Below are 115,343 nucleotides of genomic sequence, written 5' to 3' on the forward strand. Positions count from 1 at the left end.
GTTTTTCTAAGAAAAATAGGATGTAGAAAAAGTGCGTCCAAAATGCTATGCCGCGCTTTGCGCTCTTCGCTTCGCATTTTGTCGAACCTCTCGGTTCGAACACTTCCGGGCGTAGCCTGTTTGCTTGCAAACAGGACCAGGCGACTGAAGTATTCTGCTATTTCAGCCTGTTTGCTGGTGGTGTAGTGAATTTAGATTGTTTTAAATTGAGGGAGAAGGATAGATTCGTCGGTCACTGCGTTTCCTCCTCACCGCTTCGCGGCGCACTGAACTGCGTCCAAAATGCTACGCCGCGCTTTGCGCTCTTCGCTTCGCATTTTGTCGAACCTCTCGGTTCGAACACTTCCGGGCCAACTGCATCCATGCATTGGCCTTTATTTCGGAGTGATTGATCTTTCAGTGTGTTTATCTAAAATGGCGCGCCCGGAAGGATTCGAACCTCCGACCCCCTGGTTCGTAGCCAGATACTCTATCCAACTGAGCTACGGGCGCGTGTACTGGCGGAGAGAGAGGGATTCGAACCCTCGATGGGATTTCTCCCATACTCCCTTAGCAGGGGAGCGCCTTCGACCTCTCGGCCATCTCTCCAGTCAATGGAGGCGAAGTATATCAGGTATTTATGTGACGTCAACACCATTATCAGTTAATAAAAATGATTTTATTTAGATAAATTCCAAAAACTTAGGATTACTGTTATCTTTGATATGAAAAATTTGGCGCTTGTCAGCTACAGTGACATGTATCAGGAGGAGTAATGAAACAAAAGTCGAATTTAAACGGTAGGCGAGTATATGTAGTGGATGGTAGTCGAACACCGTTTTTAAAAGCAAAAGGAGTTGGTCCTTTTACCGGGTCAGACTTGGCAGTAGCTGCGGGTATGCCATTGTTAAATCGTCAATCTATTAGCCCCACTGATTTGGATGAGGTCATTATTGGTTCTGCAATGCCAGGTCCTGATGAGGCGAATATTGCGCGAGTTGTTGCTCTGCGCTTGGGCTGTGGTGAAAAAGTTCCAGCCTTCACTGTGATGAGAAATTGTGCTTCTGGTATGCAAGCTCTTGATAATGCAGCGTTGCAAATTGCCAATGGTCGTAGTGACCTGGTCTTAGCGGGGGGTACTGATGCTATGAGTCATGCGCCCTTACTATTTAATCAAAAGATGGCATCCTGGCTGGCTAATTGGTTTGCCGCTAAAAGTGTTGGTCAGCGCCTCGGTTTAGTGACTCAATTTAGACCTTCTTACTTGGCGCCAGTAATTGCTTTATTGCGTGGTTTGACTGATCCCATAGTGGGCATGAACATGGGACAAACCGCTGAGAAAGTGGCTTATCGCTTTAATATTAGTCGTGAGCAAATGGATGCTTTTGCCAGTGAGAGTCACCAGCGTTTAGCGCATGCCTTTATAGAAGGACGTATGGATGAAGTTGTTCCTATTATTGACACAAAAGGTCGTGTCTACTCGCAAGATGATGGTATTCGTCCAGATTCTACTGTGGAAAAATTAGGTAAATTAAAACCTTTTTTTGATAAAAAATATGGCATGGTTACAGCAGGTAACAGCTCCCAAATTACCGATGGGGCCTGTTTGTTATTATTGGCTAGTGAAGATGCTGTTAAAAAGCATAAACTTCCTGTCCTTGGTTGTATTGTCGATTCACAATGGGCTGCTCTCGATCCTTCACAAATGGGATTAGGACCAGTACACGCGGCTACACCGATTATGCAGCGTCATAATTTGAAACCCGCTGATTTTGATTGCTGGGAAATTAATGAGGCTTTTGCTGCCCAGGTATTAGGTTGTTTAGCAGCCTGGGATGACGAAGACTATTGTCGTACCCAACTAGGATTGAAACAGGCAATGGGGGCTCCTTCTCTTGCGCAACTGAATAAAGATGGCGGAGCTATTGCTGCTGGCCATCCAATTGGCGCGAGTGGTGCTCGTATCGTGCTGCATGTATTGCAATCATTGAAACACAGTAATGGAACTCGCGGAATGGCTGCCATTTGCATTGGTGGGGGGCAAGGCGGGGCAATGTATCTGGAACGCGTGACAGAGGTGAAAGGACATGAGTAACTATAAACATTGGGAAATACAAACAGATGCAGACCATATCGTTTGGTTAGGTATTAATCGCAAAGATACGGCGGTAAATGCTATCAATAGTGATGTTTTAGATGAATTAAATGGTCTTTTGCAAGAGATCGCTCAGAAATCAGATGCAATAGGCTTGGTTATTTACTCTGCCAAACCCAAAGGTTTTATCGCTGGTGCTGATGTAAATGCTTTTTCGAAGTTTGATACACCAGCAGAAGCAGTTGATTTTTTAAGACAGGGACAAGCTGTTTTTTCACGCCTGGAAGCTTTGTCGATACCTACAGTAGCTATGATTGATGGTTTCTGTATGGGCGGTGGTTTAGAGCTAGCCCTTGCTTGTAATTATAGGATTGCCACTGACGATAAAGATACCCGTTTAGGTTTGCCTGAAATTATGCTCGGTATCCATCCTGGTTGGGGTGGAACAGTCCGTTTGCCACGTTTGATAGGTGGGTTTGATGCGTTATCTAAAGTTATTTTGACTGGTGTGCCGATCGTTGCTGCCAAAGCCAAGCAACTAGGATTTGTTGATGATGTAGTACCTGTACGTCAATTAAAGCGTGCTGCTGTTTATTACATTAAAAATAAACCTGCCAGGCATAAGCCAAGTTTTATGCAATCGTTAAGCAACTATTCGTTAGTACGTGCTGTCCTTGCCCCGATACTTCGTTATAACGTCAGCAAGCGCGTACTTAAAAAACATTATCCTGCACCTTATGCAATTATCGATTTGTGGGAAAAGGAAGGTGGAGTAGGCGAACGAGCTTATTTAAAAGAGGCCGATTCTGTTGAGCAGTTAGTTAGTCAAGGCGATACGGCAACAAACCTAATACGTGCTTTCCATTTGCGGGAACGCATGAAAAGCTTCGCTAAAGACAGTGACTTCAAAGCCCAACATGTTCATGTCATCGGTGCAGGTGTTATGGGGGGGGACATTGCTGCCTGGTGTGCTTTGCGCGGTTTACGCGTGACCCTGCAAGATAAGTCTCACCAGCAAATTGCGCCTGCGCTTGTACGAGCTTATGCACTTTTCAAAAAGAAATTGCGACAACCGCGATTAATTCAAGCTGCCATGGATCGTTTGCTCGCTGATCCGGATGGTTACGGTATTGCTAAAGCAGACGTGATTATTGAGGCCGTGTTTGAGAATCTTGCAGTTAAACAAACAATCATGAAAGAGGTCGAACAAAAGGCCAGTAAAGAAGCTATTATTGCTACGAATACATCAAGTATTCCGCTCGATGAAATCAGTCAAGTCATGGAAAATCCTACTCGGTTAATTGGTATCCATTTCTTTAATCCAGTTGCAAAGATGGATTTGGTTGAGGTAGTCAGTAGTAATAAGACGGCAAAAGACGTATCTAAACGCTCTTGTTCCTTTGTTAATCAGATTGGTCGCTTACCATTACCGGTAAAATCGAGCCCAGGATTTTTGATAAACCGCGTTTTAATGCCTTACCTCATGGAATGCGTGCAGTTGTTGGAAGAGGGGTATAGTGGTGAAGAAATTGATGAGGCAGCCAAAAATTTTGGTATGGTCATGGGACCTGTTGAGTTAGCAGATACGGTTGGGATGGATGTATGCCTGGCTGTTGCTGAAAATTTGACAGCGCATTTTGGGGGTTCAGTACCGCAAAAATTGCGTGATATGGTTAAAGAAGGGAAGCTTGGACGTAAATCAGGTCAAGGTTTTTACCGCTATAAGAATGGCAAAGCAATCAAACAAAGAATGAAGCCTACAAAATCAGCTAAAGGAAAAGATATTGCCAATCGCTTGATTCTACGCATGGTCAATGAGGCTGCTTCTTGCCTGCGGGAAGGGGTTGTTGCGGACAGTGACTTACTGGACGGGGGAATGATTTTCGCCACTGGTTTTGCTCCATTCCGTGGTGGGCCCATGAATTATGCGAAGCAATTTGGCCATGACAAATTAAATGAGCTTTTCGCTAAATTGGAAGCTCAGTATGGTGAGCGTTTCAAAGCCGACACTAGCTTGTAAAGTATTTGTGCTCCTTTTTATGGCAAGGTATCATTTCCTTGCCATATTTCATTTAGAGTAATTATTCATGTTTGTATTAAATTCTTTGCGCCTGCTGTTTATATTTCTATTAATGATTACTCTGACAGATATCTCGTTTGCTATTACTTTTGTTCTTCCTGCTGACGGTGATGTTATTGGCGAGATGCAATATGCTCGTCCCCAAGTTGGTGAAACACTGAGTGAAGTTGGTATTCGCTACGATATAGGCTATTACGAAATGATCAGAGCCAATCCACAGGTTGATTCTACAAGACCCTTGCCGCCACATACACGTTTGCTAATTCCATCACAATTTATTTTGCCGCCAGTACCGCGGGAAGGCCTGGTTATTAATTTGGCTGAGTATCGTCTTTACTATTATCCTCCAAACGATAATGTGGTGATAACCATGCCTGTAGGAATTGGTAGGGAAGGGTGGACAACTCCAATCGGTATAACCAAAGTCACTACCAAAGAACGCGATCCAATTTGGCGTCCTACAGCAAATGTACGTGCCGAGGCTGCAAAAAACGGCATACCTATACCGAATGTTTTTCCACCTGGTGATGGCAATCCTTTGGGGCGGCATGTATTGAGATTAGGATGGCCAACCTATCTTATTCATGGTACTAACCGTCGGGATGGTGTCGGAGCAAGGGTCAGTGCAGGTTGTATACGTATGATGCCGGAAGATATTGAATACCTCTTTGATTTTGTTAGTGTAGGTACTCCAGTTCGTGTGCTCAATGAGCCAGTAAAATTTGGTTTCTACAAAGGTACTCTCTACATTCAAGCTCATCCGTTACTTGCTGAACAAAAAAATAGTTCTTTGCAAGTATTGGCATATGAGCAATTAAAAAAAATGTCTGTTTTAAATAAAGTAAATAAGGAAGTGGTCCATTCAGAATTAAGTAATCCGACTGGTATTCTTAAAAAAATCAGCACTTAATTTATTACTGGCTACAGAATTTTTGAGTTTTTTTCTTGTAATAAAAATACAGGCCATGAGCAGGAAGAAGAATCAGAAAGCTTCCAAGCAGGTCAATTGGATAATGCCAGCCAAGCAAAATACAGGAAGCCAGTAAGAGGACATTAATTGGCAGCAATAAAATAAATACAATAGGCCAACAGCGAACCAGGTATAAGCAAAGCCAAGCCCAGATTGCATGGAAAGAGGGCATGGCGATCATACCGCCCTCAATAGTAGAGGGCTGGATGTAACGATGAATTTCCGTAAATTTAATACCAGTCGCATGCTGTTCAGCCATAAAGTAAGGGCTTGGAATAAAACTTGCCGGTCCCATGGTGGGCAGATAATAGTACAAGGTAAAACCAATTAAAACAGTAACAAGCAGAAGGCAATAATGTTCACGAATGTAAGAAAATTTTCCTGCAATAATTACAGCTAATGGCAAAATACTCATTTGCAGATGAAGGCTATCGTAAATATAAGCCAGTAATAATTGCAAGCGAGGGTGGTTCGCTGTCCATGCAACGATTGCTTGCATGTTGATCCCCAGGCTTGCTTCGATGGCTATTAGTTGCTTATCTATTGGTTGGAATGGTGTATATTGAACCGCATTTGTGGCAAAGGCAATCACTACCAACACCAGGAAAAAATAAAAAATTTCACGGACTGTACGTACAAAACGGCCATGTTTGCCAAATTGCAGAGAGCCACCTATCATGGCCAGGAGCAAAACTATGGCTATTAAGGAAGTACTCGGAGGGAAATAATTATTGCCTGGGAAACGGTAAAATAAAAAATTAACGGCATAGGCTACGATAGCCAAACTACAAATAATAAAGGCCGTAATTATGGGACAATATTTAGCAAAGTCCTGTACAGGCGTAGCAAGGCGATTATTCTGCATCACCACTTTGTTGTTTCTGCTTGATTGCGTGATAAATTTCTTCACGATGGACTTGGATTGATCGAGGAGCTTCCACACCGAATTTAATATTACCATGTTCTGAGGTCTTAAAAGCGACTATTTGTACAACAGAACCATTCACATGAACAGTCAATGGTTCTTCAAATGGGATGGTCACAATATTCATGCAAAACCTCTTTTGTTTTTAGTACGTTATATCGTATGGAAAGTCTAAAAGCAACGATTTTACTGGGGTCTGTTACCATTTCGACTATCTCTGCCAAAAAGCGTTAATTTATTGTGCTTTGCTGCTCATTTACTCTCATGTAAACTGGGTTTATATGCTCGTAAATGAACGCTTTTTGACTTGTAACGGACGCTAATAACTGCTGAGGCAATTCTGAAAGCAATCGGCCCTAGAAAATAGATTTTTACTAATTAATTTGTTGCAATCGAACAATCAGCCTACATTTGTCTATAATTTAGTCTTTATAGGTATGCGTTACTCACTCTTAAGCGGTTTAATTCACCGGGAAGATTTGCTCCGTAGACGAAAATCAGTTAAGATTGTGCGTTTTTTTAACCTTGCCTTACCTCAACTCATATGAGGAAGGCTATAACCCATAAGGAGAAACTATGAGACATTATGAAATAGTGTTTCTTGTACACCCTGACCAAAGCGAGCAAGTACCAGGAATGGTCGAGCGCTATGAAGGGATCATCACTAAACAAGGCGGTAAAATCCACCGCAAAGAAGACTGGGGACGTAGACAGTTAGCTTACCCAATCAAAGAAGTACACAAGGCACACTACATATTGATGAATATTGAATGTAATCAAGTTGCTTTGGACGAGTTAAAAAATGCGTTCAAATTTAATGACGCTATCTTGAGAAATTTAATCATCAATCAGAAAGAGGCGATTACCACTCAGTCTGTGTTAATGAAAAAAGAAAAAGATGACCGAGCAGCCTAAGGAGTAGTTAAATTATGTCAGCTTATTTTCGTAGAAAAAAAATGCGTCGTTTCAATGCCGAAGGCTCAAGTGAAATAGACTATAAAGATATAAATTTGTTAAAAGATTACATAACAGAAACTGGTAAAATTGTACCAAGCCGTATTACTGGTACGCAAACCCGCTTCCAGCGCCAGTTGGCTAAAGCCATTAAGCATGCGAGATTCCTGGGTTTATTACCTTACTGTGATAGCCATAGATAACAATGACTCGTTTGGGTGACTTACTACGTAAACAAGGTCATTTCCTTTTGGAAAATGACTATTATGCTTTGTTGTATATTGTAATTTGCGCATTAATACCGTTTACAGCGTGGTTATCCGCGGCGATTGTTGCATTAGTGACTTTGCGTAAAGGTTGGTTTGATGGGTTTAGAGGATTAGCCGTTGGGATTAGCTCATTACTGATCTTATCATTGATGTCCATGCCTTTATTTGGAGCCTTTGTTACCACTATCATGGCTTTTCTACCCTGTTATTTAGCTGCTGTTGTTCTTCGAGCAACAGCAAGTTGGCGAATAACAGGGGGATTTATCGTTTTACAGGCACTGTTGGGGATTATTCTGATCCACTGGTTAACTCCCGAGTTTATCACTGCTCAATACCAGTATATTCAGGTAATGCTTAAACAACTGGAAGCTGATAGTTCCGTTAATAGTCTGTTAGATAATCAAAATCAAGTAATTTTTTCTAATTACTTGGTGGGAATACAGGTTTTGAGTGTTGTGGTATCGACACTTGTTTCGCTAATGCTGGCTCGTTCTGTGCAAGCCAGGATATTTTATCCTGGTGGTTATAGACAGGAAATGCTTAACTTCCGTGCAAGCGGGTGGGGCGTTGCCTTACTAATCCTTGTCGCTATTGGGGCATATCAGTATAACCCCATTGCTCTAAGTTGTTTGCCGGTGCTTGTTTTATATTATGTATGTGCAGGGCTTAGTTTAAGCTTTAATATTTTGGCTAAAGGCAGAGGAATTAGTACCTTACTTTTGTTAGTAATACCGTTAGTACTCGTGCCTTTCGTTATGTTGCCTGTCTATGTGATTTTTGGTGTTTTAGATAGTTTGTTTAATTTTAGAATACGCTTGCAAAATGTAGGTGGAAAATAGAATAGGGGTAATAAGATGGAAGTTATTTTATTAGAAAAAGTTAGAAACTTGGGAAATTTGGGTGATAAGGTGGATGTTAAACCAGGTTATGGCCGTAATTTCCTAATTCCACAAAGCAAAGCTGTGTTTGCTACTGAGGAAAATATTGCAGCATTTGAAAAACGTCGTGCTGAACTTGAGAAAAAAGCACAGAAAACTTTGGCTGCTGCAGAGCAACGTGCCGCTCTGTTGAACGATACGACTATTGTTATTGCTGCTATGGCTAGTGACGAAGGTAAACTGTATGGTTCTGTAGGCCCGAATGAAGTCAAATACGCTTTGATTGCTAAGTCTATGGAAGTTAGCAAGCGTGAAATTGTTATGCCTGAAGGTCCTATCCATTCAATTGGTGACTATGTAATTGAAATTCATGTTCATAGTGATGTGATCGCCAACCTGCAAGTACAAATCGTTCCCGCAAAATAGTTAAAGCTAAAAAACCTGCTAGGGCATAGCAGGTTTTTTAATTATAGAATGATAACAAGCTTGGCATTTTGCTGCTTATACTCATTTACATACTGTATTGCCACTTATCACTTTCTGTATTCTCTGTGTTTTCTGTATCTTCTGCGCTTTCTGTATTTTCTGTCAGAGTAACTGCAGGGTTATGTTTTTCTAATTCTTTATTACGTGCATCTAGCATGATTGTTGTTAATTGCTCAATATTTCCTTCGGGTTCCCAAAGAGACTCTGGAAAAATACCCTTTATACATACTCTGGCAATTTGCTTATCATCCCAGCTTTGACTGATAGCCATAGGAGATGTTCTTATACTTTCGAATGAGAAATTAAAGGAGCTAATGTGGTCTTTTGTAATCTCCTGGCCAGCAAAAGTTATATTCTCTTGATTAAAAGTTGTAGAAGATTGGGCAGGTAGGGTCTTATCCCCAGAGCTTGCCACTCCTATAAATTGATTAATAGCTTGAGGATCTTTACGTATAGTCAATAACATAGCAGCTAAAGATTCAAGATTATCTTCGGGTTCCCATATCTCTTCACCGAAAACAATTTTTACTGCACGTTTGCTTATCTGTTCTTCAGGCCATCCAGTAGGGAGTTGTTGGGTTTGTGCAAAGGCGTTGTTAAAAGCTTCAATATCTCGTGGTGTAATCTCATTGCCCTTAAATAGTAGTTTCTCGGGAGGGGACTCACTTCCAGCTACTTGTTCTTTAGAGATAGTAGTTGTAGGAGATTGTTGCTCTTTAAATTCTTTAATGGCGTTTGTTTCAGGAATTTCTATATACTGCACGGCATCAACCCACTCGTTTATTTTATTAGCGCCAACAGAGCCCTCAAAAATGTCTCTATCTATTTCATTTATTTTGCCACGTATTATTTCCTGAATGGATTGCATTAATTCTTCGTCACCTTGGTATAATTTAACTTGTTCTTCTTTCGTCATATTTTCGATAGCATTTATGAACTCTTTATTTGCCAGGTCAGAGAGTATTTCTGTCCCTCTTATGATTACAACATCTGGATGAATAGCTTCCAAGGACTCTACAATTTTGTTGATAGTACCTCCACGGCACGCATGTCTTGATTCACCACCTAGATCTTTACCGTTATTATCTAAATTATATTCTCTATCTGCTAATGCCATATTTTTAGCAATCAGATTGCATCTTGCTAATGTATCTTCATTATGAGTATCGCTCGCTGGATAAGCAGCCTGATCTTTCGCTGCCAGCCACATGGTGGTTAAAGAATCGAGTATGGAACGACCCGATTTCCCATCTTTAATTCGATCTGTTTTAGCCCTTTGCAATGTATTTAATGCGTATGTTTTTTCATCAGCATTTAAATAGTCAGTTGATTTAATGAATTTTTCAATATCAAATAAAATTTTCTTTTGTAGCAGTTCCTTTTGAGATGGTGACAAAACATGGTGTCGCGTATCTAATTTATCCATAGAGCGTTTAATAGAGCGTTCAACGGAATCCAAATGGGTACTTTGAGCAATATCTTGGAAGTCTTTTCCTTCATTGAGCTGCTTCTTTAAGGTTATTGAATGATAAAGGCTGCTTACCTTATCCTTTATACTATTCTTTAGACTTTTAAAGGGCGCTAAGAATGCTTCTATTGTTTTTTCTCTTTTTTGTTGTCTGATGTCACTTCTAAATGCTTTATGTAACTCATCCAATTGTTTGGTTTGATTAAAAAAAATACCGGCTACGCCATTCATAATTTCTTTATATTGATTCGGATTTTTAGAAGTTTTCACCCGCAATGCGGTCAAAGTTGCGGAAATTTCTTCGTAATTGTCCGTTTGCGGGATCTCAAGATCCCAATGTTTGGCTAAAGCTCTTGCTGTTTCCAAATACATTGATCTGGCCTGAGTTTCAAAGAAAACTTGACCTTCCTCATTTTTAATTGAGGCTAAAGTATCTTGATCCAGGTTTTTGGTAATATATTGATCATATTTTTGGATTTTTTCGATCAAGGAAAAAATAAAAGCCTCGTCATCACTTAGTTCATTTCCTTGCGGTCTTAAATGGCTTGCCATGGTATTCACCTTACTAGTTGGCGCATTTCTCAAAGTATAGTTTATTAACTTTTTTATAGTATGGAATGAATATACAAGAATTGAATTATTATCTTTCTTAAATGCAAATTTTAGTTTTCTAAACGAATGATATCGAAAGCTGGTTCTTCGTAGGGATGACTGGTTTTTAATGCTTGAACTGCAGCGTTAAGAAATTCACCAGAGCAAAGCATCTCGACTTTGTATTCTGGAACGAAGGTCAGTTTTTGTAGCGTACCGATGCTAGGATTTGCACCTTCCAAAGGTCGAAATTGACCTTGACCAAGACATTGCCAGCAGGCTTGATCATAGTCACCTTGCCTTCCTGCACCGGTATCAAACAAGGCTTGCTTAACAATTTCCAGGTGGCTTTCAGGGACATAAAAACTTATTTTATAATGAGATGCTAATTTTTCCATTTAATGTTGCACCCCAAACTGGGTTTTTGGTCTGGGTTGATAGGTTGGTTTGCAAGCAAACAATCCAGAGCATCACGAATAGACTTGCCAGTGACTTCAATTTGGTTACCTGGTCGAGAGTCATCTAACTGCCCGCGATAGACAAGATTCAAATTGGAATCAAAAACATAAAAATCAGGGGTGCAGGCTGCATGATAAGCTTTTGCAACCTCTTGTGTTTCATCATAGAGATAAGGAAAGGGATAAGCCTCTGTCTGGGCAGTTTTTTTCATGTTATCTGGTGAGTCGTCAGGGTATTTTTCTACATCATTGGAGTTAATCGCTAAAAAGCGGACTCCTTTAGGTAAATAATCATTGGCAAGTTTGGTGAGCTCTTTATTAACATGTTTTACATAGGGACAATGGTTGCAGATAAACATAATTACTGTTGCTCTGGCTTGAGAGGAATTATCCAATCCTATCTTTTTATTACTAACTACATCGAGCAAAGAAAATTGAGGGGCAGTGGTACCGAGAGGTAGCATACTGGAAGGTGTCTTAGCCATTAAAGTCTCCCGCCTGATGAAAAGATTAATTTCAAGATAGCAATCAAGGCAAATAGTGAATTAAGAAAAGCCCATAATAAAGTGATTCGCTTACCTTTATAGGCACTGTAAAAAGCATAAATTGCGACAGCTAAGCTTCCTGCAAAAAACACCCATTGGTTTTCATAAGCGAAACCGACAGATAGGACAGCAATGCCAATAATTCCAATTAAAAGGAAAAAATTATTTATTTGGCCGCTTAACAAATAAAAACATAGAAGCTGCAGGCACAAAAGGATTGGCAACGCCATTTGTAGCGCTGTACCAATTCCCAAAAGAATTGCCCCGTGACCAGCAATAAGAATCATTTCCAGGGCTATAAAATAAATCAGCTTGAAATGCAGAGATGTGAACAATAATAGCAGTGAGCCTACTACATAATAGCTTTGCGCTGGAGTCTGTGTTAAACCAACCAATAATATTATTGAACCAATAATTCCAATCAGCAGAAATAATTCATCTTGGGTCTTTGTATTCACTTAATCACCAGCGTAGGTAAATGCCTTTTCGAGTTGCCTCATTAATAACATCTTGTTGTGATTTATTGGTGGAAACCCAATAATTACCCATATTGCTTAAAGCAAATTTAACACGGGGATATTGGCAAACATCTAGTACTGTACGGCAGTCAACTGGAGTTGCACTAGGCGTATTAACCTCATTATTATTCTCATTTTCTATTGTATTTTCTTGTTTACGAGAAAAACATTGGAAATTTAAATTGGCAATGTCAGATGCAAAAGCGGCCCAATTAGATGGGTCGAGCTTGACAGTTAGGGAAGGGCTCATGAAGACTTCTCTTGTTTCAAAACGTTGTAATTCGATTTGTACGTTACTGCGGTTTTGAATTAAGTAAAAAGTTTGTTGGCCATCATCATTGACAACCAGACGATCTTGGCTAAAGCCGAAACCTGATACCTCACAACCATGTGGAAAGTTGTCCGCGGCTACCGTGCTGCAGAAAAAAACAGTCATTACAAATGTTGACATGATTATTCTACAAAGTGACATGAAAATCCTCTTAAATAAATTGAAAACGGGGTATTCTAATGATAACTGCATTAAAAGTGAATCAACTTCTTTCTTCTTCCCGTATGATAGTTTTCACTTTAAGCATGGGTGAATAAGTACGATACATACTAAGAGTCAGATACATAATGACATAGCCCAGGGATAAGGATAGCCACAGCGAATCCATGCGTGGATAATTTAATAGCACAAAGGCTGAACTGACACCATAAATCAAGGAGAAGCTGTGCATAATTATTTTCAGAAACCTGGACTCCGTCAGGTAATCAAGACGAGATGGATACACATATTTAATTGGTACAAATATCAATACGCATAATATTGAGAGGATCCAGGCATTTGTATTCATCGAAGTATCGAATATAAACATGTAAAATACAGCAATGTTCCAATAGCAGGGGAATCCCTTAAAGAAATGATCCGGTGTTTTTGCATCTGCCTGACAGAATTGATAAGACGAGGTAAGTGTAATTGCAACAATGATAAAAATTAAAAAATCAGAGGGTAGCATACCGGGTTTTACAAAAAGGAAAAAGCAAGGTGTTATCACATAGTTTAAATAATCGACAATATTATCGAGTAAAGCACCATCCATATTAGGGAGTACTGATTTTACTTGCACTAATCTGGCTAAGGTCCCATCCACGGCATCTATGACCACGGCTACAGCCATAAACCAAAGAGCTTGCACGTAATCGTGTTGATAGATTTTGATGAGGGTAAGAATACCAAAACAAGCTGCGCTAGCAGTGAATGCATGCACAGCCCAGGCGACCAGGTAGTGAACAGGATGGTAGCCTAGAATTTTGTTTGTCATCGCGTGTCCTAAGGTTAGTGTCATACTACTGTATAAGGCTGTTATGCCAGATTACTTAATTGCTAACAATGCCGATACAACGAAATTAGCAAAATAGTAACAACAATCAAAACCCCTGTGCAAGAATACTGATGTGTTGAATGAATGATTTGCTCATTACATGCAACGAACTGCGTTAGAACAAAACTCTTTGGTAAAAGTCTATCTAGTCGAAAGCAGTAAAACCATCCCTGGAACGTATAGTTGCGAGCTTACAGGAAAATGGATGATTTAAATTAGTTTGCGTCTTCATTTGCATCGGCTACACTGGAAAAAATAAGAATAGAGGCTGATGCAAATGATTATAAAAACTATCAATCCGGCAACGGAAGTTGTTTTGCAGGAGTATTCAACGCTTAGTGAAAAACAAATAGATGCTTTGATTGATGCGGGTCATTTAACTTTCAGTATCTGGAAAAAGACAACTTTTTTGCAGCGTAAACAAGCGATGTTGAAAATGGCGGGCTTATTGCGGCAAAAGAAAAATGATTTTGCTTTGCTAATGGCAAATGAAATGGGTAAGCCTATAAACGCTGGTAAAGCGGAGATTGAAAAATGTGCCTGGGTTTGTGAACATTTTGCTGAGCATGCTGAAGATTATTTACAACCACGGACAATTCAAACAGAAATGAAAAAAACCATGGTTTGTTATCAGCCTCTAGGCATTGTATTTGCCATCATGCCCTGGAATTTTCCTTTTTGGCAGGTATTTCGTTTTGCTGCTCCAACGTTGATGGCCGGGAATGCGGCTATTTTAAAGCATGCTCCTATTTCAACGGGTACTGGCGAGGCGATTGCTGCTTTATTTCTTGAGGCCGGTTTTCCAGAACACTTGTTTCAGCATTTTATTTTAGATAATGAAATGGCCGCCAAAGTAATTGCGCATAAAAAGATCGTCGCTGTCACTTTAACGGGCAGTGAGCGAGCGGGCCAGATAATTGCTGCCAATGCAGGCAGCCACTTAAAAAAGGCAGTACTAGAGTTAGGTGGTAATGATCCTTATATTGTACTTGAGGACGCTGATCTTGATTTGGCCGCAAATTGTATTGTCACTTCTCGATTGAATAACAGTGGCCAAGTTTGTATTGCCGCCAAACGAATTATTGCAGTGAATTCTATTTGTGATCAATTGGTTAAAAAAATTAAAGAGAAAATGACTTGCTATCAAATGGGTAGTCCTCTGGATGAAAAGACCAATTTAGGTCCTATGGCACGTGATGATTTACGAAAAACACTTCATCAACAGGTATTAAAAAGTGTAAAATTAGGAGCAAAATTGGTCATCGGTGGGGAAATACCAAATACTAAAGGTTTTTACTACCCACCAACCTTAATACTTGATGTGCGAAAAGGTATGCCCGCTTTTGATGAGGAATTGTTTGGCCCGGTCATTGCCGTTATTAATGCAGACAATGAAATAGATGCTATACAATTGGCTAATCAAAGTGAATATGGTTTAGGCTCTGCAGTTTTTACGAGGGATTTGACCCGGGGGGAGCATATTGCTCGCTATGAATTAGAGGCTGGCGCCTGTTTTGTGAATGCTTTGGTGGCCTCAGACCCAAGAGTGCCATTTGGGGGAATTAAGCACTCTGGTTATGGAAGAGAATTATCTAAGGAAGGTATTTTAGAATTTGTTAATACAAAAACGGTTGCAATCCAATGATAGCAAATAATCAATTGATCTTTATTTCGGCAAGTGAACAAAGGATGCATTGTTTTGACAATAATAATGTTTATAAATCTTACCTGATATCAACAGGGAAAAACGGTTTAGGTGAATTAAGTGGCAGTGGATGTACCCCTCGCGGTTGGCATCAAATATACTCTCGTATTGGCCTGGATGCCCCGATAAATAGTGTTTTTATATCTCGTGAGTGGACAGGGGAAATTTATACTCCTGAGTTAGCAGCTCTTTATCCTGAGCGAGATTGGATATTAACTCGTATTCTTCAATTGGATGGTTTAGAGGAAGGACGTAATAAAGGCGGTAAGGTGGATAGCTTACAGCGCTTTATTTATATTCATGGCACGCCCGATACAGCCGAACTAGGCAAACCGGCTTCCCATGGTTGTATTCGTATGCAAAATTCGGATTTAGTAGAATTAGCTGATTGGGTTGCTGTGGGAACGCGTGTGTGTATTGAATAACTTAAGGAGTTGTCAGCATGTCCGCTATCTTGGCAGTTATGTCTTGATTTTCTGTGCTTCGCGTGGTCACATGCTGGAGTTTATGCATCCGCTGCGATGCTTTAAAATAAAGCCATAATTACTGAAGCTAGCAAAAGGTGAATAGCTCCTGGAGCAAAAAAATGCATTACTGGCGGTGTAACTTATCGCGTAGAAGTATATAATGCGCCGCAATTTATTTTCATGCCTAATGAGGTGATTGAATGTCTTACAAATTTGAAGAAGGCAAAGATTTAATTATTGAAGCTGTAGTTGACAAATTAAAGCAAAAAATGAGTGGTGAGCAAGCCGATTTTTGCTCTCAATTTGTTCGCCAATTTTATGGCACGGTTGCCTTGGAAGATTTACGTGAATGGGATATTGATGATCTGTATGGGGCTGCGATTAATTTTTGGTCGCTCATTCAACAGCGAGCACCGGATGAAACAAAAATTCGTATTTATAACCCTGACTTTGAACGGCATGGCTGGCAAACGACTCATACAGTTGTAGAAATTATTACTGAAGATATGCCCTTTCTGGTCGATTCATTGCGTATGGTTATTAATCGTTTAGGGCTGGTTTCACATCTCATTATGCATATGGGCGGGTTGTCTTTACAACGGGATAAAAACCATCATGTTACAGCAGTTTTTCCACGTAGTTTAGATAGTAATAATGGCAAATTAACGGAAGCTGCAATCTTTATTGAGATTGATAGACAGACGGACGCTTCTATTCTTGAAGACTTGCATCGTAATTTTGAACGTGTGTTAGAAGATAATCGCGCAGTAGTTAAGGATTGGATTCTCATGCGTGAAAAAGTTCGTGAAGCAATCGCTGAGCTTGACCATGCATCTGGAATTTTGGAACCAAATGAAGCCGCAGAAACCAAAGCGTTCCTAAATTGGATTGAAGATCACCATTTTACATTTCTGGGTGTACGCGATTATGAACTTGTTCAAAAAGGACAGGAGACTATTTTACAGCCACTACCTGAAACTGGGTTAGGGGTACTTCGCCAAAGCATAAGTAAATCCAGTGCCCGTAGTATTTCTGCTATGACACCGGAAGCGCGTGAGCATACTTTATCTTCACGCGTTCTGGTTATGTCCAAAACCAATACGGAAGCTTCTGTCCACCGCCGTGCTTACACTGATTATATAGGTATAAAGCGTTTTAATAAAAAAGGGCAGGTGATTGGCGAGCGTCGCATTATTGGTCTATACACGTCTGCCGCTTATAACACAAGTCCTAAACATATTCCTTTTTTGCGTCATAAAGTTGCCATGATTATGGAGAATTCGAAGCTGGATCCACGTGGCCATGCTGGGAAGATTCTATTAAATATCTTGGAAACTTTGCCCCGTGATGATTTGATACAAGCATCGGAAGATGAATTATTAGAAATCGGGATGGGTATTTTTTATATGCAAGAACGTCGAAGAATTCGTATGTTTGCGCGTACAGATGTCTATCGCCGTTTTATTTCCTGTCTAGTCTATGTTCCTAAAGAACGGTACAACACCGAATTAAGGCAGGAGATGGAAAAAGTCTTAAAAGACAGTTTCAACTCTGATGAAATTACTTTTTCTACCCGATTTTCAGAAGAATCAATTTTGGCGCGTATTCATTTTATTATCCGTACTAATCCTCAGGATAAAACAGTATGGGATTTCAAAGAAGTTGAGAAAAAATTAATTGATGTTGGTCGTACCTGGTCTGATGATTTACAGCATTTCCTTTTTGATACTTTCGGCGAGGAAAGCGCTAATCGTCTCTATATCCGTTATAAAAATGCTTTCCCAGTTGCTTATACGGCTAATTTCCCTCCAAGAACAGCAGTGTATGACATAAAACATATGGAAGCACTATCCAAAGCAACTCCTTTGGTAATGAATTTCTATAAATTGATGGATGAACCACCGGAAAATTTCCGTTTTAAAATTTACCAGCATGATAACACGATTCCCTTGTCTGATGTGTTGCCAATCATTGAACGACTCGGGATGCGGGCAATCAGTGAAAGGCCTTACGTTTTAAAATTTGAAGATGGTAAAGAAACCTGGATCAATGATTTCGCGCTTCAATATACTCATGGTGCTAAATTTGAAATTGATGAAATAAAAGAATTATTTCAAAACGCTTTTTCCAGTGTATGGTTTGGTGAAGCAGAAAATGATGGATTTAATCAATTAGTTCTGGCTGCTGAGTTGAATTGGCGCCAAGTCGCTGTGATGCGTACTTATGCAAAATACTTCAAACAAATTGGTTTTACTTTTAGCCAGGAATACATTGAAACTGCATTAAATAACAATGCTCATATTGCTAAAAAATTAGTGGAATTATTTGAGCTGCGCTTTAATCCAATCGTTGATGAAACCAGAGCTGAAAAATGTATGGATTTGGTCAATAAGATTTTGGCAGCTTTGGATGAGGTCAGCAATCTCGATGAAGACAAGATTATCCGGCAATATGTGCAGGTAATAATGTCTACATTAAGAACTAATTATTATCAGGTTGATGAGAAAGGAAATTATAAAAGTTATATTTCTATTAAGCTTGATAGCAAAGAAATTCCTGGCGTGCCTAAACCTTATCCAATGTTTGAGATTTTTGTTTATTCACCTAAATTTGAAGGGGTTCATCTTCGTGGTGGTAAGGTTGCACGAGGCGGCTTACGCTGGTCTGATCGTAAAGAAGATTTCCGTACAGAAATTTTAGGATTAATGAAGGCGCAGCAGGTAAAAAATGCCGTCATTGTGCCTAGTGGGGCAAAAGGTGGTTTTGTTCCCAAACACTTGCCTGTTAATGGTACACGTGAAGACATTTTAGCTGAAGGCATTAGTTGTTATCGTTTATTTATCCGAGGCTTGTTGGATATTACTGACAATTACAAAGAGGGAGCCATTGTTAAGCCTGCTAATGTTATGTGCTTTGATGAGGATGATCCTTATCTGGTTGTGGCTGCTGATAAAGGTACGGCCACTTTTTCAGACATTGCCAATGCCATTTCACTGGAATATGGTTTTTGGTTAGGTGATGCTTTCGCCTCAGGCGGTTCCGTTGGTTATGATCATAAAAAAATGGGAATTACAGCCAGGGGCGCGTGGGAATCAGTTAAGCGTCATTTCTACGAAATAGACCGTGATATAGAGAATAATGATTTTACGGTTGTTGGTATTGGTGATATGGCGGGGGATGTTTTTGGTAATGGCATGTTGTTATCACGCCGTATCAAATTGCTGGCTGCCTTTAACCATGTGCATATTTTTATTGATCCGGATCCAGATCCTGAGCTCAGTTTTAAAGAAAGGGAGCGATTGTTTAATCTACCGCGTTCCAGTTGGACCGATTATGATAAAAAGCTGATCTCTAAAGGGGGAGGTGTTTTCAATCGCAGTGCCAAATCGATTCCTGTCAGTAAAGAAATGAAGGACATTTTTAATATCAAGCAGGCAACGATCGAACCTAATGAATTAATCCGGGTTATTTTGCGTGCGAAGGTTGATTTATTGTGGAGTGCAGGTATTGGTACGTTTGTTAAAGCACAATCGGAAACTCATGCTGATGTGGGAGATAGAACGAATGATGCAACCCGAGTTAACGCTAAACAATTACGCTGCAAAGTAGTTGGTGAGGGTGGAAATCTTGGTTTAACCCAATTGGCACGGGTGGAATATTCACTCAATGATGGTCGTATTTATACTGATTTTATTGATAATTCGGCTGGAGTTAATTGCTCTGATAAAGAAGTAAATATCAAAATTCTCCTGGATAGTATCGTAACCGCGGGTGATTTAACTGAAAAACAACGCAATGAATTATTAGGCGAGATGACTAACGAAGTTGCTGCCCTTGTCTTACGTGATAATTTTGCTCAGCCACGCGCAATTGGCATTGCTGCAGCGCAGGCAGTTCGTTCCATAGAATTGCATGGTCGTTACATTAATGAATTGGAGCGAAGCGGTAAGTTAGATAGAACTATAGAGTTTTTACCTGATGAAAAAGCGTTATTAGAGCGTAAGTTAAGTGGAGCCAGTTTAACCCGTCCTGATATTGCCGTACTGATGTGTTACAGCAAGACTTTGTTGAAAGAACAAATTCTGGACTCAAATGTCCCTGAAGACGCTTTCCTCAAAACCGTTCTAGTGAGTTGTTTCCCTAAACCATTGCAAGATTGTTTTAGTAAACAGATGCAAAATCACCCGTTAAAACGTGAAATTATTGCAACTAAACTCAGCAACACTATTGTCAATGAAATGGGATTCACCTTCATATACCGTGTCCAGGATGAAACAGGTGCTCCTGTTTCATCTATCGTTCGAGCTTATATGATTGCCCGATCGGTGCTGGATCTTGAGACGATATGGCAGGAAATAGGTGCATTAAACACAAAAATAACAGCGGCGAAGCAAGTTGAGTTATCAATGCTATATTTGCGATTGCTTAGGAGGGTAACACGCTGGTTCCTTCGTTCTCCACGCATGGGGCTGGATATTAATAAAGCAGTAAAACACTTTGCGCCAGGGGTCTGCGAGCTTAAGAAAGCACTTCCTGCTGTATTCGGCGAGGCGAATCGTGCGAACTACGATGAGCATTTTAATGAATACGTAGAATTAGGTATTCCAACAGGTCTTGCACATGAATTATCAATTACGCGAGCCTTGTTCTCTGCTATTGATATTATTGAAGTTAGCCATCAAACACAGCTCGATGTTGCAAAAGTAGCGGAAGTGTATTTTGGTATTGATGAGTTCCTGGATTTGTCATGGATTCGTTCACAGATCCTTGCGCACCCAACAGATAATCATTGGGAGTCTTTATCTAGAGAGGGATTGCGTGATGATTTGGATTGGCAACAGAAACAATTGACAGCGGGCATTATCAGCATCGATGGTAAGAAAAAGGATTTCATGAAGTGTTTTACTGCCTGGTCAGAGAAAAATATTGTCTTGATTGAGCGATGGCGCCATATTCTTGCTGATTTAAAGGCGAGTACGACCTTAAACTATACGATGTTTTTTGTTGCTATCAGAGAGTTGTTAGCTTTAACTCAAACGACTATCCGGGCAGAAAAAAATGTTGATGTTGTAGTTTAAAAAGAAGCATTATTTTCTTCGCAAAATTAGTCATCAAAGAGTAGCCTGTGTTAATAAGGCTACTCTTTTTTTTTGTTGCAGGCCATTAGGAGAGTCATTGCACAGTAAGAAGTGCTTTGCCCTGTTGATTTTATTGGGTATAGTAGGACAACTATTCTTTAGGATCATTTTGTTTTTCATAAAAAAGAAACACAATTAGTGCCAAAAGGCTTAATCAAGGAGTTCAGACAGTGAAAAGACAGGTTGTCAATTATTCAAGTGGGTCTAAGTTTATCCATTGGTTTGTTGCTCTGATTGTTATATGTATGCTTGCGGGCAGTTTCTTTCTCGACGATTTACCTGAGAACTATCAACCCTCGGCCTATATGCTACATAAATCGTTTGGTCTCACCGTACTCTTTTTAATGATTATCCGCCTGTTCTGGATTGCGTATAGGGGCAAACCCGCTTTGCCTGCTTCAGTGCCCGCCTGGCAAAAATTTATTGCACATTCAGTGCAATACAGCCTTTATTTTTTTGTAATTCTGATGCCCATATCCGGTTGGATAATGTCAGTAGCTGCTAACAGGATCCCCTCCTATTTTACTCTATTTAAGGTACCTTTTCCGGGAGTTACTCCCAATGAAGCATTGGCAGAGTTGATGGAACAGGTTCACACTACGATTGCTTGGATCATCATCGTGCTGCTTGTCTTACATACCGCTGGTGCCATCAAGCATCATTTTATTGATAAGGATGGGGTTTTGCGCCGGATGCTTCCTAGTCGTCAACGGTAATCAACCGTGCTTTATGCACAGTCGATTTTTAGCAGTGCATCAGATAGATTGTGCATATAAAACGCAGACAGTAGGTTTGGCTTTGTGTTGCAGTTAAACTGTACTGAGTATTACAGGATGTTTATTGCCTTCAATGAGTATTTCATTGGGATGCTCAAATAAAATGCTTGAGGCAATTAAATAGCGATCGTCTGCTAAAGGACTAAAATCAATCAATTCACCCACTTCTGTTTCACCAGAAGAAGTAAATAATTTTTTCCCCGCTAATAAAGGTTCAGTAGTATGAATGCTAAATAAGCGTAAACCATGCTTGAGTTTAGCTTTGTAGTGAGTACGAGCAATGATTTCTTGACCCTTATAACAACCCTTATCAAAGCTTAAGTAGCCGGATAAGTGTAAATCAAGACGATGTGGTAAAAATAACCCTCTGGTTTCGGGGTAAATAAGTATGTGCTTCTGCTGGAGTTGTAATTGATGCCAAGCGAGAGAACCACGCATCTGTTGCTTTGTAATAAAAGGCTGACTTAGGCATGAGATTGCTTCTTCAGTAGCTAAAATTAAATAAAAGTTATCACTGAGCTGATAGCAACATAGTTCGTCTGTATGTGTTACAGCGAAATTCTCGTCAGGTAACTGCAGATTTTCTGGCAGTAAATCAGATTGATTATTGACATATAATCCATACATTCGATAGGACGTTGTTTCCAGTTGAACTCTCGAAAGTAGAGCTGTCTTCATGAGCGATGCTTTTGTTTCAGTCAGTAAATCAACAGGAAGAACTAACTGCAAATGATGCCAGTTAATTACATCCAATATAGCCAGGATACGGCCTTTTAAATTACACATAACCCCTTGCTGCATTCTATCGGTAGTCACTTTGCGTATGTCGCAACTTAATTGACCCTGCAGAAACTCTGCGCTACGTTCTCCATTAACTGCAATCGATGTAAGATAAGCCAAGTCAAACAGATAGTTTTTATCGGCTTGAAAATTAAATTCAGCATCCAGGGATGATAAGGTCGTATAGGGACGGCTATTGAGCAAATATTGTTTAAAACTCATTCTAATTACTTTAGATTGCGATTAAGGGGAATTTTAGTGTAACATCGCCCTGTTTGACAATCGGGTAGCTCAATGATTAATCCATTAAGAAAAGCGAAGCTCATGTGGCATTGTAGAAGAGGAATGCTGGAGCTGGATTTAATTCTTATACGCTTTGCTGAGAGTTACTTGGATACTATGACCGAGAAGCAGGTAGATACCTTTGATGAGTTGCTTGGGTGCACTGATCCGGAGTTATTCAGTTGGTTAATGGGGCACGCAAAACCTGTAGACAAGGAGTTGCTGGAGATTGTTGAATTTATCAAATTGCATGATAAACCTGGACAAGTCGGCCATTTACGTTAGATTAGCGTCTCTCATTTATTCCTCAGTAATGGTCGTCCTTTACTATTCTGCTTGGCCATGGTTCCTTAAATTACCAGGATTTTTCCTATTGTTATTCCTGTTTCTTCGTATTAAGGCTACTTCCATACCTGGTTCTTGCTCTTTATTGGTGCATACAAACAGCAATTGGCAATTACATGATGTGCATGGACAACAGAAAACATACACAAAAATGCGAGTGGTTATGAGTGCAGGTCTTTTTTTTCTTGTAGAATTCTCTCATGAAAAGCAACGCAAGCTCGTGGTTATTTTTTCTGATCAGATTAGCAAAAAAGACTTTAGGTTATTGAATGTTATAGGGAAAGTAAATTAAATTAAAGCTGTTCATTTTTTTGTCGACACCATTAGGTGAATGGTTTAAAAATGGACATCATATGCGGGATGCAGAGTCAGTGACTGAGAGGCAATTAATTGATTCAGCGCTAAAGGGAGAAGCGAGGGCAATGAACCATTTAATTGCCCGTTATCAAGCTAAAATTTTTTGCCAAATAAAATCACAAGTATCCGACAATTCAATCGCTAATGACTTAACGCAAGAAGTCAGCATAAAAATTTTTTGTAACCTGTCAGGTTTTAGGCAACAGGCCAATTTTACTACCTGGTTATACCGTATCACCCAAAATACAATTAAAAATCATTTTAGAACAATCCAGATTGAATCAAATAACTTACTCGCTCCGGTAGGGGAGGAAAATAATTCACCTGAAGCCTGTTTAATAGGTTTTCAGCTTGCTGAACAGGTAGAAAGGCTTTTTACTGACATGTCGAATGAATTACAGCACTGCTTCAATTTATATGTGGTGAAGGGATTAAGCTATGAGGATATTGCCAAACATCTTGGCTGTCCGTTGGGAACAGTACGCTCGCGTATTCATCGAGTACGAAATATACTCTCTGGGCTTGTTAATTAGTTCTACTAAAAAATAGACTTGTTGCGAAACTTGCTGCCCATATACTTCTATGAGCATTGCGCTGCAATGCTCATCAATAACAATCCTTGCTCCATTGTTAGCGAATTAATTAACAAGCTCCAAGAATATATAAGCACTTTGTAAATATAAAATTTTAAAGTGCATTAACCGCAAAGGAGATGAGCTTGCAGTAAAAGCTGTGTTAGAATGCAGGAATCATGGTAAACCCTAGACTCTTATGTTGGAAAGTGACCGTTTGATTAGTGCTGGCTCAGCTACATCGGAAGAAGCGTTAGATCGAGCTATTCGACCCTTGAGTCTTAATGAATATATAGGCCAGGATGCTGTCCGCTCACAAATGCGTATTTTTATCGATGCAGCTAGAAATCGTATGGATGCACTTGATCATGTGCTTATTTTTGGTCCTCCAGGACTTGGTAAAACAACACTCGCTAATATTATCGCGCATGAAATGGGCGTTAATTTGCGGCAAACATCAGGGCCTGTTCTTGAACGAGCCGGGGATATTGCTGCCATATTGACTAATCTACAAGAAAACGATGTGTTGTTTATTGATGAAATTCATCGTCTAAGCCCGGTAATTGAAGAAATTCTCTATCCAGCGATGGAAGACTATAAATTAGATATTATGATTGGCGAGGGACCTGCAGCCCGCTCCATTAAGTTGGAATTACCTCCTTTTACTTTAATCGGAGCAACAACCCGTGCAGGACTTCTTACCTCACCACTACGTGACCGTTTTGGCATCGTTCAGCGCTTAGAATTTTACTCTGTAGAATCTTTAACCCATATTGTCTCTCGTTCGGCAAAATTGCTTGGTGTTAATACGGAAGCTGCCGGGGCTAAAGAAATTGCAATGCGTTCGCGAGGTACACCAAGAATTGCTAATCGACTTTTACGCCGTGTAAGAGATTATGCTGAGGTGAAGGGGAGTGGTGCAATTACGCTGGAAATGGCAAGACTTGCCTTGGAAATGTTGGATGTTGACCAACATGGATTTGACATGATGGATAGGAAATTAATGCTTGCTGTGATCGAGCGCTTTGCTGGTGGCCCAGTTGGTGTTGATAGTATTGCTGCTGCAATTGGTGAAGAAAAGGGAACTATCGAAGATGTCCTTGAACCTTATTTAATTCAACAAGGGTTTTTAATGCGTACGCCAAGAGGCAGGGTTGCTTCTCAATTGGCTTATCAACATTTTGGTATAGCGGTGCATGAATAAGAGTAATCATCCAGAGCATCAATTTGATATCCGAGTGTATGCTGAAGATACTGATCTCATGGGTATTGTTTACCACGCCAATTATCTTTGCTTTTTTGAGCGTGCACGAACTGAAATGATACGTAAATCTGGCTTGTCTTTAACCACTCTGGCAAAGTATGATTGCCACTTTGCGATCAATGAGGTTCAGTTGCATTATTTAAATCCGGCGCGTTTGGATGACTTACTCACAATCATTTCAAAAATTGATAGTAAAACAGCATGCAGTGCATTATTTAAGCAGCTCATGTACAATCAGCATAAAAAATTGCTCTGCGAAGCAATGGTTAAAGTAGTCTGTGTCAATGGCCATTTGAAACCAAGACGCTTACCAGACGATTTATTCTGAGAGTTAAACAATTAACAATATTAAAAAAGCTTTAAGAAGCAAAGATGACTAATGGAGGAATAAAACGTGGTTAACCATGCCAATGTATTGGGTTATTTTATGCAAGCAGGTCTGGTCGTGAAGACTGTTATGATGATTTTGCTTGTTGCTTCTGTAATATCATGGACTCTTATTTTGCAACGAGCCTGGTATTTCAATCGTAAAAAACAACAGTGTGAAGGCTTTATCAGGCGGTTTTGGGATAGTAGTGATTTAAGCAAGTTATACGCAGACATCGATAGCAATCATGATGATAGAGAAGGATTGGCTGCTATTTTTCACGCAGGATTTAAAGAATATGTGCGGTCGCGCAAGACTGGAAATGTCATTCTTGAGCCGATTCAGAGAGTGATGCAAATAAAACATGCTAAGGAAGCGGCACAATTAGAACAGCATTTGCCTTTTTTTGCATCAGTAGGTTCTATTGCTCCTTACGTGGGTTTATTTGGTACTGTATGGGGAATTATGACCTCATTTCAGGCTCTTGGCCAAGCCTCTCAAGCGACTATCGCTATGGTGGCACCTGGAATATCGGAAGCATTAGTGGCAACTGCCCTGGGATTATTTACAGCTATTCCCGCCGTTATTGCTTATAACCGTTACAGCACGCGCGCCAATAGCTTGTTGGATCGTTACGACTTATTCCAGGATGAATTAGTCTCACTGATAGAGCAGCAGACCTCCGTGCCAGTAAGAGGATAATCTTATGTTGAGAAAAAAAACGACTACTTCTCGCCCCATTGCAGAAATTAACGTAGTGCCCTACATCGACGTGATGTTAGTTCTATTAGTCATTTTTATGATTACAGCACCTATGCTAACTCAAGGTGTGACTGTGGATTTACCTAAAGCAGCGAGTGAGGCACTGAAGCCTTCTGAGCGTGAACCAATAATTGTTTCAGTCAATCAGCAAGGAGATTATTTTCTCAATATCCATTCTACCCCTGAGAGCCCAATTGAACCTCAGACATTGATGGTTAGAGTGGCTGCAGAATTGGAATTGGCTCGCCAATCCAATCAAGCGTTGAATGTCTTGGTTAAAGGCGATCAGGGTGTTGCTTATGGCAAGGTAGTTGGTGCTATGAGTTTATTAAAGCAAGCAGGGGCTGCTCAAGTAGGTCTGTTGACTGATTCTACTGATTTAGAGCAGGGGAGTCGTGGATGATAAATGATCAGACCTATCGCAAAGCGTTTTTTATCGCCATTGCGTTGCATTTTTGTTTGGCTTTATTGTTGACCATGGAGTCGACTAATCAACGACCTGTTATGACACTTGCTGCAAAAAATGAACCAAGCAAAGTTCTACCGGTAGAGCTGGCTGAGCAACCGAAAGAACAAGCAGTGAAGGCAGTTAGTGTAGACAACCAGGAAGTGATGAAAACAGTGAATCGTCTAAAACAAGAACGAGCTAATCAATTAAGAGCAGAACAGTCAAGGCAACAGGCTTTGGTCAAACAAGCTGAAATGGCCCGTAAAGCACGTTTACAGGAACAACAACGATTAGCAAAACTGAAAGAAGAGGCAGAGAGAGTAGCTATTGCGAGAAAAAAACAAATTGAAGAAGAAAAACGTCGTTTAAAACAATTAGCTTTGCAAAAAGAGCAAGAAGCCAAGCGACTGGAGGAATTAAAACATAAACAAGAGTTGCTGCAGAAAAAGCAACAACAAGAAGCTGAAAAACTTGCGCAATTGAAAAAGAAGCAAGCAGAAGAAAAAATAAAAAGCGATAAAATAAAAGCTGAAAAAGCAAAAGAAGAACTTGCACGCGCAGAAAAAGCTAAAGCGGAATTGGCAGAAAAAGCTAAAGCGGAATTGGCAGAAAAACAACGACAGGCAGCAATGCAGCAAGCTGCGCAAGATGCGGCTAAAAAAGCGCACATTGCTGGCGAAGTTGATAAATACAAGGCAATGATTGTTAATGCAATAAGCCGGCAATGGATCCTGCCTGAGAACGTAAATAGTGGTTTATCGAGTCAATTTAGAATTCGCCTGGCACCGGATGGTGCTGTGTTGGATGTAAGTTTGACACGCGGTAGTGGTGATCCGGTGCTCGATCGCTCTGCCGAGACGGCTATTCGTAAAGCATCACCGTTACCAGTTCCAACTGATCCAGATACCTTTAATATGTTTCGTGATATCAGTTTAACGGTACGTCCAGAAAATGTGAGGGGATAAAAGTGTTAGTTAAACGTTTAGTAGCATCATTTTTTTTATTGATTTCAGGGGCAGCTTTTTCCCTGGATCTCGAATTGACGCAGGGTATTAATTCAGCATTACCGATTGCCATTAATTCTTTTGGTTATGATGAGGCCGGCCGGCAATTAACAGAGGTTGTTCGACATGATTTAAGTTTTTCCGGTCAATTTAACATTATCGCCCTTCCTCCAGGTATGCAGGATGGACAAGCAGCAATTGGTCTTTGGCGTCAAGCTGGTGCCGATAGTGTATTGTCCGGTCGTGTTAGCAAGATTGGCTATAATCGTTATGACATCAGTTTTGAGTTAGTTGATGCAGTAGCACAAGGCAGAACACTTTTATCAAAAAGCTACCAAATCAGTGGTAATGAATTACGAGCCCTGGCTCATCACATTAGTGATGAAGTTTATCAAAAATTAACTGGTGAGCGTGGGATTTTTTCTACCCGAATTGCTTATATTCTGGTGCAACGCAATGGAGAGAATGCCAAATACTTCCTTGAGGTCGCTGATGTAGATGGTCATAATCCTCAAAGTTTATTGGTGTCTTCTGAACCTGTTATGTCCCCAGCATGGTCGCCTGACGGTAGACAAATTGCCTATGTATCATTTGAAAAAAAGAAAGCGCAGATATTCACTGTTGATGTAGCAACTGGTAGAAGGCGTTTAGTGACTGATTTTACTGGGATCAATGGTGCACCAGCCTGGTCGGTAGATGGACGTCAGCTTGCCGTCGTGTTATCCAAAGGAGGTTCGCCTAAAATTTATAGTGTGGATTTAAGTAGCGGATATATGAAGCAATTGACGTTTGGTGATGCCATTGATACGGAGCCACGTTATTCACCCGATGGCCGCTCGCTGTTATTTACTTCCGGACGCGGTGGCGCGCCGCAAGTATATCGCTTATCACTGGCTGATGGCAGTGTTAGCCGGATTACCTATGATGGTAATTACAATGCTCGTGCGTCTTATACCCCCGATCAAAAGCATATAGTAATGCTGCACCGTGAAGATAGGAATTTTAATATTGGTGTGCAGGATACTAGTAGTAGCCGAATAACCCAGCTAACTTTCTCCTCGTTAGATGAGTCGCCTTCTATAGCACCTAATGGACGCTTGGTTCTCTATGCAACACGTTACAATGACAAGGGTGTCTTGGGCATGGTATCACTTGATGGCCGTATTAAATTACGCTTGCCGGCACGAGAAGGCGATGTACAGGAACCAGCCTGGTCACCTTATCTGGGATAAAAATTGATGGGTAAAAGACTAGTTTGTTGTTGTCTCGGTGTTTTGTTAGTGATAACCAAAAGTTATAGCTGGAATGCGTTGGGTCATCGTTTGGTGGCTCAAATCGCCTATCACCATTTAACCAGGCAAGCCAAGCAAATTTTTAATCATTACAATCATACTTTAGACAAGCAATATCGGCCTCAAAGTCTGGTTAATGCTGCTGCCTGGCTAGACAGTTTACATGATAAAAATCAACTTTGGCTTGCACCAAAGCACTATATCAATATCCCTTTTACCAATGATGGTACTCGCTTGATACCGCCTACCAGGATTAATGCAGTTTCTGCTGTTGAAGAAGCGATGAGGGTTATAAATTCTCAGCGGAAGAGTGAGCTTGCCAAGGGCTTTAGTTTGCGTGTTTTACTGCATGTAGTCGGTGATCTGCACCAACCAATGCACGCAGTCAACCAATTTAGTGTGCGTTACCCACAGGGAGATAAAGGCGGTAATCTCTATTCCCTGGGAGCTAATCCAATTGCTTCAAATTTGCATTCCTACTGGGATAAAGGAGGGGGTATGTTAAGTAAAAAAAGGCATTACTCGCAAGCCCAGCTTAACAGATTGGCATATAGAATAGAGCAGCGCTGGCCTTGCAGTGTAGCCAGTGTAAATCTTAAGCCAAAAGTTTGGGCAACAGAGTCTTATCAATTGGCAATCCATAAAGCCTATCAAATAAAGGCAGGGCAAAAACCAGACAAACGCTATCAAAGGATGGTTAAAGCAACGACTGAAGAGCGTCTTGCTATAGCTGGATGTCGTTTGGCTGCAGTACTGAATACACTGGCTGCCAATTATGAGGCTAAAAATAAATAATATTTAATATTTAGTTAAGTTTTACTCTATAAAATTCAGATACTTCCGCTAGTGGTGTAGCAAATGGGAAAAGATTTAAAAAAGACTTATCCAGAGTTCACGAATAGCCCTTTAGGGAAATTTCTTTCCAGACTGCAAGCTAAACTGAGTCAAATCCGAGAGTCCAGACCTGTTACCGCAGACGACCCAGTTGAAAAAATTTATTCCGATCAGCAATTGGCTGCTATAGGACAAGGTTTTGAGTTTTTGGTAAAAACTGCTTTGCCTATTTTTGATGCCGGTAATAGTCCAAGTCTGTTTAGCACAGCACTGCCTGGCATGATCTCATCCGGATTAGGCTTACGATCTCTTCTCCCAATATTTTATCTTCCTGAATATGCCGTATATGAGGCAATCGAAAAAGATTTAGAGAGCATGCTAACAACCTGGTTAGATACAAAGAGAATTAAGTTATTTACTCCAGAAAATACAGATGATTTTAGAGTCGCTTTGAAGGCAGAGATCAGAAAACAAAAGGAAATTCGTTTTGCGGCTGCCAACAAAATACCGAATACCAATTTGGATTTAATTTTAGCCAAGCTTGATGTGGTTATTGATGAATTTAATTTTACCAAGTTTAATCAAGAAAAATATATTGATAAGAAAAAATTAATCACTCGATTAAATTTTGATATAAAAAAAGAATTAATCGGGTGGAATCATCAGTTTAAGGATTTCAATCCTCCCTTCCAATTGAAAGTAACTGACTCTGGTCTTTATCAACTCATTGTTGAATTTTTATTACTTCTTGATACTCTTCCGGAATCACTTGATGCTTCTATTCCTTTTCTAAATCCCACTGCTTTGAACCTTAATTTGAAAAGTGGAATTATTGCAAAATTACTTTCTGCTGCAGGTTTGGCTCCTTTCCAGTTGGCAAGTATTTCTAATGAGGAAAGTTCAAGTGCTTATTGCTATGACTTATCTATAGGCCAAGAAACAACATCGTTTAATGCTGATGAGCATTATCGAGAAGCCCTTCCCCAAAGCCGAGTTTTTTTATATGAGCTTTTAAAGGATTATTTTGCTGTTTATGGAGAGACTTCTCACGTCAAAAGCGAACGGGCCAAAGCCAAATTAATTCAAGATTTTATAACGGAAGAAACTCATTGGCTGCAAAATAAGGTCAAGCCATATAATGAAATATATCAAGAGTTGAATAAAAATCTCCCTGCTGAAATGGGGTATGAGGATAAACTTAATTTACTCAAACGAAAAATGGCGGCTGTGAATGAGTTGTTGAGTGATATCGAGCAATTGATTGAAGCAGTTAATAGCAGAAATTATCAACAACAAACTTTTGCTGATTTGCTTGTCATGCATAACATGGTGGTTGTCCTTGAGGCAGATGCAGCCTTGGGCCTTGATGTGTCTTATGCCGCTTCTGCTTTACCATCAACTCTTATTGCTGAAGATCAGGATAGAAATTTTACTGCTATCTCTGTTCAACAAATCTTGCAAACCAAATTGTACTCAACTCTCAACGATCTTTCTCGCTTGCAGAAACAACTCACTGATCAACAATTAGATTTTGCCCAGCAGGATAAGCTGATCTTGCAAGAATGGCATGAAGCAGTACTTAAGCAACATCAGGAGGAAAATGAGCGTTACTTAGAGCGTTTAGAAGATTTTCGTATAGAGGCGAGCGAGACTTTACGTCTTGATGAAATAGAGATGCCTGATGACAGTGACGATTTTGAGCTACAAATTCAATCACTCTCTAAAGAATTTGAAGATTTAGCGCAGTATCAAGAAAAATTGAAGAAGTATGAGATCCAGCTAGAAATCTTGCAAGAAGGTCTCAATAAACCTGTCCCATATCCAGAAAGGCTTTGCCAAGATGATAATAGGCTCATTGAAGAAGTAGAAGGCTGTTATACAGCAAGTAAGAAAAAAATGTCTCTTTGTGGGCAGCAATTGCATGAAATTGCCAAATTATTTGAAAGCAGGAAAGAAGTTTTAGAGGGGCAGCTACGTAAAGTACAAGCTGCTAAAGCTTTTGCTGAGGCAATGCGCTCATCAAATCCTGAAGATATTGAAATCCTACTGAGTGACAAACAGGAGCAGCTTCAAGAATTGTTTGTTATACAGGAAAAACGTACTCAGGACTTGAGTAAAAAAAGATTGCAATTGCAACAAGATGAAGAAAGCCCTTATCGAGTAGAGGATGAAGTATTAGAAAAGGTCGAACCTCTATCAACGTTGCTAAAAAAACGAAATTCGATTACACAAACTATTTTGGCGGAAATAGCAGCCCACTCAAAGCAAATTTTGGCAGTAGATCCAGGGTTAGCTGCTTATTTTGATGTAAAAAAATTAAATTCTTTGGCAGGAGTCGATGCAACTCAGCGTTACTTAAATAAAGTCTTTGAAGATCAAAGGGGATTGGAGGGTGTTGATGATAGCCGAGATTATCCGCAAATGCTCGCTGTTTTAAACGCTGCTTATGACTGTATCAATGAATCCAAGGAAAGATTTCCTTTTAGGGCGTTAACTTCTTTGCCAGCGCTGCAAGGTATCGTCAAGGGTAAAAACACCGGTTTTGAGGCTTTATTGACTCTGCTTGATGATTCAAGCACAACAAAATTATGGCTTGCCTATAGTAAGTCTGCTCCTCAAAATGAGGTTTTGTTGCAAGCAAGAAAGCAGCTCTTGCAACTCATTGAGTCAAAAAGATGGAGTTGCCAGAGTAAAATACAGGGGCGTTTAATCTTGGAAAAAGCACAAAAAGATTTTCTGCATGCTCAAGATAGCCTTCTATTCATTAGGGATCTTATGATTCCTCTACCAGTTCTGAACAATGATATTGAAGAATTGATAAGGAAGCGTAGAGAACAGAAACGTAGTGACTTGCTTCTTGCAATTGAACAAGAAGAACATAGTCTGGCTCAAGAGGAAGAAACTGCAGTTGCATTGACTAAGGATGTCATTATATTAGAGCAAGTTGTCGGTTTATTAAGAGGCTGCCAAACACTGAATAAATTGGTTGCTGAAGTTGAAGCGTCAGACACTGAATTCGACTCTGCAGATTTACTTTATCAAAATCAAGAAATTATAAACGGAAGAATTGAAAAAGCAGCCACTCAACAGGGCAAGTTGAGGCTACTATTAGAGAAGCTAGCAAGGGACGTAAATAACTTAAATGATAATACAGCTTATTTAGCTAACATTGAGACGATTACCTCTTTACTGCATAGTTCAGAACAAAGAATTTTAAAATTTAAGGAAGGTGTTTTTTGCAGGAAAGTTAGTGATCTGCAGGCACAAATTCAAGTTAATAAAGAGGCTATGGAAGTTCTAGGCAAAAAATTTTCGGCTCAATCTACAGGGCAGGAAGTCCCATTGGCTGTTCAATTAAGTCGGTTAAATACTCTATTAATACAATATAGCAGTTTTGCTGATGCAAGAGCTTTAATCACAAAATGCCACAGCGCAATTCAAAGCGATTTACAAGCAGTAAATGCTGAAAATCTAAAGATACAATTATGTTTGGTTAATAATAATGCGCAACAGTTGAGGATTAGTAATGAACAGTTATTAGTAAGTTATTTAAACCAGGTAGATGAAATTCTAGACACTTATGAATCAGACCTGCAATCACACTCTACAACTGTCAATGTGGGGTTTAGTGAAACAACAGAGCGGTATGAAGCTAATCGAAGCATTTTTGCCGATACAGAAAATTACTTAAGCAAGTTCCCACAAACGACGCTTGTAGGTTTAGTGAGTACCTTAGAGAATTGAAAGCCTGCTAGTGAGGCTGTTCTGCATAAACTCAAAGCTGTCTGCGTAGCTTCTGGAGTCTTGCGCGATTTACTGGCTCAAAAGCAAGCCATTAATGCTGCATTGAATAATCGTATTGAGGCAAGAAAAAGTTTTGCTGCCGATTCAACTGGGGCCTTAGATCGTTATCTTGTCCAAAGAAATGGAAAATATGCTCTAAAGGATTATGTCCTTTGGACTGATGGTGTTGCACGAAAACAATTTGTCGAGCAAGTAAAATCAGAGCTGGCCAGTTATGCCGAGTCAGGTAAAAGTGAGCCTCTTTTTACTTATATCAATTCTCAAAGAGGGAAATTCGCAGGCTACAATCTTCAAACTATTCTGAGTCAGTTGTTACATGGACTCAATGAGCAGGATAGAAAAATTCCTAAAAATTATGATGACAATCAATCCGAGGCTTTGATTATTGAACATCAACGTGCTTTAGCCGCTCTTGCTGTGTTTGATGCTGCTGGTGGAAGTAATAAAGATCAATTTGTTAAACCTATTGAGCAACTTTATACTGAAATTGAAGGAATTGAGCAGTATGGCTTAGGGACAGGCGGTTTATCTGATAAGCAGAGAGAAACGATTATAGGGTTAGCTCAGTCTTTGCGAACCAAGGTAGATACTTTTATTATTAGTAATCAAGAGCGGGAAGTGACTAGAGAGGCAGTTGAGTCTTTTCAAGCTGAATTTATGTATTTGGCCCATACTCAGGATGAGTTAATGAGTAAGCATGCTTCCTGGTGGAAACCTGTGTTGGTTAATATGGTTGCTGCAGTAACTAGTTTTGGGATTGCTGTAGGCCTGCAATTGGCTGCCTCAAAATGGTCGACAGGTCGTTTTGCCTTTTTCTATGATCGCTCTATTGGATTGGAACGAGTTGATGCTGTTGAAAAAGCAGCAGCTGCCATTGCCGCGCCAGCTGCCTAAGAGATGTTTGCACACTGAATTTAAGGCCCGCTGAAGCGGGCTTTCCTTTAAGGCTTTTGGAGTGCCTGGATGACAGCCCCTAAAAATCTGGTTGCCTCTCCGCCGGTAACTGCTCGGTGGTCAAAACTTAAAGACAAAGGTAATAGACGATGGATTTCTGTTTTACCTTTCGTTGCTACAACAGCCTCATATAAACGTCCCACAGCCAGAATTGCAACCATAGGGGGTACTATAATCGGGCTAGCAAAGCGGCCGGCGAATTTGCCAAAATTTGAGAGCGTAATAGTCGCACCTCTTAATTTTTCTGGTGCTACTGCACGATCTTGTACTGCTTGTTTATAATCATTAATCATTTGACGCAATTGTTCGTCTGAACAGCTTGCTGTGTTATGGATTACGGGTACAAATAAGCCTTCACTACTGTCCATTGCCAAACCTAAATGGACTTCATTAAAACATTTACGTGCGCTATGAGCGGTATCGAACCATGCATTAAGAGCGGGCTCTTCTTTGCAGGCGTGAGTTATTGCTCTAATCAGCCGTACAGTAATGTCAGTCTGCGGCTGCCAACTATGAATATCCGCTTCATCAAAAATGGTTACAGGCACAACTTCCTGATGAGATTGCATCATGCTATTAAGCATGGCGCGGCGTACACCCCGCAAAGCTTCAAAGCCTTCAGGAAGTTGTGTTTTTTTATTGGCCGCTGCCTGTACATCTTCTCGGGTTATGACGCCATGTTCTCCACTACCATTTAATGTATTAAGCGCAACTCCCAATTTTTTAGCTAGCAAGCGTACCGCAGGTGTTGCCTTTGCTCGTTGCGACGTGGTGTTTCCTGTTCCAATGGTAAAATTGTCATCTGAAATATCTGTACTTTCTTCTAGATTGCCAACCACGGTTCCTTTATCAATACGCGGCGACTCAGTCGCTGCGAAAGCGACTAAGGGTTCACCTGTTTTAATGACATCGCCAGGGTTGCCAAACAATTTTACAATAGTTCCACCTTGTGGGCAGGGCACATCGACGACTGCTTTGGCTGTTTCCATTGATACCAGGGGTTGGTCAAGAGTTACTGTATCACCTTCTTTGACAAACCATTCATGAATTTCAGCATCGGGCAAACCTTCGCCCAAATCAGGCAAATTGAAAATATTCATTATCACTCCATTATACTCATGACACTGTCTTTGATTCGTGCAACACTTGGTAGATAGTGTTTTTCTAGTTGAAAATAGGGCATGACTACATCATAGCCAGTTACTCGTTGAACCGGCGCCAGTAAGTCGGGCAGCAAGTTTTCCATTAATTGTGCCGAGATTTCTGCACCCACACCACAGGTTTTTGCTCCTTCATGTACAATGACGCATCGCCCTGTTTTTTCAACGGATGCAAGTATGGTTTCGATATCCAGAGGCTTGATAGTAGCCACATCGATTACTTCACAGGAGATACCTTCTTCATTCAACTGTTTGGCAGCTTGCAAAGTTTCGTGCATGCTGGCTCCCCAGCTGATTAAGGTTACATCATCGCCTTCTTGTAAGGTAAAACACTTACCCAGGGGTAAAGCTTGACCATTATCTTCAACGGGTTGCTTAACCAGGCGATAAATTCGTTTGGGCTCGAGAAAAACAACAGGGTCAGGGTTTCTGATAGCTGCTAATAATAAGCCATAAGCTCGTTTAGGTGAGGAAGGGATTACGACCTGCAACCCTGGAATATGAGCAAATAATGCTTCAGTGCTCTCGGAGTGGTGCTCAGGCGCACGAATTCCACCACCAAAGGGCGCACGAAATACTAATGGACAATGCAGGCGGCCGCGGGTTCGGTTTCGCATACGAGCGGCATGGGAAATAATCTGATTCATTGCCGGATAAATGAAACCCATAAATTGAAATTCGGCAACAGGTTTTAAACCTTGTACAGACATTCCTACAGCAAGTCCTGCAATCATCGATTCGGCAAGTGGGGAATCAAAAACTCGATGTTCACCAAAACGATCTTGTAAGCCAACAGTCGCACGGAATACACCGCCGTTTTTACCTACATCTTCGCCAAATACAATGACATTTTCATCATGAGCCAATTCATAAGCTAATGCTTGGGTAACTGCCTCAACTAGGGTTATATCAGGCATGAGCTGCTTCCTCCATTGCTATTGCTCGTTGCTCAACCAGATAATCTGGTAGTTCAGCATAATGGTAATCAAAGGCACTACTAATAGGCTGTGGCGTACGTTCTAAGTATTCGTCTACGGCCTGCTGAACAAGTTCACCGCATTCTTTAAGGAGTTTTTCTTCTTGTGTTTTATCCCATAAGTTCTGTTGTTCTAAAAAATGCCTAAAGCGGCCAATTGGTTCTTTTAGTTTTGCCTTCTCAACTTCTTCTTGTGGTTGATAACGGGTAGCGTCATCAGCTGTTGTATGATCGCAGAGCCTATAAGTTAGCGCTTCAATTAGAGTGGGGCCTTGGCCAAGTCGTGCCTTTTCTATTGCTTCACCGATAACTTGACGACAAGCGAGTATGTCATTGCCATCTATTTGGGTACCAGCAAATCCAGCGGCAATGGCTTTTTGAGCAACGGTTTGACTGGCTGTTTGTTTGGAAAGGGGTACTGAAATAGCCCATTGATTATTATTGACAATAAAAACCACCGGTAATTTCCATGTTCCTGCTACATTCATTGCCTCGTAAAAATCACCCTCAGAGGTCCCCCCTTCACCAAGGCATACCACCGCAACGCGTGCTTGCTTACGGTATTTGAATGCAAAAGCAACACCTGCCGCATGTAAGCACTGTGAGGCAATAGGCACGCAGATAGGCAAATCTTCTGAATCACATGCGAATTGACTACCGCGTTCATCTCCTCCCCAGTAAGCTAGAATCTCTGACATTTTTACGCCGCGTTGAAATTGGGCAGCATAATCACGATAGTAGGGAACGAATACATCTTCTGGTCGCATGGCGTGACCTATTGCAGTTGAGATGGCCTCTTGACCATTAATGGGGGCATAAGTCCCCATCTTACCCGTACGTTGCAAGGCAATTGCTTTTTTATCAAAGGTTCGTGTGCGTACCATGATGCGATAGAGTTCTTGTAACAACGTTTTATCGCCAGCAAAAGAAGGCAGGGTAACGCAAGGTTCACCTTGTTCATTAATAATTTGAGTGAAAGGTATTTCAAATCGAGCAACTGTTGTCACGGCTTGTCTCCTTGTTAACAACGCCGCCATAGAATACTCACAATTTTTTGCAAAAACCAGATTATGTTTACAATTCTGTAATGCCCTGGTGAAAAAGCTGATTAATTTCCGGTTATGGCTGGTAAAAAATAAGTTATAATTGCGCTGCGAGTCATTTAGAGTTTTGCAAATTATAACGTAGAAATCAGGATGTCATTGTTGAGTATCTTCCCTTTAGAATATACTGATAATCTCATAGGAAATTATCAAAAAATGAGTCAATTGCCCGGCTTTGTACTCTTGGAGAGTAGCGATAGAGGACGAGGGCGTTATGATATTCTTAGTGCCTATCCTTATGAGCAATTCAGAGTCGAGCGTCATCTAACTAATCTAAACAGTACATTTAAGGAATTACAGAAACGAGTTCCTTTAATTCCCTCGAATATTGATTTACCTTTTCAAGGTGGAGCAATTGGTTATTTTTCATATGATTTTGCTGCAAGTCTGGCTGGTATTCATTCAACAACACAAGCTACATTGACCGATATGCCTCTGGTGGATATGAGACTGTATGATTGGGCTATTATTACTGATCATTGGTTAAAAAAAGTCAGTCTATTTGCAGCGAATAGTCGCACTGACACAGCTTCAATTGTCGAAGAAATAAAAATGCTATGGCAGGGCAGAATGCAACACTGTAAGTCGTTTAGTTGGAGTGGCTTTTTTGCACCGCTACTTAGTAAAGCAGAATACCAAGAAGCATTTAAAAGCATTTATCAGGATTTGCAACAAGGCCGATGTTACCAGGTGAATTATACACAGCCGTTTAATGCCTGTTACGAGGGCGATTCTTGGGAAATGTATAAACGGATTAGATTAACTAATCCCGTACCGTATTGTGCCTTTATGCGTACTAATTCAGCGGATCTTCTTAGTTTTTCACCTGAACGATTTCTAACTGGAGATCAAGGGCATTTATTGACATCCCCTATAAAAGGAACTGAAAGACGAGCTGCCAATTATTCCGATGATGCGCTATTGCGGGAAAGGTTGTTAGCAAGTAGTAAAAATCGCGCTGAGAATATTATGATTGTTGATTTGTTACGTAATGACTTAGGCAAAATTGCGCAGCCAGGATCTGTACGGGTAAATGCTTTATGTGAGGTTGAAAGTTATCAGTCAGTGCACCATCTAGTCAGCCATATCGAAGCGCGAAGTCAGGATGGCATTAGTCCTTGGCAAGCAATAGAAGCCTGCTTTCCAGGAGGGTCTATTACAGGAGCACCGAAATTAGAATCCATGTATGTTATTGCAGAGCAAGAACCTTATTCTCGTGGTGTATACTGTGGTAGTTTAGGTTATTTTTCTCGGCATGGCCGCTTTGATAGTAATATTGCCATACGTACAGTAACTGCTTGTAATGACGTTTTGCATTTAGCCGCAGGCGGTGGCATCGTGATTGATTCCAACTGGGAAGATGAGTATCGTGAATGTTTCACGAAAATTGCCGCAATTGTAAATGGATTGATGAGTGAATAAATTAGAAACTCCAAAAGAGGCTGGCGTGATAGTGATGCACGATTTAACGACTGACTCTTTAGTGTTAACTCAACGAAGCACGGAGATGTCTGAGCATCCAGGTGAAATTTGTTTTCCCGGTGGTCGTTGGCAAGAAGGTGATGATAATTTGTATGCAACTGCCTTACGCGAGTTAAGAGAGGAATTGGATATAGATTCCTCTCGCATACAGTTGCAAAGAAGTATGGCTTTTGAGCGTACTTTAACCGGTTATATTATTCATCCATGGTTGGTTACTATTGAATCAATAGAACCTTATAAAGCTAATTTAGGGGAAGTGTCAGCTGTGTTTAGCCTACCTCTTGCGGAAGTTAGTAATTTGGGAAATTATCAAGAGGTTACCGTAAAGCGTTATGGAGTAGACATTAAAAGCTATCAATATATGGCAAGTACTTATTTTGTTTGGGGTGCAACAGCGCGTATTATGATGCAGTTAAGCAAAAAAAGTAAGTGATGGCAGCAGAGGTATCATCCCTGTTTTAAAAAAAAACAGGGATGGAGCAACGGAGGGATAAGCTATTAAGCAATACTGATTTCTTCGTTTTCTTTATTTTCCTTATCCTTTAAGGCTCGGCGTAAAATTTTACCGACATTAGTTTTTGGTAATTCCTTATAAAATTCGATAATTTTAGGCACCTTGTAAGCCGTAAGATGTTCGCGACAATGAGCAATGATGGCTTCCTCAGTCAGTGCAGGGTCTCGCTTAACAATACAAGCTTTTACCCGTTCTCCTGACTCAGAGTCCATAACCCCCACTACGCCTACTTCAAGAACGCCTGGGTGCATGCCAATAACCTGCTCAACTTCATTAGGGTAGACATTAAAACCTGACACGACGATCATATCTTTTTTACGATCGACCAAATAAATAAATCCTTTTTCATCAATGCGGGCAATATCCCCCGTTTTCAAAAAACCATCCGGAGTAAAGACCAAGGCTGTTTCATCGGGACGTTGCCAATAACCGCGCATAACCTGTGGCCCCTTAACACACAATTCACCCGCTTTATCAAAATCTATTTCATGATTCATTTCATCTCTAATAGAAATGTCTGTCGACGGCAGAGGCAGGCCTATACTGCCATTATACTCTTCCAGGTACATGGGGTTGATAGTTACAGCAGGACTGGTCTCAGTTAATCCATAGGCTTCCAGCACACGAGTTTTAGTGGTTTCGCGCCATTTAATAGAGACGCTTTTTTGTAAGGCCATACCCCCTGAGAGGGCAAGTTTGAGCTTTGAAAAGTCAATGTCTTTAAAATTAGGGTGGTTTAAAAGAGCATTAAATAAAGTATTAACACCGGTAATTGCTGTAAAACCGCTGTTTTTTATCTCGGAGATAAAATGAGGAATATCCCGTGGATTGGTTATCAAGATGTTCTTGGCACCGGCTTTTAGAAAGGTCAGGCAATTGGCAGTAAGAGAAAAAATATGATACAGGGGAAGTGCGGTAATAATGATGTCTTGGCTATCAACCTTTAAAGGGGATATCCAGGCGGAAGCTTGCAGTACATTAGCTACCATATTGCCATGAGTGAGAATAGCTCCTTTGGCAACCCCGGTAGTACCTCCAGTGTACTGTAGAAAAGCAATGTCTTCATGATTCAATTTTACTTCTTGTAAATGCCCCTGTTTTCCTAGTTCTAATGCGTCGTTGAAACGAATTGCATGGGGGATGCTATAGTTTGGAACCATTTTTTTAATATATTTGACAACCGCATTGACAATGACTCTTTTAAAGAGCGGGAAAATATCGCCAATTTGGGTAATAACGACATGTTTAACAGTAGTCATATGGGGTAGGGCTTTTTCTACCGTTTTAGCAAAATTAGCCAGCACTATAATCACTTCTGCCCCTGAGTCATTCATCTGGTGGGCTACTTCATCTGACGTATAGAGGGGATTGGTATTAACAACAACGAAACCTGCTCTTAAGGCCGCGAACAAGGCAATAGGATATTGCAATAAATTAGGCATCATGAGCGCAATACGTGCGCCTTTTTTTAAACCAAGTTGTTGCAGGTATATCGCAAATTGCCGACTTTCAAGCTCTAGCTCACTGTAACTTAATTCACAACCTAAATTGACATAGGCTATTTGTTTAGAATACTGGCGGCATGAATCTTCAAATAAAGCGACAATAGATGAGTGCTTACTGCTATCGATTTCATAAGGAACGCCTGCTTGATAGTGTTCTAACCAGACTTTATCCACTTTGATGTCCTTCTGTTATTGATCCCCTCGTGATAGTATAAACAAAAAACAAGGTGATGGATATCGGAGTTATGGCAGATAATTTATTGAAATCACAGGCATTTAAACTTAAAGGCAGATTATATACTTTTACTGTTTTACAATTATTAACTAGTAATAGAATACTTTTTGAACAGCAACTACATGAAATAGTTACCAAAGCACCTCGTCTTTTTGATAGAACACCCGTTGTTTTGGACTGCAGTGTTCTTGCGGAAAATGATGTTGACTTGCAAGACTTGTGTCAGTGTATGCGCGAGTATAACTTGTTACCGGTCGCTATTCAGGGTGCCAATCCTTTGCTGACAACGATTGCTCAATGCCAGGGATTAGCTGTTCTGCATGCTTCATCCACTCACGATAAACCGTTGATGGAAGAACCTTCTGATGAGCCAACGGCAGTTAGTGAATCGTCCAAAACCAAGTTGCAAACAACACCTGTGCGCTCGGGACAGCAAGTAGTGAGTAAGGGCGGTGACTTGGTAATTACAGCCTCAGTCAGCCATGGAGCGGAGCTGCTTGCGGATGGCAATATACATGTTTATGGTAGTTTGCGTGGCAGGGCATTGGCTGGTCTTTCCGGGGATACGCAAGCAAGAATTTTCTGCCAATCTCTAGAGGCTGAGTTGGTGTCCATTGCTGGTTTTTATCGTTTAAGTGATGCGATTGAGCCTCATTCCGGGCCTTGCCAGATCTATTTGCAAGATGAGCATATTTGTATAGAGCCTCTATGATAGAACGTATGCTGCCCTTTTCTCAATTTAATCAAAATGTTTTAAATTTGGATAATAGTGGTATCATTTACTCGTCTACACAGCATATGCGCAGCATTGAAGAACTATCCATCATGACCACCACGACAAAGATGCCTGACGATCGTTTGGCTGCAGTGTTTATTTCGGATTTACATTTACATCCCGAAGAGCCTTTAATTACTGCGCGCTTTAATCGCTTTATCGAGTGGGCAGCGCAAAATACCAAGACTGTTTATATTCTAGGTGATTTTTTTCATGCCTGGGCTGGTGATGATAGTATTGATTCGTGGTCGGAATCCATTGCAAAGCGCCTCCGGTGGTTATCACAACAACAGGTAGCGATCTATTTTATGCATGGTAATCGTGATTTTTTGCTAGGAAAGGCATTTGCTGATTTGGCGGGAATAATTATTCTTCCTGAGCCCGCCATTATCCGATTAGGTGATAAGAGAATTTTATTAGTTCATGGTGATCGATATTGTACTAATGATAAAGGCCATCAATGGCTTAGACGTTTAACGCGAAATCGATGGTTTAGCCACTTTTTTTTACGTTTACCCTATAAAGTCAGGGCTCAATTGGTTAGCAAGATCAGGCAGCACAGTCAAACAAATCGAAGTAAACCTTATAGCAAAATGGATGTGGTTGCATCGGATATGATAGAACATCTGCAGAAATATAAAGTAGCTACTTTAATTCATGGGCATACACATAAGCCAGGCTTAATAAATCATTGTTATAATGAAATTATGTATAATCAATATGTACTAAGTGATTGGGATGACAACCCTAGGCTTCTGTGTTATCATGAATCAATAGGTATATTTTTTAATCAACTGGAATTAATAGAGGTATCTCGCTATGCCAACTCCTGAAGAAACGAAACAGGAACAAATCAAGGCCTTAGCAGCCAAGAAGGACGAGGGTGCTTTACAAGCCCTGCTGCAAAATGAGCAAAGAGCGAAACAGCAGCAGATGAAAGAAGAGTTAAATAGTATTGGCAGGGATAAACGGCGTGCAAGAGGGAAGGATTACTGGGAGAAAGTTAATAAAAATGCCGATGCGCTCATGACCGACGGGATGAAAGGCTACAATGACTGGGTTTCAGGTATGAACAATATTGTTAATTCATTGATGGATTTAGCCATGGCTATGTCGCTGGATCCGATCGGTGATAGTGACTATGCAGCGGTGGGAATGTTGAAGTTTGTAGCAGAAGCGGGCAATGATTTAGTTCTAAAACCCCTTGTCTCACTAGTACCTTATAACAAGGAAATAGGGCAGTTCGCTGAGGGGGTAGGAGCGCTAGTTTCCAATACAGTTGGTAACACCCGCGTTGGTAGTGCACTTGGTTTAGGAACGAGAGTCCCCGATGTTAAATTTAGTGTCAATGTCGATGATGAAGGGCATTTGGTTTCCTGCGCAACCAAAGATGGGGAGCCTTTTGGAGAAGCTGAGCAAATGCGTTTTGATGCGGGATTGGTTGCATGGGCAAAAACACACGGCTATACCAATCAGCCCGATCCTAATCATCCTGGCAAGGTCGTATTAAAACAAACAGAAAGCCTAGGGGGACAGCCACCCACTGACGCGATCATGACTACAGCACTATTCAAAGAGCTTAGTGAAGGCAGGGCGCCTAACCAACCGGCTAATACAGACTTAAAAAGCTTTATGGAAGGACGCTATAATATCAATATGAAATATGAACCACCCCAGGAACCAACTCCTGGAATGACCATATAATACTGGGGGCTGTTGACATTTCACTAGGTTGAGTCGAAGAATACTTGTTTACAGCATCGCTTCTCAGTTTACATGAGAGTAAATGAGCAGCGATGTGCAGGAAACCAGTATTTTGCGAAATACCAACAGACCCTAGACAGGTATTCCGCTGTGAAAACGAAATACCTGATCAGTGCTATTAATTAGCTCGTTTTCGACGGTAATAAAAAAATCCAGACGCTTACTAATATCTCCTCCATAGAGTTTTGCCAGATGTAAATAATCTTGAAAATGGCGCGCTTCAGATTTCACAAGCGAACTATAAAATTTACTTAGCTCTTCATCTTTCAGTTTAGGAATCAATGCGTTAAAGCGCTCACAAGAGCGTGCTTCAATAAGTGCGCCTATAATTAACTGATCGCGTAAACGCTCGCGGGTATTTTCTTTGGGTACAAAACGATGCATTTGTTGTGCATAATTAGAGGGATGAAGGGGGCCTAATTTAATGGAGCGGGCCTTCAGCAAATTGACTACCTTTTCAAAATGTAGTAATTCTTCACGCGCCAAAGGAGACATAACTGCAACTAACTCTTGCTTTTCCGGGTATTTACTAATGAAATTGATTGCAGTGGCTGCTGCTTTTCGCTCACAATGTGCATGATCTACCAGCAAGGTTGTTAAGTTGATAACAGCAGCATCCAACCACGCAGTTGGGGTGGGCGTACGAATAAAATCAATTAAAATTTGCAATTCATTGGTAAGTGAGCTTAGCATGAGAAATATATATTATACTATTTGATGAAAGAGTGCGTTATATCACAGTCTGTTGCAAAATCAAGTTGGATGAATAATGAGCGAAGAAAAAGCAGAAAGCGATTTGTCAATGTGGTATTCAACCTATGGTTTAATAACCGCAGAACGTATTTTAGAAAAATGTAAAATTAAACTCCCTCAAGAAGATCTGTTTGCTGCAGTCAAAAACCCTAATAATTTTTATCATCGTTTGCTACGTGTTCCGATGAAAAACGTATTTAACGGGATTATTTTGCAGCAAGCTCATGATTATCAAGTTTATGCACAAAAATTGTTTGTTGATTATTTGCTGTCGGGTGAAACGGCCAAGGATGAGGAGTCGCCTGGAGGTTTGACCAGGGATGATTTGGAGGCGATGCGTAAAAAACTTGTGGAAATAGGGGATGAATTTCATCAGTTGGAGTTTACGCAGGATAAGTTGATTGCCGAAAGCCAGCGTAGCCTTATCAAACATGCTTCGGAATGGAAAAAAATTCTTCAAGGCATTGCAAAAAAAATTAAACCTGCATTGCCATTAGTTAGCGTCGATAAAAGTGAGGAAAAAATCATTCAGGCAATTAATCACTTGATTATTAAAGAAAATACTGCACCGGGAGAAACCGTCAGTTTTAAGAGCAGTGTCTGGGGTGATTTGGAAAAGATTTTGGGTCAAAGCATAGGAAATGAACTTAAACAACTAATCGTAGATGAGCTTGTCAAGTTAACTGAATTCGCTGAGTCAATAGAGCAATCTTTGGTGAATTTCATAGAGCGTGTTTCGGATATTGGGCGAAGTTTGCGCCAATACCGTACTGATTTCTATAATTTGATACTACGAGTCAATGAATTGATTCAATTACTGCCAGAATATCGCATAAATCCGGAACAAACAGAAGAGAACCGTGAATCGCTCTATTTTGATGCAGATCTTGGCGAACAATGAATTTATATTGGCTACTACGCTATCAGATCGTGTATAATACCGCGCTTTAATCTTAGAAAATTGGAGTGCGTGTTATGGCTAAAGAGTTAACCCTATCTATCATCAAACCTGATGCAGTTGCTAAATCAGTTATTGGTCAAATTTATTCTCGCTTTGAGAAAGCTGGCTTAAACGTTGTCGCTGCGAAAATGATGCATCTTTCTCGAGCACAAGCAGAAGGATTTTATGCTGTTCACAAAGCGCGTCCATTTTTTAACGATTTAGTGTCTTTCATGATTTCAGGTCCTGTAATGATTCAGGTTTTAGAAGGCGAAAATGCAATCATCAGAAATCGTGATTTAATGGGAGCGACAGATCCCAAAAAGGCGGATGCAGGTACTATTCGTGCTGATTTTGCTGACAGCATTGATGCAAATGCAGTTCACGGTTCTGATAGCCCTGAAACGGCTGCTCAAGAAATTGCTTATTTCTTCGAACCGCATGAAATTTGCAAAAGATAATTGTTGGTTGAGGTAATGTGATGAGTCAAAAAATCAATTTGTTGGATTTTAATTATCAGCAGATGCGCAAATTTTTTAGTGAGATTGGTGATAAACCATATCGTGCGCAACAAGTAATGCAATGGATCCATCAGGCTGGTTTTCATGATTTTTCGCAAATGACCAATTTGGGCAAGTCGCTCCGGGAGCGGCTTAGCCTGCTAGCTGAAATTCGGTTACCAGAGATTGTAACTTGTCAGAAATCTGCTGATGGCACTCATAAGTGGTTACTGAAGCTGGATTGTGGGAATTGTATAGAAACTGTTTTTATTCCCGAAGCAACGCGGGGAACTCTCTGTGTATCGTCGCAAGTCGGTTGCGCACTAAATTGCAGTTTTTGTTCAACTGCTAAACAAGGGTTTAATCGGAATTTGAGTACAGGGGAAATTATCGGCCAGGTCTGGCTAGCTGTGCGTGAATTATCACAACAGAATGGGGCACATGACAAGCGTGTTACCAATGTAGTCATGATGGGTATGGGAGAGCCTCTGCTCAATTTTGATAACGTTGTCGCAGCAATGGATATCATGATGGATGATTTTGCCTATGGTTTATCCAAGCGACGAGTTACTTTAAGCACTTCCGGTGTTTTGCCAGAATTAGAGCGTTTGCGTGAAGCAAGTCCAGTCGCGCTGGCTGTTTCCTTGCACGCACCTAATGATGAATTACGTAATGAATTAGTGCCTATCAATAAAAAATATCCCTTGGCAGAATTAATGGCTTTATGCAAACGTTATTTTAGAAATGAACCCAAGAGAAAGGTAACGTTTGAATATGTGATGCTTAAAGGTGTTAATGACCAGCCTGAGCATGCTGCCCAATTGATTAAATTATTGCGGGATGTTCCTGCGAAAGTGAATCTCATACCTTTTAATCCTTTCCCTATGACGCAATATCAACGTTCTTCACAAGCGACTATTGATGCCTTTCGGGAAAAATTAATAGCCAAAGGGATTAACACGATTACACGTAAAACAAGAGGCGATGATATTGATGCAGCCTGCGGTCAATTGGCTGGTGAGGTAAAGGATAGAACAAGTCGTTCTCGGCGCTGGCAAAAATTACACTTTGTGCCTAAGACGTCCACTGATGAGATTGACGAAAAGAGTGCATAAAGCTTTTTAAATTTATCTGTTCACGGTTATAATGGCCAATCCTTTAATGCCATGTGACAATTGTGTTGAACTTATTACGCTTTTTACCCTGGTTAATTTTCCTGTTGTTACAAGCTTGTCAACAGAATAACGCCATAAAGGCAGAGCAACTGCAGAAACGTAATGAGGCAGCATCCTATAATACTCAGCTTGGTTTGGCTTATTTAAAACAGGGTGATAGGCCACGAGCAAAGCGGAAGTTACTTACCGCACTGGACTTGGCGCCTGACTCCGCTGATGTGAATGTAGCGATGGCTTATTATCTTGAAAAAACAGGAGAAGTAAGGAAAGCACAGGTGTTCTACCAGAAGGCTTTAGTTCTGGCGCCAGATAGTGGTGCCCAACTGAATAACTATGGAACTTTTTTATGTCGTCATGGGCATTATAAAGAAGCAGAACGTTATTTTCTGAGAGCAGCGAATGATATTCACTACATTCATACCGCTGCAGCTTACGAAAATGCTGGATTATGTGCGGCAGCATTGCCTGATTATTCTAAGGCGAAACATTATTATGTGAAGGCATTGCAACAGGATCCGCATCGAAAACAAGCGCTTTATGAGTTAGCCGCTATCGAGCTTAAAGAGAAACATGCAAGTAAAGCATTAGAATATATGCAAAAATATCCTGCACTTTCATTGAATGACCCAAACATACTTGCAATGGGTGTGGAGGCAGCGCGTCTAGCAGGAAAAAGGAATATTGAAGGAGAGTATAAACAGCGTTTGGCTAGATTGACTAATTATACGGACTATTATACCGGAGCAAAAAATGAATACGATAGTAGCAATGGATGAAATTCATAACGGTAATCGAGAAAATCCTGGCTTGCAGTTAGCTCGTGTACGAGAAAAAAAGGGCTATAGCCAGGAATATGTTGCAGGCAAATTGCATTTGCGAGTTCGACTTATTGAATTACTGGAAGCCGATGATTACCAGCAAATGCCAGAACCTGTTTTTATTAAGGGTTATATCCATGCTTATGCCAAGTTACTTGGGATACCATCGCAGCCTCTCTTGGAAACCTTTAATAGTTTGTATTCAACAGAAGGAAAGCCTGAGAAAGCATTGTGGCAAAGTAAGCGGGAATCGAATAAAGGAGAGCGTCTGGTGCGTTGGCTAACCAGTTTGGTTGCTATTGCTGTGATTGTTGCTGTGAGTATTTGGTGGCAAAAAAATAAAGACAGTCAGCAATTGTTTACTGCAAAAAATACTCATACTGAAGCCTTAGCAAATAAGGCCGAAACTGATATTCGTTTAACTGATCTATCAAAAATGCGCTCCATGCTTTCAACTAGCCCAAGCCCATCTGGCCCGGCTACACCATTGGAGACACACGGTGGGTGAGAGAATTCAAGCTGTAAGAGGTATGAATGATGTTTTACCTCATCAAACGACGTTGTGGCGCTTGCTTGAAAAAATTTTCATCCAGTGTTTGTTGCAATACGGTTATCAAGAAATTCGTTTCCCGTTGGTGGAAAGTACGCAATTATTCAAACGTACTATCGGTGAAGTAACTGATATTGTTGAAAAAGAGATGTATACATTCACTGACTTGAATGGTGATAGTCTGACTCTAAGGCCAGAAGGTACTGCGGGTTGTCTTCGTGCTTGTCTAGAACATGGCTTGTTACATAATCAGCAGCAAAAACTTTGGTATATGGGGCCAATGTTTCGCCATGAAAAACCACAAAAAGGCCGTTACAGGCAATTTAATCAGTTTGGTGTTGAAGCCTTAGGTATAGAGGGTGAAGCTATCGAATTGGAACTAATTGCAATCTGCCAGCGTTTATGGACTGCTTTGGGAATTAGCAGCATGGTCCATTTACAAATTAACACCCTGGGAGAGTTAAACGAGCGGCAACAGTATAGAGAGAAATTGGTGGATTATTTTACCGCCCATTTTGATCAGCTCGATGAGGATAGTAAACGGCGTTTGGATAGAAACCCATTACGCATTCTTGATAGTAAAAATCCCGACATGCAGGCTTTGCTGAGTAAAGCACCTAAACTGATGGATAGTCTTGGTCCGGAGAGCCAAAGGCGATTTGCAAATTTATGTGAAGGCCTGACTAAAATGGGTATAGCCTATTCTGTTAATCCTTTGTTGGTTCGTGGCTTGGATTATTATGGCCATATGGTTTTCGAATGGGTTACTGATCAACTAGGGAGTCAGGCTACAGTTTGTGCAGGAGGACGTTACGATGTCCTGGTTGAGCAGCTGGGAGGTAATGCGACACCGGCAGTTGGTTTTGCCATGGGTGCTGAGCGCTTACTGTTATTGTTACAAAACTCCCCGCTAATAGGGATCCAGGATCCCAAATCGTTATTTATTATTGCAGCAGGGGCAGATGCGATGAGTCAAGCTTTATTGCTTGCTGAAGAGTTGAGAAACACAAATCCAAACTGGCAAGTGATTACTAATACGGCAGGAGGCGGTTTTAAAAGTCAATTTAAAAAAGCTGACAAAAGTGGGGCTGAGTTTGCGTTAATCCTCGGAGAAGATGAGGTTAGGCAAGGAGTGATTGGGGTTAAAAATTTGCGTAGTCATGAAGAACAGGCAACCATTCCACAACGGGAATTGAGCAAGTACTTACAAGACTGTCTGGGAAGGTAGTGGGAGATAATTATGTCGGTTTATATGACAGAAGAAGAACAGTTAGAGGCAATTAAAAAATGGTGGAACAAGTATAGTAATGTGATTACTGTGATCTTGTCGTTAGTGTTATTAACTGTCGCAGGTTTTAAATATTGGAACTGGCATCAGTCTAAAATTAGCATGCAAGCATCCAATGCTTACGAGCATCTTATGGTTGCTTTTTCTAACCAGGATAATAAAGGGGTACGCTCCTACGCTAACCAACTCATGAATGAATACAGTGATACGGTATATGCAGATGCTGCTCGTTTGGCTTTAGCCAAGCTCTTTGTTACGCGTGAAAAATATGAAAAGGCTAGAGAAAATTTAGACTATGTAGCTAAAAATTCAAAAATGACAGCCCTGAAGCAGGTTGCGAGAATTCGTATTGCGCGTTTGTTTGCTGCAGAAAAAGCGTATGATAAGGCGCTTGCCGAACTAACTACTATTGATGATATGGCTTACATGCCTGTCGTTAATGAGTTAAAAGGTGATATTTATGCGGCTACAGGAAAATACCAACAAGCGATCGTTTCATATAAAGAAGCGATTACGGAAGTGCGAACAAATGGTATGGGTAACCTTTTCCTTGAAATGAAAACAAATGAATTGGCTGCCCTTACTCAATCCATGAAAACAAAAAACAATGCTTTACAAGCTGCTTGATATAAAGAGGTCATATGTTGCTTATTAACAAAAAATTGGTGGTTTTAGGCGTCTGCGCTTTATTACAAGCCTGCACACAGGTTGATGATTATATGCTGGGTAAGGACAACACACCCACACCAACGCCTTTAGAACCTCTTAAAACCAAGGTAAGTTTAATTGAAAAATGGTCGGTTCCTGCTGGTGGAACCCAAAAAAATAACTCTAATTTAAAGCTAAAACCAGAGATTAGAGGGAATATTATCTACACTGCTGACACAAGCGGTATAGTACAAGCTGTTGATAAAAACTCTGGTAAAGTGCTTTGGTCAAAAAAACTGGATAGCGGAATAGTAAGTGGTCCAACTGTTTCTGAGGGAGCTATTGCGGTAGGAACTGACACATCAAATATTATTTTGTTGAAACAGGTGGATGGAAGTGAGTTATGGCGAAATAAAGTGTCTGGAGAAGTTTTGTCCAAACCCGTTATTGCCAATAATAAAGTCATTGCCAAAACTATTGACGGTAATCTGTATGCTTTCGATATTGTAAAAGGCGAAAAATTATGGATCTCTGATCATGGAGCCCCCAGTTTAATTTTGAAAGCGAGTTCTTCACCGGTTATTTTTGACAATAAGCTGGCTTTGGTAGGCTATTCTGATGGTAGAATGGATGCTGTTGATCTCCAAACGGGTCGCCTAGTGTGGCAACGCAGTATCGCCTATGCAAGCGGTGCAAGTGATGTCGAACGCTTGGTAGATATTGATGCAGACCCCATTGTTCGTGGACAAGTCGTTTATCTCGCCAGTTACCAAGGTTATGTCGGTGCACTATCTCTAACTGATGGACAGTTTATATGGCGTAAACCAGCATCTGTTTATCGAAATATGACGATGGATAGTAAAACAGTGTTTTTAACTGATAGTGATGATGTTATTTGGGCTATTAACCGCCAAAATGGTCAAGTTAACTGGAAGCAGGTAGCACTAAAAGCTCATGGGCTTACTGAACCAGTGCTAATGGGGAATCGTTTAGTGGTTGGAGACAAGACCGGCTATCTACACGTTCTCGCAACCGATAGTGGCAATTTGATCTCACGTGCGCAACTAGGCAGTGCGATTAATACGGCTCCTTCTGTTATTGGTAACAATATTTACGTAATGGCCGCTAATGGTAAATTAAGCCGTTTTTCTGTGAGTTAAATTAATGATTCCTGTTATTGCTCTTGTTGGTCGTCCTAATGTAGGAAAATCGACACTGTTTAATCGATTAACCCGTACTCAGGATGCCCTCGTTGCAGATTATCCTGGTTTGACACGCGATAGGCAGTATGGTCAGGCTGAGTTTGAAAATAAGCCTTTTATTGTGATTGATACCGGTGGAGTTGGTGTTGATGATTTAGCCGTTGATGCCTTGATGTCAAAGCAATCAGAAACAGCTTTGGACGAAGCAAGTATTGTTTTGTTTTTAGTTGATGGTAGAGCTGGGTTAACCGGAATTGATGAAAATATCGCCCAACGTTTACGTAAGATTAGCAAACCTGTTTACCTGATTGTAAATAAAACTGATGGCTTAGATGAAGAAATAGCCTGTTCCGATTTTCAGTCTTTAGGGTTCAGTGAAGTACATCCCGTTTCTGCAACTCATGGTCGTGGTATGCATGCTTTATTGCAGACTTTAACCAAAGATTTTGAGCTGCCCGTTGAAGAAGAAAATTCAGATTTCAAGGCAATTAAAATTGCTTTTGCTGGTAGACCCAATGTTGGTAAGTCCACGTTGATTAATCGTATCCTGGGTGAGGAGCGGGTTGTTGTCTATGATATGCCTGGTACTACCCGTGACAGTATTGCTATTCCATTTAAGCGCGATGAAAAAGAATACGTTTTAATTGATACAGCTGGCGTACGTAGGCGTTCACGTGTTGATGAGAAAATTGAAAAATTTTCGGTAATCAAGACACTGCAGGCAATAAAAGAGTCTCATGTTTGTATGATGCTATTAGATGCCCGAGAAGGACTAACCGACCAGGATATGCACTTATTGGGTTTTATCATTGAGTCAGGTAAAGCCCTGGTTGTAGCAGTCAATAAATGGGACGGCTTGGATGAGGAACATAAAGAACAGGTTCGTGCGGAACTGGATCGTCGCCTGCATTTTGTTCATTTTGCCAAAATTCGTTTTATTTCTGCTTTGCATGGTAGTGGTGTTGGCCTATTATTCAAGGATATTGAAGAAGCTTATGCATCGGCAATACAAGCATTTTCAACACCAAAATTGACCCGTTTACTGCAAGATTTAGTTAGTCAACATACGCCGCCTATGGTGCATGGTCGAAGAATTAAATTACGATATGCTCATACCGGTGGTCATAACCCGCCACTTATCGTTATCCACGGTAATCAGTTGGATTCTTTGCCCGATAGTTACAAGCGTTATCTCACGAATGCCTTTGTGGCTCATTTAGGTTTAGTCGGTACGCCTTTAAAGCTTGAATTTAAAGGTGGCGGCAATCCGTTTAAAGATAAAAAGAACAAATTGACCGAACGCCAAATCAAGAAGAAAAAAAGGCTTATGAAACGGGTTAAAAAGAGGTAATTTCATTAAGTGTAAAGTATGAAATGCGACTACATTTATTTTTAAAGCAAAAAAAAATTAATCCTTGCAGTTTTTGATCTCTAACGATCGTTAAAAAAATAAAGAGGGTTATATACTCATGCTGAGCACTTTCCCAGGGAGAAAGATCCCAATATCTATATTTTGTTCCGTATCGTTAGAACATCGCAAGGAGCATGATGCACTACGGCATGTGCTGTACTCCCCAGAAAAGCTGGCAGTGCGTTTGGGCTATGACTGCCAATAATTATGAGTCCGCATCCTAAGGCTTTTACTTTATCCAACACATTCATTTTGATTGAGCCTATTTCAACATGTTGTTGCTCAGGGGGGATACCAAGTGCTTCGCCCAAAACATTCATAACGGCCTGTGCGTCATCTTTAACCGGACTATCAAACTCAGCAAACCCAAGTCCCTGTGCCAGCTGTAGGCTAGGTGGGGGTTCAATGACATGCAGTAAGTGAAGGGTCGCTCCAAAAAGATGAGCAATTTTTACGGCCTGCTTACACATATCAAAATGGTTTTCACTCAAATCGGTTGCATGCAGTATAGATGTATACACGATTCCCTCGCTTAATAACTGCTTGATATCGTAAGTGTAGTTTATGAACAGGAAAAACAGAAATGAATTTTATTGCTTGATTGTTGAGCAATATTTGCTCTCTTTAATAAGCATAGAAAGATTGCTGTTAGCCATTACTACAGGCTTGGGGAATAGCTCAAGCAAAGGGACAAAAACAAAATCGCGCAAATGTAATCTTGGATGTGGAACAATTATTTTCGTGGAGTTAATTTTTCTTGTGCCAAATAGCAAGATATCGATATCAAGTGTACGTGAGCCCCAACGTATTTTTCGTATACGACCTTGCTGACGCTCTATTTTTTGGCAGAACGTTAGTAATTGTTCAGGAGTCAAGCTCGTTTGCAGAGCCACTACGGTATTGTAATAATCTGGTTGTGCTTTTCTTCCCCAAGCACTACTGCGATAAAAACTTGCTACTTTGGTAACCTGTGTAGATGGCAAAGTTCTTAAAGCGTTTAGAGCTCGTCGTAATTGACGTTGGGGAGAGCGTAGATTGCTTCCCAATCCTAGATAACAGGAAATCATTCAGGTGTTGCTGCTTTTGGTTTGCGACGTTTTCGTGATTTGCGTGGAGCGGCAGGGGCAAGGGCTGCAATCATCTCAGTTTGCTCGTTTTCAGATGCGTCCTGAAAGGTAGTCCACCATTGCGCCAGCTCGAGTTCTTCGTCACCAGCAAGAGCTCGCAAAGCGAGAAAGTCATAGGCAGCACGAAATCTTGGATGCTGCAATAAATTAAAGGCACGTCCACCTAAACGTTTTGGAAAACGATATTGCAAAAGCCACATTTCTCGCATGATTTGGCTAAATCGTTTGGGAATTGTTATAACTTGATTTTGTTCAACAATAACCTGTGACATTGCTTTTTCTAAAGCAGGCAGAGGATCTAGTCCTTCTTCTTCCTGCAACAGTGCAGCTCTTGCTTGCAAAGGAAACCATAGCAATACCGCAAATAAGAAAGCGGGTGTAACAGGCTTGTTATCCCTAATGCGGGTATCCGTGTTTTCCAATGCTATTCCTATTAAGGCATTCACAGGATAGTGACTATCCATTAATTTTGCTGTTTGGGCGAAAAGATGAGGAAATAAACCATGCTGAATTAATAAACGATGCACGTTTTCAGCTTCGCCACACTGGTATAGTTTAGTCATTTCATCAAATAGGCGTGAACCAGAAACATGGGTAATTAAATAACTTAAGTGGGGCAGAGGTTCAGCTGTTTCGGGAGCGAGGCTAAAATGCAATTTAGCGCTAAAACGCACTGCACGCAGCATACGTACGGGATCTTCCTGATAACGAGTTGTTGGGTCCCCAATCATACGAATGATATGCTGATTTACATCATTGACGCCGCCAGTGAAATCAACAATCGAAGAGTCATCAATATTGTAATAGAGTGAGTTAATAGTGAAATCACGGCGCCAGGCATCTTCATCGAGAGTACCATATACGTTATCACGGACCAGCATGCCTCGCTCATTAGTCAATTGATTTGCTTCAATAACTTCATCTGCACCTTCACTGCCTCGGAAAGTGGCTACTTCAATAATGTCGCGGTGAAAAATAATATGCACAAGTTTAAAGCGTCGTCCTATAATACGGGCATTGCGAAATAATTTTTTTATCTGGTTCGGTGTTGCGTTGGTTGCAACATCAAAATCCTTAGGTACTTTGCGCAACAAAAGATCACGTACACTACCGCCAACTAAAAAGGCTTGAAAACCAGCACTATTAAGGCGGTTCAAGACTTTAAGTGCATTTGCACTGATATCGGTTTTTGATATATGGTGTTGGCTGCGTGGAATAATATAACTGGCATCAACAGGTGATTGGCTCGCCCTGGATTTACGTAGCAGCTTTTTGATTAACTTAATGATTTAGTCACCTGTATAACTTGTTTATCGCGCGTTAGTATAGCTAAGATAGGCTAGAAAGTGAATCATTTACCTTTGGATAACTTCGGGTGACAATAAGACTGCTGATATTGATATTTTAAAGTGATGATATGGAATTTTTAGATATACTTTTAAGCCTTTCTGCGCTGGTTATTTTAGAAATAGTATTAGGCATAGATAATCTTGTTTTTTTGTCTATTTTGACAGAAAAATTACCGCGCGAACAACGTAAAAGCGCCAGAAGATGGGGGCTAACTTTTGCCTGGATGACTCGAATTGCTTTGCTTGGCTCAGCTGTTTGGTTGGTAAAATTAGTACATCCGTTGATTTCCTATGGAGAATTTTCTTTTTCTATACGCGACTTATTTTTATTCGCCGGCGGCGCTTTTTTAATAGCGAAAGCAACTCAGGAAATTCATTATGAAGTAGGGGAAGACAAGACGGAATTGCAGGCTAAAGGTCCTAAACACCCTACGTTTAAAGTGGTTGTTTTTCAAGTTGCCGTTATGGATATTGTTTTTTCTTTGGATAGTGTTCTTACGGCAATTGGCCTGACTACTCGTTTTTGGGTGATGGCAGCTGCTATCACTTGTGCGATCTTAGTTATGATTTATGCGAGTGAACCTGTAAGCCAATTTATAGATAAGCATCCAACAGTTAAAATGTTGGCCTTAAGTTTTTTGATTTTAATTGGTATGGTTTTAGTCGCTGATAGTTTCTCTTTCCATGTACCACGGGGTTATGTTTATTTCGCTATGGGCTTTTCTTTAAGTGTTGAAGTGCTTAATATTGTTCGGCGTTCTCGTCAACATAAACGAAAAAACAGGTAATAGCCCATGTTAATTATCAAGGCACTTCATATAATCGCAATGGTCGCTTGGTTTGCCGGTCTTTTTTATTTACCACGTCTTTTTGTTTATCACGCTGATACAAGCGATCAAATATCTATTGAACGTTTTAAAATTATGGAAAAGCGCTTGTATTATGGAATAACTTGGCCTGCCGCCTTATTAACAACGGGATTTGGTTTAGCACTGATTAGCTACAATTGGCAGTACTACTTAAAAGCAGGTTGGATGCATGCAAAAGTGAGTTTGGTGATTTTATTGTGGCTTTACCATCTGTTTTGCGGACATTATGTTAGGCAATTTGCACAGGAAAAGAACGAAAAAAGGGCAAGGTTTTACCGGATCTTTAACGAATTACCGACTTTATTTTTGTTGAGTATTGTTTTCTTGGTAGTACTCAAGCCATTTTAGCCGTGAGCTGGCAGGCGCTTCACGGCAGGGAAAGGTCGTTAATTAAGGACTAATCGATTTCAACCATTTCAAAGTCTTCTTTACCTGCCCCGCAATCAGGACAGAACCAGTTTTCAGGTACTTCCTCCCAACGCGTGCCTGCCTCAATGCCATCTTCAGGCCAACCTTCAGCCTCATCGTAGATAAACCCACATATAACACAAATGTATTTTTTGTAATCTTGCATATCTGCTGCTCAATATTTTAAAGGGGCTAATTTAGCTATTGACTGCGCTAATGTAAAGTCTAAATTTGTTATAATTTTTGTCAGCCCCCTAAAAAGACTGTAGAATAACAGGTTAATTCTAGACGATGGAGTGGTCATGCGGAGTTCTCAACAATTATTTGCGCAAGCGCAAACCATTATTCCTGGCGGTGTCAATTCTCCTGTTAGAGCTTTTAAAGGCGTTGATGGCGATCCAATCTTTTTTAAACAGGGGAAAGGGGCTTATTTAATTGATGCAGATAATAAACATTATATCGATTATGTAGGATCTTGGGGGCCTCTCATTTTAGGGCATTGTCATCCTAGTGTTGTTGATGCAGTTAGTATTGCCTTGCGTAGCGGTATGAGTTTTGGTGCGCCAACTGAATTGGAAGTCAGGCTTGCACAAAAAATAACAACGCTAATGCCGGCTATTGAAAAGATACGTATGGTTAATTCTGGTACAGAAGCAACAATGACGGCTATTCGATTGGCACGTGGCTTTACCGGTAAAAATAAAATTATCAAGTTCAATGGCTGTTATCATGGCCACAATGACAGTTTACTTGTAAAAGCAGGTTCGGGCTTACTGACTCTTGGTATTCCTTCTACGCCAGGCATACCTGCCAGCATAACTGAACATACACTCACTGCTGACTTTAATAGTCTTGAACAAACAGCCAAACTGTTTGAGCAATATCCTGATGATATTGCTGCAATTATCATAGAGCCTGTTGCTGGCAATATGGGTTTTGTATTACCAAAACCTGATTTTCTGCAAGGACTACGTGATTTATGTGATGCTCATGAAGCTTTATTAATTTTTGACGAAGTAATGACTGGATTTAGGGTTGCTTTAGGTGGCGCACAGAAAATATTTAATATCATTCCTGATCTCACAACGCTTGGTAAAGTAATTGGTGGTGGTATGCCTGTTGGAGCAGTGGGCGGCAAGGCTGAGATTATGACTCATTTAGCGCCTGAAGGGCCCGTTTATCAAGCTGGCACGTTATCAGGTAATCCTTTAGCGATGGCTGCTGGTTTAGCGACCTTGACTGAATTGGAAAAGCCAGGATTTTACGAACGACTTTCTGCTAATACAACTGCAATGGTAGAAGGATTGGCTGAGGTTGCTGCTTCATTTAATATTCCATTTTGTCATTCCTCCTTGGGTGGTATGTTTGGTTTTTGTTTTAATCGTAAAAAACAAGTTTTTGATTATGCGGATATTGCTTCTTCGGATGAAACTTTATTTAAACAATTTTTTCATGGTATGTTACAAAAAGGAGTTTATTTCGCGCCATCTATGTACGAAGCAGGTTTTGTGTCTATTGCTCATCAAAACGAAGAAATTCAATTGACACAGCAAGCTGCGGAATCAGTGCTGGCAAGCCTCACGGAGATCAGAGCTTGATGAAAAAATACCATGTTTATGGTGTAGGAAACGCCCTATTGGATAGGGAAGCAAAAATTGATGAGCAGATTTTAGAAGATTTTCAGATAGAAAAAGGAGTCATGACTTTAACAGATGAACTAACGCATCATCGCTTGATGACAGCATTAGCTGATTCGTTTTGTCATAGGGGATGTGGCGGCTCTGCCGCCAATACAATGATTGCACTCAGTCAGTTTGGTGGGCGTGGTTATTATAGTTGTAAAGTTGCTAGTGACGAGGCTGGTTATTTATTTTTACATGAGTTACAAGCCCTCGGTATTGATTGTAATTTAACTGTAAATAATCTGTCGTCTGGGATAACTGGGCAATGTCTTGTACTTGTCACAGAAGATGCACAACGGACTCTGAATACACATTTGGGTATCTCAGAAACTTTATGCCCAGAGGCTTTGGATTTAAAAGCGATTGCTGCAGCGCGATATATCTATCTTGAGGGTTATTTAGTTACTTCACCCACCGCTAGAAATGCTTTGTTAACTGCGCGACGGTATGCAAACACTGTCAATACAAAGGTTGCTTTAACCCTGTCTGATCCAAATATGGTTCGTTATTTCAAGAATGAATTACTATCAGTAATTGATGGTCGAGTTGATCTTTTATTTTGTAATGAAGAAGAAGCTCTTTTATTTACTCTAACGGATAATTTAGAGGCGGCCATTGGTTTGCTACAACCTTTAGCAAACCATTTAGTGATTACTTGCGGAAGTCGTGGGGCTGTTTTAGCTATAGATGGTGAAATAATGGCCATTCCAACAACGCCTGTATTGGCTGTTGATACGGTAGGAGCAGGTGATATGTTTGCTGGTGCTTATCTCTATGCAATTACTCAGGGGTATGCTCCGCAGTTGGCTATCGATTTGGCCAATAAGGCAGCGGCTCAGGTTGTTAAACAATATGGTGCCCGTTTGGATAATAGACAGGTTAAAATAATTAAAGAACAATTTACATCAAATAATTACCATTTTGCTGCTCCCGGTCACTTTGGCACAAGCCAGCTGGTTGAAATGGAAGTTGAGTCTTAGTGAATTCGCCCAAGATGCAGGATTATTGTTCTATATAAGCTTTCAAGATTAGCTATTTGAGTAATTTCTTTTGTAGATGGTCTAATGACCAGTTATCTATCCTTCCATGTTTGATAAGTTAGCTACACTTAATAAAGTAAGGTAATTAAAGATAGAGTTATGAATTGGGATTTGTTTGATAAAGTGTATCAAGAACCCTACCAGGAAATTCTAGCTCCTGGTGCTGTAATATTACATGCCTTTACTCTTTCTATGGATCGTTTAATTCTGGCAGATTTGAAGAAAGTTATAGATGTGGCTCCGTTTCGGCATATGGTAACGCCTGGGGGATATACCATGTCAGTTGCCATGTCAAATTGTGGAGCTTTGGGTTGGATAACGGATGAAAGTGGATATCGTTATGAATCAATTGATCCTTTAAGTGGAAAAAGTTGGCCACCAATGCCTCATTCATTTGTAAAGCTCGCAATATCAGCTGCTTTGCAAGCGGGTTTTAGTAATTTTATTCCAGATGCTTGTTTAATCAATCGTTATGAACCAAAGAGCCGGCTTTCTTTACATCAAGATAAAGATGAAAAGGATTTTACTGCCCCAATTGTCTCTGTGTCGCTTGGCATTCCTGCAATATTTTTGTTTGGTGGTTTTAAACGAAGCGATAAATTACAACGCTTGCCTTTAATGCATGGAGATGTCGTGGTTTGGGGTGGCCCCGCCAGACTCCGTTATCATGGTATCTTGCCACTCAAAGATAATGAGCATTTTTTAGTCGGTAGATACCGTTTGAACCTTACTTTTCGTAAAGCCGGCTAGGCTCTGTTGAACTTTCTACTATCTCAATCAAAAAGCGTCAATTTATTGCGCTTCGCTGTTCATTTACTATTAATCAACGCTTTTCGACTTAAACTAGCGAAATGTCAAATTTTTTATGATTTAGATGATTGATGGTTTTCCAGAATTTTAGTGGCTGTCTTTTGAGCAATAAATGCTTCCTCATCCCCTCGAATGACTAAAATGGGTTTACCAGAAGTCGAGATAATATGGCATTTTTCATTCCCACAACTGGCGTTGGCTGTAGAATCTAATTTAAAATCCAAGTGCTTGAGTGGCGCGACAACCAGCTCACGAATTAAAGCAGCGTTTTCACCTACGCCACCGGTAAAAATTAATGCATCCAGGGCGGCAACTTGGCTACTGTAAGCACCAATTGTTTTTTGAATGGCATAAACATACATCTGAATAGCGAGTTCTGCGGTCTTATCACCTGCTAAAGCATTTGCTATGAGTCTACGCATGTCATTTTCACCCGCAATGCCTATTAGTCCACTTTGTTTATTTAAGAAGATATCAACTTGTTGGGCAGTCATCCCCCCTTGCTGCTGTAAATATAAGGGAATTGCCGGATCGATGTCTCCGCAACGTGTACCCATTATCAAACCTGCTAAAGGGGTCATTCCCATTGAGGTATCAAAGGATTGACCTTGCTTAATTAAGCAAGCACTTGCACCATTCCCTAAATGCAAAGTAATAAAATTGCAGTCCTTTATTGGTTTTTGCAAATAGGTTGCTGCCTGGTTAGCAACATATTCATGATTGATACCATGGAATCCGTAACGTTTAATTTGATAACGATTCGCAATCTCTGAATTAATTGCGTATTGGCGAATATGTTGAGGCATCGTATGATGGAAGCCGCTATCAAAGACGGCGATATGTTGAGCCTCTGGGAAATATTGTTGGGCGAACTCTATACCCAGAGCATTAATCGGATTATGAATTGGTGCAAGATGAGCAAGCTCTCTTATTTCTTTTAATATTTCTGGTGTGATAACCGTTGGTTCGTAATAACGCTCACCCCCATGGACAACACGATGACCAACACCTGTAATCGGGTGATCTTTAAGGTCATGGTGTAATTTGTCCGCCAATGAGTGAAATGACTCATCATGCGCTTTAAAATTTTTTTTGATGGTTTCTTTACTGTGCTTATAATGGTGCCAAAGGCATTCAGCTTCACCAATTCCTTCAATTAATCCTGATAACAGGGGAGTAACTTGCTGGTTTTCAACTTGGAATGCCTTATATTTAATAGAGGAACTTCCTGCGTTGATCGTTAAAATATACATTATTTATCCCCTTGTGCTTGAATTGCAGTAACGAGAATAGTGTTGATAATATCTTGCGGTGTGCAGCCTCTACTTAAATCGTTGACTGGCTTGTTTAAGCCTAACAATACCGGGCCAATTGCCAGAGCGCCACTTTCACGTTGTACTGCCTTATAAGTGTTGTTCCCCGTATTAAGATCAGGAAAAATGAGTACAGTTGCATCACCGGCAAGTTTGGAATGAGGTAGTTTTTTTGCAGCAACCTCAGGATCGACTGCTGCATCATATTGTATAGGTCCTTCTGCTAACAAATCGGGTTGTTGTTTTTTCACAATTTCCATAGCCTTGGCTACTTTCTCCACACTTTCCCCTTTACCGGAATCACCCGAAGAATAAGACAAAAGCGCAACCTTGGGTTCTATGCCCAAATTCTTAGCGATTTGGGCGGCCTGAGCAGTAATTTCAGCAAGTGTTTGGCTATCAGGTTCTGGATTGATAGCACAATCACCATAGATTAAAACACGTGCAGGCATGCACATAATGAAAATAGAGGATACCTTGCTGACGCCAGGTTTAGTTTTTATGATTTCCAAAGCTGGTCTGACGGTATCTGCCGTAGTATGTGCTGCTCCGGAAACCATACCATCTGCATCACCACAATAAACCATCATTGCAGCAAAATAATTAATATCAGTCATTCGCTCAAGGGCAATAGGTAAATTAACATTTTTATGTTGACGAAGCTGGTAATATTGTTGAGCGTAGCTCTCTCTCTTTGCGGATTTTTCAATATCAATAATTGTTGCATTTGACAAATTCAAATCCAGACGCTTGGCTAATAAATTAATCTTTTCAGTTTTACCTAAGAGCGTAATCCTAACAATATTACGTTTTAGTAAGTGATCTGCAGCAATGAGTATTCGGGCATCATCACCTTCGGGAAGAACAATATGTCGTTTTAACTGTTTTGCCCTATGAATTAATTCATAAAGAAATACGGCTGGACTTAATTGTGGTTTAACTGATTTATCACTAAGTAATTTTGTCAAGGGTTCATGTAGATAAGGACGCATCGTTTCTATGGCTGTTTTCACTTTATCTGGATTAGACTCACTTAAACTAAATTTTGCAGAAAACAGTGTGGTAGCAGTTTCATAGGTTTTAAGCGCTGTTAGTAAGACCGGAAAGGGGTGATCGAGGCCTGCGAGAATTTCACAAATGGCAGTTCCGGGCATTTCACCTCCGGTTAGAACAATACCGGCTATTTTAGGATAATAAGCAGATTGGTCGGCCAGCAGGGAGCCTAAAAGAATATCAATACGATCATCGGGTGTGATAATAAGCATACCGCTTCTATCCAGACGTGATTGCAAGAAATTACTGACAGTCTTGGCTGCTATCGTAAATTGTCTTACAGGGCGGTGTAACTCGCTTTCGCCACATAAGATTTTAGCATCTAAAGTGGTCACTATATCGCGAACAGAGGGGTTAGCCAGAGATTCAAATTCGGGAAGAATGGCTGTAAATGCCAGTTTGGGTAACTGCTTGTTAAAAAGCTCCGATGCCTCAATTTCATCAGAAGGAGACACTCGGTTAATAATAACCCCTACAACACGTGCATGTGCTTTTTTGCTCACTTCCAGAGCAGTCTTTAGGATAGAAAGCGTATGATCTAAAGTTCTATCTTTAGCCGAAACTACTAAGACTACATCGCAATTTAGCTGATGTGCGAGTGTTAAATTAAACTGATATTCAAAAACATCATTGTCACTTTCAAAATCACTGCCCTCAAAATAAATCAAATCATCCTGGTTTTGAGTTTTGGTTGCTTCTAATACCGCTGAAAGTAAATCTTCAGGTTGGGTGCGCATAAGAGCAATGGCTTTGTTTACATCCATGATCGGTGTCAGAGACTGTCCTGCTACTGCTTGTAGTAATGGAATTTGCGATTCATCTGACTCCGAAAATAACTTAAAACATTGGATAGAGTTTTGCTGTTCTTTAAGCGCTGATAAAAAACCCAACGATACAAACGATTTTCCTGGTCGCTTTTCTATGCCAGTTAAGTAAATTTTTTTGTGCATGGTTAAACCTCAAACACGTTGATTATTAACTACAGGGATCAAATCTAAAGAGCGATCGAAGCAGCAAAACTATTGTTCTAAGTCTTGTATTGTAAAGAAATTGTAGAGTTTTGTATAAAAAATATTGCAATAAAACTTCAATTTGTAAAGAAATTGCAGGTTTTTGTAATAACTTTATTTGATCGGTCTTTTTCGCATAGACAGCTAAAAATTGCCATGTCATATTCGAGGTGAATGTAGCTAGCAGAGGAGGGCATCCAATGTTAAGAGTAGCTAACAAAAAAATAGTTTGGAATAGGTTGCCGCAAGGAGTAGTTCCCCTGTTTTTCATTCAAGTTTTTGCGACCTTGAGTTTTAGTGTGCTTTATTCGACGCTAGTTTTGTTTATGACTGGTAAACTTGGTTTATCCATTAAATTAGCTAATAGCGTTACAGGTATATTTGTTGCCCTGAACTTTACTTTACACCTATTGGGTGGTTATTGCGGTGGGAGATTTTTCTCAAATCGAGCGCTGTTTTGTTTTAGTATGTTTGCGCAAATTGTTGGCTGTATTCTATTAGCCAGTATCAATGCAGCTTACCTTTATTATGGTTTAGCCACTTTTCTAATTGGCTGTGGTCTTAACGTTGCTTGCGTTAACTGTATGCTGACACAACGTTTTAAACCCCAAGATCAACGCCGTGAAACCGTTTTTTTGTGGAATTATGCAGGAATGAATATTGGTTTCTTTATCGGGTTTAGTTTAAGCGGTTATTTTCAATTATCACAAAATTATCAACGCTTATTTTTATTGAGCAGTTTGGGTAACTTGGTTGCTCTTTTTATTTGCTTATACTGTTGGCACAGTTTAGCTGATCATGAAACTGTTTATTCGCGTCTTTCTAGACAAAAGCAACGACAAGCTTCTTTTATTGGCATATTGGTTATTCTTTGCTTGCCTTTGCTTCTCAGCCAATTGATCCATTCTGTCAATTGGGCAAATAAGTTGGTTTTGTTTACTGGTGGATTGATGTTAGCTGTTGCTTGTTGGCTCGCATTCCAGCAAAATGTTATGGATGCACAAAAAAAGATGCTCGCTTTTGTAGTGTTGATGTTAGTGAGTACGGTGTTTTGGATGTTGTATCAGACCGGGCCTATGGGTTTAACCTATTTTATCGATAACAATGTTGATCGTAATTGGCTGATGATGACCATCCCTCCACAATGGTTTCAGAATATCAATACGTTAAGCATTGTTATCGGTGGGCCATTATTAAGTTCATTATTGAACCATCTGCGTTCGCGTGGCATACCTATCAATGTTCCTGCACAATTTGCCTGGGCCTTATTGTTAATTAGTTTAGCTTTTATAATACTCCCTGTAGGGATAATCAGTGCAAATTCGGTTGGATTGGTTGCCCCGGGATGGATCTTTCTCAGCTTTATTCTCCAAAGTGCCGGGGAATTGCTTATTGCCCCTATTGGTTATGCGATGGTTGGCGCGCTGATACCTAACTCTTTACAAGGCGTGATGATGGGCATGTGGATGTTGAGCACCGGTGTAGGGGCAATCTTATCAAGCTATAGTTCTAATTGGATGATAGGCGGGCAAGACAGTATTTCACCTGTACTCACTAATTCCAGTTATAGTCGTGTATTTTTAGAGCTAGGCTTAATTGCTCTAGTTGCAGCTTTGTTATTGTTTATTCTAAGACCACGGCTGTGCAAATGGATTGAAAATATGCAATCCGAAGTAATTAATGAAGGAAATGCAGCGGTAGTTAACGACTCTGTTATAATCACTCCCACGCGTTAATTTTCGGCATAGCTTGGCTTTGTTACGAAATCATTCTAGTGTGTGCTTGTGAGTAATCCTTTTATCCCAATTGAAACGGCAGATTTAATGTGGTGCGATGGTTTGCCGTTTTCTACCCGATTTAATGACATTTATTTTTCTAATGAAAATGGTTTGTTAGAAGCGGAACATGTTTTTATTACTGCGAACAACCTCATAGAGCGCTGGCAACGTTTAGCCACTGAGGGAAGTGGTTCTTTTGCAATTGCAGAAACAGGTTTTGGTAGTGGCCTTAATTTTTTATTAACTTGGTCGCTGTGGCTTAAATATGCTCCTCAGCAAGCTCGCTTGCATTTTATCAGTTGTGAGAAATTCCCTTTGCGGCGAGAGGAGCTTGCTCGTTGTTTAGCTTTATGGCCGCAATTAAAGAACTTAGCATTGGTTTTACAGGCAGATTATCCCATTTTAACGCCAGGTTTTCATCATCTACAGTTTGAAAATGGCAGAGTCAATTTAACGTTGATGCTTGGAGATGCTAGCCAGTGTTTTCATCAACTTTTAGTCTGTGGGGATGTTAAACTTGAAGCAGAATTAAGGGCAAATCATATTGATGCCTGGTTTTTGGATGGTTTTGCACCGGCAAAAAACCAGCAGATGTGGAGTGAAGATCTTTTTCAGATAATAGGGCAATTATCTAAACCAGGAACAACGCTTGCTACCTTTTCTGCTGCAGGTGTTGTTAGAAAAAATTTGCAAGCGGTTGGTTTTGAGGTCAAGAAAATCAAAGGCTTTGGCCAAAAACGTGAAATGGTTGTTGCTACATTTAAAAAAGCAGAGTTCGCCTCTTCTCCAAGAGCTCGGGTTACACCTTGGCAAAGCGATATTCCCAGAGTTGTCAATGAGAAGAAAGCCATTGTTTTAGGTGCAGGATTAGCTGGGTGCTATCTCGCTCAAGCTTTGGCGAAACGAGGCTGGCAAGTTACTCTAATTGATGCTCAGAGTGAAGTGGGTAATGGTGCATCAGGGAATACCCAGGCAGTTTTATACCCAAAATTATCTGCTTATCGCTCACCTTTAACTCTATTTATGCTAAACGCTTTTCTTTTTGCTCATCGCATTTATAGCCAATTACTTCGTAAACATGATATTGGTAAATTGTCGGGGATTCTGCAACTCGCCTTTAATGATAGAGAGCAGGCTTCACAGCTTAGTTTAGAGAAATGGTTGGCTGCTTATCCTGAATTGGGTGTTCTTGTAGATCAAGAGTGTGCTACGGAAGTTGCTGGTATTCACTTAAATACGGGTGGTTTGTTTATCCCTCACTCTGGATGGTTAGATTCACGCGCATTATGTAAAATATTTTCTCAAGAGGAAGGGATCAATTGGATTCCAGACACAGCAATAAGAGAATTGGTCTTTAGAAATGAGCAATGGCATGTAGCAGGGCATCAGGCTGAAGTATTAATCATTGCGAACGGTAATCAAGCGAATCAATTTAGCCAAACATCTTTTCTACCACTGAAATCAATTCGTGGTCAAATGACAATGATCAGATCGAACCTCCATAGTGAAAAATTAAAAATACCCTTGTGCGGCGATGGCCATGTTTTACCAGCAAATAAAGGTATGCATGCCATTGGAGCAACTTATCATTTAGACGCTACTAAACAAACTTGCTATGAAGATGATAATAAGAGCAATCTGGCAAGGTTGGAAAGAATCCCTGCAGAAGTAGTTTGGTCTGGTGCAGTGAGTGACAATTGGGCTGGTGTGAGAGCAGCTACTACTGATTATTTACCTTTGGTCGGTCCTGTGCCTGATGAGCAGCTTTTTAGAGCGCGCTTTGCTGATTTAGCAACGAATGCTAAGCGTTGGTTGCCTACTCCCGGTGTTTTTCATCCCGGTTTATTTCTGTGTGCCGGTTTTGGTTCGCGGGGGCTAACCACTGTTCCACTTAGCGCTGAATGGTTAGCATCACTGATTAACAATGAACCCTGGTTTCTTCCTCGTACCTTAGTACAATCGTTATCGCCAGCCCGTTTTTTACGTAAAGAGTTAACAAAAAATTTGCATCAAGATTAAGATTCATTTTATGGCCTATACTTTTACAGTATGGGCAAAGGAATTGGTCAAAATTATCAAGCAACTTGTAAGATAGGAATTTTGAACTATAACTTTATATCAATAATTAATCAGGAGTAGCCATGAAGGCAAAAGTAATTGTCTACACGGAGCAGAAAGAGGGTAATGAAAATTTTGAATTAATGGCTGGTCATCTGTCTTTAGTGATGAGTATACTGAATAGAATGGATTCAACTCAGTTAACACAAGATTTACTTATGCATTTAACTGAATCTTCTCATTTTCTAAGGGAAAGTCTCGACTTGGCTGACAATCAATCCAGGCAGGTCACGAAACAAGCATCTATTCAACCAGCGATTCTACAAGCGCGACATTAAAACTGCTATATGCTTTGCTTTTTTTCTTCCTAAAGAAAGCAAAAAAACAAAGCATATTTATTAATCAATCAAATAAGCAATTGCTCAAGCTGCTAGTGACAGTTTAATCTTCCCTGTTTTTTTTTGACCCTGTTAACATATCTTTTTCAAAGAGTATGAAATAAGCGAAGAAGAGATTTTTTAACAATGAGCTGCATTAGTGATTGATTAGACTTAGATCAAAAAAACAGATAAGTAACCAGGGGAGAAGTGAGAGTATTGCTTCTCTGGCATGAGATCGTTACTCTTCGAACCCACATACGTTAGTCAATGGGGTAATCCGTGAACAGCATTGAAATTTTTCAAATTGATTCTTTTACTGATAAAATTTTTCACGGTAACCCCGCTGCAGTATGTCTGCTCAATGATTGGCTCAATGATGAATTGATGCAGGCAATTGCTGTTGAAAATAATCTTTCGGAAACCGCTTTTATTATTGAGGATAAAAGCGGTTTTCATATCCGTTGGTTTACACCGAGGGGGGAAATTAGTCTTTGTGGCCATGCTACTTTAGCCGCAGGTTTTGTTTTACATGAGCTAGGTAAATGTTCTAAAGATACGGTTCATTTTTCGAGTCCAAGTGGACTTCTTTCTGTGAGAAAAAAAAGAGGGTGCTATACCCTCGATTTTCCTCGATTAAATTTTCAATTGAGTGAGAGGCCGGAACCAATTGCAGCCTTAATTGATAAACCTTATGTGGATGTTTTTGAAAGTGACTTGGATTACTTAATTTTACTTGCAGACGAAAATGAAGTGTTGCATGCTCAGGTAGACCTTAATGCTTTAGTCAAATTACCTAAACGTGGATTAATTCTGACATCTCATTGCAGTGATGCAGATTTTTATTCACGCTGTTTTTACCCAAAGCACAATATCGCAGAGGATCCGGTCACAGGTTCAGCTCATTGTGTTCTTGGACCTTTTTGGGCTGAGCGCCTCAATAAGAAGATCTTGCATGCTATCCAGGGTTCTTTCCGCAAAGGGGAGCTCACTTGTGAAATCCATGACGGGCGGGTTCATATTTCAGGTCATTGCACATGGTATTCAAAAGGGTATTTGGTTATTTAATTATAAGTCTTAGCCTCCAGGAAGATGAATTTGTACATTAAAGGTAACAACATGTCCCATTTGGATTGGTGTTGAAAAAATTACCTGATTGAGATAGCCTGCACCAACGTTCAACCATTTTGACGCTTGTTGATCAAGACCAATCGATAATCGATTTTGATCAATGGTTTTAGTGGAAAGCCAGGCTGGCCGGTTAAAGTTGATAAAGAACTCATTTGAACCAACAAGGCTAATATTGGTTGTAATAGGGTGGCTAATAAGAATGCGCTCTCTAAATCGATAACCCCATTGATCAGAGCCTTTGCTTTTGCGTTGTTCAATGCGTGATCTAAAGGAAATTTTATTGGAGTTCAGTGTTTCATTGTAAATAACATCTTGCCATAAGCGAAACTCCTGATTTTTGGTATCTTCATCTTGTGCAGTGGAGAGCCAACCTGTCCCTAACCAAAAAGCCCATTGTGAGGAAGCATTATAACCGCCGCTAAATCGCGACAGGAATTGTTCAAGTACTCTAGGATCGTTAACAAGGCGCACTTGTGGTTCAATTTGATAGGAAAATTTGCCAATATTCGTATTTAGGCCAAGAATTGACCAGAATTTCTCTGTGGTTTGCATAGCTGGCGAAGTGGGAGAAAAAAAAGCTAGACCCGATATAAGCAGTAAATAAAGAAAGCGTGAGAGATTCATTGGGTTGTAGAGTACCTTGTCGTTCATGCCTTTATTTAGGGTTTATTGCCAGAGCCTACTTTGCTTAACTTAACAAAAAATTTATTAAAAGCACATGGCAGGACCGAGATAATTGTTCTAAGCTGAAAAAGCTGACGTTTTAGACAGACACTAGGGGTGCTGTTATTTCATAAGCGTACCCCCTCAAAATAAGGATAGTTATTATGGACACATGGAACAGTGTAATTTTTATGAAAACCAACAAACCCTGGTCTGATTTAAGCACAATGGCCAAATGGGATGGTGTAGAAAAAATGTGGTCCACTACAGGGGAGTGGGACTGGTGTATCAAGCTGGATATGAAAAATTCTTCTCCTGAAAAAACAGAAGCCTTCGTTGCGCGTATGCGTGATGGCCATTGGGCAACTGAAACCAAAACAAATTGGTGGAAAGAAGTATCTGCAAAATAATCGTTTGCCCGGATAGTGTTCCGGGCTTTGATTCAGCCCTTCTTCTCGTCGTAAATCATCGTTCTATCGTTAAATAGCTTGTTTTTCCACAGGTTTAGCAGTTGCTATCAAACTGCCAGCATGATAAAAATGCCATTCACAATGTCAAGGAGTGAATATTGATGTCTATGGGAAAGCGCTTTAGAACGCTTGTTCAAAATCATTCACCATTACAAATTGTCGGAACCATCAATGCTTATTCTGCAATGCTTGCTGAATCAGTTGGCTGTGAGGCAATTTATCTATCCGGCGCAGGTGTTGCCAATGCCTCTTATGGTTTGCCTGATTTAGGCATGACTAGTCTTACTGAGGTGTTAGAAGACGTTAGACGAATCACTCAAGCCTGTTCTTTGCCTCTATTAGTTGATGTTGATACTGGCTGGGGGCATGCATTTAATATTGCGCGAACTGTACAACTAATGGAGCGAGCTGGTGTTGCCGCCATTCATATTGAAGATCAAGTGCTCGCCAAGCGTTGTGGACATCGTCCCAATAAAGCGATTGTTTCAATGGAGGAAATGGGCGATCGTATTAAAATAGCAGTAGATGCGCGAGTTGATGACAGTTTTGTTATTATGGCACGGACTGATGCCTATGCTGTTGAGGGAATGAATGCAGCGATTGAGCGAGCTCAATTCTGTGTTGAATTGGGTGCTGATATGATTTTTGCGGAAGCAATGACAACACTTGAGGAATACCAGAGTTTTAGTAAACAGGTTAAAGTGCCTATTCTGGCCAATATCACTGAGTTTGGTAAAACACCGTTATTTACCAGGGATGAGTTGGCTAAGGCTGGTGTGCAACTTATTCTGTATCCTCTGAGTGCTTTTAGAGCTATGTCACAAGCTGCTTTACTGGTTTATAAAGCAATTAAGGAACAGGGTACACAGAAAGGCTTGCTGGAGAGCATGCAAACACGTAATGATTTGTATGAGGTACTGGGTTATCACGATTACGAAAAAAAATTAGACCAATTGATGGAGGGTGAGGATGGTCAATAAAGCAGCAGGAGGATTGGCTGGAGTAATAGCTGGACAATCGGCCATAGCCACTGTAGGGCTGGCTGGAAAAGGGTTAAATTATCGTGGTTACTCCATTGATGATTTGGCTGAGCATGCAACGTTCGAGGAAGTGGCTTATTTACTTCATTATGGTAAGTTACCTACAAGTTCAGAGCTCGGTACTTATACAAAAAAATTGGTTGGTTTGCGCCATTTGCCTAATACATTAAAGACTGTCTTGAAATTAATCCCTAAAAATACTCATCCAATGGATGTATTGCGTACTGGTTGTTCAATGTTAGGTACCTTGGAACCAGAAGAGGATTTTGCTCAGCAATATGATATTGCTGATCGACTGCTAGCCTTATTCCCAGGCATGATGTGCTATTGGTATGCCTATCATTTTAAAGGGAAAGAAATTAGTGGTGAAAGTAATGAAGACACAATAGGCGGTCATTTTCTTGAACTGCTCCATGAGCGTAAGCCATCTAAGCTGGAAAGTGACATGATGAATGTTTCCCTGATTTTGTATGCTGAGCATGAATTTAATGCCTCCACCTTTGCTGCTCGCGTTACGGCCGCTACTCTGGCTGATTTTTATTCGGCTATCACTTCAGCAATTGGTACTTTACGTGGTCCTTTACATGGTGGAGCAAATGAAGCTGCAATGGAGTTGATTGAACAGTTTAAAAGCCCAGAGGAAGCTGAACAACGTTTAATGGAAATGCTGGCCAATAAAGCGAAAATTATGGGTTTTGGCCACCGTGTCTATAAGGATTGTGATCCTCGGTCAGATATTATTAAGGCATGGTCGTATAAATTAGCTGAATCCAAAAACGATCTATTGTTATACAGGGTTTCAGAAAGTATTGAAGCGGTAATGCGGCGTGAGAAGAAATTATTTCCAAATCTTGATTTTTACAGTGCGTCAGCTTATCACTACGGTGGTATACCGACCTTTTTGTTTACCCCTATCTTTGTGATGTCAAGGATTACCGGTTGGTCAGCACATGTTTTTGAGCAACGTGCAGATAATCGTTTGATTAGGCCAACTTCCGAATACACTGGACCTGATGCTAGAAAATTTATTCCTATTGAGCAGCGAGGATAATATGCATTCCTATGTAGAAGATAATGTTAAACCAGATTATGACAGTGTTCTAACTGATATTGCTGATTATGTTTTGGAGATGGAGATTAAGAGTGCGGCTGCTTACGAAACAGCTCGCCTTTGTTTAATGGATACTTTAGGTTGCGGCATGTTGGCGCTTAATTTTCCTGAGTGTACCAAATTACTTGGTCCTGTTGTCCCTGGTGCAGTTTTGCCAGGAGGGGCACGTGTACCCGGTACAAATTATGAACTCGATCCAGTGCAGGCAGCATTTAATATCGGGACAATGGTACGATGGCTTGATTTTAATGACACCTGGCTTGCCGCTGAGTGGGGACATCCATCTGATAATCTGGGTGCGATTTTGGCTGTGGCTGATTATATGAGTCGACAAAATCTACAACAGGGTAAAGCAGCAATTACCATGCATGAAGTATTGACTGCAATGATTAAGGCACACGAGATTCAGGGATGTCTCGCTTTAGAAAATAGCTTTAATCGCGTTGGCTTGGATCATGTTTTGTTAGTCAAGGTTGCCAGTGCAGCCGTTGCTGCGCTGTTACTTGGTGCAGACAGAGATACAATGCTTCGTACTTTATCGCAAGTTTTTGTGGACGGACAAAGCCTGAGAACCTATCGACATGCTCCGAATGCCGGTTCACGTAAGTCGTGGGCTGCCGGTGATGCGACGTCGCGCGCTGTACGTTTAGCTTTGATTGCCACTCGCGGTGAAATGGGTTATCCCAGTGCTTTAACAGCCCCTAAATGGGGATTTTATGACGTTTTATTTGGTGGCAAAGCTTTTAAATTTCAGCGTCCTTATGGCAGTTATGTCATGGAAAACGTTTTGTTTAAATTGTCTTATCCAGCGGAGTTTCACGCTCAAACCGCTGTTGAATGTGCTGTTGCTTTACATTCGCAGGTAAAAGCGCGAATCGCGGATATTGCACGGATAGAACTAGTAACTCATGAGTCAGCAATTCGTATCATTAGTAAGCAGGGGGCTTTGCATAATCCAGCTGACAGAGATCATTGCCTGCAATACATGGTAGCGGTTGCTCTTTTGCACGGTGATCTGCGAGCTGAACATTATGAAGATGAAACGGCCTCTGATCCACGTATTGATCAATTACGTGAAAAAATGCACGTGAGTGAAAATCAACAATTTTCGCGTGACTATCATGATCCTGAAAAACGCTCTATAGCAAATAGCATCAAGCTATTTTTTAACGATGGTACAGAATCGAAATTAGTGACGGTAGAATATCCTATTGGTCATAAACGACGCCGCGAAGAAGGCCTTTCGGTTTTGTTAGCAAAATTTAAACGGAATTTAGCAACCCGCTATGCGCCTGCACGTGTTGAGGCAATTTCCAAAGCAATGAATGATACTAATTCATTAGCCGCATTATCGGTCGTTGAGTTTATGGCTCTTTGGCAGATTTGAGCGAAGTAATCAATGAAGAAGAAAACGCTAGGATGTTTTTTGCTGCTTTCTAGCGTTTTTTTGTTCAATTAGAATTTTCGTTTAATGCCGGCTGTAGCCAGGATCTTGGTGGCAATTTCCTCAATTGAATACCGAGTGGAATTGATATAGGGAATATTTTCGCGTTGATACATCATTTCGACTTCAGCAACTTCACGTCGGCATTGTTCCATCGATGCGTATTGGCTGTTAGGGCGTCGTTCTGTACGTATATGCTGTAATCTTTCTGCGTCAATTGTGAGCCCAAACAATTTATTTTTGTAAGGCCTTAATGATTCAGGTAAGCGAAAAGAGGTTAAATCATCTTCGGCAAAAGGGTAGTTGGCGGCCAAGACACCGAAGTGTAAGGCCATATAGAGGCAGCTGGGCGTTTTGCCACAGCGTGACACCCCAATTAAAATAATGTCTGCTTTCTCATAACCACGTGTTTTAATGCCATCGTCGTGGGCTAAGGCATAGTCTACTGCCTCAATACGTTGGGTATATGATTGCGGATTTGCGACACCGTGAGTACGCCCGACAGTATAAGATGATTTGGCTTGCAACTCATGTTCGAGGGGCCCAAGAAAAGTATTAAAAAGATCAAAAACTTTTGCTTTGGACTGTTTAATTGTTTGAGCAATATCGGGGTTAATCAAAGTCATGAAGATGAGCGGTTTAATACCTGTTTCTTCATAAGAAGAGTCTATGCGCGCAACAGCTGCCTCTGCTTTTGCGACAGTATCAATGTAGGGAATAGTAAGTTTTTCAAACTCAATGTTTTCAAATTGAGTAATTAAACTATTGCCTAAATTTTCAGCGGTAATACCTGTCCCATCTGAAATCATGAAAACATATCGCTTCATCTATAACCTCTTCTTTTGTGAGTAATCTCTAAACTCAAATTTATGATTCTAATCGATTAATAATCTTGCTACCAGCTTATAATAGCTTGGCAAGGTAACTCGCTTCTGTTATTTTCATGAGAGTGATGATTATTGGAAAAGAGATGACAAGCTCGTCTGATAAATTGAGGAATTTGTTGGCCTGGGCTACCGAGATCCAAGCAATTGCTCAGATTGGTCTTACTTACAGTACGGATCTGTATGATAAAGAACGGTATGAACAACTGGCAAAATTGTCTGTTGAAATGATGTCGGCTGTTGTAGATGAAAAAAAAGAGGCGCTTCAGGCAACTTTTCTAAAACAAGCTGGCTATGCGACACCTAAAGTTGATGTCAGGGCTTTGATAATCCAAAATGATGAACTATTATTAGTGCGTGAGGCACAGGATGGAAAATGGGCGTTACCGGGTGGATGGGCAGATGTCAATTATTCGCCTTCTGAGTGTATAGTTAAAGAAGTACATGAGGAAACAGGATTACAGACCCGAGTAAAACGGTTTCTTGCCTTATGGGATACTGCAAAGCATGATCATCCCCCCCACTGGCCTTACATTTATAAATGCATTTTTTATTGTGAGGTAATTGGAGGGCAATTTACCCATAGTCATGAAATTCTCGATATAGGTTTTTTCAGTCTGGGGACTTTACCGCCACTGTCAGAATGCCGGATTACTAGAAGCCAGCTCGAAAAATTAATGAATTTATATGATTCGAATGATTTTTGTACTGTTTATGATTAAATTCCGGGATAAATAAAGATTATGGAACCAGATCGCTACGAGCAAAATAGTAAAGTTTTTATTCTTGGTATCGTTACGCTATTACTTAGTTTAACTTTATTTGCTCTTGGCTTTTATGTTGTTCCCTATCTTTTTTGGGGATGGAATTATGATATCCCTGCGATTGTTTTAAATTGGCATGAATGGTTAAAAGAATATTATGATTTTAGTGAAGCAGGGGCTTCCTGGCTAATTTTTTTCATTTTTATTATTCCAGCCCTGATCTGCGGTTATATTTCTCATCTAGCTTCAAATCACATAGATAATAAAATTCATGGTATTGAACCGGTAAAAACAGACAAGCAGATAGAAATAAAAGAAGAAGTAAAAGCGACGCTAAGTTTTGGTTTCAAAATAGTGTTGCTAATAGTGTTAGTTTTATTAGCCTTGTCGTTACTACAATGGTTATTAACTGTCCCATAAAAGGAGCTGGCATGCTTTTTAAACGGTTTAAAATTAGAAGACTAAATAAAAAAATAAAGGCGATGCAGCATAATCGTGTTCACAATCAGCCAAAAGATGAGGTATTAGCAAAAGAAATTTCTTATTATCATGAGTTAGGAGCCATCTATCATTCTTTAATAGGCCATAAAAAATATCCTTTTGCGGATGTAATGGTTGTTGCCTGCTTACGTGCGGCTTCAACATTGGATGATTCAGTCGCTGGATACCAGCTAGGTAAAAAACTATTGGATGAAGCCAACTACAGAGCAAAACTTGAGGAAGGAAAACTTTTTGCAAGCCCAGGAAATGAGCGCCAAATGCTTCAGCTTTATGAAGAAGCGCATGTCTATTTGCAAGCGGCAGAAAAACTTGGGCATGTGGAAGCAAAACGTTTACGTGGCTTATGCTATATAAATGGTTGGGGTGTTACTCCTGATCGTGATAGAGGATTTGAATTAGTGGTTGCGAGTATCGAGCAGGAAAACAGTTGGGATAGAGTTCCACAGATATTTGCGTCAATAGGCTTGAATAAACCTGAATTTTTCTCCGCTTTAATGAAGCATCGCAATAAAAGTTGATTTAATCAGTCATTGTAAGGAGATCAGTATACTAGCACTGACCTCCTTGCTTTCAGTAAACCTTAGTTAAATAGAAAAGTTAAATACCAATTTATAAAAGACTTTCCACAAAATAGCGAGAAGAGGCCAGCAATACAGAGAAAGGGGCCAAAGGGAATGGGTGTATTTGTTGTGGTTTTTCCTTTGGCTTTTAGATAGATAACTCCTATTAGGATACCGCTTAAGGAAGCAAATAATAAAATAAGTGGTAATTGGGTCCAGCCAAACCAGGCACCAAAAGCGGCAAATAATTTAAAATCACCGTGTCCCATTCCTATTTTACCAGTACATAAGTAAAAGATTTGAATAAATACCCACAGGCATAGATAAGCACAGGCGGCACTTAAAACGGCGTCTGGTAAAGACGTAAAAAGCGATTGCGTATTTGCGATTAATCCTAGCCAAAGCAGGCCTAAAGTAAGGCTGTCTGGTAAGAGTTGATGCTGGAGATCAATAAAGAATAAGCTAATAATAAACCAGATAAATAACAATGCGAAAACCAAGGTTAAATTAAAATCGAAATTCCAGGCAGCTAATAGGGCCAGTAAACAACTGATAATTTCAACCAAGGGATAGCGCGGTGAAATTGAGTGTTTGCATTGCCTGCAACGGCCACCCAAGAATAAATAACTAAGCAATGGAAGATTATGTATTGCAGGGATCATTGTTTTGCAGGCGGGACAGAATGAGCGAGGGAAAAATAGATTTATTTTTTCGCTTAATTCTGGAGACAAGTTCAGTATCTGACGACATTCTTTCTTCCACTCAGCCTGAATCATTAGAGGTAAACGATAAATAATAACATTTAAAAAGCTACCTATAGCCAAAGAAAAAAGGGCAAGCAATGTATAAGTTGTTGGGGAATGAATAATTTGCAATTGATTAAGCATTATTTTCTACACTATTGAGCCAAGTTTAAAAATAGGAAGGTACATGGCAATTATCAAAATACCTATCAGCAGTCCTAAAAGTGACATAATAATAGGTTCTAAGAGATTGTTTAAAGTACTTATTGCGCTATCTACCTCTTCTTCATAATAAGTAGCTATTTTAGTAAGCATCTGCTCGAGAGTACCTGATTCTTCTCCAACAGCGATCATTTCAATTACCATTGCTGGAAATAAGGCTTTACTGCCTAAAGCAGTTTGCAACTGTTGACCATTCCCGATCTCTTTCCAAACGTCATTGATTGCCTGGGTATAGATGGAATTACCTGTCACTTGAGCAACCAATTTTAATGCTTCAAGTAAGGGAAGGCCAGCGGCAAAAGTAATGGAGAGGGTCCACGCAAATCGAGCGATAATGATTTTTGTAAGAACAACCCCAAGAAATGGCGTTTTTAGCAAGCGCTTGTCTAACCATTGTCGAAATTGTTGAGAGCGCTTGAATGCATAGAATGGACTATAAATAATACCAAGTAGTGCGCCAGTGATTATAAGCCAGTAATTTTGAAAAACCTGAGATAAATAAATGATACCTCGTGTTAATAAAGGAAGATCAGCCTCAAAGGTTTTGAATAATTGTGCAAATTGTGGAATAACGAATGTCAACAGTGCAACGGTGACAAATAGAGCTATGCTTAAAACAGCACAAGGATAGGTGAGTATTTTTTTAATTCCTCTTTTAATGACACCCATTTTTTCTTTATAAACTGCCAGCTTGGTTAACGTGACCTCAAGCGAGCCTGACTTTTCGCCGGCATCGACAAGATTGCAAAACAGGGTATTAAAAAATGATGGATGTTTACGAAAGGACTCTGTGAGCGTAAGCCCCGTTTCTATATCTTTTTTAACAATTTGCAGTAGAGTTTTCATTGCTTGATTTTTACAGCCCTTAATAAGCGTTTCAAAGGATTGAATTAAGGGTATGCCTGCCTCGATTAGGGTTGCCATCTGTCGGCTAAACAATGTGATATCATTTGTGGTAATTTTTTTATTGAAACGGAGACAAGAGAAGAACGATTGTTTGCTTATTTTCTTAGTAATCACTCCTTGCTTGCGTAATTCAATTTTAACTGCTGCAAGATTGGGGGCTGCAAGGGAGCCTGTCAGTTTTTCTCCATGACGGTTGAGTCCCTGCCATTGATAGTAGTTTATTTTGTTAGTCATACATTACTCAAAGCTACTCGTTGAACTTCTTCTATGGTGGTAAGCCCTTGCTTTATTTTTTCAAGACCTGATTGATAGATAGTGACCATGCCTTCGCGTTGCGCTTGTTGGAGAATACCCATTGAATTTCCTCCGGCCATAATAAGTTCTGTTATTGTTTGGGTCATGGGAAGTAATTCAAATAAAGCTATTTGGCCATAATAGCCATTGATACATTGCTTACAGCTGCCCGATTTATACAATTGGAGCGTATAGAGCTCTCCCTTATGAAAACCCAGTTTTATTAAATCGTCCGGAGGAATATCATTGCGTAGCAGTTTGCAATAAAGACATAAGCGTCTTACTAAACGTTGCGCAACTAATAAACGAGTAGTGCTAACGATGTTGAAAGGCAGGATACCCATATTGAGTAAGCGGTTAAGTGTTTCAGCAGCACTATTCGTATGCAAGGTAGATAAAACAAGATGGCCAGTTTGAGCTGCTTTAATAGCGATTTCTGCTGTTTCAAGATCACGAATTTCACCTACCATAATAACGTCAGGATCTTGTCGTAAAAAAGCACGTAAGATGGTAGGGAAAGTCAAGCCAGCTTTGGTATTAATATTAACTTGGTTAATCCCTGGTATTTTAATTTCCACAGGGTCTTCGACAGTTGAAATATTTCTTTCTTCACTGTTTAACAGGGCAAGTGCTGAATAAAGGGAAATTGTTTTGCCGCTGCCTGTAGGACCGGTTACCAGGATCAGACCTTGTGGTTGTGTTATAGCGTTTAAAAACTGTTTTTTTTGAACTGTGTTAAATCCCAGTGCATCTATGCCTAATTGGGGAAGTGCTTGCTCAAGAATTCTTATAACAATTTTTTCGCCATGAATGGTAGGGCAAGTATTTACCCGGCAATCAATCGTGCGGCTATGGGATATGTTCATTTTAAAATGCCCATCTTGTGGGACGCGACGCTCAGAAATATCAAGATTAGCCATTACTTTAATGCGGGATGTAATCTGATTGGTTAGGCTTAGGGGCGGTGATATTGCTTCGAATAACAAACCATCTCGACGATAACGAATGCGATATTTATGTTCATAAGGTTCAAAATGAATATCAGATGCTCTTTTAGTAATTGCATCCTGTAAACAATGATTCACAAATTGAATAGCTGGGGCTATCTCTTCAGGGTTTTCATAATTTTCTAAATAGGTCAGGCCAATTGGGGCATGCTGTTTTTCTTTTCCAGACAGTATGTTATTAATTAATTTACCGAGTTTATCGCTTTCAACGACTACGATAGAGACAGGAAGCTCTGTATGAAATTGAATTTCTTTTAATAAAAAGGGTTTGCCAGGATCGTCCGTGGCTAAAAATAAGCGATTGGAACGAATAAAAAGCGGTACAATATGGTGGCGGCGAATTAAATGTTCATTAATCAGGGTGTGAGAGATAGAATTGATGTCAATACTATCCAGGTCGATTAAGGGAACAGAATAATGTTCTGCTATCGCTTGTGCAAGTTTTTGCGCACAAAATAATTGGCCACCAATTAAATATTGCAACAAAGTTTGTTGGTTTTTAAAAGCAATTTCTTGATATTCAAGTGCTTTTTCAGTCGTGATAAGTTTATTTTGTACGAGTAATTGGGCAATTCCTTGTAGTTGTTCTTGTGGCTTTATTGTCTTTTCCATGATTAGCCTTTTAATTTCCCTCAGTTACTATAAAGAAAAAAAAGCTAAATTCAATATGTTCTGCATAAAGGTAAGGCTAGAAGATTGGGGCCAGACTATCTGGCAAAAGATTTCGTGGTGAAAAAGCCCAACGGTAGATTTAAACACATTGGGCTCGATTACGTAGTTCATTATCCAAAAAGATATTGGATCCCTAAAGAGAGAATATAACTTTTATTGGCAATACCCGCTGCATTATTGAAATATGCGCGCTCACCAGTCATGTTATCTATTATCTCAGTGTCAGCTATTCCTATTGAATAGTGATTATAGGAGGCTGCTGCGAAAAGCTTCGTACTTTGAGTAAAATGATACCCAGCATCAATAGTTGCTGAATAGAACCTTGAGTTTTGCCCACGCTCTTTGAAGGTTAGGCCACGAGAGTAGTGTTCATCTCGATCTTGCGCATTAGCCCAATCACTAAATTTAAGCAGAGCATTAAACTCAAAATTATTGATTATATATTTTCCTGATAAACCTATGTAAGGAGTATTAAATTTCTGTTGATAACCTATTCCCCCTTCATCATTTACAAAACAGCCTATCTCACTGCCATTTTCATACTGATAGCAGCCACCAACTGCACGCCAACTATAACTATTTCTTTGATACCCTGCGACAACGCCTAATTTATAGTTTTGTTTTTGCATGATCCATGCTCGTAGATTCAAATCGAGTTCATTACCATAATTAAGGTGGGTATTTTCATGATGAGACCAATCCGTCCAATTAGATTGAAAAGGATCCAGCCAATCATAATCATCCATTGTCGTTTTGCTTTTACCTAGAGTAACCCATCCTCTGCCATTGAGACTAAGCCAGGATAGTAAATCATAATTGACTTCACCATTAACGATAGGTGCGTTTTTGATCCGCCAATCCAGTTGACTTATTTTTCCTCCAGTCTCCGAATCATAAACGTATTCTTGTGATTTGCCGGATAAACTTCCCAATGAGGCACTAAGCGACAAACCATTAAAACTATAATCGGTCGAGCCTTTAGAGGCATTGGCATTCAGAGAAAAAGTCAAAGGCAGGGCGATAAGAGCCAACATAACTACTTTATTATTTTGCATATTTTTCCTAGTTAAGCGCCGATTATCCTTTCAGCAAATTGGTTAAAAATCGCCGAATTATTATGGCTCACAATGCGCTTGTCAAGAACAAAAAAGGAAAATGTTGGCCATGGAGGGCTTTAATGGAGCATTCTAGATTTAAAATTGAATTAGGCAGGATTGGAACAGGGGCTTTCTATTGTTGAATAGTGGTAGCTTCCTTAAACCAATGCATAAAAAAGATCTGCTTATGCTTGATGGTTATTGTAAATAGATATCTTGCTGTAGAGTATGACTGTATGATACAAAAAGGAAGTTTTGCTTATTAAATATGAGGCGAGTGCTTTGTCTTTCGAGGATCTGAAAACTAGGTTTTATGCCCTTGATGACTGGTTTAACTCGCCGCAGGGCATTCATTTAGGACATGCTTTCATTGCGGAATTAGCCCATCTTAGTGATTTTTTGTATGGGACTACCTTATTACAGCTAGGAAGTTGCGGTGATAATTTGTGGCTGCAAGCATTGCATTATAGCCATAAATGGTTAGTTACCCCCTACTTAAATCCAGCTAAAAGTACCCTGATTAGTTCCTTTACTCAATTACCTCTTGATAGGGAGAGTGTCGATTGTGTAATTGCTCCTTTAACCTTGGAGGCTTTTACGCATCAAAAAAACCCATTAGATGAGATTGATAGAGTTTTAAAGCCTATGGGATATGCAGTTTTTTTGGGAATAAATCCTATGAGCCTTTGGGGAGTCAAGATGCATCTGGGAAGATTGCCTTGCTTTGGTGCTTATGCTGGTAAATCAATGTCTGCTTTTTTTGTAAAGAGAGCTATGGTTCATCGTGGTTATGTACTTTGTAATTTATCGAGTTTTTATTACATTCCCCCACTAAAAAAAGAAAAATGGTTACATAAATTAGAAATACTTAATGAATTAGGTAAAATGATTTGGCCTTGCCCCCCTGGATTTTATTGTTTGGTAGCCCAAAAACAGCAAGAGGCTCATCCTGATGTGCTTTTGGAAACTGCTTGCGAAGACGAGTTCTTACTGACGAATCGGGTGCCGTTGCAACCAATTTAAATTGTGGATACCGATCAATAAAAACGCTTAATTGCTTGGATAAGCCCATGAACATTCGGTATAATAGCCTTGGTTTATTTTTAGGTTAGTTTGCATGTCAAAAAAATCACTTTATCGTATAACGTTCGCAAATCAGGAAGCAATTTATGAGATTTACGCGCGTAAAGTTTCTGAAAGTGAAATGTTCGGTTTTCTCGAAGTTGAGGATTTTGTTTTTGGTGAGAATACATCCTTGGTTGTCGATCCGTCTGAAGAGCGTTTGAAGGTAGAGTTTAATGATGTGACGCGTACTTATATTCCAATGCATTCTGTTTTTCGTATTGACGAAGTTAGTAAGCAGGGTGCTGCGAAAGTTAGAGATAAATCGAAAGATGAAGGTAAGGTAAGCATGTTTCCAGTTTCTGGTAAACGTAAAGATTAATAACCCGATCGTCAAAATTCTTAGGATATCAGATGTCTATTCCAAGTAAAATCAAAGAGGTTTATGAAAAATCAAGTTGCCTATTTACTACTAAAGAAGTTGAGGCTGCTCTAGATAGAATGGCGATTAATATTCATGAACAGTTACAGGATAAAAATCCTGTTCTTTTGTGTGTGATGATTGGCGGATTAGTCCCTATGGGGAATTTGTTGCCGCGCCTTGATTTCCCTTTAGAAGTAGATTACGTCCACGCTACACGTTATCGTGGTGAAATTACAGGTGGGGAGTTGCATTGGAAAGTAAAGCCTAGTATTGATTTGACAGGAAGAACGGTTTTAGTTGTTGATGATATTCTTGATGGCGGTGTTACCCTGGCAGCTATTGTTGAAGAAGTCAAGGTGATGGGGGCAGCAGAAGTCTATTGTGCTGTATTAGTCGACAAACACCACAAGCGTGTACCTAATGGTTTAAAAAAAGCTGATTTTGTAGGTTTGCAAGTCGATGACCATTATATTTTTGGATACGGTATGGATTACAACGAGTATCTACGAAATGCGCCTGGTATTTTTGTTGTTGCTCCTGAGCATGATAATTAATCAGAGCTCTAAAGTTCTTAAACGAACATTATCCCGTAAAAATTGCATGGCAATTTATACGGGATCCATTTAGCGTTCTCTCAGTGCCGTTTGCTGAGCTTTTAAAATGGGTTTTAACAAATAGTCCAAGACGGACTTTTTGCCAGTTAGAATATCGACTGTTGCCATCATGCCTGGTATGATGTAAAGCGGTTTTTTCTCACTTCCCAAGTAATTTTTTTCTGTTCTGACGCGAATTAAATAATAGGTTTCCTCTTTGCCATTAGTTGGTTTTTCGTCAGTAATTGTATCGGCACTGATATTTGTTCAACTTTGCCAGGTAAGCCACCATAAATTGAAAAATCATAGGCGGTTAATTTAACTACGGCGTTTTGTCCAGGACGTATAAAGCCTATGTCCGCTGGTTTTATTTTTGCTTCAATCAATAAAGTATCATCAAGAGGAACTATTTCAATGATATCCATTCCCGGTTGAATAACGCCACCTATGGTGTTTACTTTGAGCCTCTTTACAACGCCCTTTACTGGCGAGCGAACAGTGGTACGAGTGAGTCTATCTTTATCTGCTCGATGGGCGGCATTAAGAGCCCCTAACTCACCTTTAGCTTTATTGAGTTGTTCAAGAGCTTGCGATTTGAATTGATGAATTTTACCTTTTATTTCACTGACAGAACGTTCTAATCTTAAAATTTCAACTTCTGAAATAGCACCTTTGGCAACTAATGGTTTAGAGAGTGATAACTCTTTATCTGCCGCAAGTAAAGCATCATTGAGTTGTTTTAATTCTTCTTGTCTCGACTGGTATAAGGCTTTTTCAGCCTCAATAAGTTCCGCGTTATTTTCAGCAAATTCTGGTGGAATATTCATTGGTTTTTGATTCATTTCCGCAGTGATACGTAGTATCTGAATTTCTAAAGCAGCGATTTTCTTTTGTGCTTCATCATAAGTTGCCATAAATCGAGTATTGTCTATTTGCATCAATACCTGGTCTTTATCGACGATCTCGCCCTCATGGACGTAGAGTTTACTGACGATACCACCCTCCAGATTTTGGATAACTTGTACTTGGCTTGAAGGAATAACTTTTCCTTGTCCCACAGTCACTTCGTCAAGAATAGCGTAATTTGCCCAGAGAGTAGCGCATATAATAAATAAAACAGAACTCCAAAGAATAATGTGAGTAAATAGACGTGATTTTTCTTCGCGCCTCATTTTGTTTTCCTCTCGACAGTCATGCCAGCTTTTAATGCTGAAAGTACAGATTCTTTAGGACCATCAGCGATTAATTTACCATCATCAAGAATGATAATTCTATTGACCAGTTCCAGCATGGAAAATTTATGCGTGACTAAAATAAGGGTATGATTTTCTGTCATATGCCCAAGCAGTTGGGTTTTAAAATGTCGCTCACTATTGTCATCCATTGCGGAAGTTGGTTCATCAAGAAGCAATATATTGGGATTACGTAACAAGGCTCTGGCGATTGCGACAGATTGCCGTTGTCCACCCGACAGTTGACTTCCTTTTTCACCAACTTGTCTGTCAAAACCGTCAGGATGGCTGTTTATAAAGGAAGTAACGCCCGCAATATTAGCGGCTCTTATTAAAGAGGCGTCATCAATAAAAGGGGCTCCAACACAGATATTGTCTCGGACACTACCATAGAATAAAGTGATATCCTGTGGGACATAGCCAATTTGCTGTCTCAAATCATCGGGATTAATTTGGCGATAATCCGTATCATCAAGAAGGATGGTCCCATCGCCAGGCAAATAAAGTTTAAGTATTAAACGGGCAAGCGTCGATTTTCCTGAGCCCACACGACCAATAATGGCAACCTTTTCTCCGGCTTTAATTTTAAAGCTGATCGCTTTTAAAATAGAATTTTTAGCATCATCATAGTTAAAGGAGACTTGATGAAATTCAATTTGTCCACGCAACACCGGTCTGTGCAGAAAGTGACTATCTTCATTAACATCAATTGGTAATTGCATAATGCGATTAAGCGATGTTAATGCGTTAACGGATTGATAATAACGAGTCAAAAGCGAGGCCACTTGCGACATGGGAGCAAGTGCACGGCCAGTTAAAATGGTGCAGGCGATAAGTGCTCCCATTGTTAAATCACCTTCGCTAATAAGATAGACACCGGAGAGAACCATGATAATTGTTGCAGCCTGTTGTGCAAGAATAGTGAGATTAATACTGGTATTGGATACTAGACGTAATTTCATTCCTGTTTTTGCGGCAAGACCAATTAATTGCTCCCATCTTGATTGTAAGGCAGATTCAGCAGTGGTTGTTTTTACTGTTTCAATATTGGAAAGCGATTCAAATAGAATGGCTTGCTTTTCCGCTGCGTATTGATAAGACTGTTTTGTCAATTTTATCAAAGGGAATTGCAGTAAAATACCGATAACAAAAATAATGGGGATAGTAAGCAAAGGAATCCAGAATAAACTGCCACCTATAAAATAAATAACTAAAATAAAAATAACGACAAAGGGTAAATCAACTAAAATTGTTATCGTGCTTGAAGTGATAAAGTCCCGGAAAATTTCAAAAGATTGAACCGTGTTGGTTAAGGCTCCTACTGATTTTGGCCTGGTATCCATACTGATTCCTAATATCTGCTCAAAAATGTTTGCAGATAATTCAATATCACTACGTTTACCCGCTAAATCAATAAAATGTGAACGTAATGTTTTAAGTAAAACGTCAAAGAGAAACACCAAGCCAACACCGCTGGCTAATACCCACATCGTTGCAATGGCATGGTTAGGTACTACACGGTCGTAGACATTCATTGTAAACAAGGGAATAACCAACGCAAAAATGTTAATTAGCAGAGAGGCCACCAATACTTCAGAGTAGGTCGGCCAAGACTTTAGGAACACTTTCCAAAACCAGTTTTTTGGGGGCTTCCCTAAGGTTTCTTCGGCACGGGTAGTATATTTATATTCTGGTTGCACCAAAATGGTTTGGCCAGTATAGCTATCTGAAATGGCTGCCGGATCCAGTTGTTCAGTGGGCGTTTGGGGATTAATAATCTTACGCTTTCCTTGGGCATCTTGTATTAATAAGCAGGCTTCGCCTTTTTCCAATAGTAAAACTGCAGGAAGTTCATTGCTCTTGATTTTATCGATAGATTTATCGAATATTTCCGCACTCAATGAAGCACGCTCAGCTGCTCGGGCAAATAACTTAACAGTGAGTTTATTTTTTTCCAAAGGTAATCTTGCCGTCAAAGATTGTGCAGAGTAGGGATTTCGATAATAACGCGTTAGTAACACAAGACAACCTAACAAAGAGTCTTGTGGAGGAAGTGTATGTAAATCAATGGTTGACCAGGATTGTCTTTTGAAAGTAGCCATCTCATTACTGTGTTATTGTTTTAATTCAGTATAGAGCGAATTTATTAGTTTTTGCGAATTTTTGTTGAGTGATCATGCAAACATCTTTCCAAAAGAAAGTCATTATCAAAATATTGCAAGAATAGTCGTTGTTAAGCCCATCAACATTTTTAGAATAATAAATTTATAGAAATTTAAATTTATCAGGTAGTTGTAAACGCACTAGTATCTTGGTGTGGCTAAATTCAATGCTAAATGTATCAATATTTTACAAATCAAGGTTAAAAGTATACATTTAAAATAGGTCTACTCCAAGAAAATCAGTTATGGGCTTCTTCAGAAAGACTCTCCGCAAAGAGCATTTGTTGGATAGAGGGATCTATTCTGATAGTAAAGGGCATTTGGCGCAAAGAATAGATTACGCTTGGAATATTTATAATAGTCCTAAACCAAAGTACACAACAGCTCATAAAGATGCGGCTCTTTCATTTCTGCGTGCTAGTTTTAATATCCCCGAAAGTTATAAAAAAGAGCAGGCAGTAGAAAAAATAGCTGCCTTAATGGCGTTAAAGGCCGCTAATCCTGACAAAAAATTTGTACCAAAACTACCGGATCCTGAACGACGGGAAGTTGTGGCTGGAGGCACTCCATCTGTGGCCGTAAGGGTAGCCGAGATTAGAGCCAATGGCCAAACTTAAGTATATAACTTCACCTTCTACCAGCCATTTATCAAAAAGTACAGCTCAAATGGTAGACAAATTTATTAAGAGCGTAAATGGTGATATAGATGAGTTAAACAGGCTTATTAAAGTTTATAACGATACGAGGGATAAAGAAGGAAAAATTAGAGCCCTGCAAGGGGTATATCATTATGCAAAGATTGTGGATAGTAAGTACCAAGCTGCATATATGAGTTTTTCAGCTGGTTATCGTGAAACGATTCATCAGACGTTATATAGCAATGTAAAGAAAGAATTTGCAAAGCTGGGAATTTTATCCTTACATAAGGTTTTAGAGATAAATCCTGCCTCGCCTCCTATCACCCCTGTTAATAAAGATAGCTTTGCAGAAATACTTGCCAATATGTCGCCTGAAAAGACCTCGCGCTTGTTAACTATTTTAGCCGAGGGGGCAAAATTTGATTTGACAGATTTTAAAAGGTTATATAGCCGCGGCGAAGAAGGCTATGAGGAATTTCAATCCTTTTTAAAGAAGCACTCTATTCAATTTTTGGGCGGAGGAAATTCAAAAAATTTCAAAATCACTTCCCTTGCTGATGGCTCAGAAATTGTTTTGAAAGTCGATAATCGCTTAAATATGCCCAAAAAAGTTGAGGCGCATCTCAGGGAGCATTCACTCAAGGCAACACTCACTCCAGTTGCGGCAGAACGACAAGCTACTTATGTGGACGCGAGTAGTAGTGAAAGATGGACTCGAACATTGTTGCTAACTGAGTTTTGTGCTGGCGGTGATCTGGAGAGTCATTCAAAACAACGTCCGAACAATGCTGCTCGCCTGCAATCAGCTCTTGATATCTATAGTCAAATGGGAACTATTCTAAATGATATTAGTCGGGATGGCTGTGGTTTTCCTGACATGAAAAACACGAATTGGCTGTTAGATCGCAATGGAAGGGTACGTCTTGCGGACACCAAATCTTTTGCATTTACCGATGCGGCGGGAAATATTGATTACAAAAGTCCAGCAAATGAATGGTGCAGTCTTCTATCAACAGGTTATATGAATCCACCTGAATTTAAGCGTTGGGATAGAGTACCTTTCTCGGCAGATAAAATGCATTCTTTTATGTTAGGAAAAAATTTATATCAATATCTTACTCAATGTGATTTTGAATACCTTTATAGGAAAAATGATGCTGCAGAGTTTGATTTCTCAGCGCCAATTTTCCAAAGTGCACCAGGACGTCAATTAAAAACACTCATTTCTGCAATGATTAAAGTCGACCCGGCACAACGTATTCCAGTCAGTGAAGCAGTCTCTGAATTGACAAGAATCCAAAAAATAATTGCTGTAAATGAATGTAATGAAATTTTAGAAAAAATTAACAGGAAGGGATTTGGCAAAGCGGATACAGCAATGAATGCATTTGTTATGGCTAAGCAGGCTGAGATTCTAGAAGCAAAAAATCTCGCTGAGGTTGGTAAAATAAAAGATGAATTAAACGCTTTCGAACAAGTTAAAGTGGATCCTCAATTAATAGGGTTAAGGGAGGCGCTAGTTAGTTCTGGAGATAGAAACGCTGTAATTGCATTAAATCAAATTCCAGTAAAAGAAAGAGGAAATATAATGGCGGCAACCTCTCCTGAAGCTCTTGTAGCCAAGGAGTTAATAGTTGTTCATCGTTACAAAAGTGAATGTAAGAGGGTTTTAGCTACAATTGCGCACGAAGAATTGGGTCCAAACGATGTGGCAATGAGGGATTTTATTGAGAAAAAGAAACGTGCAATTGCAGAAACAAGCGATCCTGACGTACTTTTAAAACTAAAAACCGAACTAACAAGCACGTTGGAGCAGTTAAAAAAAGATTCTTCAGTCAAGGAGGTCAAATCAATTATTCAAGACTTTCGCAACAATGCAGGTTTATTGACTGTTGGTATGAATGCCAAGGCTACTCGAATTGAAGATGCTCTTATGAGGGTGCCAATTGAAGAAAGAAGAAATTTACATATCAGTAAAAACCCTGCTGCTGTTGAAGTTCAAAAGGCGATAGCTTCACACCGCTATTGGGGTAAAAGAGGGGAAGTCTATTTGAATAAAGATGGGACAGTTGATGAAAAGAAAGCGGCTAATAGCTTTAAGGATTTTAAAGCCCGCCTAAATGCTGCGAAGGACTCTCCCGCAGAAGAGACTCCTGCCGTGCGTATGAAGACTTAATCGGTTGAAATGAGCTATGTACCTCTCAAGCAATTTTATTTCTGTGTGGAAATTGACTTAATGCGGAGCTTATTTGTTTGTACAAGTCAGGCAACCAGCGTGGTTGAGCGAAATTGGAAGTTGCTGGTTTAGCAATCCGCAGGTCGTTAGGTGCAATAATAAGTTTTACATGGCTTAAGCCTACACGGCGTACGAGAAGAAAAAGCTGATCAATAGCCCGATCACCGACTGCTAAACAACCAACAGATAATGATTTACCATGAAGAAAAATATTATTACCAAGTCTGCGGCGCCCATCTTTACTGGCTTGCAGCCGATCGAAATGATTTGGGTAATCAATCATCATTGATAAGTGCATGCTACTGAAAGGATTAAATGTTATTAATCGATATATTCCCTCGGGGATTTGTCCATCTCTTTCTTTGAGTTTAGGGCCTAAACGACCGCTGAAGGCGGTTAATGGGTAAGTATGGATATAGCGCCAGGTAGTATTGCTATCTTTTGCCCATAATTCCATTCTTCTTTCTTTTTTGAAGGCTAAGAGTGCTATGTCTTTGGGAGGGTATGCGACGTTCGATTTTGCAAATAGTCTAAGGAGTTCTGGCTCAGTTCGCAGACCATATTTTCTAACTGCATTATCAACCGCATTGTCCCAATTTAATTTGGGAGCCATGCTGTAAGACGATGTAAATACTAATATTGATAAGACTAAAAACAAACTGCGCATAATAGTAATAGTATAAAAATTTCCGACATGTTAACAAAAAATAAACAATGGAACAAATTATCTACAAGGTGATTTTATTTTCCCATTCTTTACAATTACTCTATCTAACCTCTTGTATAACAAAACAAATTATAAGGAATCAGAATCCTGCTTAAATTTGTTTTGTAGTTGTATCGGTAACTGTTTAACAACAAAACCAGGAGCAGAATCCAGCCGCCCTACAGAAGGGAGCAAGCCATAGTGGTTAGGGCACATAAACCTTACAGTACTATCAGGCCCAATTTTATAAAAGACATATTTATAATCACAATAAGTTTGTTTGTTAAAGCTAGCCACTTGCAAAATGGGGGTTCCTGGAAGTCTATTTTCAACAAACACTGCGTTCACCCATAAATTTCCTAATAGAAGAAACAGTCCTGTGATGAGGCATGCAGATAACAAGCCTGTACTATAGTGAATCAATTTGGTTTGAGTATTACTACTTAGGCTGAATAACAAATAAATAGTTGCTGCGAGCAAGACGATTAAATTGAGTGAGTAAATTATAGCGTGGGTATAATTAAAATAGCTACCAAGAATTTCACCACCGGAAGCACGGTAATGCAAAGCTAATGCAATAAGGCTTAACCATAAAGAGGCGACAATATAGTTTTTACGTTGTAATCTAATGCCTAAAAGAAAAAAAAGGCACCCCAAAAAGGGGAGTAAAAAATGGATTGCATCCATCAAGTTCATCATCAAGCTAGTCCCTTTCTAAAATTAGAGTCAGTTAATGCGCTTAACTCAGTAGAAATATCTCATTAGATTGAGATAGTAGAGTATCAGATTTTTATAGAAATGCACCAGCTATGATTTACTCAGGCTTTGTATTATGCATTCAATGCAAATTCTCTTTCTGAATTTCTAAGTCTGTTGACTCTCTAATTAATAATAATATGGGTTCTACAACAATTGGTAATTGTTTTTTGGCATTATTTACAGGTAAAGGAAGTTGCCGTTGTAAAAATTGAGGGAGGGCACTACTGACATAGATAAGTGAATTTGGCTTATTTTTATTCCTTAAATTCATTTGTTTTAATTCGTGGGGTTTTAAAGGATTGCGAGGATGAACGCTTCCTAGCCAGAGCGGTTGATGAAAATGGTGTAAATGATAGTTAGAGCGCCAAATTCGCAAAATTTGCATGGGGTTCCCATCATTAGGCTGATAGGTCATCACGAGAACCGGTTTACGATTTAAGTAGAGTTGCGCCATTAGAGGAAGTTGCGCAGAGGCCCCTTGCCCGCTAACCCGAGTTAAGATTGAATTAAAAAGAGAATCATGCTGCTTTTTCCAACCAAAAGCCGTGAGGGCATTGGTAAAATGAACTAACGAACCAGCATACTGAATATTGAACAAACTGATACGTTGGCCAATGCGATTGGTACGATACATAGGTAAAAGAGGTTTCCTTTGATTCCACCACAATTCATCAGTAAATACATATTGGGCAAAATAGGGTTGATGGCTTCGTATCGATTTATTATAGGTTAACAAACAAGAGGTCATGCTTCCTAAAAACAATGAGACTAAAATAATGGCAGGTACAAGGAATGGGCGAACAACCTGCTGAGCCTGACGCCTATAAAATAACCAATGGCTGAGACTAAGGCTAAAACCACAGAGATAGGCACCGAGGTTATCGGTGAACCAGTTATCTCCCAAATAAATCGATGCTAATCCGGCAAGCAACAAGCTTAATGATAAGATTATTTTGAAAAGGCCATTTAGTCGTCCCGGATAATAGGTTTTCATATAAAAGATAAGGGATGAAAACAAGGCCGTAGCATAAGTAAGCTCAATAGTTGGAAAGGAGTTACCAGCTTGAATTTCCAAAAGATCTTGCGGCCGAGGACTGTGGATAAGCAAGTGCACGGCTAGAAGTATAAGGGTGCAAAACAAATTGAGGCTTAGCCAATAAGTTAAGGAGCGCCAGTCTTGTGCATAAACTGTTAAGGCGGTCACAGTTAATATCAAAGTAATTAATGTTAAAGGACTTACTATTTGACTAACAACAATGAAAAAAACATCAAAGGCATGCGTACGCAGGCTTTGCATGAAAAGATGTGTGGGACTATTAAGGACACTAATCCAGTCGCCATGCATCACAAGTGCAGCAAGAATAAGAAATAAAAGAGTACTTAGCCCAAGCAACATAACTAGGGCTGCAGTTGGATAATAATTGGTTTCGTAGGCAGGCGTAACCAGTTTGAAAAATTTAGCCCAGTGAGGATGAGTTGAAGACCAGGACCAAAAATCATGTAAACTCGATCGTAGTAGGCGATTAATGCGGATAAAGAGCCACTTAAGCCCTACACTCAACAACCAAATACTTGCCAGTAAAACTAAAATAAGAACGAAGAGGCGAGTAGCACTTTCAGGGGAGAGTTCACTACTGGCTGCACCAATTAACACACCAGGGGTAACATAAATAATTGCCCAAGCAATAGCTGAAAGGGCATTGGCAATAAAAAAGCGCCAATGACTCATGTGCATCATTCCTGCAATTACCGGAATAATGGAGCGTAAGGGGCCTATAAATCGCCCTACCAACACGCTTTTACCGCCGTGTCGGGCAAAGTAATCTTTGCCATAAAATAACCAGTTCGGGTAGCGGCTAAAAGGCCAGATGCTAACAAGTCGGTCGCTAAAGGCGTAGCCTAGCAAATAACTGCTACTATCTCCTGCAATTGCTCCCAAAGTTGCAGCAAGAAGTGTTAAATCAATACGCATAACGCCTGATCCGGCAAGAATGCCAATAGCAGTCATAGTGACTGAACCAGGGATGATCGAGCCGACAATTGCTAGTGATTCAGTAAGCGCAATGAGGAACGTTATAATTAAGGCCCAATGAGGATGGGTATAAAGCCAAGCAGTTAATGGTTCAATGTAATCAGTGAATAAATGCATAGATTATCTATCAGTGTTCAAATTGAGTTAAAAATGCTTCAGTAAACAGTTTACTGGCGCCAGCAACACTTACGTCCGGTACATAATCACTTATTTGAGCCATTTTCAGTTTAGCAAAACCACAAGGGTTTATACTTTGAAAAGGGGCGAGATCCATAGCAACATTAAGCGAAATTCCATGATAAGTGCAACCATTTTTCACGCGTAAGCCAATAGAGGCTATTTTTTTATCTTCAACATAAACACCAGGCGCACCACATCGTATTGAGCCGGGGATCTGATAATTTGCCAGAAGATTTATCAAAACTTGCTCTAGCTGGCTTACCAAGGTTCTAATACCAAGATGGCGCCTTCGGATGTCCATTAATACATACGCAACCAATTGGCCCGGACCATGATAGGTAACTTGTCCACCGCGATCACTCTGGACGATTGGGATATCATTAGGGTTTAAAATATGCTCAGCCTTACCAGCTTGTCCTTGAGTATACACTGCCAAATGTTCTAGTAGCCATAATTCATCAATTGTACTTTCATTCCGCATAGAGGTGAATGATTTCATTTTATCCCAAACTGTTAAATAGGGTTGTAGGCCTAAATTACGGATATTAATCATCATAACACCATTTTGATGTCAGGATGCTTGGTTAAGTCGCGGTAAAGCGCATCAAGCGTCAATTGATCTTTGGCATGCACCACTGCAGTAATAGCTAAATAATTCCCGTGCTTGCTTTCTTGATGCCTGATTGCTTTATCCGGTGTTTCTGGAAAATGTTTGTGAATAATCTCTATAATATCCGTGGCGAAATTAGCGTTTTTTTTCCCAACTATTTTCAGAGGAAAATCACAAGGAAACTCGATCATAGATTTTTTATCATTCATGAGTGTTTTTTATCAGTTGTTGATAGTGTTCATTCAGTTGTTGCCAATACATACCACCGTAGCCTTTGCCGATGATGCAATCATTAATACGTGTTACGGGATAAATTTCTTTAGTCGTACTCGTTATCCAAACTTCCTGCGCATTAAAAATAGATTCAATGGGGATTTTTTCTTCTTGCAGGGGTAAAGAAAGCGATTTTATGAGATCAATCGTAATCTGGCGTGTAATGCCAGGTAGACAAAGGTTATCCAATACAGGTGTACGAATAGTCCCCTGTGCATCTACTAAAAAAATATTGCTCGCACTTCCTTCAGTTAAAAAACCTTCACGGGATAAAATCGCGGTATTTGCTCCTACGGATACAGCATCGTCATTAGTGAGGATATTTGCCAATAAAGACGTGGTTTTAATATTACAACGTGACCAGCGAATATCTTCCACCAGCATGGCATGCAAACCGCGTTTTTTAGCTTCAAAACTGGGGTAGGGGGTATGCAGGGTAAACGCAATCACCGTGGGATTTAATCCCTCCGGGATGTCGTGTTTGCGTAGTCCCTGATTACCACGGGTGACTTGTAAGTAAACCTGCAAATCACCACTACCATTTTGTTTAATCAGTTCATGAAAAATCGCACGCCAATCAATGTCAGGCATCTTAATTCTTGCCTGAGTGAGGCTGGATTCCAATCTTTGTAAATGGCTATTCACGAAGAAAGTATGTCCATTGTATACCGGAATTACCTCATAAACAGCGTCGCCGAATAAAAAGCCACGGTCAAATACCGATATTTTCGCGTCCTCTGTTTTACAGTAATCGCCGTTAAGATACACAATGCCTGTCATAGCTATGCCTTTGCCTTTACTAACCGAACCAACGCTTAAATGTTAATCGGACAGAGTCTTTCATTCGAGTAAAAATACCTCCTTTTTCAACGTCTTCAAGCGCGTAAAGGGGTTGAGTTGATATTATATTGTTGTCAAATTGAATAACCAGTTCGCCAATAGCATCCCCTTTAGCAATAGGTGCTTGAAGATTTTGGGGGACTTTTGTATTAATGCTTAATCGTTGATATTGACCATTAGGAATAGTGACAAATTGATCTTCACGCACCCCAATGGTTAATTTATCTGTTGAGCCTTTGTAAATAGGGGTTTCAGCAATGGATTGACCGGCTTTATAAAGTGCATGAGTTTCAAAAAAGCGAAAGCCATAGTTAAGTAACCGTTCACTGTCGTCTGCTCTTGCTGATTCGCTAGGAGAGCCCATGACAACAGCTAATAAGCGCATATTTTCTCGTTTAGCTGATGATACCAGGCAAAAACCAGCCTCGTTGGTATGTCCTGTTTTTACTCCATCGACTTGATTATCTCTCCATAACAGACGATTGCGGTTAGGCTGACGTATTCCATTATAGGTAAACCATTTCTGTTTATACCAATGGTAATATTGAGGAAAATCATTAATTAGGGCACGACCCAGGATAGCCAAATCCTTCGCGGTGGTATATAGATTGGGATCCGGTAAACCAGTACTGTCGGTGAAATGGCTATCCTTCATACCCAGATTTTGTGCTTGTTGATTCATAATTTCAGCAAAGCCAGGCTCGCTACCACCTAAATGCTCAGCCATTGCAACGCATGCATCGTTACCAGAGTCTACAATAATACCCTTTAACAGGTCTTCAATAACCACATCTTGCCCTTCTTTGACAAACATGCGTGAACCACCGGTTTTCCAAGCATCACGACTGATATGAACGTTATCATTTAAATGAATCTGCTGATTATGTAATGCATGGGAGATGACATAAAGTGTCATCATTTTGGTTAGGCTGGCTGGAGGTAATTTTTCCTCGCTATTTTTTTCAGCGATAATTTTACCACTGTTTACATCAATAAGAATGTAAGCCTTGGCATTTAGTGTGGGTGCTGAAGGGGTAATCAGTGGTTTGTTCGCAACGGGGGATGAAGCAGGTACGGCTCCAGACAAACCGGATTTAGGTAAAACATCAACCGCCGCATAAAAACTATTAGATGTTGCAAGTAGCGTAGTTGCGATTAATAAGCGAATGAAAGGAAATGGTAACTTCATGGTTTCTATACTCATTATTACAAAACGCCGCCATCTTACCACAGCCTGAATGATGCAACCAAATGGCATTAGGGTATTTTAATACGATTTAGCTTTGTATATATTAGGTAAATATTATTTGTTCGAGTTAAAGAATGCGATTTGTTTGTTTTTTAGCCATATTTTTGTTAACGAGTTGTAGTACTAACCGAGATTTAACTGTTTCCCCTGGTAAATCCTCTAAGAGATATAGCCAAGAGAAAGACGGCGCACCAGCAGGCCCAGTTCCGGTATCTTTCAAAGAGGTGAAACCTAAAAATGAACCATTTAGCCGCTATGGTAATCCAGAATCTTATGCGGTAGATGGTCAGACTTATGAAGTAATGAAAAGCTCTGGTGGTTATAAGACGCGAGGTATAGCGTCTTGGTATGGGACTAAATTTCATAGTCATCGGACTTCCAGTGGTGATGATTATGATATGTATGCTATGACAGCTGCGCACAAAACCTTGCCATTACCAACCTATGTCAGAGTGAAAAATTTGAGTAATGGGCGGGTGGCTATTGTTAAAGTTAATGATCGAGGCCCATTCCATAGTGATAGGGTTATTGATCTCTCTTATGCTGCTGCTATAAAACTGGGTCTATTGCCTAAGGGTACTGCACCGGTTGAAATCGAAGCGTTGAGTACTGGTAAACACGTTGCTCATTATTACGTACAGGCTGGTGCTTTCAACTCAGAACAATTAGCTAATATCCTGCAAAATAAATTAGCAAAATTAACACCATCGCCTGTTGTTGTTGAGAAATATGCCAATCGCTTTGTTGTTAAAGTCGGTCCCTTTGCTGATAAACAGATGACATCTAATTTAAAAAATAAGCTGGCTGCTAATGGTGTGCATGGTTCTTTTACCTTATTACAATAAGATGGCAAAAGGCATTTGAATTGAGGGGCTGTTGATAGGTCTTTTATCTTGGCCAAAAAGCTTTGATTTCCTGTATTTCGTTGCTCACTGACTCTAGCGAAATATCAACAGACCCTAATCATCGGCCGAATCAATGATGACTCGAGTACCTTTCATCCCACCCCCTGGTAACTCAACAAACTCCTCATTCAACCAGCGAGCATCTTCGGTAAACATTCTTATACAGCCATGACTTGCTCGATAGCCAGGCACTGTTTCACTTCCATGCAGAGCATATCCACGGAAAAAATGCATACAGAAAGGCATTTCGGCACCGCCATTATTGCCATCTGCACGTCTAGGAAAGGCAGTAGAAATACAGTCAATATCTTGTTTACGAATGATGCGGTACGCACCAGAAGGTGTTGAGCAACCACCTATTACGCCTGGGCACTTGCCTTCACCTGATGAAATCGGTCCCCACCACAATAATTCACCATCCTCATCATAAGCGCCCCAGGCTAATTTTTTTTGACTGATGTAGATGGTTTTTTCCCCTTCAGGTTCTATATAACGAGGGAAGGGGGAAACATCATAGATAGTTAGTCGATCAATGTTTCTAGGAATTGCTATAATCATACCTGGTCGTAGAGCAATGTTCATCCGATTAACACGGCGCACAATATCTTTCTCTTCGTCATTCGGAAACAGGCTATTCCAGCTTTGACCATTTTTTATTTTAATACAGAAGTAATCAGGTTCCTTACACAATGTTTCTCCATATCGCGTTTGAGACCAGGCTGTTGAAACTAGTATGGCTACTAATATTATTGTCTTTGTAATTAGCCGTTTCATGGTGAGCCCAATTTATTTTAACTGGTATCTAATTTAACGGCATAAAGAGAAAAAACTTTACAAATTGTTTGTTAAATTATTATTAATTTTGTCAGGAATAGTATTTTTGATATAAATTTATGCATTTTCTAGTTTAATAGCTTGCCACGCTTCATGGATGTCTGTGAGTAGCGTATTGGCCTGAATAAGTAATTCAATATCATTATCCAGGTTGGCTTTTAGTAGAATACGTTGAATATATTCATAAAGTTTGTCCAGATTTTCGGCAATTTCGCCACCATTTTCATGATCAAGACTTACGCGCAGACCCTCGATTATGCTTATCGTTTTGCCAATATGCTCACCTTTCTTGCTGATTTGCTTGCGTTGTATGTTACCTTGAGCTGTGGCTATGTGTGAACGTGCGCCTTGTAATAATAAGTGAATCAATTCGTGGGGGGTTGCAGTCTCCACACGGGTTTGTAATTCAATTGATTTGTATTGTTCAAGGGCTTGTTGATGAGGATTTTTCATTGTATTTACCCCCTATTCGCAGTCAATTGTGGTAAGTTGGCTAACTGTTGGGTCAGAAAATCACTGGTGCTTTGCATTTTAACTAATAAGGCATCCAGTGCTGTGAACTGTTTTGTATAACGATTAGAAAGAGTAGATGCTTTTGTAGTGAGTTGAGCGCGTTGCGAATCAATGTCACCCAAGCGCCCATTTAATTGTTCGGTTTTAGTGGAGAGATCTCCCGTATCGCCGAGATAATTAGTTAATAAGTTATTTAATTTTACGGCAAGGCCGTCTGTTATTTCGATTTGTCCTCTAGCACCAGTACTACCTGCTAAAACTTCAACAGAAAGTCCTTGAAAACTGCTAGTGCCTTTTAACGTTAATCCATCGCTTGAAGTAGCGTTCACACCACCAATTGTTCCGGATAATGATGTTCCGGGAACAAAACTATTGATTACTAAATTATAAAGTCCCGTTTTAACTCCATTTCCCACGGATTTGATACGTATATTCGTGTCAGTAGCTGTTGCTGTTTTAGCAAAGAGGGCCGCAATGGCATCGTAATTATTTGCGACAGCGGTATTGAATTTATCGCTATCCATTTCCAATAGTCCCTGCTTGTTGGTTTTTATACCAATGTCGGCCAGTGTAAGTACAGTACTACCGCTTTTTGCTACAGGTTCTCCTAAGATTTTACTCAAATTTAATTTTAAAGTACGTACTCCCGAATCGGCTTGTAAGGTGCCCCCTTTTTTTGTTTCAGCATTATAGGAAGTGAGTGAGTTGATGGTGGTCATTGTATCATTGTATTGTTTGATAAATTCATTAACTGCATTGGTTAATTGAGAGTCATTATTTGCGATTGTTAAATCCACCAAAGTACCAGGTTGAGCCTTTTTAAGATCAATGGTTACTCCCTCAATAGCATTTTTAAGTTGGTTAGAACTTTGAGTTAGTAAAAGGCCGTTAATGCTAACTTGGCTGTCTTTGGCAACTGTCGTTTGAGTCAGTGAATTATTGCCAATTGTTGGATCAAAAGCTAAGGCTGATAAACCTGTCGAGTTATTATTAGTCCCGTCATTATCAATTACTGAAATACGCATTGCCAGTGATTGGCCCGTTTCTGGGCTACTTAACGTTAATCGATAGCCTGAGCTATCTTTTACAATGTTGGCTTGTACACCCGAGCCACTATTATTTATAGCATCTCTTATGGCGGATAAACTATCTTGTCCAGGTGCAATATTAATAGTTACTGACTGTTTATCAGGATTTGCAGTAAAGACTGTATTGCTATTGCTGTATGTTCCAAAGTCAATGGTAATGCTGCCATTGCCGACTGTAGACGATGAGTTTATATAGGACGATGAAGCAAGGTTTTGTTTAGTTGCAATGGTCTGTACTACAATTTGGTACTGACCAGCAGAAGCATCATTATTAACGCTGGCAGAGACAATACTTGTGTCACTCACTGAACTTTTCAAGGCATAAAACTGATTTATATTGGACAGTTTTATCATAGACGTCTGCAGATTGGATAAAGCGCTTTTAATTTGTCCTAAAGCAGATAACTGGGTTGTAATGCTGGCTTCCTGCTTATCAAGCCTGTTCTTTGTTGGAGTAATATCTGCTTGTACAAGTGCATCAACTATCCCTTTAACGTCAAGTCCAGAGCCTACTCCTGATGATGTTAAACCAGCCACGATAAACTCCTTTTTGTCAAAGTTCTAGTTATCAATTTTAAAAATCCAGTTGCAAGCAAAATAAATACCAATTTTGAAGAATGAACTTCAAACTTCTTTATCAACAGTACCTCTAACCATATTGTCAATCATTGATAATAGTTTTAAATATTCATCAGGAGGCATTTTACGAATAACCTCATTTGATAGTTTATCAGTGACAATTGTTTGTAATAATCCTGTCGCTTTATCAAGTGCTGAAGTGGTTTCAATAGCGGCGGTAGAAAAGTCTAGTGATGAGATATCTTGACTGAACTCTGATTTATTATTTTGCTCTTTATTTACCGACCCTAATGAGGGAGCACTTACTTTATTTAGTGAGTCTATATTCATAACAACCTCCTATGCCCATTTAGTCAACTAAATCGAAGGCATATCAAACATTCCCCCATGCAAAGACTCTGCATGGGGGATTCATTTCCCTTAGCGGCCAAGTAATTGCAACACGGATTGAGGCAAGCTATTGGCTTGTGCCAACATCGCTGTACCAGCTTGTTGCAATATTTGTCCCTTAGTCAGGTTTGCTGTTTCTGCGGCAAAGTCAGCATCTTGAATCCGGCTTCTTGCAGCAGTGAGACTTTCTGTTACGTTTTGCAAGTTAGCAATGGTTGATTCGAAACGGTTTTGCAGGGCACCCATTGCGGCTCGGTTAGAACTAACAGAAGTAAGTGCTGAATCCAAACGGCGGATAGCTAATTGTGCGCCGGATACAGTACTGACATCAATGGTATCAATACCATTAGAATCTCTGGCAATCGAAGCAGCCAGACCGACTGTTGCTACTGTACCGCCAATCGTCAATGTTTCTGCGGCACTGATTGTCAGTGTACCCCGTAAGGTAGCAGCGAAGGCACCAGCAGTAACGGTCAAACCATCCGTACCTGCAGTAAAACCAGTACCACTCTCTGTCACAGAAATATTACGGCCATCAGCTGCAGTCAGGGTCATATTACCACCATTAAGGCTGGCAGTGACTCCTGTTTGACCGCTTACAGAGTTAATTGCGTCTCTAAGTGCGGTATTGCTAAGTGCAGTAGAAACGTCTTCGTTGGTGAAGATTGCAATACCGTTAATGCTCAGGTTATAGGTATCAGCTGCGGTACCACCAATCGGACCAATCGCTTGAGTTCCAGATGTTACGGCACTGACACTCAGACCTGCAATACCAGCGTCATTAATTGCTGCTGCTTTCGCATAAGCAGAGGTGGCATCTTGTTGCGCATTGCCTGTGAATCCAGCACTAGAGCTGATGGTTGTTGCTGCACCAGAACCTACTGCAATAGTAATATCTGTTGCTGCAGCACCAGATACCTGAGTACCAGTTTGTTGTGCTATTCCTCCCATAGAGGATGCTTTAATACTACCAATAGCGAAGTTAATTGTTTGGTTAGCATTCGCACCCACCTGGAAACTGGCACTCGAGAATGAACCATCAAGAATACGTTGGCCGTTAAACTCAGTGTTTAATGCAATTCTGTCTAACTCGCTTTGCAATTGTACAATTTCTTCCTGGATGGCTTGACGGTCACCGGAGTTATTGGTTGAGTTTGCGGATTGTAGGGAAAGTTCACGCATACGTTGCAGAATATTAGTGGTTTCCTGCATTGCACCTTCTGCAGTTTGTGATAGAGAAATACCATCATTAGCGTTACGAATAGCCTGTGTCATACCGCGTACTTGAGCGGTCATACGCTCTGTAATGGCAAGACCGGCAGCATCATCCTTTGCGCTGTTGATGCGTAAACCAGAAGAAAGGCGCTGAATGGCAGTTTGCATCGTTTTTTGTGAGCTATTTAAGTTACGTTGCGCATTAAGCGACATTACGTTGGTATTAATAACTTGAGCCATGACTAAGTCTCCTCGACCTGAATCCCTGGAGTGGGATTTCCCGTTTATACCGATAAATTTCTTATTTTTTAAATTTATCGAACCCAATTACCTTATCGGAAAAGGAGAAATAAACTTTAGCTTTCGATAGGATTTTTTATTAAAAAGAACCTATTAAAAGTTAAATAATTTCCATTATAAGACATATTGTTTAATTATTATTAATTTTGAAATTAAATGGTCAATTAAGTTCAAAAAATATCCCGATTAATAAGGGGGGATTCTTGATAACAATTAGTCGTGCAAGTGATAATTTCAGGTTATAATAGCCAGATTAAGATTAATGGATTCCAATATGAGTTGGTTGAAAAAATTATTGCCTTCAAAAATTAGAACTGAAACGTCGCAAAAAAGAGTTCCTGAGGGGCTTTGGGTAAAGTGTTTAGGTTGCAGTTCTGTTCTTTATCGTACTGAATTACTAAAAAATTTATCTGTATGTCCTAATTGCAATCATCATCATCGCTTGTCCGCCAGGGAGCGTTTGGCGCAATTTCTGGATGAAGCGGGTCAAGAAGAAGTTGCCGAAGATCTAGAGCCAATAGATCGTTTGAAATTTAAAGATTCAAAAAAATACAAAGACAGAATTAGTCAGGCACAAAAAGCAACGGGAGAAAAAGAAGCTTTGATTGTCATGAAGGGTGCCTTGATGCGGCAACCTGTTATTGTCAGTGCTTTTGAATTTAATTTTATGGGTGGCTCTATGGGGGCAACCGTTGGTGAAAAATTTGTTAGAGCTGTTAATGCAGCAACGGCTGAAAAAAGAGCTTATATTTGTTTCACTGCAAGTGGTGGTGCCCGGATGCAGGAGGGATTATTTTCATTAATGCAAATGGCTAAAACCTCAGCAGCCCTGGCTAGATTTTCAGAAACCAGATTGCCTTTTATTGTTGTATTGACTGATCCTACCATGGGTGGTGTTTCTGCTAGTTTTGCCAGTCTTGGCGATATTATTATCGCTGAACCAAACGCATTGATTGGTTTCGCTGGACCACGTGTTATTGAACAAACGGTTAGGCAAACCTTGCCTGAAGGATTCCAACGTAGTGAGTTTTTGCTTGAGCATGGCCATATTGATATGATTGTTGAACGAAAGGCCTTAAGGAACACTGTTGCTGAGCTTGTAGCAAAGCTATCTCGTCGTGATTTAAGCAACAGCCTTGATGAAGCCGTATAGCCATTTTAATGTTGCTGAGTGGTTAGCCTATCTTGAAAATCGCCATCACCAAGAGATTCAACTAGGCTTATCCAGAGTCAAGCAAGTAGCTGAGCATTTGGATTTGCTCAATCCAAATGCAAAAATCATTACAGTTACCGGAACAAATGGGAAAGGATCAACGGTAGCTTCAATTGAAGCGATCTATTTGGCAGCTGGTTATCAAGTTGCCAGTTATTCCTCGCCGCATCTATTGGCATTCAATGAACGAATCAAAGTTAATAGACAGCCAATCAGTGCACAACAACTGTGTGAAGCATTTTGTGTTATTGAAGAAGTCAGTAATACGATTAATATCCATCTAACCTATTTTGAGGTTGCGACCTTAGCTGCTTTATGGCATTTCAAACGGCATTGCCTTGACTTGATTATTCTGGAGGTAGGCCTGGGTGGTCGTTTGGATGCTACAAACATTATCGATACTGATTTAGCTATTATTACAACGATTGATTTTGATCATCAAACCTTTTTAGGCACTACGAAAGAGGCTATTGGTTTCGAAAAGGCTGGTATCCTAAGAGCAAATAAGCCATTGATCTTTGCCGATAATAATCCACCGGCGAGTGTTTTAAAACAAGCGTATGCGCTTAATACACCACTATATTTATATGGTCGGGACTATAATTATCGGCATCACGCAGATGGACTGCAGTTTGTTAGTTCAGAGCAGGTGATTGATCTGCCTCAACCACAATTGCATTGTAATGCTATTGCCGCCGCAATAATGGCTTCAATTTGTCTGCACACGCTGTTACCCATTCAGCGTTCTCATTTAATACAAGGCATTGAAAGCGCTTTTTTAATGGGAAGGGGGCAGCTTGTAAGGGGAAGGGTAGAAACCCTATTTGATGTAGCTCATAACCCGCAAGCAGTGAGTAATCTAGCAAAAGTTATTAAAAAATTGTCAGCGGATAGAACTGTGCATGCAGTTTTTTCAGCGTTAAAAGATAAAGATATTGTTGGATTGATTGCCCCTTTAGTCGAGAGAGTTGATCATTGGTATCCAGCCTTGTTAACAGTCAAGAGAGCTGCTTCAAAAGAGCACTTAACCCAAGCATTTACAAATTGTGGTATTATACCTGCCTGTTATCGCGATCCTCTGTCAGCCTATCAGGTTGCTTGCAATCAGGCAGGTGCAGATGATTTAATCGTAGTTTATGGTTCGTTTATCACTGTGGGAAATGTGCTATCCGCAGTATATTCCCCTAAAACTGAGGAGATAGAATGAAACTGGTATTAGATGAACGAGTTAAACATCGCATTATAGGCCTTGCTGTTATCTTATCGATAGGAGCTATTTTTGCTCCGGCAATTGTAAAAAAATCTAATCAGCGCTTTGATGGAAATGTTAACGTATCGGTCCAGTTACCGCCCAAGCCTCTGCCACCAAAAGTTGCTATGCCTGATGAGAAAGCGATGTTTGGAACCGTTAAAGTTGCTCATGTTGAATTACCTGCACTGCCAGATGAAAAAACGATAGTGAAAATTGCTAAAGCTGAGCCACTAAGCCCAATGAATGATGTTAGGATGCCTGTGGTAGCCAAAGCAAATGTTGATACGCCAAGTCTGCCAAGGGCAAAAACGACCGCGGTTTCTAAACCAACTGTCGACAAAATGGCAGCGAAAAAAGTTGTAAAAAATATTCCGCAGCCTAAGGCTAAAGTGGTTGCAAAAAATAATAAAAAAGTGGCACCTGTTAAAGTAAAAACTTTGGTAAAAGGACGTTATGCTGTACAGCTGGCGACTTTTTCAAAACAGCGTAATGCTGATTCTCTCGTATCCAAATTACGTGGCAAAGGGTATAAGGCTACTTATAATAAAATTACTACAAATGATGGTACTGTATACAAAGTAATCGTGGGACATACTGATAGGAAAGAACAAGCTCGGGTTTTACAAAAGCAGCTAGCTAGTGTAATGCAGATCAATGGTTTTATTGTTGAGACAGGGGTTAGTTAGTCATGCCATGGGACTGGGTAGATTTAGTGATTATAGGGATTATCGCTTTATCGGTTGTCACCGGTTTAATTCGGGGTTTTGTTAAAGAATTAATTGCTATGGGTGTCTGGATTCTAGCAATTTGGCTGGCATTTAATTATTCACAAAACCTCGATCCCTGGCTGCAAAAATTCATTCAAGATAAAACAGCAAGGAAGATAACCGCATTTATTATGATTTTATTCGGTACCTTAATTGCTGGAGGCATAGTAAATGCTTTGCTTGGTTTTATTTTGAAAAGCACGGGATTAAGCGGGACAGATCGAATATTAGGTATGGGCTTTGGGTTTGTCCGTGGGGTATTTATTGTTGCACTTGTTATGGTTGTAATAAAAATGACCTCTTTGCCGTACGCAGAGTATGCTGGTAATTCAAAATTATATGCTAAATTTGATCCGGTCGTTAATTGGCTATCTGGTTTAATGCCAAGTTTGATAGACCGAGTTAAAGGACTGGAGACACCGGATGCCCCAGAAAATCTTATGCAGATGACCGGCGATTTTGAGCTATCTGAAGCCTGAATAAAAAATTTTTCCTCAGCTAAAGCCATATTAGCTTTGTTTAATCCGATATGGACTCTTTACGAATAGGTCTGCGAAAGGCTACAAGTCCCTGGGTACGGAACCAATCCTTATCTTCTTCAAAAAAATAGGGTTTCAGTTCCGGAATATCCTGAATATTTTCATAGTCAATTGTTACAAAATAACGTTTGCCAGTAATATAAAATTCTTTTGTATTTCGTGAAGGATTCACCAGAATATGTCCAGTAGGGACATATTGAAGTAATTGTTCAATAAAGCCCACTATCTCTTTTTCTTTTTCTATTCCATTGCGAACACCTAAAAGATACGGGACAAAGGCGGTATCAAAAACAGGTTTTTCTTTGCTCCTAATTTTATCAATTGTTCCTGCATTGAATTGTATATTTTTATCTAACTCAAAGTTATCTTCAATTTTAAGTTCAATGGCATGACGAACTAAATACACCATGTAGTGGATATAGGCTCGTCGCAACAGGTTAGGGTTAATGGCCCAGAATAAAATATTTCTGTATTTCCCAGAAGGTAACGTCATTAAAGGCGGATACCAACAGGTCAGTGCTGTAAATAATTCCTCTATTGAAGGATAAGGTTCACCTTTGCCAGTATGCTCTTTGTAATGATAATATTTTTTAAATGCCTTCATCCAGGCAATAGTAACCGGATCCTTATCGTAGACAGTAATTGATTTTGCTCCAGCTTGAGCAAATAAAAAACTACTAGTGCCGTAACCAGGGATGACCAAAACATTTTTGCCCTCTATATCAGCTCTAATGTTATATCGTCCTTTGTTGTTTTCAAATAAAGTAGATGACAGATACCTTTCCGCTCCCATAGGATATATCTGAACCTCTTTATTATCTGAAAGCCTTGTTATGCGCCTCTCTAATATCCAATTTTTTTCTTGTTTACTTAAGATAGTTTCATGGACAGCCATAGGGAACTCCTTTAGAAGTAATCATAAATATAATTGATTTTCTTTTATGTAATGTGCTACTTCTTCAGGCAAATAAGTGCTTAGATCTTTCCCTTCGCTAAGTAGCTTGCGTATCTGGCTGGAAGAAATATTAAAGCTGCCTGCATCATAAAAATAGATAAGACCATGAGGGCTCTTCATCAGGGTTTTACTATCAAATGTTTCGTGCTGCTCGAGTAGTTTTTTAATTTCCTCTGGCATAACCACTTTATCTGATCCACAACGCTTTATAACCAACAAATTAGCTAGTGTAAGTAGCTGTTGCCAATTGTGCCACTGGGGTAATTGGTTAAAACTGTCGGTACCAAGTAACAGGGTGATGGGGAGTTTTCCCCCCAATTCAAGGCGAAAATTTTGCAAGGTATGAACCATGTATGAAGGTGAATCGCGATTAATTTCACTTAAATTAATTTCAAAATTTTGATCCAGATTTTTTAAAGCAAGTTCTAACATATCAATACGTTGTTTTGCTGTTGCTGCAGCCTCCTTTTTTAATACGGGAATTTTGCAAGGTAGGAAAATAAACTGCTCAAAATTAAAATGATTTTGAACATTAATGGCAGTTTTTATATGACCATTATGAATTGGATCAAAAGTGCCACCATAGATAATTAAATTATGCACAACAACCTACCTGTTTTCCTAAACAAAGTGAGAGAGTAATCAGTTCAAGAGCATGCCAAATTTGGCCGCTTTGATTTGATTTGATGCGCTCATCAGTAAGTTTACAAAATTGCAGTAGGGATTGTAAGTTATCTAAACTAGCCTGTCTTAATGCGGTTTGGTAGAGCCTGCTACGTTGTGACCATATTTTTAATTGGTTGCAAGCTGTATTAAAAGGAACTGATTGATCGACTAATTCAATTAGTTGAATTAGTTGACGAATTTCTTGGGTTAACAACCAAAGAATTAAGGTAGGCTCAGTCTTGGTATTGTAAGCATGACGAAGAATTTGGAGGGCCCTCTCTGCTGAGCAAGATAAACAGGCGTCTGCCAAATCAAAGAGCTGATAATCACATTGATCAACTAATTGTTCTCTAACTATTTCTGAGGTTAGTACACAATTTTGCTCTGCTATTAACTGAAGCTTGGTAATAACTTGAGCACAGGCAAGCATATTACCTTGAGTGTATTGGTGAATTAAGCTGGGAATTTGCTGGTCGAATGTTAATCCGTTCGCCTGCAAACGCTGTTTAATCCAATGTTGCATTTCCGAATTATCAAAGGAAAAAACCTGGACAATATGTGCATTATCATGAGATGTGAGCCATTGTAACTGTTTAAGTGGTAAATTAGGTGCACGTATGAGTATTAAACAGCGAGGGTTCATATTTTGTATATAGTTGCTTAAAAATTCCTTCCCTGCAGGATCTAGCGTTTTCTTTTCATAACGCACATCAATTAAAACTTTATGGGCAAATAAGGAGTAACTGTTGGCTTCTTCATCCAGTTGTTTCCAATCTGTCGGATTATTAATTGGTAGAGTAGTTTCTTCATAATCGTCTTTATTTTGAGGGCACCATGCCTGCTTGATTGAGTCGGCAGTACTGTTAAGAAGGAAACAATCCTGACCAATGACAAGATACAGTCCTGATATTTTTTTTGCTAAATGTGAGGTTAATGCTTGTTGTTTAATGAGCATATTGATGTCTTGGATTCGTTATTTTGAGTATCTAAGTGCTTTATAGCTATTTTCTACTCAGTCTATTGATTATTTGCATGGCAGCATCACGCCGCATTTCACTGTACAGTAGTGTTTCTTCTGAATCCGAGCCTAGTATTCTGTCATTATTTACCGTTAACTGTCTAGTTGATATGACATGATTGGAAGGAATAACCGTGTTACCTTGCTTACTAAGGAGGCTAAATTGCACATCATAAAACAGTTGATATTGTCTGGGTGCGGTGCTGGCACTGACATTGGTAATTTGTTGCTGGCTGCTATCCTTTTCGATTATTAATAAATAGTCAGCCTGTGTGATATTAGGGCTTACTTTGATATTATAAGCTTGTAACTGATCTTTTAGCAGCGGCCCTAAATCTCGATGAGCATTTTGGATAACAATAGCAACGTTATTAAGCCATGGCGGCATGTCAACCATGCCACGCAAATGAAAGCCACATGCAGTCAACAAGAAAAAAAATACCCAACCGAAAAGACATTTTTTTAACATTAGCTGACAACCAAATTAATCAATTGGCGATGAGTAACAACTACTGCTTTTTTAATTGTTTTTCCTTCCAGAAAAGCTTTTGTATGCTGCTTGGCTAAGTCAATCAGCGCATCTTCTGTAATATCATTATCGGCTGTAAATTGGGCTCTTAGTTTGCCGTTGATCTGTACCACATAATCTATCTCATCACTTTTTAAAGCACTCTTGTCAACCTTAGGCCAAGGAGCATCAATAATTGCTTTTTCAAAACCGAGTTGCTGCCATATATGATGGCAAATATGTGGGGTGATAGGGGCTAAAAGACGAAGAAGAATACTCATTCCGGAATGGAGGAAGTATTTATCTTCTTCATTTTGTAGTTCATAACCAGAGAGTTCATTAAAAAGTTTCATGCACCCAGAAACAACGGTATTGAATTGGTGCCGCTCATAATCGTTGTTTGCTTGAGCCAAAATCTGGTGTACAACCAAACGAGATTTTTTTAAGCGATTTTGAGCATGTTGCCAATCGACATGACCATTGCCCCCCATGATGGCATCATTTATATCGATAAACAGCTGTTGGTGCTGGCAGGCGAAAGACCAGATTCGTTTCAGGAAACGATGCGCTCCTTCAACTGCTGTATCAGACCACTCTAATGATTGTTCCGGTGGGGCTGCAAACATTACAAACAAACGTGCTGTATCAGCACCATAAGTGTCTATCAGGTGATTCGGGTCTACGACATTACCTAACGATTTAGACATTTTATGGCCATCTTTGAGAACCATACCCTGGGTGAGTAGAGCCTTAAAAGGTTCATCAGAATTCACTAAGCCTTCATCACGCATTAATTTGTGGAAAAAACGCGCATACAGCAAATGCATTACGGCATGCTCGATACCACCAATGTATTGATCGACTGGTGTCCAATATTTTGCTCTATCATCAAGCATGGCATTGTCTTGTCCTTTACAGGCGAAACGGGCGTAATACCAGGAGGACTCAACAAAAGTATCAAAAGTATCTGTTTCTCGCGTTGCATCTTGCCCGCATTTAGGGCATTGGGTCTGAACAAATTCGTTACACTGGGCTAATGGTGAACCGTTACCAGTAAATTGAATATTGTCTGGTAAAGTGACAGGTAAGTCATCTTCAGGAACAGGAACAATACCGCATTCTTCGCAAAAAATCATTGGAATTGGTGTGCCCCAGTAACGTTGACGGGATACTCCCCAATCACGGAGCCTATAATTAATTGTTGTTTTACCTGCATCATGGGTTTCAAGATAATTGGCAATCTCTTTTTGGGCTTCACTAGAGGATAAGCCATCAAATTGGCCTGAGTTTACTAACTGTCCTTCCTGTGTAAAAGCGGATTTTTTGTAATCATGTGAGCCATCGATAGGCTTGATGACCTCTTTCATGGGCAGTTTATATTTTTTAGCAAACTCCCAATCTCTCTGATCATGAGCAGGCACAGCCATCACAGCACCAGACCCATATTGCATGAGTACAAAATTAGCAACCCAAACAGGTACTTCAAGACCTGTGATGGGATGAATGGCAGTCATTCCTGTATCAATACCTCGTTTTTCCATCGTGGCAATATCCGCTTCTGCCATACGAATACCTTGGCAACTATCGAGGAAGGTTTGCACCTCTGGATGTTTGTTCGCTGCTTCTTTGGCAAGTGGATGGTCAGGAGCTACCGCCAGATAAGTTACTCCTAATAGAGTATCCGGACGTGTCGTATAAATTTTTAAGCGCTTGGCAAAACCAGGTACTTTGAAACTGATTTCGCAGCCTTCAGAACGCCCAATCCAATTTCGTTGCATTTGCTTAACTTGAGCTGGCCATTCATCCAGGGTATTAAGATCGTTAAGCAATTCGTCAGCATAGGCGGTAATTTTAATAAACCATTGTGAAATTTCACGGCGTTCGACCAAGGCTCCTGAGCGCCAGCCCCGACCATCAACAACTTGCTCATTGGCAAGGACGGTTTGGTCGACAGGATCCCAGTTCACAACGGCATTTTTCTTATAAACCAGTCCTTTCTCATATAGCTTGATAAAGAACCATTGTTCCCAACGGTAATAGTCAGCATCACAGGTGGCTATTTCACGCTTCCAATCATAAGCATTACCTAAACGCAGGAATTGCTCTTTCATTGAAGCTATATTTTTTTTCGTCCATTCAGCAGGATGGATACCATGTTTAATTGCTGCATTTTCTGCGGGTAAACCAAAAGCATCCCAGCCGATAGGTTGTAATACATTTTTGCCTAAAGCGCGCTGATAACGAGCAATAACATCACCCAGAGTATAATTACGGACATGTCCCATATGCAGGGTACCACTGGGGTAAGGAAACATGGATAAGCAGTAAAATTTTTCTTTATTTAGGTCTTCGGAAACATTAAAGGATTGTTTTTTAAGCCAATACTGCTGGGCTTGTTCTTCAATTTCTTGGGGTTTATAGCTGTTATCCATAGTTAATTAGTTATATTTCAGTCAGGTCGGTAAGGATAGCGCCTCTTGTCCTTAGCAGCAATAGGTTAATGATTTACTTTATAGTGGCGCATACGATAAACCATATAAATAAACACTATCAAAACGGCAAATAGCAGACTTGGCAGATCACCAAAATAAACCCAGGGAGTCATGCCAGTCATAGGGAATAAGGTCGTTTTTAGTATCCCTGCACTAAAGGCTGGGAGAGACGCAGTAATTTCTCCGCGAGTATTAACGACAGAGGATAAACCATCATTATTGGCAATGATTTGGTAGCGGGCTGTCTGGAGAGAGCGCACCTGTGCCATTTGCTGCTGCTGATACATGGCTAAAGAATGCCCAAACCAACCATCGTCACTAATCGATACAATCCACTCCGCTCGTGGAAGTTGATGACGTAATAAATCACCATAAGCTAATTCATAACAAATTAAAGTTGCCATGGCATGACGACCTATTTTAATTAGGGTTTGGTCAGTACCCCCTGGTTTTAAGTTAGCATCAGGGATCGCTAACCAGTTACTAATCTGTTGGAAAGGTTTGGGTATATATTCACCAAAAGGTACAAGGTGTTGTTTCAGGTAAAATCCTTTCGCATTTCCCAAACTGATTAAAGCGTTGAAATAGTAGTTTTCATCAATTGTGGTGGGTTTGGGAATCCCCAGCATTACCGCGCTTCCTGCCTGTTTTGCTTTAACATGGATGTCAGTCAGGAAATCGCCAATATAACTCGGCGGTAGAGGAATGGCCGATTCCGGCATAACAATTAACTGAGTACCTAATAATTTTTCGGTGTCTTGCTGGTAGCGCTGCAATAATTGCCAAAATAAATTTTCATCCCATTTGTCGCGCATAGATAAATTAGCCTGTATTACTCCGACCGACATGGAAGTAGAATCTTTTTGTGCCCAATTTTTATATTTCAACAAAGAAGGGCTTAACAACAAACCAACAAAAGCGATTAAACACAACGAACGCCGTAAGCCATTTAGTTGTGTGCTGGTAGCCAGTATTGTGGCCGCAAAGCAGGTTAAAAAACCAACCCCATAGACGCCAATTACGGGTAGTAAATATTTACTGGGAGCATCAAATTGGCCAAAACCCAATAGTAGCCATGGAAAGCCACTTAAGAATGTTGAGCGCAGGTATTCTGTTAATGTCCACAATGCACTAAATAATAGACAGGACAAGAAAGTTAAACGAGGAATCGCCAGTTTTTTAAAAATCAGTGCCATGAGGGCAGGGAATAAAGAGAGATAAATTAAAAAGCATAAAGTAATCAGGGCCGCAAGCACGCTATTAAGGTGTCCATACTCATGGATACTAACAAACACCCAGGAAATCCCTAAGCCAAAATAGCCTAAACCAAGAAAAAGACCATCCCAAAAAGCCTGCTGATTTTGCTCTTTGCCTAACTGAGCATAAAAAAATGCGAGACTTAAAATGGCTGCCCCTGGCAGGTGGAATGGGGCAAAGCTCAAAGGAAGCAATAATCCAAACAAGAAGGCACGTAGAAGATGGCTATAACTTATAGCTCTTGTCGAAATAAACGCCAGTTTTTGTACTGAAGTTGTTCGAGTCATACCTTTTACGTGTTTAAATGAAAGCGACGATAAAATACTAATTGCTAAAGGTCAAGATTTTTACAAATAAATCATTTGGATTGGGAGTATTCAAGAACCATTTTTTTAGTGTACGATGACGACTCGTTTTACAAAGGAGAAGGATTAGTATGTACAACGTTATGATTACTGGCGCTGGGAAAATTGGAAGTTTAATTGCCTGCTTATTAGCCGATAGTGGTGACTATCAAGTTCATTTGGCTGATGTGGAGTTTTCTGGAACGGATGTCACTCGTTTATTGCAAGCGATGCCGGAAATCAAAACAATTGCGCTTGATGTCAAAGATCAGGAGTCTACACAGGCTTATTTGCAAAAAAATAATATCATTGCGGTGATTTCAAGCCTTCCCTATTTTTTAAATACTCATGTCGCTAAAGCTGCTAAAGCCGCTAAAGCTCATTATTTCGATCTTACTGAAGATACCTCTGTTACTGAAGCAGTCAAAGCGATCGCTGCAAATGCTTCTACTGCTTTTGTACCTCAATGCGGACTTGCGCCTGGTTTTATCAGCATTGCAGCAAATAGCCTGATGAAAGAGTTCGATCATTGCCATCATGCTAAATTGCGTGTCGGCGCATTGCCGCAGCGTGCTAGCAATGCTTTACATTATTCTTTAACCTGGTCAACGGATGGTGTTATTAACGAATATGGCAATCCTTGCTATGGGATTGAAGGTGGCAAACCTGTTGTCTTAAAACCTCTGGAAGGTCTAGAGTCCATACAAATTGATGGCTCTGAATATGAAGCATTTAATACTTCAGGTGGATTAGGCAGTCTGGCCGAGCTTTATGAAGGAAAAATCCAGACGTTAAATTACAAAACCATGCGGTATCCTGGGCATTGTGAAAAAATGCGTTTGTTAATGAACGATCTGAAATTAAACGAAGATCGCGATACTTTAAAGCGAATTCTGGAACGAGCTATTCCTAAGACTTATCAGGATATCGTGATGGTTTATGTGACTGTGGAGGGTCTTAGACAAGGTGAGTTAAGCGAAAAAAGTTACATTAAAAAAGTATATCCAGCAACTATTCGCGGTTTGGAGTGGTCGGCTATTCAAGTTAGCACTGCATCCGGTGTTTGTGCCGTGGTGGATTTGGTGTTAGGACAAGCCAATGAATACCGGGGTCTGATTTTACAGGAAAATTTCCGTCTGGATGATGTCTTGGCCAACCGCTTTGGTCAGCATTACGCTTAGGAGAATGACATGGATTTATTAAAACATTTGAATATCAGCGATATTAACCCTGGTGCTTTCAGTGGCCAGGGTTGGCAAAGCCAGATTGGCACTAGTCGCTTACCCTCTTTTAATCCAGCAACTGGTGAAAAACTTGCTGAAATAGCAACCTGTTCAATGCGTGATTATGAGCAGGTGATAGAGCGAGGTCAAATCGCAGCTAAGGAATGGCAGATGATACCTGCTCCGAAACGTGGAGAAATAATTCGGCAAATTGGACAAGCGTTACGTGACCATAAAAATCTATTAGGCAGTTTAGTATCACTTGAAATGGGCAAGTCTAAGCAGGAAGGCGATGGTGAAGTACAGGAGATGATTGATATTGCTGATTTCGCTGTCGGTCAATCACGTATGCTTTATGGTAATACCATGCATT

At 40.1% G+C, this 115,343-nt stretch carries 111 protein-coding genes and 2 tRNA genes (1 of these 113 running past the window's edge); 65 read left to right on the forward strand and 48 right to left on the reverse strand.

Annotation, left to right across the window (positions count from 1 at the left end):
* Nucleotides 1-415: 415 nt before the first annotated feature.
* Together Lfee_RS15305 and Lfee_RS15310 are read right to left on the reverse strand one after the other, a co-directional pair.
* Nucleotides 416-492: transfer RNA gene (locus Lfee_RS15305), tRNA-Arg, on the reverse strand.
* A gap of 6 nt (nucleotides 493-498) precedes the next feature.
* Nucleotides 499-588: transfer RNA gene (locus tag Lfee_RS15310), tRNA-Ser, on the reverse strand.
* 166 nt (nucleotides 589-754) lie between these two features.
* On the opposite strand from Lfee_RS15310, the gene Lfee_RS15315 reads away from it, so the two are divergent.
* From Lfee_RS15315 to Lfee_RS15325, 3 genes are all read left to right on the forward strand, one after another.
* Complete coding sequence (locus Lfee_RS15315; protein WP_058447843.1) at nucleotides 755-2,074, forward strand: acetyl-CoA C-acetyltransferase; 1,320 nt, start codon at nucleotides 755-757, stop codon at nucleotides 2,072-2,074.
* Entirely contained in the window at nucleotides 2,067-4,094 is a 2,028-nt protein-coding gene (locus tag Lfee_RS15320) for a 3-hydroxyacyl-CoA dehydrogenase NAD-binding domain-containing protein (protein ID WP_058447844.1), read from the forward strand. Before Lfee_RS15315 ends, Lfee_RS15320 begins: the two co-directional genes overlap by 8 nt.
* A gap of 67 nt (nucleotides 4,095-4,161) precedes the next feature.
* Entirely contained in the window at nucleotides 4,162-5,064 is a 903-nt protein-coding gene (locus Lfee_RS15325) for a L,D-transpeptidase family protein (RefSeq protein ID WP_058447845.1), read from the forward strand.
* A gap of 4 nt (nucleotides 5,065-5,068) precedes the next feature.
* Here the strand turns inward: Lfee_RS15325 and Lfee_RS15330 are convergent, their stop codons facing one another.
* Both Lfee_RS15330 and Lfee_RS15335 read right to left on the reverse strand, forming a co-directional pair.
* Nucleotides 5,069-5,989, reverse strand: a complete 921-nt coding sequence (locus Lfee_RS15330; protein ID WP_058447846.1) for a phosphatase PAP2 family protein — start codon at nucleotides 5,987-5,989, stop codon at nucleotides 5,069-5,071.
* A complete protein-coding gene (locus tag Lfee_RS15335) occupies nucleotides 5,979-6,176 on the reverse strand; it encodes a carbon storage regulator (protein WP_058447847.1) in 198 nt (65 codons plus the stop codon). The genes Lfee_RS15330 and Lfee_RS15335 overlap by 11 nt, the downstream gene beginning before the upstream one ends.
* Nucleotides 6,177-6,625: 449 nt before the next feature.
* On the opposite strand from Lfee_RS15335, the gene rpsF reads away from it, so the two are divergent.
* The 4 genes from rpsF to rplI are packed head-to-tail and all read left to right on the forward strand — an operon-like array spanning nucleotide 6,626 to nucleotide 8,576.
* Nucleotides 6,626-6,964 (forward strand): 30S ribosomal protein S6, encoded by a 339-nt coding sequence (rpsF, locus tag Lfee_RS15340; RefSeq protein WP_058447848.1) that lies wholly within the window; start codon nucleotides 6,626-6,628, stop codon nucleotides 6,962-6,964.
* A 14-nt stretch (nucleotides 6,965-6,978) separates the two neighbouring features.
* Entirely contained in the window at nucleotides 6,979-7,206 is a 228-nt protein-coding gene (gene rpsR / locus Lfee_RS15345; protein ID WP_058447849.1) for a 30S ribosomal protein S18, read from the forward strand.
* A gap of 2 nt (nucleotides 7,207-7,208) precedes the next feature.
* Complete coding sequence (locus Lfee_RS15350) at nucleotides 7,209-8,111, forward strand: hypothetical protein (RefSeq protein WP_058447850.1); 903 nt, start codon at nucleotides 7,209-7,211, stop codon at nucleotides 8,109-8,111.
* 15 nt (nucleotides 8,112-8,126) lie between these two features.
* The gene (gene rplI / locus Lfee_RS15355) at nucleotides 8,127-8,576 is read left to right on the forward strand and encodes a 50S ribosomal protein L9 (protein WP_058447851.1); all 450 of its coding nucleotides are present in this window, start codon (nucleotides 8,127-8,129) and stop codon (nucleotides 8,574-8,576) included.
* Between the two features lie 85 nt (nucleotides 8,577-8,661).
* Here the strand turns inward: rplI and Lfee_RS15360 are convergent, their stop codons facing one another.
* The 6 genes from Lfee_RS15360 to pcsA form a co-directional block, all read right to left on the reverse strand.
* Nucleotides 8,662-10,656 (reverse strand): hypothetical protein, encoded by a 1,995-nt coding sequence (locus tag Lfee_RS15360; protein WP_058447852.1) that lies wholly within the window; start codon nucleotides 10,654-10,656, stop codon nucleotides 8,662-8,664.
* Nucleotides 10,657-10,766: 110 nt separating this feature from the next.
* Nucleotides 10,767-11,093, reverse strand: a complete 327-nt coding sequence (locus Lfee_RS15365) for a YqfO family protein (protein WP_058447853.1) — start codon at nucleotides 11,091-11,093, stop codon at nucleotides 10,767-10,769.
* The gene (locus Lfee_RS15370; protein ID WP_058447854.1) at nucleotides 11,081-11,638 is read right to left on the reverse strand and encodes a thioredoxin family protein; all 558 of its coding nucleotides are present in this window, start codon (nucleotides 11,636-11,638) and stop codon (nucleotides 11,081-11,083) included. The genes Lfee_RS15365 and Lfee_RS15370 overlap by 13 nt, the downstream gene beginning before the upstream one ends.
* On the reverse strand, nucleotides 11,638-12,156 hold the full coding sequence (locus tag Lfee_RS15375; protein ID WP_058447855.1) for a hypothetical protein: 519 nt from the start codon (nucleotides 12,154-12,156) through the stop codon (nucleotides 11,638-11,640). Before Lfee_RS15375 ends, Lfee_RS15370 begins: the two co-directional genes overlap by 1 nt.
* A 4-nt stretch (nucleotides 12,157-12,160) precedes the next feature.
* Complete coding sequence (locus Lfee_RS15380) at nucleotides 12,161-12,688, reverse strand: hypothetical protein (RefSeq protein WP_058447856.1); 528 nt, start codon at nucleotides 12,686-12,688, stop codon at nucleotides 12,161-12,163.
* A gap of 61 nt (nucleotides 12,689-12,749) precedes the next feature.
* The gene (pcsA, locus tag Lfee_RS15385; RefSeq protein ID WP_058447857.1) at nucleotides 12,750-13,523 is read right to left on the reverse strand and encodes a phosphatidylcholine synthase; all 774 of its coding nucleotides are present in this window, start codon (nucleotides 13,521-13,523) and stop codon (nucleotides 12,750-12,752) included.
* 337 nt (nucleotides 13,524-13,860) lie between these two features.
* Between pcsA and Lfee_RS15390 the strand changes: the two genes are divergently transcribed.
* The 4 genes from Lfee_RS15390 to Lfee_RS15405 all read left to right on the forward strand — a co-directional run bounded on the left by Lfee_RS15390 (nucleotide 13,861) and on the right by Lfee_RS15405 (nucleotide 21,609).
* Nucleotides 13,861-15,228, forward strand: a complete 1,368-nt coding sequence (locus Lfee_RS15390) for an NAD-dependent succinate-semialdehyde dehydrogenase (RefSeq protein WP_058448055.1) — start codon at nucleotides 13,861-13,863, stop codon at nucleotides 15,226-15,228.
* Nucleotides 15,225-15,713: a L,D-transpeptidase gene (locus Lfee_RS15395; protein WP_058447858.1), complete on the forward strand. Its 489-nt coding sequence runs from the start codon at nucleotides 15,225-15,227 to the stop codon at nucleotides 15,711-15,713. The genes Lfee_RS15390 and Lfee_RS15395 overlap by 4 nt, the downstream gene beginning before the upstream one ends.
* Nucleotides 15,714-15,955: 242 nt before the next feature.
* On the forward strand, nucleotides 15,956-20,833 hold the full coding sequence (locus Lfee_RS15400; protein WP_058447859.1) for an NAD-glutamate dehydrogenase: 4,878 nt from the start codon (nucleotides 15,956-15,958) through the stop codon (nucleotides 20,831-20,833).
* A gap of 230 nt (nucleotides 20,834-21,063) precedes the next feature.
* Nucleotides 21,064-21,609, forward strand: a complete 546-nt coding sequence (locus tag Lfee_RS15405; protein WP_058447860.1) for a cytochrome b — start codon at nucleotides 21,064-21,066, stop codon at nucleotides 21,607-21,609.
* A gap of 93 nt (nucleotides 21,610-21,702) precedes the next feature.
* Here the strand turns inward: Lfee_RS15405 and ygfZ are convergent, their stop codons facing one another.
* Nucleotides 21,703-22,671, reverse strand: a complete 969-nt coding sequence (gene ygfZ, locus Lfee_RS15410) for a CAF17-like 4Fe-4S cluster assembly/insertion protein YgfZ (protein ID WP_058447861.1) — start codon at nucleotides 22,669-22,671, stop codon at nucleotides 21,703-21,705.
* Nucleotides 22,672-22,743: 72 nt separating this feature from the next.
* Here ygfZ and Lfee_RS15415 point away from each other — a divergent pair, with 72 nt between their 5' ends.
* The 12 genes from Lfee_RS15415 to Lfee_RS15470 all read left to right on the forward strand — a co-directional run bounded on the left by Lfee_RS15415 (nucleotide 22,744) and on the right by Lfee_RS15470 (nucleotide 34,674).
* Complete coding sequence (locus Lfee_RS15415) at nucleotides 22,744-23,016, forward strand: FAD assembly factor SdhE (RefSeq protein WP_058447862.1); 273 nt, start codon at nucleotides 22,744-22,746, stop codon at nucleotides 23,014-23,016.
* Between the two features lie 28 nt (nucleotides 23,017-23,044).
* Nucleotides 23,045-23,368, forward strand: a complete 324-nt coding sequence (locus Lfee_RS15420; protein WP_330981758.1) for a protein YgfX — start codon at nucleotides 23,045-23,047, stop codon at nucleotides 23,366-23,368.
* A gap of 19 nt (nucleotides 23,369-23,387) precedes the next feature.
* Nucleotides 23,388-23,966, forward strand: coding sequence for an RNA polymerase sigma factor (locus Lfee_RS15425; RefSeq protein WP_131753145.1), 579 nt, complete (start codon nucleotides 23,388-23,390; stop codon nucleotides 23,964-23,966).
* A 238-nt stretch (nucleotides 23,967-24,204) separates the two neighbouring features.
* Nucleotides 24,205-25,209 carry a Holliday junction branch migration DNA helicase RuvB gene (gene ruvB, locus Lfee_RS15430; protein WP_058447865.1) on the forward strand — a complete coding sequence of 335 codons (1,005 nt, stop codon included), beginning with the start codon at nucleotides 24,205-24,207 and terminating at the stop codon, nucleotides 25,207-25,209.
* Nucleotides 25,202-25,597 carry a YbgC/FadM family acyl-CoA thioesterase gene (locus Lfee_RS15435; RefSeq protein WP_058447866.1) on the forward strand — a complete coding sequence of 132 codons (396 nt, stop codon included), beginning with the start codon at nucleotides 25,202-25,204 and terminating at the stop codon, nucleotides 25,595-25,597. Before ruvB ends, Lfee_RS15435 begins: the two co-directional genes overlap by 8 nt.
* Before the next feature lie 66 nt (nucleotides 25,598-25,663).
* Nucleotides 25,664-26,338, forward strand: coding sequence for a protein TolQ (gene tolQ, locus Lfee_RS15440; RefSeq protein WP_058447867.1), 675 nt, complete (start codon nucleotides 25,664-25,666; stop codon nucleotides 26,336-26,338).
* 4 nt (nucleotides 26,339-26,342) lie between these two features.
* Nucleotides 26,343-26,801, forward strand: a complete 459-nt coding sequence (tolR, locus tag Lfee_RS15445) for a protein TolR (RefSeq protein ID WP_058447868.1) — start codon at nucleotides 26,343-26,345, stop codon at nucleotides 26,799-26,801.
* On the forward strand, nucleotides 26,798-27,811 hold the full coding sequence (gene tolA, locus Lfee_RS15450) for a cell envelope integrity protein TolA (RefSeq protein ID WP_058447869.1): 1,014 nt from the start codon (nucleotides 26,798-26,800) through the stop codon (nucleotides 27,809-27,811). The genes tolR and tolA overlap by 4 nt, the downstream gene beginning before the upstream one ends.
* Nucleotides 27,812-27,813: 2 nt before the next feature.
* Nucleotides 27,814-29,082: a Tol-Pal system beta propeller repeat protein TolB gene (gene tolB / locus Lfee_RS15455; RefSeq protein ID WP_058447870.1), complete on the forward strand. Its 1,269-nt coding sequence runs from the start codon at nucleotides 27,814-27,816 to the stop codon at nucleotides 29,080-29,082.
* Between the two features lie 6 nt (nucleotides 29,083-29,088).
* Complete coding sequence (locus Lfee_RS15460; RefSeq protein ID WP_058447871.1) at nucleotides 29,089-29,937, forward strand: S1/P1 nuclease; 849 nt, start codon at nucleotides 29,089-29,091, stop codon at nucleotides 29,935-29,937.
* Nucleotides 29,938-30,000: 63 nt separating this feature from the next.
* A complete protein-coding gene (locus Lfee_RS15465) occupies nucleotides 30,001-33,720 on the forward strand; it encodes a coiled-coil domain-containing protein (protein ID WP_058447872.1) in 3,720 nt (1,239 codons plus the stop codon).
* 60 nt (nucleotides 33,721-33,780) lie between these two features.
* Entirely contained in the window at nucleotides 33,781-34,674 is an 894-nt protein-coding gene (locus tag Lfee_RS15470) for a hypothetical protein (protein ID WP_058447873.1), read from the forward strand.
* A gap of 47 nt (nucleotides 34,675-34,721) precedes the next feature.
* Here the strand turns inward: Lfee_RS15470 and Lfee_RS15475 are convergent, their stop codons facing one another.
* Genes Lfee_RS15475 through pdhA form a run of 3 tightly spaced genes read right to left on the reverse strand, consistent with a single transcriptional unit; the run spans nucleotide 34,722 to nucleotide 37,877 of the window.
* On the reverse strand, nucleotides 34,722-35,834 hold the full coding sequence (locus Lfee_RS15475) for a dihydrolipoamide acetyltransferase family protein (RefSeq protein WP_058447874.1): 1,113 nt from the start codon (nucleotides 35,832-35,834) through the stop codon (nucleotides 34,722-34,724).
* A 2-nt stretch (nucleotides 35,835-35,836) separates the two neighbouring features.
* Nucleotides 35,837-36,811 (reverse strand): alpha-ketoacid dehydrogenase subunit beta, encoded by a 975-nt coding sequence (locus Lfee_RS15480; protein ID WP_058447875.1) that lies wholly within the window; start codon nucleotides 36,809-36,811, stop codon nucleotides 35,837-35,839.
* Nucleotides 36,804-37,877, reverse strand: a complete 1,074-nt coding sequence (gene pdhA / locus Lfee_RS15485; protein WP_058447876.1) for a pyruvate dehydrogenase (acetyl-transferring) E1 component subunit alpha — start codon at nucleotides 37,875-37,877, stop codon at nucleotides 36,804-36,806. The genes Lfee_RS15480 and pdhA overlap by 8 nt, the downstream gene beginning before the upstream one ends.
* 189 nt (nucleotides 37,878-38,066) lie before the next feature.
* Here pdhA and pabB point away from each other — a divergent pair, with 189 nt between their 5' ends.
* Both pabB and Lfee_RS15495 read left to right on the forward strand, forming a co-directional pair.
* Nucleotides 38,067-39,395: an aminodeoxychorismate synthase component I gene (pabB, locus tag Lfee_RS15490; protein WP_058447877.1), complete on the forward strand. Its 1,329-nt coding sequence runs from the start codon at nucleotides 38,067-38,069 to the stop codon at nucleotides 39,393-39,395.
* On the forward strand, nucleotides 39,388-39,888 hold the full coding sequence (locus Lfee_RS15495; RefSeq protein WP_058447878.1) for an NUDIX hydrolase: 501 nt from the start codon (nucleotides 39,388-39,390) through the stop codon (nucleotides 39,886-39,888). Before pabB ends, Lfee_RS15495 begins: the two co-directional genes overlap by 8 nt.
* Before the next feature lie 65 nt (nucleotides 39,889-39,953).
* Here Lfee_RS15495 and Lfee_RS15500 read toward each other — a convergent pair whose 3' ends face one another.
* Nucleotides 39,954-41,648, reverse strand: coding sequence for an AMP-binding protein (locus Lfee_RS15500; protein WP_058447879.1), 1,695 nt, complete (start codon nucleotides 41,646-41,648; stop codon nucleotides 39,954-39,956).
* A gap of 71 nt (nucleotides 41,649-41,719) precedes the next feature.
* Between Lfee_RS15500 and minC the strand changes: the two genes are divergently transcribed.
* From minC to Lfee_RS15515, 3 genes are all read left to right on the forward strand, one after another.
* A complete protein-coding gene (gene minC, locus Lfee_RS15505) occupies nucleotides 41,720-42,421 on the forward strand; it encodes a septum site-determining protein MinC (protein WP_058447880.1) in 702 nt (233 codons plus the stop codon).
* A gap of 131 nt (nucleotides 42,422-42,552) precedes the next feature.
* The gene (locus Lfee_RS15510) at nucleotides 42,553-43,317 is read left to right on the forward strand and encodes a UDP-2,3-diacylglucosamine diphosphatase (RefSeq protein WP_058448056.1); all 765 of its coding nucleotides are present in this window, start codon (nucleotides 42,553-42,555) and stop codon (nucleotides 43,315-43,317) included.
* Nucleotides 43,304-44,188, forward strand: coding sequence for a hypothetical protein (locus tag Lfee_RS15515; RefSeq protein WP_058447881.1), 885 nt, complete (start codon nucleotides 43,304-43,306; stop codon nucleotides 44,186-44,188). The genes Lfee_RS15510 and Lfee_RS15515 overlap by 14 nt, the downstream gene beginning before the upstream one ends.
* A 132-nt stretch (nucleotides 44,189-44,320) precedes the next feature.
* On the opposite strand, the gene Lfee_RS15520 is transcribed toward Lfee_RS15515, so the two are convergent.
* Nucleotides 44,321-44,941, reverse strand: a complete 621-nt coding sequence (locus tag Lfee_RS15520; protein WP_058447882.1) for a MiaE family protein — start codon at nucleotides 44,939-44,941, stop codon at nucleotides 44,321-44,323.
* 76 nt (nucleotides 44,942-45,017) lie between these two features.
* Between Lfee_RS15520 and Lfee_RS15525 the strand changes: the two genes are divergently transcribed.
* The 9 genes from Lfee_RS15525 (at nucleotide 45,018) to der (ending at nucleotide 53,473) form a co-directional block, all read left to right on the forward strand.
* Complete coding sequence (locus tag Lfee_RS15525) at nucleotides 45,018-45,902, forward strand: hypothetical protein (RefSeq protein WP_058447883.1); 885 nt, start codon at nucleotides 45,018-45,020, stop codon at nucleotides 45,900-45,902.
* Nucleotides 45,903-45,976: 74 nt separating this feature from the next.
* Nucleotides 45,977-46,402, forward strand: a complete 426-nt coding sequence (gene ndk, locus Lfee_RS15530) for a nucleoside-diphosphate kinase (RefSeq protein ID WP_058447884.1) — start codon at nucleotides 45,977-45,979, stop codon at nucleotides 46,400-46,402.
* Between the two features lie 20 nt (nucleotides 46,403-46,422).
* On the forward strand, nucleotides 46,423-47,556 hold the full coding sequence (gene rlmN, locus Lfee_RS15535) for a dual-specificity RNA methyltransferase RlmN (protein WP_058447885.1): 1,134 nt from the start codon (nucleotides 46,423-46,425) through the stop codon (nucleotides 47,554-47,556).
* 62 nt (nucleotides 47,557-47,618) lie between these two features.
* Nucleotides 47,619-48,392: a type IV pilus biogenesis/stability protein PilW gene (pilW, locus tag Lfee_RS15540; protein WP_058447886.1), complete on the forward strand. Its 774-nt coding sequence runs from the start codon at nucleotides 47,619-47,621 to the stop codon at nucleotides 48,390-48,392.
* Entirely contained in the window at nucleotides 48,367-48,942 is a 576-nt protein-coding gene (locus tag Lfee_RS15545; protein WP_058447887.1) for a helix-turn-helix domain-containing protein, read from the forward strand. The genes pilW and Lfee_RS15545 overlap by 26 nt, the downstream gene beginning before the upstream one ends.
* Nucleotides 48,935-50,212: a histidine--tRNA ligase gene (gene hisS / locus Lfee_RS15550; protein ID WP_058447888.1), complete on the forward strand. Its 1,278-nt coding sequence runs from the start codon at nucleotides 48,935-48,937 to the stop codon at nucleotides 50,210-50,212. Before Lfee_RS15545 ends, hisS begins: the two co-directional genes overlap by 8 nt.
* A gap of 12 nt (nucleotides 50,213-50,224) precedes the next feature.
* A complete protein-coding gene (locus Lfee_RS15555) occupies nucleotides 50,225-50,899 on the forward strand; it encodes a YfgM family protein (protein WP_058447889.1) in 675 nt (224 codons plus the stop codon).
* A 14-nt stretch (nucleotides 50,900-50,913) separates the two neighbouring features.
* Nucleotides 50,914-52,080 carry an outer membrane protein assembly factor BamB gene (gene bamB, locus Lfee_RS15560; protein ID WP_058447890.1) on the forward strand — a complete coding sequence of 389 codons (1,167 nt, stop codon included), beginning with the start codon at nucleotides 50,914-50,916 and terminating at the stop codon, nucleotides 52,078-52,080.
* A 4-nt stretch (nucleotides 52,081-52,084) separates the two neighbouring features.
* Nucleotides 52,085-53,473 (forward strand): ribosome biogenesis GTPase Der, encoded by a 1,389-nt coding sequence (gene der, locus Lfee_RS15565; RefSeq protein ID WP_058447891.1) that lies wholly within the window; start codon nucleotides 52,085-52,087, stop codon nucleotides 53,471-53,473.
* A gap of 155 nt (nucleotides 53,474-53,628) precedes the next feature.
* Here the strand turns inward: der and Lfee_RS15570 are convergent, their stop codons facing one another.
* The 3 genes from Lfee_RS15570 to pcnB all read right to left on the reverse strand — a co-directional run bounded on the left by Lfee_RS15570 (nucleotide 53,629) and on the right by pcnB (nucleotide 55,928).
* Entirely contained in the window at nucleotides 53,629-54,054 is a 426-nt protein-coding gene (locus tag Lfee_RS15570) for a universal stress protein (RefSeq protein ID WP_058447892.1), read from the reverse strand.
* 69 nt (nucleotides 54,055-54,123) lie between these two features.
* Nucleotides 54,124-54,600: a 2-amino-4-hydroxy-6-hydroxymethyldihydropteridine diphosphokinase gene (gene folK, locus Lfee_RS15575; RefSeq protein WP_058447893.1), complete on the reverse strand. Its 477-nt coding sequence runs from the start codon at nucleotides 54,598-54,600 to the stop codon at nucleotides 54,124-54,126.
* Complete coding sequence (pcnB, locus tag Lfee_RS15580; RefSeq protein ID WP_058447894.1) at nucleotides 54,597-55,928, reverse strand: polynucleotide adenylyltransferase PcnB; 1,332 nt, start codon at nucleotides 55,926-55,928, stop codon at nucleotides 54,597-54,599. Before pcnB ends, folK begins: the two co-directional genes overlap by 4 nt.
* Nucleotides 55,929-56,077: 149 nt before the next feature.
* On the opposite strand from pcnB, the gene Lfee_RS15585 reads away from it, so the two are divergent.
* Both Lfee_RS15585 and hemJ read left to right on the forward strand, forming a co-directional pair.
* A complete protein-coding gene (locus Lfee_RS15585; protein WP_058447895.1) occupies nucleotides 56,078-56,797 on the forward strand; it encodes a TerC family protein in 720 nt (239 codons plus the stop codon).
* A 6-nt stretch (nucleotides 56,798-56,803) separates the two neighbouring features.
* Complete coding sequence (gene hemJ / locus Lfee_RS15590; RefSeq protein WP_058447896.1) at nucleotides 56,804-57,226, forward strand: protoporphyrinogen oxidase HemJ; 423 nt, start codon at nucleotides 56,804-56,806, stop codon at nucleotides 57,224-57,226.
* 49 nt (nucleotides 57,227-57,275) lie between these two features.
* Here the strand turns inward: hemJ and Lfee_RS15595 are convergent, their stop codons facing one another.
* Nucleotides 57,276-57,452, reverse strand: a complete 177-nt coding sequence (locus Lfee_RS15595) for a rubredoxin (RefSeq protein ID WP_058447897.1) — start codon at nucleotides 57,450-57,452, stop codon at nucleotides 57,276-57,278.
* A 136-nt stretch (nucleotides 57,453-57,588) separates the two neighbouring features.
* Here Lfee_RS15595 and hemL point away from each other — a divergent pair, with 136 nt between their 5' ends.
* From hemL to alkB, 3 genes are all read left to right on the forward strand, one after another.
* Nucleotides 57,589-58,884, forward strand: coding sequence for a glutamate-1-semialdehyde 2,1-aminomutase (gene hemL / locus Lfee_RS15600; protein ID WP_058447898.1), 1,296 nt, complete (start codon nucleotides 57,589-57,591; stop codon nucleotides 58,882-58,884).
* Nucleotides 58,884-59,948, forward strand: a complete 1,065-nt coding sequence (locus Lfee_RS15605) for an adenosine kinase (RefSeq protein WP_064088280.1) — start codon at nucleotides 58,884-58,886, stop codon at nucleotides 59,946-59,948. The genes hemL and Lfee_RS15605 overlap by 1 nt, the downstream gene beginning before the upstream one ends.
* 159 nt (nucleotides 59,949-60,107) lie before the next feature.
* Nucleotides 60,108-60,758 carry a DNA oxidative demethylase AlkB gene (gene alkB, locus Lfee_RS15610; RefSeq protein WP_058447899.1) on the forward strand — a complete coding sequence of 217 codons (651 nt, stop codon included), beginning with the start codon at nucleotides 60,108-60,110 and terminating at the stop codon, nucleotides 60,756-60,758.
* 113 nt (nucleotides 60,759-60,871) lie between these two features.
* Here the strand turns inward: alkB and Lfee_RS15615 are convergent, their stop codons facing one another.
* Both Lfee_RS15615 and pta read right to left on the reverse strand, forming a co-directional pair.
* Nucleotides 60,872-62,071, reverse strand: a complete 1,200-nt coding sequence (locus Lfee_RS15615) for an acetate/propionate family kinase (RefSeq protein WP_058447900.1) — start codon at nucleotides 62,069-62,071, stop codon at nucleotides 60,872-60,874.
* Entirely contained in the window at nucleotides 62,071-64,134 is a 2,064-nt protein-coding gene (gene pta / locus Lfee_RS15620; RefSeq protein WP_058447901.1) for a phosphate acetyltransferase, read from the reverse strand. Before pta ends, Lfee_RS15615 begins: the two co-directional genes overlap by 1 nt.
* Nucleotides 64,135-64,394: 260 nt before the next feature.
* Between pta and Lfee_RS15630 the strand changes: the two genes are divergently transcribed.
* The 4 genes from Lfee_RS15630 (at nucleotide 64,395) to Lfee_RS15645 (ending at nucleotide 69,475) form a co-directional block, all read left to right on the forward strand.
* Entirely contained in the window at nucleotides 64,395-65,930 is a 1,536-nt protein-coding gene (locus Lfee_RS15630; protein ID WP_082646673.1) for a peptide MFS transporter, read from the forward strand.
* Between the two features lie 48 nt (nucleotides 65,931-65,978).
* Nucleotides 65,979-67,991: a bifunctional tRNA (5-methylaminomethyl-2-thiouridine)(34)-methyltransferase MnmC2/FAD-dependent 5-carboxymethylaminomethyl-2-thiouridine(34) oxidoreductase MnmC1 gene (gene mnmC, locus Lfee_RS15635; protein ID WP_058447903.1), complete on the forward strand. Its 2,013-nt coding sequence runs from the start codon at nucleotides 65,979-65,981 to the stop codon at nucleotides 67,989-67,991.
* A gap of 122 nt (nucleotides 67,992-68,113) precedes the next feature.
* Nucleotides 68,114-68,368, forward strand: coding sequence for a hypothetical protein (locus tag Lfee_RS15640; protein WP_058447904.1), 255 nt, complete (start codon nucleotides 68,114-68,116; stop codon nucleotides 68,366-68,368).
* Between the two features lie 321 nt (nucleotides 68,369-68,689).
* A complete protein-coding gene (locus Lfee_RS15645; protein WP_058447905.1) occupies nucleotides 68,690-69,475 on the forward strand; it encodes a PhzF family phenazine biosynthesis protein in 786 nt (261 codons plus the stop codon).
* A 9-nt stretch (nucleotides 69,476-69,484) separates the two neighbouring features.
* Here the strand turns inward: Lfee_RS15645 and Lfee_RS15650 are convergent, their stop codons facing one another.
* Nucleotides 69,485-70,189: a DUF2490 domain-containing protein gene (locus Lfee_RS15650; RefSeq protein WP_082646674.1), complete on the reverse strand. Its 705-nt coding sequence runs from the start codon at nucleotides 70,187-70,189 to the stop codon at nucleotides 69,485-69,487.
* 176 nt (nucleotides 70,190-70,365) lie between these two features.
* Between Lfee_RS15650 and Lfee_RS15655 the strand changes: the two genes are divergently transcribed.
* From Lfee_RS15655 to Lfee_RS15670, 4 genes are all read left to right on the forward strand, one after another.
* Nucleotides 70,366-70,611, forward strand: a complete 246-nt coding sequence (locus Lfee_RS15655) for a hypothetical protein (RefSeq protein WP_058447907.1) — start codon at nucleotides 70,366-70,368, stop codon at nucleotides 70,609-70,611.
* Nucleotides 70,612-70,772: 161 nt separating this feature from the next.
* The gene (prpB, locus tag Lfee_RS15660; RefSeq protein ID WP_058447908.1) at nucleotides 70,773-71,651 is read left to right on the forward strand and encodes a methylisocitrate lyase; all 879 of its coding nucleotides are present in this window, start codon (nucleotides 70,773-70,775) and stop codon (nucleotides 71,649-71,651) included.
* Nucleotides 71,641-72,762, forward strand: coding sequence for a bifunctional 2-methylcitrate synthase/citrate synthase (prpC, locus tag Lfee_RS15665; RefSeq protein WP_058447909.1), 1,122 nt, complete (start codon nucleotides 71,641-71,643; stop codon nucleotides 72,760-72,762). Before prpB ends, prpC begins: the two co-directional genes overlap by 11 nt.
* Nucleotide 72,763: 1 nt before the next feature.
* The gene (locus tag Lfee_RS15670) at nucleotides 72,764-74,209 is read left to right on the forward strand and encodes a bifunctional 2-methylcitrate dehydratase/aconitate hydratase (RefSeq protein ID WP_058447910.1); all 1,446 of its coding nucleotides are present in this window, start codon (nucleotides 72,764-72,766) and stop codon (nucleotides 74,207-74,209) included.
* A gap of 68 nt (nucleotides 74,210-74,277) precedes the next feature.
* Here the strand turns inward: Lfee_RS15670 and ppsR are convergent, their stop codons facing one another.
* Nucleotides 74,278-75,093 (reverse strand): posphoenolpyruvate synthetase regulatory kinase/phosphorylase PpsR, encoded by an 816-nt coding sequence (ppsR, locus tag Lfee_RS15675; RefSeq protein ID WP_058447911.1) that lies wholly within the window; start codon nucleotides 75,091-75,093, stop codon nucleotides 74,278-74,280.
* 143 nt (nucleotides 75,094-75,236) lie between these two features.
* On the opposite strand from ppsR, the gene Lfee_RS15680 reads away from it, so the two are divergent.
* From Lfee_RS15680 to Lfee_RS15690, 3 genes are read left to right on the forward strand one after another with little or no spacing between them, the layout of a single operon-like run.
* Complete coding sequence (locus Lfee_RS15680) at nucleotides 75,237-75,872, forward strand: NUDIX hydrolase (protein ID WP_064088284.1); 636 nt, start codon at nucleotides 75,237-75,239, stop codon at nucleotides 75,870-75,872.
* 21 nt (nucleotides 75,873-75,893) lie between these two features.
* Nucleotides 75,894-76,334, forward strand: coding sequence for a hypothetical protein (locus Lfee_RS15685; RefSeq protein ID WP_058447913.1), 441 nt, complete (start codon nucleotides 75,894-75,896; stop codon nucleotides 76,332-76,334).
* 11 nt (nucleotides 76,335-76,345) lie between these two features.
* Nucleotides 76,346-76,933: an SEL1-like repeat protein gene (locus tag Lfee_RS15690; protein WP_058447914.1), complete on the forward strand. Its 588-nt coding sequence runs from the start codon at nucleotides 76,346-76,348 to the stop codon at nucleotides 76,931-76,933.
* A gap of 62 nt (nucleotides 76,934-76,995) precedes the next feature.
* Here the strand turns inward: Lfee_RS15690 and Lfee_RS15695 are convergent, their stop codons facing one another.
* The 4 genes from Lfee_RS15695 to Lfee_RS15710 all read right to left on the reverse strand — a co-directional run bounded on the left by Lfee_RS15695 (nucleotide 76,996) and on the right by Lfee_RS15710 (nucleotide 81,874).
* Nucleotides 76,996-77,862: a prepilin peptidase gene (locus Lfee_RS15695; RefSeq protein WP_058447915.1), complete on the reverse strand. Its 867-nt coding sequence runs from the start codon at nucleotides 77,860-77,862 to the stop codon at nucleotides 76,996-76,998.
* Between the two features lie 6 nt (nucleotides 77,863-77,868).
* Nucleotides 77,869-79,080 carry a type II secretion system F family protein gene (locus Lfee_RS15700; protein ID WP_058447916.1) on the reverse strand — a complete coding sequence of 404 codons (1,212 nt, stop codon included), beginning with the start codon at nucleotides 79,078-79,080 and terminating at the stop codon, nucleotides 77,869-77,871.
* A complete protein-coding gene (pilB, locus tag Lfee_RS15705) occupies nucleotides 79,077-80,759 on the reverse strand; it encodes a type IV-A pilus assembly ATPase PilB (RefSeq protein ID WP_058447917.1) in 1,683 nt (560 codons plus the stop codon). The genes Lfee_RS15700 and pilB overlap by 4 nt, the downstream gene beginning before the upstream one ends.
* A 170-nt stretch (nucleotides 80,760-80,929) precedes the next feature.
* Nucleotides 80,930-81,874: an omptin family outer membrane protease gene (locus tag Lfee_RS15710; protein WP_058447918.1), complete on the reverse strand. Its 945-nt coding sequence runs from the start codon at nucleotides 81,872-81,874 to the stop codon at nucleotides 80,930-80,932.
* 297 nt (nucleotides 81,875-82,171) lie between these two features.
* On the opposite strand from Lfee_RS15710, the gene Lfee_RS15715 reads away from it, so the two are divergent.
* The 3 genes from Lfee_RS15715 to Lfee_RS15725 all read left to right on the forward strand — a co-directional run bounded on the left by Lfee_RS15715 (nucleotide 82,172) and on the right by Lfee_RS15725 (nucleotide 83,956).
* Nucleotides 82,172-82,939 (forward strand): class I SAM-dependent methyltransferase, encoded by a 768-nt coding sequence (locus Lfee_RS15715; protein WP_058447919.1) that lies wholly within the window; start codon nucleotides 82,172-82,174, stop codon nucleotides 82,937-82,939.
* 94 nt (nucleotides 82,940-83,033) lie between these two features.
* The gene (locus Lfee_RS15720) at nucleotides 83,034-83,360 is read left to right on the forward strand and encodes a DUF1820 family protein (RefSeq protein ID WP_058447920.1); all 327 of its coding nucleotides are present in this window, start codon (nucleotides 83,034-83,036) and stop codon (nucleotides 83,358-83,360) included.
* A gap of 32 nt (nucleotides 83,361-83,392) precedes the next feature.
* Complete coding sequence (locus tag Lfee_RS15725; RefSeq protein WP_058447921.1) at nucleotides 83,393-83,956, forward strand: hypoxanthine-guanine phosphoribosyltransferase; 564 nt, start codon at nucleotides 83,393-83,395, stop codon at nucleotides 83,954-83,956.
* A gap of 236 nt (nucleotides 83,957-84,192) precedes the next feature.
* Here the strand turns inward: Lfee_RS15725 and Lfee_RS15730 are convergent, their stop codons facing one another.
* Both Lfee_RS15730 and Lfee_RS15735 read right to left on the reverse strand, forming a co-directional pair.
* Entirely contained in the window at nucleotides 84,193-85,167 is a 975-nt protein-coding gene (locus Lfee_RS15730) for an HlyD family efflux transporter periplasmic adaptor subunit (protein WP_238584945.1), read from the reverse strand.
* On the reverse strand, nucleotides 85,164-87,329 hold the full coding sequence (locus tag Lfee_RS15735) for a type I secretion system permease/ATPase (RefSeq protein WP_058447922.1): 2,166 nt from the start codon (nucleotides 87,327-87,329) through the stop codon (nucleotides 85,164-85,166). The genes Lfee_RS15730 and Lfee_RS15735 overlap by 4 nt, the downstream gene beginning before the upstream one ends.
* 305 nt (nucleotides 87,330-87,634) lie before the next feature.
* Here Lfee_RS15735 and Lfee_RS15740 point away from each other — a divergent pair, with 305 nt between their 5' ends.
* Nucleotides 87,635-88,006 carry a hypothetical protein gene (locus Lfee_RS15740; RefSeq protein WP_058447923.1) on the forward strand — a complete coding sequence of 124 codons (372 nt, stop codon included), beginning with the start codon at nucleotides 87,635-87,637 and terminating at the stop codon, nucleotides 88,004-88,006.
* Nucleotides 87,993-90,203 carry a protein kinase family protein gene (locus Lfee_RS15745; RefSeq protein WP_058447924.1) on the forward strand — a complete coding sequence of 737 codons (2,211 nt, stop codon included), beginning with the start codon at nucleotides 87,993-87,995 and terminating at the stop codon, nucleotides 90,201-90,203. Before Lfee_RS15740 ends, Lfee_RS15745 begins: the two co-directional genes overlap by 14 nt.
* Nucleotides 90,204-90,228: 25 nt before the next feature.
* Here Lfee_RS15745 and Lfee_RS15750 read toward each other — a convergent pair whose 3' ends face one another.
* The 7 genes from Lfee_RS15750 to Lfee_RS15780 all read right to left on the reverse strand — a co-directional run bounded on the left by Lfee_RS15750 (nucleotide 90,229) and on the right by Lfee_RS15780 (nucleotide 96,852).
* On the reverse strand, nucleotides 90,229-90,930 hold the full coding sequence (locus tag Lfee_RS15750; RefSeq protein WP_112854605.1) for a L,D-transpeptidase family protein: 702 nt from the start codon (nucleotides 90,928-90,930) through the stop codon (nucleotides 90,229-90,231).
* Nucleotides 90,931-91,059: 129 nt separating this feature from the next.
* The gene (locus Lfee_RS15755; RefSeq protein WP_058447925.1) at nucleotides 91,060-91,668 is read right to left on the reverse strand and encodes a hypothetical protein; all 609 of its coding nucleotides are present in this window, start codon (nucleotides 91,666-91,668) and stop codon (nucleotides 91,060-91,062) included.
* A gap of 139 nt (nucleotides 91,669-91,807) precedes the next feature.
* Nucleotides 91,808-93,877 (reverse strand): VTT domain-containing protein, encoded by a 2,070-nt coding sequence (locus Lfee_RS15760; RefSeq protein ID WP_064088281.1) that lies wholly within the window; start codon nucleotides 93,875-93,877, stop codon nucleotides 91,808-91,810.
* 10 nt (nucleotides 93,878-93,887) lie between these two features.
* Entirely contained in the window at nucleotides 93,888-94,490 is a 603-nt protein-coding gene (gene lipB, locus Lfee_RS15765) for a lipoyl(octanoyl) transferase LipB (RefSeq protein ID WP_058448059.1), read from the reverse strand.
* Between the two features lie 2 nt (nucleotides 94,491-94,492).
* Entirely contained in the window at nucleotides 94,493-94,759 is a 267-nt protein-coding gene (locus Lfee_RS15770) for an HP0495 family protein (RefSeq protein WP_058447926.1), read from the reverse strand.
* Nucleotides 94,752-95,603 carry a D-amino acid aminotransferase gene (locus Lfee_RS15775; RefSeq protein ID WP_058447927.1) on the reverse strand — a complete coding sequence of 284 codons (852 nt, stop codon included), beginning with the start codon at nucleotides 95,601-95,603 and terminating at the stop codon, nucleotides 94,752-94,754. Before Lfee_RS15775 ends, Lfee_RS15770 begins: the two co-directional genes overlap by 8 nt.
* A 19-nt stretch (nucleotides 95,604-95,622) precedes the next feature.
* Nucleotides 95,623-96,852, reverse strand: coding sequence for a D-alanyl-D-alanine carboxypeptidase family protein (locus tag Lfee_RS15780; RefSeq protein WP_112854609.1), 1,230 nt, complete (start codon nucleotides 96,850-96,852; stop codon nucleotides 95,623-95,625).
* A gap of 134 nt (nucleotides 96,853-96,986) precedes the next feature.
* Between Lfee_RS15780 and Lfee_RS15785 the strand changes: the two genes are divergently transcribed.
* On the forward strand, nucleotides 96,987-97,757 hold the full coding sequence (locus Lfee_RS15785) for a septal ring lytic transglycosylase RlpA family protein (RefSeq protein ID WP_058447929.1): 771 nt from the start codon (nucleotides 96,987-96,989) through the stop codon (nucleotides 97,755-97,757).
* A 114-nt stretch (nucleotides 97,758-97,871) separates the two neighbouring features.
* Here the strand turns inward: Lfee_RS15785 and Lfee_RS15790 are convergent, their stop codons facing one another.
* From Lfee_RS15790 to Lfee_RS15810, 5 genes are all read right to left on the reverse strand, one after another.
* Complete coding sequence (locus Lfee_RS15790; protein WP_058447930.1) at nucleotides 97,872-98,591, reverse strand: L,D-transpeptidase; 720 nt, start codon at nucleotides 98,589-98,591, stop codon at nucleotides 97,872-97,874.
* A 117-nt stretch (nucleotides 98,592-98,708) separates the two neighbouring features.
* Nucleotides 98,709-99,104: a flagellar export chaperone FliS gene (fliS, locus tag Lfee_RS15795; protein ID WP_058447931.1), complete on the reverse strand. Its 396-nt coding sequence runs from the start codon at nucleotides 99,102-99,104 to the stop codon at nucleotides 98,709-98,711.
* Between the two features lie 5 nt (nucleotides 99,105-99,109).
* The gene (fliD, locus tag Lfee_RS15800) at nucleotides 99,110-100,789 is read right to left on the reverse strand and encodes a flagellar filament capping protein FliD (protein WP_058447932.1); all 1,680 of its coding nucleotides are present in this window, start codon (nucleotides 100,787-100,789) and stop codon (nucleotides 99,110-99,112) included.
* Between the two features lie 87 nt (nucleotides 100,790-100,876).
* Nucleotides 100,877-101,161 carry a flagellar protein FlaG gene (locus Lfee_RS15805; protein ID WP_058447933.1) on the reverse strand — a complete coding sequence of 95 codons (285 nt, stop codon included), beginning with the start codon at nucleotides 101,159-101,161 and terminating at the stop codon, nucleotides 100,877-100,879.
* Nucleotides 101,162-101,251: 90 nt separating this feature from the next.
* A complete protein-coding gene (locus tag Lfee_RS15810; protein WP_058447934.1) occupies nucleotides 101,252-102,676 on the reverse strand; it encodes a flagellin N-terminal helical domain-containing protein in 1,425 nt (474 codons plus the stop codon).
* Between the two features lie 334 nt (nucleotides 102,677-103,010).
* On the opposite strand from Lfee_RS15810, the gene accD reads away from it, so the two are divergent.
* From accD to Lfee_RS15830, 4 genes are read left to right on the forward strand one after another with little or no spacing between them, the layout of a single operon-like run.
* The gene (gene accD, locus Lfee_RS15815) at nucleotides 103,011-103,889 is read left to right on the forward strand and encodes an acetyl-CoA carboxylase, carboxyltransferase subunit beta (RefSeq protein ID WP_058447935.1); all 879 of its coding nucleotides are present in this window, start codon (nucleotides 103,011-103,013) and stop codon (nucleotides 103,887-103,889) included.
* Entirely contained in the window at nucleotides 103,876-105,156 is a 1,281-nt protein-coding gene (gene folC, locus Lfee_RS15820; RefSeq protein WP_058447936.1) for a bifunctional tetrahydrofolate synthase/dihydrofolate synthase, read from the forward strand. The genes accD and folC overlap by 14 nt, the downstream gene beginning before the upstream one ends.
* Nucleotides 105,153-105,887, forward strand: a complete 735-nt coding sequence (locus Lfee_RS15825; RefSeq protein ID WP_058447937.1) for an SPOR domain-containing protein — start codon at nucleotides 105,153-105,155, stop codon at nucleotides 105,885-105,887. The genes folC and Lfee_RS15825 overlap by 4 nt, the downstream gene beginning before the upstream one ends.
* A gap of 2 nt (nucleotides 105,888-105,889) precedes the next feature.
* Complete coding sequence (locus Lfee_RS15830) at nucleotides 105,890-106,447, forward strand: CvpA family protein (RefSeq protein WP_058447938.1); 558 nt, start codon at nucleotides 105,890-105,892, stop codon at nucleotides 106,445-106,447.
* Nucleotides 106,448-106,487: 40 nt separating this feature from the next.
* Here Lfee_RS15830 and Lfee_RS15835 read toward each other — a convergent pair whose 3' ends face one another.
* From Lfee_RS15835 to lnt, 6 genes are all read right to left on the reverse strand, one after another.
* Entirely contained in the window at nucleotides 106,488-107,402 is a 915-nt protein-coding gene (locus Lfee_RS15835) for a hypothetical protein (RefSeq protein WP_058447939.1), read from the reverse strand.
* A gap of 21 nt (nucleotides 107,403-107,423) precedes the next feature.
* The gene (gene nadD, locus Lfee_RS15840; RefSeq protein ID WP_058447940.1) at nucleotides 107,424-108,065 is read right to left on the reverse strand and encodes a nicotinate-nucleotide adenylyltransferase; all 642 of its coding nucleotides are present in this window, start codon (nucleotides 108,063-108,065) and stop codon (nucleotides 107,424-107,426) included.
* Complete coding sequence (gene holA, locus Lfee_RS15845) at nucleotides 108,058-109,083, reverse strand: DNA polymerase III subunit delta (RefSeq protein ID WP_058447941.1); 1,026 nt, start codon at nucleotides 109,081-109,083, stop codon at nucleotides 108,058-108,060. The genes nadD and holA overlap by 8 nt, the downstream gene beginning before the upstream one ends.
* 46 nt (nucleotides 109,084-109,129) lie before the next feature.
* The gene (locus Lfee_RS15850) at nucleotides 109,130-109,615 is read right to left on the reverse strand and encodes an LPS-assembly lipoprotein LptE (RefSeq protein ID WP_058447942.1); all 486 of its coding nucleotides are present in this window, start codon (nucleotides 109,613-109,615) and stop codon (nucleotides 109,130-109,132) included.
* Nucleotides 109,615-112,086, reverse strand: coding sequence for a leucine--tRNA ligase (gene leuS, locus Lfee_RS15855; protein ID WP_058447943.1), 2,472 nt, complete (start codon nucleotides 112,084-112,086; stop codon nucleotides 109,615-109,617). The genes Lfee_RS15850 and leuS overlap by 1 nt, the downstream gene beginning before the upstream one ends.
* 65 nt (nucleotides 112,087-112,151) lie before the next feature.
* Nucleotides 112,152-113,690 (reverse strand): apolipoprotein N-acyltransferase, encoded by a 1,539-nt coding sequence (gene lnt, locus Lfee_RS15860; RefSeq protein WP_058447944.1) that lies wholly within the window; start codon nucleotides 113,688-113,690, stop codon nucleotides 112,152-112,154.
* A gap of 149 nt (nucleotides 113,691-113,839) precedes the next feature.
* Between lnt and Lfee_RS15865 the strand changes: the two genes are divergently transcribed.
* Both Lfee_RS15865 and amaB read left to right on the forward strand, forming a co-directional pair.
* Complete coding sequence (locus Lfee_RS15865; protein ID WP_058447945.1) at nucleotides 113,840-114,928, forward strand: saccharopine dehydrogenase family protein; 1,089 nt, start codon at nucleotides 113,840-113,842, stop codon at nucleotides 114,926-114,928.
* 9 nt (nucleotides 114,929-114,937) lie between these two features.
* Nucleotides 114,938-115,343: the start of an L-piperidine-6-carboxylate dehydrogenase gene (gene amaB, locus Lfee_RS15870; RefSeq protein ID WP_058447946.1), read on the forward strand. The gene runs 1,115 nt beyond the window's last position; only the first 406 of its 1,521 coding nucleotides appear in the window; its start codon is at nucleotides 114,938-114,940; the stop codon falls past the right edge of the window.

It is taken from the genome of Legionella feeleii, from assembly GCF_001467625.1.
GTDB lineage: Bacteria > Pseudomonadota > Gammaproteobacteria > Legionellales > Legionellaceae > Tatlockia > Tatlockia feeleii.

What these genes read in the sequence shown, in the direction of transcription:
- Lfee_RS15315 (WP_058447843.1), top strand. Translation starts at nt 755, where the DNA reads ATGAAACAAAAGTCGAATTTAAACGGTAGGCGAGTATATGTAGTGGAT.
- Lfee_RS15320 (WP_058447844.1), top strand. Translation starts at nt 2,067, where the DNA reads ATGAGTAACTATAAACATTGGGAAATACAAACAGATGCAGACCATATC.
- Lfee_RS15325 (WP_058447845.1), top strand. Translation starts at nt 4,162, where the DNA reads ATGTTTGTATTAAATTCTTTGCGCCTGCTGTTTATATTTCTATTAATG.
- Lfee_RS15330 (WP_058447846.1), bottom strand. Translation starts at nt 5,989, where the DNA reads ATGCAGAATAATCGCCTTGCTACGCCTGTACAGGACTTTGCTAAATAT.
- Lfee_RS15335 (WP_058447847.1), bottom strand. Translation starts at nt 6,176, where the DNA reads ATGAATATTGTGACCATCCCATTTGAAGAACCATTGACTGTTCATGTG.
- rpsF (WP_058447848.1), top strand. Translation starts at nt 6,626, where the DNA reads ATGAGACATTATGAAATAGTGTTTCTTGTACACCCTGACCAAAGCGAG.
- rpsR (WP_058447849.1), top strand. Translation starts at nt 6,979, where the DNA reads ATGTCAGCTTATTTTCGTAGAAAAAAAATGCGTCGTTTCAATGCCGAA.
- Lfee_RS15350 (WP_058447850.1), top strand. Translation starts at nt 7,209, where the DNA reads ATGACTCGTTTGGGTGACTTACTACGTAAACAAGGTCATTTCCTTTTG.
- rplI (WP_058447851.1), top strand. Translation starts at nt 8,127, where the DNA reads ATGGAAGTTATTTTATTAGAAAAAGTTAGAAACTTGGGAAATTTGGGT.
- Lfee_RS15360 (WP_058447852.1), bottom strand. Translation starts at nt 10,656, where the DNA reads ATGGCAAGCCATTTAAGACCGCAAGGAAATGAACTAAGTGATGACGAG.
- Lfee_RS15365 (WP_058447853.1), bottom strand. Translation starts at nt 11,093, where the DNA reads ATGGAAAAATTAGCATCTCATTATAAAATAAGTTTTTATGTCCCTGAA.
- Lfee_RS15370 (WP_058447854.1), bottom strand. Translation starts at nt 11,638, where the DNA reads ATGGCTAAGACACCTTCCAGTATGCTACCTCTCGGTACCACTGCCCCT.
- Lfee_RS15380 (WP_058447856.1), bottom strand. Translation starts at nt 12,688, where the DNA reads ATGTCACTTTGTAGAATAATCATGTCAACATTTGTAATGACTGTTTTT.
- pcsA (WP_058447857.1), bottom strand. Translation starts at nt 13,523, where the DNA reads ATGACAAACAAAATTCTAGGCTACCATCCTGTTCACTACCTGGTCGCC.
- Lfee_RS15390 (WP_058448055.1), top strand. Translation starts at nt 13,861, where the DNA reads ATGATTATAAAAACTATCAATCCGGCAACGGAAGTTGTTTTGCAGGAG.
- Lfee_RS15395 (WP_058447858.1), top strand. Translation starts at nt 15,225, where the DNA reads ATGATAGCAAATAATCAATTGATCTTTATTTCGGCAAGTGAACAAAGG.
- Lfee_RS15400 (WP_058447859.1), top strand. Translation starts at nt 15,956, where the DNA reads ATGTCTTACAAATTTGAAGAAGGCAAAGATTTAATTATTGAAGCTGTA.
- ygfZ (WP_058447861.1), bottom strand. Translation starts at nt 22,671, where the DNA reads ATGAGTTTTAAACAATATTTGCTCAATAGCCGTCCCTATACGACCTTA.
- Lfee_RS15415 (WP_058447862.1), top strand. Translation starts at nt 22,744, where the DNA reads ATGATTAATCCATTAAGAAAAGCGAAGCTCATGTGGCATTGTAGAAGA.
- Lfee_RS15420 (WP_330981758.1), top strand. Translation starts at nt 23,045, where the DNA reads ATGGTCGTCCTTTACTATTCTGCTTGGCCATGGTTCCTTAAATTACCA.
- ruvB (WP_058447865.1), top strand. Translation starts at nt 24,205, where the DNA reads ATGTTGGAAAGTGACCGTTTGATTAGTGCTGGCTCAGCTACATCGGAA.
- Lfee_RS15435 (WP_058447866.1), top strand. Translation starts at nt 25,202, where the DNA reads ATGAATAAGAGTAATCATCCAGAGCATCAATTTGATATCCGAGTGTAT.
- tolR (WP_058447868.1), top strand. Translation starts at nt 26,343, where the DNA reads ATGTTGAGAAAAAAAACGACTACTTCTCGCCCCATTGCAGAAATTAAC.
- tolA (WP_058447869.1), top strand. Translation starts at nt 26,798, where the DNA reads ATGATAAATGATCAGACCTATCGCAAAGCGTTTTTTATCGCCATTGCG.
- Lfee_RS15460 (WP_058447871.1), top strand. Translation starts at nt 29,089, where the DNA reads ATGGGTAAAAGACTAGTTTGTTGTTGTCTCGGTGTTTTGTTAGTGATA.
- Lfee_RS15465 (WP_058447872.1), top strand. Translation starts at nt 30,001, where the DNA reads ATGGGAAAAGATTTAAAAAAGACTTATCCAGAGTTCACGAATAGCCCT.
- Lfee_RS15475 (WP_058447874.1), bottom strand. Translation starts at nt 35,834, where the DNA reads ATGAATATTTTCAATTTGCCTGATTTGGGCGAAGGTTTGCCCGATGCT.
- Lfee_RS15480 (WP_058447875.1), bottom strand. Translation starts at nt 36,811, where the DNA reads ATGCCTGATATAACCCTAGTTGAGGCAGTTACCCAAGCATTAGCTTAT.
- pabB (WP_058447877.1), top strand. Translation starts at nt 38,067, where the DNA reads ATGTCATTGTTGAGTATCTTCCCTTTAGAATATACTGATAATCTCATA.
- minC (WP_058447880.1), top strand. Translation starts at nt 41,720, where the DNA reads ATGGCAGATAATTTATTGAAATCACAGGCATTTAAACTTAAAGGCAGA.
- Lfee_RS15510 (WP_058448056.1), top strand. Translation starts at nt 42,553, where the DNA reads ATGCCTGACGATCGTTTGGCTGCAGTGTTTATTTCGGATTTACATTTA.
- Lfee_RS15515 (WP_058447881.1), top strand. Translation starts at nt 43,304, where the DNA reads ATGCCAACTCCTGAAGAAACGAAACAGGAACAAATCAAGGCCTTAGCA.
- Lfee_RS15520 (WP_058447882.1), bottom strand. Translation starts at nt 44,941, where the DNA reads ATGCTAAGCTCACTTACCAATGAATTGCAAATTTTAATTGATTTTATT.
- Lfee_RS15525 (WP_058447883.1), top strand. Translation starts at nt 45,018, where the DNA reads ATGAGCGAAGAAAAAGCAGAAAGCGATTTGTCAATGTGGTATTCAACC.
- ndk (WP_058447884.1), top strand. Translation starts at nt 45,977, where the DNA reads ATGGCTAAAGAGTTAACCCTATCTATCATCAAACCTGATGCAGTTGCT.
- rlmN (WP_058447885.1), top strand. Translation starts at nt 46,423, where the DNA reads ATGAGTCAAAAAATCAATTTGTTGGATTTTAATTATCAGCAGATGCGC.
- Lfee_RS15545 (WP_058447887.1), top strand. Translation starts at nt 48,367, where the DNA reads ATGAATACGATAGTAGCAATGGATGAAATTCATAACGGTAATCGAGAA.
- Lfee_RS15555 (WP_058447889.1), top strand. Translation starts at nt 50,225, where the DNA reads ATGTCGGTTTATATGACAGAAGAAGAACAGTTAGAGGCAATTAAAAAA.
- bamB (WP_058447890.1), top strand. Translation starts at nt 50,914, where the DNA reads ATGTTGCTTATTAACAAAAAATTGGTGGTTTTAGGCGTCTGCGCTTTA.
- der (WP_058447891.1), top strand. Translation starts at nt 52,085, where the DNA reads ATGATTCCTGTTATTGCTCTTGTTGGTCGTCCTAATGTAGGAAAATCG.
- folK (WP_058447893.1), bottom strand. Translation starts at nt 54,600, where the DNA reads ATGATTTCCTGTTATCTAGGATTGGGAAGCAATCTACGCTCTCCCCAA.
- Lfee_RS15585 (WP_058447895.1), top strand. Translation starts at nt 56,078, where the DNA reads ATGGAATTTTTAGATATACTTTTAAGCCTTTCTGCGCTGGTTATTTTA.
- hemJ (WP_058447896.1), top strand. Translation starts at nt 56,804, where the DNA reads ATGTTAATTATCAAGGCACTTCATATAATCGCAATGGTCGCTTGGTTT.
- Lfee_RS15595 (WP_058447897.1), bottom strand. Translation starts at nt 57,452, where the DNA reads ATGCAAGATTACAAAAAATACATTTGTGTTATATGTGGGTTTATCTAC.
- hemL (WP_058447898.1), top strand. Translation starts at nt 57,589, where the DNA reads ATGCGGAGTTCTCAACAATTATTTGCGCAAGCGCAAACCATTATTCCT.
- Lfee_RS15605 (WP_064088280.1), top strand. Translation starts at nt 58,884, where the DNA reads ATGAAAAAATACCATGTTTATGGTGTAGGAAACGCCCTATTGGATAGG.
- alkB (WP_058447899.1), top strand. Translation starts at nt 60,108, where the DNA reads ATGAATTGGGATTTGTTTGATAAAGTGTATCAAGAACCCTACCAGGAA.
- Lfee_RS15615 (WP_058447900.1), bottom strand. Translation starts at nt 62,071, where the DNA reads ATGTATATTTTAACGATCAACGCAGGAAGTTCCTCTATTAAATATAAG.
- pta (WP_058447901.1), bottom strand. Translation starts at nt 64,134, where the DNA reads ATGCACAAAAAAATTTACTTAACTGGCATAGAAAAGCGACCAGGAAAA.
- Lfee_RS15630 (WP_082646673.1), top strand. Translation starts at nt 64,395, where the DNA reads ATGTTAAGAGTAGCTAACAAAAAAATAGTTTGGAATAGGTTGCCGCAA.
- Lfee_RS15640 (WP_058447904.1), top strand. Translation starts at nt 68,114, where the DNA reads ATGAAGGCAAAAGTAATTGTCTACACGGAGCAGAAAGAGGGTAATGAA.
- Lfee_RS15650 (WP_082646674.1), bottom strand. Translation starts at nt 70,189, where the DNA reads ATGAACGACAAGGTACTCTACAACCCAATGAATCTCTCACGCTTTCTT.
- Lfee_RS15655 (WP_058447907.1), top strand. Translation starts at nt 70,366, where the DNA reads ATGGACACATGGAACAGTGTAATTTTTATGAAAACCAACAAACCCTGG.
- prpB (WP_058447908.1), top strand. Translation starts at nt 70,773, where the DNA reads ATGTCTATGGGAAAGCGCTTTAGAACGCTTGTTCAAAATCATTCACCA.
- prpC (WP_058447909.1), top strand. Translation starts at nt 71,641, where the DNA reads ATGGTCAATAAAGCAGCAGGAGGATTGGCTGGAGTAATAGCTGGACAA.
- Lfee_RS15670 (WP_058447910.1), top strand. Translation starts at nt 72,764, where the DNA reads ATGCATTCCTATGTAGAAGATAATGTTAAACCAGATTATGACAGTGTT.
- ppsR (WP_058447911.1), bottom strand. Translation starts at nt 75,093, where the DNA reads ATGAAGCGATATGTTTTCATGATTTCAGATGGGACAGGTATTACCGCT.
- Lfee_RS15680 (WP_064088284.1), top strand. Translation starts at nt 75,237, where the DNA reads ATGACAAGCTCGTCTGATAAATTGAGGAATTTGTTGGCCTGGGCTACC.
- Lfee_RS15685 (WP_058447913.1), top strand. Translation starts at nt 75,894, where the DNA reads ATGGAACCAGATCGCTACGAGCAAAATAGTAAAGTTTTTATTCTTGGT.
- Lfee_RS15690 (WP_058447914.1), top strand. Translation starts at nt 76,346, where the DNA reads ATGCTTTTTAAACGGTTTAAAATTAGAAGACTAAATAAAAAAATAAAG.
- Lfee_RS15695 (WP_058447915.1), bottom strand. Translation starts at nt 77,862, where the DNA reads ATGCTTAATCAATTGCAAATTATTCATTCCCCAACAACTTATACATTG.
- Lfee_RS15700 (WP_058447916.1), bottom strand. Translation starts at nt 79,080, where the DNA reads ATGACTAACAAAATAAACTACTATCAATGGCAGGGACTCAACCGTCAT.
- pilB (WP_058447917.1), bottom strand. Translation starts at nt 80,759, where the DNA reads ATGGAAAAGACAATAAAGCCACAAGAACAACTACAAGGAATTGCCCAA.
- Lfee_RS15710 (WP_058447918.1), bottom strand. Translation starts at nt 81,874, where the DNA reads ATGCAAAATAATAAAGTAGTTATGTTGGCTCTTATCGCCCTGCCTTTG.
- Lfee_RS15720 (WP_058447920.1), top strand. Translation starts at nt 83,034, where the DNA reads ATGTCAAAAAAATCACTTTATCGTATAACGTTCGCAAATCAGGAAGCA.
- Lfee_RS15725 (WP_058447921.1), top strand. Translation starts at nt 83,393, where the DNA reads ATGTCTATTCCAAGTAAAATCAAAGAGGTTTATGAAAAATCAAGTTGC.
- Lfee_RS15730 (WP_238584945.1), bottom strand. Translation starts at nt 85,167, where the DNA reads ATGAGGCGCGAAGAAAAATCACGTCTATTTACTCACATTATTCTTTGG.
- Lfee_RS15735 (WP_058447922.1), bottom strand. Translation starts at nt 87,329, where the DNA reads ATGGCTACTTTCAAAAGACAATCCTGGTCAACCATTGATTTACATACA.
- Lfee_RS15740 (WP_058447923.1), top strand. Translation starts at nt 87,635, where the DNA reads ATGGGCTTCTTCAGAAAGACTCTCCGCAAAGAGCATTTGTTGGATAGA.
- Lfee_RS15745 (WP_058447924.1), top strand. Translation starts at nt 87,993, where the DNA reads ATGGCCAAACTTAAGTATATAACTTCACCTTCTACCAGCCATTTATCA.
- Lfee_RS15750 (WP_112854605.1), bottom strand. Translation starts at nt 90,930, where the DNA reads ATGCGCAGTTTGTTTTTAGTCTTATCAATATTAGTATTTACATCGTCT.
- Lfee_RS15755 (WP_058447925.1), bottom strand. Translation starts at nt 91,668, where the DNA reads ATGATGAACTTGATGGATGCAATCCATTTTTTACTCCCCTTTTTGGGG.
- Lfee_RS15760 (WP_064088281.1), bottom strand. Translation starts at nt 93,877, where the DNA reads ATGCATTTATTCACTGATTACATTGAACCATTAACTGCTTGGCTTTAT.
- Lfee_RS15770 (WP_058447926.1), bottom strand. Translation starts at nt 94,759, where the DNA reads ATGAATGATAAAAAATCTATGATCGAGTTTCCTTGTGATTTTCCTCTG.
- Lfee_RS15775 (WP_058447927.1), bottom strand. Translation starts at nt 95,603, where the DNA reads ATGACAGGCATTGTGTATCTTAACGGCGATTACTGTAAAACAGAGGAC.
- Lfee_RS15780 (WP_112854609.1), bottom strand. Translation starts at nt 96,852, where the DNA reads ATGAAGTTACCATTTCCTTTCATTCGCTTATTAATCGCAACTACGCTA.
- Lfee_RS15785 (WP_058447929.1), top strand. Translation starts at nt 96,987, where the DNA reads ATGCGATTTGTTTGTTTTTTAGCCATATTTTTGTTAACGAGTTGTAGT.
- Lfee_RS15790 (WP_058447930.1), bottom strand. Translation starts at nt 98,591, where the DNA reads ATGAAACGGCTAATTACAAAGACAATAATATTAGTAGCCATACTAGTT.
- fliS (WP_058447931.1), bottom strand. Translation starts at nt 99,104, where the DNA reads ATGAAAAATCCTCATCAACAAGCCCTTGAACAATACAAATCAATTGAA.
- Lfee_RS15805 (WP_058447933.1), bottom strand. Translation starts at nt 101,161, where the DNA reads ATGAATATAGACTCACTAAATAAAGTAAGTGCTCCCTCATTAGGGTCG.
- Lfee_RS15810 (WP_058447934.1), bottom strand. Translation starts at nt 102,676, where the DNA reads ATGGCTCAAGTTATTAATACCAACGTAATGTCGCTTAATGCGCAACGT.
- accD (WP_058447935.1), top strand. Translation starts at nt 103,011, where the DNA reads ATGAGTTGGTTGAAAAAATTATTGCCTTCAAAAATTAGAACTGAAACG.
- folC (WP_058447936.1), top strand. Translation starts at nt 103,876, where the DNA reads ATGAAGCCGTATAGCCATTTTAATGTTGCTGAGTGGTTAGCCTATCTT.
- Lfee_RS15825 (WP_058447937.1), top strand. Translation starts at nt 105,153, where the DNA reads ATGAAACTGGTATTAGATGAACGAGTTAAACATCGCATTATAGGCCTT.
- Lfee_RS15830 (WP_058447938.1), top strand. Translation starts at nt 105,890, where the DNA reads ATGCCATGGGACTGGGTAGATTTAGTGATTATAGGGATTATCGCTTTA.
- Lfee_RS15835 (WP_058447939.1), bottom strand. Translation starts at nt 107,402, where the DNA reads ATGGCTGTCCATGAAACTATCTTAAGTAAACAAGAAAAAAATTGGATA.
- holA (WP_058447941.1), bottom strand. Translation starts at nt 109,083, where the DNA reads ATGCTCATTAAACAACAAGCATTAACCTCACATTTAGCAAAAAAAATA.
- Lfee_RS15850 (WP_058447942.1), bottom strand. Translation starts at nt 109,615, where the DNA reads ATGTTAAAAAAATGTCTTTTCGGTTGGGTATTTTTTTTCTTGTTGACT.
- leuS (WP_058447943.1), bottom strand. Translation starts at nt 112,086, where the DNA reads ATGGATAACAGCTATAAACCCCAAGAAATTGAAGAACAAGCCCAGCAG.
- lnt (WP_058447944.1), bottom strand. Translation starts at nt 113,690, where the DNA reads ATGACTCGAACAACTTCAGTACAAAAACTGGCGTTTATTTCGACAAGA.
- Lfee_RS15865 (WP_058447945.1), top strand. Translation starts at nt 113,840, where the DNA reads ATGTACAACGTTATGATTACTGGCGCTGGGAAAATTGGAAGTTTAATT.